The sequence below is a fragment of the Microbacterium sp. F2 genome, assembly GCF_052274505.1.
In the GTDB taxonomy this organism is placed as follows: Bacteria; Actinomycetota; Actinomycetes; order Actinomycetales; family Microbacteriaceae; genus Microbacterium.
In genome coordinates this window covers 359,024-472,794 of the sequence record NZ_JBNVBV010000002.1, presented here as the reverse complement: position 1 = coordinate 472,794, position 113,771 = coordinate 359,024, and the positions used below count along the sequence as shown (strand labels likewise).

The 113,771-nt window shown below is 67.5% G+C and carries 110 protein-coding genes, 1 tRNA gene and 2 pseudogenes (2 of these 113 running past the window's edge); 59 read left to right on the top strand and 54 right to left on the bottom strand.

The genetic code is table 11. The features are described 5' to 3' along the window. The 4 genes from ACQVDU_RS07370 to lysS all read left to right on the top strand — a co-directional run. On the top strand, positions 1-410 hold the 3' portion of the coding sequence (locus ACQVDU_RS07370; RefSeq protein WP_443476707.1) for a PH domain-containing protein. It extends 202 nt beyond the left edge of the window; 410 of the gene's 612 nt are visible here — the last part of the coding sequence; its start codon lies beyond the left edge, outside the window; it ends in the stop codon at positions 408-410. Beyond that, a complete protein-coding gene (locus ACQVDU_RS07365) occupies positions 407-1,975 on the top strand; it encodes a PH domain-containing protein (protein ID WP_443476706.1) in 1,569 nt (522 codons plus the stop codon). The genes ACQVDU_RS07370 and ACQVDU_RS07365 overlap by 4 nt, the downstream gene beginning before the upstream one ends. After that, positions 1,972-2,667 carry a DUF2520 domain-containing protein gene (locus ACQVDU_RS07360; protein WP_443476705.1) on the top strand — a complete coding sequence of 232 codons (696 nt, stop codon included), beginning with the start codon at positions 1,972-1,974 and terminating at the stop codon, positions 2,665-2,667. Before ACQVDU_RS07365 ends, ACQVDU_RS07360 begins: the two co-directional genes overlap by 4 nt. A 73-nt stretch (positions 2,668-2,740) precedes the next feature. Next, complete coding sequence (gene lysS, locus ACQVDU_RS07355; protein ID WP_443476704.1) at positions 2,741-4,300, top strand: lysine--tRNA ligase; 1,560 nt, start codon at positions 2,741-2,743, stop codon at positions 4,298-4,300. A 12-nt stretch (positions 4,301-4,312) separates the two neighbouring features. Here lysS and ACQVDU_RS07350 read toward each other — a convergent pair whose 3' ends face one another. Continuing rightward, on the bottom strand, positions 4,313-5,422 hold the full coding sequence (locus tag ACQVDU_RS07350; RefSeq protein WP_300591527.1) for a DUF4192 domain-containing protein: 1,110 nt from the start codon (positions 5,420-5,422) through the stop codon (positions 4,313-4,315). Positions 5,423-5,531: 109 nt separating this feature from the next. Between ACQVDU_RS07350 and ACQVDU_RS07345 the strand changes: the two genes are divergently transcribed. The 4 genes from ACQVDU_RS07345 (at position 5,532) to ACQVDU_RS07330 (ending at position 9,142) form a co-directional block, all read left to right on the top strand. Beyond that, the gene (locus ACQVDU_RS07345) at positions 5,532-5,720 is read left to right on the top strand and encodes a hypothetical protein (RefSeq protein ID WP_300591526.1); all 189 of its coding nucleotides are present in this window, start codon (positions 5,532-5,534) and stop codon (positions 5,718-5,720) included. A 53-nt stretch (positions 5,721-5,773) separates the two neighbouring features. Next, positions 5,774-7,291: a cardiolipin synthase gene (gene cls, locus ACQVDU_RS07340; protein ID WP_300591525.1), complete on the top strand. Its 1,518-nt coding sequence runs from the start codon at positions 5,774-5,776 to the stop codon at positions 7,289-7,291. 22 nt (positions 7,292-7,313) lie between these two features. Further along, positions 7,314-8,009, top strand: a complete 696-nt coding sequence (locus ACQVDU_RS07335) for a hypothetical protein (RefSeq protein WP_300591524.1) — start codon at positions 7,314-7,316, stop codon at positions 8,007-8,009. A gap of 563 nt (positions 8,010-8,572) precedes the next feature. Then, a complete protein-coding gene (locus tag ACQVDU_RS07330) occupies positions 8,573-9,142 on the top strand; it encodes a hypothetical protein (protein WP_300591523.1) in 570 nt (189 codons plus the stop codon). A gap of 96 nt (positions 9,143-9,238) precedes the next feature. On the opposite strand, the gene ACQVDU_RS07325 is transcribed toward ACQVDU_RS07330, so the two are convergent. Both ACQVDU_RS07325 and ACQVDU_RS07320 read right to left on the bottom strand, forming a co-directional pair. Further along, positions 9,239-9,484, bottom strand: a complete 246-nt coding sequence (locus tag ACQVDU_RS07325) for a helix-turn-helix domain-containing protein (protein ID WP_300591522.1) — start codon at positions 9,482-9,484, stop codon at positions 9,239-9,241. Beyond that, entirely contained in the window at positions 9,481-10,092 is a 612-nt protein-coding gene (locus ACQVDU_RS07320) for a hypothetical protein (protein WP_300591521.1), read from the bottom strand. The genes ACQVDU_RS07325 and ACQVDU_RS07320 overlap by 4 nt, the downstream gene beginning before the upstream one ends. 260 nt (positions 10,093-10,352) lie before the next feature. On the opposite strand from ACQVDU_RS07320, the gene ACQVDU_RS07315 reads away from it, so the two are divergent. Continuing rightward, positions 10,353-12,881: an ATP-dependent Clp protease ATP-binding subunit gene (locus tag ACQVDU_RS07315; protein ID WP_300591520.1), complete on the top strand. Its 2,529-nt coding sequence runs from the start codon at positions 10,353-10,355 to the stop codon at positions 12,879-12,881. Between the two features lie 57 nt (positions 12,882-12,938). On the opposite strand, the gene ACQVDU_RS07310 is transcribed toward ACQVDU_RS07315, so the two are convergent. Then, positions 12,939-13,196, bottom strand: coding sequence for a hypothetical protein (locus ACQVDU_RS07310; RefSeq protein ID WP_300591519.1), 258 nt, complete (start codon positions 13,194-13,196; stop codon positions 12,939-12,941). A 182-nt stretch (positions 13,197-13,378) separates the two neighbouring features. On the opposite strand from ACQVDU_RS07310, the gene ACQVDU_RS07305 reads away from it, so the two are divergent. The 3 genes from ACQVDU_RS07305 to ACQVDU_RS07295 are packed head-to-tail and all read left to right on the top strand — an operon-like array spanning position 13,379 to position 15,076. Next, complete coding sequence (locus tag ACQVDU_RS07305; RefSeq protein ID WP_292732458.1) at positions 13,379-13,885, top strand: amino-acid N-acetyltransferase; 507 nt, start codon at positions 13,379-13,381, stop codon at positions 13,883-13,885. Positions 13,886-13,931: 46 nt separating this feature from the next. Then, positions 13,932-14,615 (top strand): hypothetical protein, encoded by a 684-nt coding sequence (locus ACQVDU_RS07300; RefSeq protein WP_300591518.1) that lies wholly within the window; start codon positions 13,932-13,934, stop codon positions 14,613-14,615. A 50-nt stretch (positions 14,616-14,665) separates the two neighbouring features. Further along, positions 14,666-15,076, top strand: a complete 411-nt coding sequence (locus ACQVDU_RS07295; RefSeq protein WP_300591517.1) for a dehydrogenase — start codon at positions 14,666-14,668, stop codon at positions 15,074-15,076. A gap of 12 nt (positions 15,077-15,088) precedes the next feature. On the opposite strand, the gene radA is transcribed toward ACQVDU_RS07295, so the two are convergent. The 9 genes and pseudogenes from radA to ACQVDU_RS07250 form a co-directional block, all read right to left on the bottom strand. Then, entirely contained in the window at positions 15,089-16,474 is a 1,386-nt protein-coding gene (gene radA, locus ACQVDU_RS07290; RefSeq protein WP_300591516.1) for a DNA repair protein RadA, read from the bottom strand. A 302-nt stretch (positions 16,475-16,776) separates the two neighbouring features. Next, positions 16,777-17,184, bottom strand: a complete 408-nt coding sequence (locus ACQVDU_RS07285; protein ID WP_300591515.1) for an acyl-CoA dehydrogenase family protein — start codon at positions 17,182-17,184, stop codon at positions 16,777-16,779. Between the two features lie 31 nt (positions 17,185-17,215). Next, positions 17,216-18,330, bottom strand: a pseudogene (locus tag ACQVDU_RS07280) (IS3 family transposase); the annotation flags it as partial. A gap of 29 nt (positions 18,331-18,359) precedes the next feature. Continuing rightward, positions 18,360-18,824 (bottom strand): acyl-CoA dehydrogenase family protein, encoded by a 465-nt coding sequence (locus tag ACQVDU_RS07275; protein ID WP_443476703.1) that lies wholly within the window; start codon positions 18,822-18,824, stop codon positions 18,360-18,362. Then, on the bottom strand, positions 18,775-19,452 hold the full coding sequence (locus ACQVDU_RS07270) for a GntR family transcriptional regulator (RefSeq protein WP_300591513.1): 678 nt from the start codon (positions 19,450-19,452) through the stop codon (positions 18,775-18,777). Before ACQVDU_RS07270 ends, ACQVDU_RS07275 begins: the two co-directional genes overlap by 50 nt. Positions 19,453-19,631: 179 nt before the next feature. Next, positions 19,632-20,582: an L-lactate dehydrogenase gene (locus ACQVDU_RS07265; RefSeq protein ID WP_300591512.1), complete on the bottom strand. Its 951-nt coding sequence runs from the start codon at positions 20,580-20,582 to the stop codon at positions 19,632-19,634. 24 nt (positions 20,583-20,606) lie between these two features. Beyond that, positions 20,607-22,004, bottom strand: a complete 1,398-nt coding sequence (locus ACQVDU_RS07260; protein WP_443476702.1) for an MFS transporter — start codon at positions 22,002-22,004, stop codon at positions 20,607-20,609. A 42-nt stretch (positions 22,005-22,046) separates the two neighbouring features. Then, positions 22,047-22,571, bottom strand: a complete 525-nt coding sequence (locus tag ACQVDU_RS07255) for a ferritin (RefSeq protein WP_443476701.1) — start codon at positions 22,569-22,571, stop codon at positions 22,047-22,049. A gap of 51 nt (positions 22,572-22,622) precedes the next feature. Next, positions 22,623-23,987: an amidohydrolase family protein gene (locus ACQVDU_RS07250; protein ID WP_363497550.1), complete on the bottom strand. Its 1,365-nt coding sequence runs from the start codon at positions 23,985-23,987 to the stop codon at positions 22,623-22,625. Between the two features lie 161 nt (positions 23,988-24,148). Here ACQVDU_RS07250 and ACQVDU_RS07245 point away from each other — a divergent pair. Further along, positions 24,149-24,239 (top strand) — tRNA-Ser (locus ACQVDU_RS07245). Positions 24,240-24,453: 214 nt separating this feature from the next. On the opposite strand, the gene ACQVDU_RS07240 is transcribed toward ACQVDU_RS07245, so the two are convergent. Beyond that, a complete protein-coding gene (locus ACQVDU_RS07240; protein ID WP_443476700.1) occupies positions 24,454-25,611 on the bottom strand; it encodes a tyrosine-type recombinase/integrase in 1,158 nt (385 codons plus the stop codon). A 404-nt stretch (positions 25,612-26,015) separates the two neighbouring features. Beyond that, positions 26,016-26,618, bottom strand: a complete 603-nt coding sequence (locus ACQVDU_RS07235; RefSeq protein ID WP_443476699.1) for a hypothetical protein — start codon at positions 26,616-26,618, stop codon at positions 26,016-26,018. A 122-nt stretch (positions 26,619-26,740) separates the two neighbouring features. On the opposite strand from ACQVDU_RS07235, the gene ACQVDU_RS07230 reads away from it, so the two are divergent. Genes ACQVDU_RS07230 through ACQVDU_RS07220 form a run of 3 tightly spaced genes read left to right on the top strand, consistent with a single transcriptional unit; the run spans position 26,741 to position 28,359 of the window. Continuing rightward, on the top strand, positions 26,741-26,986 hold the full coding sequence (locus tag ACQVDU_RS07230; RefSeq protein WP_443476698.1) for a hypothetical protein: 246 nt from the start codon (positions 26,741-26,743) through the stop codon (positions 26,984-26,986). A 3-nt stretch (positions 26,987-26,989) separates the two neighbouring features. After that, on the top strand, positions 26,990-28,039 hold the full coding sequence (locus ACQVDU_RS07225; protein ID WP_443476697.1) for a hypothetical protein: 1,050 nt from the start codon (positions 26,990-26,992) through the stop codon (positions 28,037-28,039). Further along, positions 28,036-28,359, top strand: a complete 324-nt coding sequence (locus tag ACQVDU_RS07220) for a hypothetical protein (protein WP_443476696.1) — start codon at positions 28,036-28,038, stop codon at positions 28,357-28,359. Before ACQVDU_RS07225 ends, ACQVDU_RS07220 begins: the two co-directional genes overlap by 4 nt. Positions 28,360-28,510: 151 nt before the next feature. Here ACQVDU_RS07220 and ACQVDU_RS07215 read toward each other — a convergent pair whose 3' ends face one another. The 3 genes from ACQVDU_RS07215 to ACQVDU_RS07205 all read right to left on the bottom strand — a co-directional run bounded on the left by ACQVDU_RS07215 (position 28,511) and on the right by ACQVDU_RS07205 (position 31,078). Then, positions 28,511-29,524 carry a zeta toxin family protein gene (locus tag ACQVDU_RS07215; protein WP_443476695.1) on the bottom strand — a complete coding sequence of 338 codons (1,014 nt, stop codon included), beginning with the start codon at positions 29,522-29,524 and terminating at the stop codon, positions 28,511-28,513. Further along, entirely contained in the window at positions 29,517-29,741 is a 225-nt protein-coding gene (locus tag ACQVDU_RS07210; RefSeq protein ID WP_443476694.1) for a hypothetical protein, read from the bottom strand. The genes ACQVDU_RS07215 and ACQVDU_RS07210 overlap by 8 nt, the downstream gene beginning before the upstream one ends. A gap of 179 nt (positions 29,742-29,920) precedes the next feature. Next, positions 29,921-31,078, bottom strand: coding sequence for a DNA cytosine methyltransferase (locus tag ACQVDU_RS07205; protein WP_347425129.1), 1,158 nt, complete (start codon positions 31,076-31,078; stop codon positions 29,921-29,923). A 168-nt stretch (positions 31,079-31,246) separates the two neighbouring features. Between ACQVDU_RS07205 and ACQVDU_RS07200 the strand changes: the two genes are divergently transcribed. From ACQVDU_RS07200 to ACQVDU_RS07175, 6 genes are all read left to right on the top strand, one after another. After that, positions 31,247-32,533, top strand: a complete 1,287-nt coding sequence (locus ACQVDU_RS07200; RefSeq protein WP_443476693.1) for a hypothetical protein — start codon at positions 31,247-31,249, stop codon at positions 32,531-32,533. A 207-nt stretch (positions 32,534-32,740) separates the two neighbouring features. After that, the gene (locus ACQVDU_RS07195) at positions 32,741-33,613 is read left to right on the top strand and encodes a DUF4238 domain-containing protein (protein WP_443476692.1); all 873 of its coding nucleotides are present in this window, start codon (positions 32,741-32,743) and stop codon (positions 33,611-33,613) included. A gap of 68 nt (positions 33,614-33,681) precedes the next feature. Further along, positions 33,682-34,509, top strand: a complete 828-nt coding sequence (locus ACQVDU_RS07190; protein WP_347425126.1) for a hypothetical protein — start codon at positions 33,682-33,684, stop codon at positions 34,507-34,509. Between the two features lie 377 nt (positions 34,510-34,886). Next, a complete protein-coding gene (locus ACQVDU_RS07185; protein WP_443476691.1) occupies positions 34,887-35,327 on the top strand; it encodes a DUF488 domain-containing protein in 441 nt (146 codons plus the stop codon). A gap of 182 nt (positions 35,328-35,509) precedes the next feature. Next, the gene (locus tag ACQVDU_RS07180) at positions 35,510-35,770 is read left to right on the top strand and encodes a hypothetical protein (protein ID WP_443476690.1); all 261 of its coding nucleotides are present in this window, start codon (positions 35,510-35,512) and stop codon (positions 35,768-35,770) included. 211 nt (positions 35,771-35,981) lie between these two features. Further along, positions 35,982-37,463, top strand: coding sequence for an SIR2 family protein (locus ACQVDU_RS07175; protein ID WP_443476689.1), 1,482 nt, complete (start codon positions 35,982-35,984; stop codon positions 37,461-37,463). A 148-nt stretch (positions 37,464-37,611) separates the two neighbouring features. Here the strand turns inward: ACQVDU_RS07175 and ACQVDU_RS07170 are convergent, their stop codons facing one another. After that, on the bottom strand, positions 37,612-38,412 hold the full coding sequence (locus ACQVDU_RS07170; protein WP_443476688.1) for a hypothetical protein: 801 nt from the start codon (positions 38,410-38,412) through the stop codon (positions 37,612-37,614). A gap of 89 nt (positions 38,413-38,501) precedes the next feature. On the opposite strand from ACQVDU_RS07170, the gene ACQVDU_RS07165 reads away from it, so the two are divergent. The 6 genes from ACQVDU_RS07165 (at position 38,502) to ACQVDU_RS07140 (ending at position 45,641) form a co-directional block, all read left to right on the top strand. Continuing rightward, on the top strand, positions 38,502-39,173 hold the full coding sequence (locus ACQVDU_RS07165; RefSeq protein ID WP_443476687.1) for a hypothetical protein: 672 nt from the start codon (positions 38,502-38,504) through the stop codon (positions 39,171-39,173). 3 nt (positions 39,174-39,176) lie between these two features. Beyond that, entirely contained in the window at positions 39,177-39,686 is a 510-nt protein-coding gene (locus ACQVDU_RS07160) for a hypothetical protein (protein WP_443476686.1), read from the top strand. After that, positions 39,659-40,804, top strand: coding sequence for an APC family permease (locus ACQVDU_RS07155; RefSeq protein ID WP_443476685.1), 1,146 nt, complete (start codon positions 39,659-39,661; stop codon positions 40,802-40,804). The genes ACQVDU_RS07160 and ACQVDU_RS07155 overlap by 28 nt, the downstream gene beginning before the upstream one ends. Before the next feature lie 368 nt (positions 40,805-41,172). Next, complete coding sequence (locus ACQVDU_RS07150; RefSeq protein WP_443476684.1) at positions 41,173-42,096, top strand: alpha/beta hydrolase; 924 nt, start codon at positions 41,173-41,175, stop codon at positions 42,094-42,096. A 40-nt stretch (positions 42,097-42,136) separates the two neighbouring features. Next, positions 42,137-43,753, top strand: a complete 1,617-nt coding sequence (locus ACQVDU_RS07145; RefSeq protein WP_443476683.1) for a flavin-containing monooxygenase — start codon at positions 42,137-42,139, stop codon at positions 43,751-43,753. A 163-nt stretch (positions 43,754-43,916) separates the two neighbouring features. Then, the gene (locus ACQVDU_RS07140; RefSeq protein WP_443476682.1) at positions 43,917-45,641 is read left to right on the top strand and encodes a helix-turn-helix domain-containing protein; all 1,725 of its coding nucleotides are present in this window, start codon (positions 43,917-43,919) and stop codon (positions 45,639-45,641) included. Positions 45,642-45,700: 59 nt separating this feature from the next. Here the strand turns inward: ACQVDU_RS07140 and ACQVDU_RS07135 are convergent, their stop codons facing one another. Further along, a complete protein-coding gene (locus ACQVDU_RS07135; protein ID WP_443476681.1) occupies positions 45,701-47,074 on the bottom strand; it encodes an NAD-dependent succinate-semialdehyde dehydrogenase in 1,374 nt (457 codons plus the stop codon). 211 nt (positions 47,075-47,285) lie between these two features. On the opposite strand from ACQVDU_RS07135, the gene ACQVDU_RS07130 reads away from it, so the two are divergent. Both ACQVDU_RS07130 and ACQVDU_RS07125 read left to right on the top strand, forming a co-directional pair. Then, positions 47,286-48,038 (top strand): enoyl-CoA hydratase/isomerase family protein, encoded by a 753-nt coding sequence (locus tag ACQVDU_RS07130; protein WP_443476680.1) that lies wholly within the window; start codon positions 47,286-47,288, stop codon positions 48,036-48,038. After that, positions 48,035-48,892, top strand: coding sequence for a 3-hydroxyacyl-CoA dehydrogenase family protein (locus ACQVDU_RS07125; RefSeq protein ID WP_443476679.1), 858 nt, complete (start codon positions 48,035-48,037; stop codon positions 48,890-48,892). The genes ACQVDU_RS07130 and ACQVDU_RS07125 overlap by 4 nt, the downstream gene beginning before the upstream one ends. Positions 48,893-48,935: 43 nt before the next feature. On the opposite strand, the gene ACQVDU_RS07120 is transcribed toward ACQVDU_RS07125, so the two are convergent. The 3 genes from ACQVDU_RS07120 to ACQVDU_RS07110 form a co-directional block, all read right to left on the bottom strand. Further along, complete coding sequence (locus tag ACQVDU_RS07120; protein ID WP_347425114.1) at positions 48,936-50,012, bottom strand: alcohol dehydrogenase; 1,077 nt, start codon at positions 50,010-50,012, stop codon at positions 48,936-48,938. Positions 50,013-50,097: 85 nt separating this feature from the next. Then, positions 50,098-51,000: a LysR substrate-binding domain-containing protein gene (locus ACQVDU_RS07115; RefSeq protein ID WP_443476678.1), complete on the bottom strand. Its 903-nt coding sequence runs from the start codon at positions 50,998-51,000 to the stop codon at positions 50,098-50,100. A 103-nt stretch (positions 51,001-51,103) separates the two neighbouring features. Beyond that, positions 51,104-51,859, bottom strand: coding sequence for an SDR family NAD(P)-dependent oxidoreductase (locus ACQVDU_RS07110; RefSeq protein WP_347425112.1), 756 nt, complete (start codon positions 51,857-51,859; stop codon positions 51,104-51,106). Positions 51,860-52,088: 229 nt separating this feature from the next. Here ACQVDU_RS07110 and ACQVDU_RS07105 point away from each other — a divergent pair, with 229 nt between their 5' ends. Genes ACQVDU_RS07105 through ACQVDU_RS07095 form a run of 3 tightly spaced genes read left to right on the top strand, consistent with a single transcriptional unit; the run spans position 52,089 to position 55,830 of the window. Next, positions 52,089-53,351, top strand: a complete 1,263-nt coding sequence (locus ACQVDU_RS07105) for a CaiB/BaiF CoA transferase family protein (protein WP_347425111.1) — start codon at positions 52,089-52,091, stop codon at positions 53,349-53,351. After that, entirely contained in the window at positions 53,348-54,565 is a 1,218-nt protein-coding gene (locus ACQVDU_RS07100) for an acyl-CoA dehydrogenase family protein (RefSeq protein ID WP_443476677.1), read from the top strand. The genes ACQVDU_RS07105 and ACQVDU_RS07100 overlap by 4 nt, the downstream gene beginning before the upstream one ends. A 59-nt stretch (positions 54,566-54,624) precedes the next feature. Continuing rightward, positions 54,625-55,830: a thiolase family protein gene (locus ACQVDU_RS07095; RefSeq protein WP_347425109.1), complete on the top strand. Its 1,206-nt coding sequence runs from the start codon at positions 54,625-54,627 to the stop codon at positions 55,828-55,830. Positions 55,831-56,012: 182 nt separating this feature from the next. Here ACQVDU_RS07095 and ACQVDU_RS07090 read toward each other — a convergent pair whose 3' ends face one another. Beyond that, on the bottom strand, positions 56,013-56,246 hold the full coding sequence (locus ACQVDU_RS07090) for a DUF2188 domain-containing protein (RefSeq protein WP_347425108.1): 234 nt from the start codon (positions 56,244-56,246) through the stop codon (positions 56,013-56,015). A gap of 430 nt (positions 56,247-56,676) precedes the next feature. On the opposite strand from ACQVDU_RS07090, the gene ACQVDU_RS07085 reads away from it, so the two are divergent. Both ACQVDU_RS07085 and ACQVDU_RS07080 read left to right on the top strand, forming a co-directional pair. Next, positions 56,677-59,451, top strand: a complete 2,775-nt coding sequence (locus ACQVDU_RS07085) for an AAA family ATPase (RefSeq protein WP_443476676.1) — start codon at positions 56,677-56,679, stop codon at positions 59,449-59,451. Positions 59,452-59,694: 243 nt separating this feature from the next. Continuing rightward, complete coding sequence (locus tag ACQVDU_RS07080; RefSeq protein ID WP_443476675.1) at positions 59,695-59,925, top strand: hypothetical protein; 231 nt, start codon at positions 59,695-59,697, stop codon at positions 59,923-59,925. Between the two features lie 64 nt (positions 59,926-59,989). Here the strand turns inward: ACQVDU_RS07080 and ACQVDU_RS07075 are convergent, their stop codons facing one another. Genes ACQVDU_RS07075 through ACQVDU_RS07025 form a run of 11 tightly spaced genes read right to left on the bottom strand, consistent with a single transcriptional unit; the run spans position 59,990 to position 70,672 of the window. Then, complete coding sequence (locus tag ACQVDU_RS07075) at positions 59,990-60,442, bottom strand: single-stranded DNA-binding protein (RefSeq protein WP_443476674.1); 453 nt, start codon at positions 60,440-60,442, stop codon at positions 59,990-59,992. Between the two features lies 1 nt (position 60,443). Continuing rightward, a complete protein-coding gene (locus ACQVDU_RS07070) occupies positions 60,444-60,956 on the bottom strand; it encodes a hypothetical protein (protein WP_443476673.1) in 513 nt (170 codons plus the stop codon). Continuing rightward, the gene (locus tag ACQVDU_RS07065) at positions 60,953-61,348 is read right to left on the bottom strand and encodes a hypothetical protein (protein WP_443476672.1); all 396 of its coding nucleotides are present in this window, start codon (positions 61,346-61,348) and stop codon (positions 60,953-60,955) included. The genes ACQVDU_RS07070 and ACQVDU_RS07065 overlap by 4 nt, the downstream gene beginning before the upstream one ends. Further along, on the bottom strand, positions 61,345-63,156 hold the full coding sequence (locus ACQVDU_RS07060) for a type IV secretory system conjugative DNA transfer family protein (RefSeq protein ID WP_443476671.1): 1,812 nt from the start codon (positions 63,154-63,156) through the stop codon (positions 61,345-61,347). Before ACQVDU_RS07060 ends, ACQVDU_RS07065 begins: the two co-directional genes overlap by 4 nt. A gap of 12 nt (positions 63,157-63,168) precedes the next feature. Then, a complete protein-coding gene (locus ACQVDU_RS07055; protein ID WP_443476670.1) occupies positions 63,169-64,470 on the bottom strand; it encodes a nucleotide-binding protein in 1,302 nt (433 codons plus the stop codon). Next, a complete protein-coding gene (locus tag ACQVDU_RS07050; protein ID WP_443476669.1) occupies positions 64,467-66,056 on the bottom strand; it encodes a hypothetical protein in 1,590 nt (529 codons plus the stop codon). The genes ACQVDU_RS07055 and ACQVDU_RS07050 overlap by 4 nt, the downstream gene beginning before the upstream one ends. After that, positions 66,056-67,546: an SCO6880 family protein gene (locus ACQVDU_RS07045; RefSeq protein ID WP_443476668.1), complete on the bottom strand. Its 1,491-nt coding sequence runs from the start codon at positions 67,544-67,546 to the stop codon at positions 66,056-66,058. Before ACQVDU_RS07045 ends, ACQVDU_RS07050 begins: the two co-directional genes overlap by 1 nt. Further along, on the bottom strand, positions 67,543-69,003 hold the full coding sequence (locus ACQVDU_RS07040; protein ID WP_443476667.1) for a hypothetical protein: 1,461 nt from the start codon (positions 69,001-69,003) through the stop codon (positions 67,543-67,545). Before ACQVDU_RS07040 ends, ACQVDU_RS07045 begins: the two co-directional genes overlap by 4 nt. After that, complete coding sequence (locus ACQVDU_RS07035) at positions 69,003-69,302, bottom strand: hypothetical protein (protein WP_443476666.1); 300 nt, start codon at positions 69,300-69,302, stop codon at positions 69,003-69,005. Before ACQVDU_RS07035 ends, ACQVDU_RS07040 begins: the two co-directional genes overlap by 1 nt. 18 nt (positions 69,303-69,320) lie before the next feature. Beyond that, a complete protein-coding gene (locus ACQVDU_RS07030; protein WP_443476665.1) occupies positions 69,321-69,932 on the bottom strand; it encodes a M23 family metallopeptidase in 612 nt (203 codons plus the stop codon). Continuing rightward, complete coding sequence (locus tag ACQVDU_RS07025) at positions 69,932-70,672, bottom strand: hypothetical protein (protein ID WP_443476664.1); 741 nt, start codon at positions 70,670-70,672, stop codon at positions 69,932-69,934. The genes ACQVDU_RS07030 and ACQVDU_RS07025 overlap by 1 nt, the downstream gene beginning before the upstream one ends. 444 nt (positions 70,673-71,116) lie before the next feature. Between ACQVDU_RS07025 and ACQVDU_RS07020 the strand changes: the two genes are divergently transcribed. Both ACQVDU_RS07020 and ACQVDU_RS07015 read left to right on the top strand, forming a co-directional pair. Then, entirely contained in the window at positions 71,117-71,365 is a 249-nt protein-coding gene (locus tag ACQVDU_RS07020; protein ID WP_443476663.1) for a hypothetical protein, read from the top strand. A 151-nt stretch (positions 71,366-71,516) separates the two neighbouring features. After that, positions 71,517-72,032, top strand: coding sequence for an ABC transporter permease (locus tag ACQVDU_RS07015; RefSeq protein ID WP_443476662.1), 516 nt, complete (start codon positions 71,517-71,519; stop codon positions 72,030-72,032). A gap of 50 nt (positions 72,033-72,082) precedes the next feature. Here ACQVDU_RS07015 and ACQVDU_RS07010 read toward each other — a convergent pair whose 3' ends face one another. The 6 genes from ACQVDU_RS07010 to ACQVDU_RS06985 all read right to left on the bottom strand — a co-directional run bounded on the left by ACQVDU_RS07010 (position 72,083) and on the right by ACQVDU_RS06985 (position 78,380). After that, positions 72,083-72,478, bottom strand: coding sequence for a YccF domain-containing protein (locus tag ACQVDU_RS07010; protein ID WP_443476661.1), 396 nt, complete (start codon positions 72,476-72,478; stop codon positions 72,083-72,085). Between the two features lie 156 nt (positions 72,479-72,634). Next, positions 72,635-73,321 (bottom strand): ABC transporter ATP-binding protein, encoded by a 687-nt coding sequence (locus ACQVDU_RS07005; protein WP_443476660.1) that lies wholly within the window; start codon positions 73,319-73,321, stop codon positions 72,635-72,637. After that, positions 73,318-75,129: a branched-chain amino acid ABC transporter ATP-binding protein/permease gene (locus ACQVDU_RS07000; protein ID WP_443476659.1), complete on the bottom strand. Its 1,812-nt coding sequence runs from the start codon at positions 75,127-75,129 to the stop codon at positions 73,318-73,320. The genes ACQVDU_RS07005 and ACQVDU_RS07000 overlap by 4 nt, the downstream gene beginning before the upstream one ends. Continuing rightward, the gene (locus ACQVDU_RS06995) at positions 75,116-75,982 is read right to left on the bottom strand and encodes a branched-chain amino acid ABC transporter permease (protein WP_443476658.1); all 867 of its coding nucleotides are present in this window, start codon (positions 75,980-75,982) and stop codon (positions 75,116-75,118) included. The genes ACQVDU_RS07000 and ACQVDU_RS06995 overlap by 14 nt, the downstream gene beginning before the upstream one ends. A gap of 15 nt (positions 75,983-75,997) precedes the next feature. Beyond that, on the bottom strand, positions 75,998-77,221 hold the full coding sequence (locus ACQVDU_RS06990) for an ABC transporter substrate-binding protein (protein WP_443476657.1): 1,224 nt from the start codon (positions 77,219-77,221) through the stop codon (positions 75,998-76,000). A gap of 232 nt (positions 77,222-77,453) precedes the next feature. Then, positions 77,454-78,380: a LysR family transcriptional regulator gene (locus tag ACQVDU_RS06985; RefSeq protein ID WP_443476656.1), complete on the bottom strand. Its 927-nt coding sequence runs from the start codon at positions 78,378-78,380 to the stop codon at positions 77,454-77,456. Positions 78,381-78,633: 253 nt separating this feature from the next. Here ACQVDU_RS06985 and ACQVDU_RS06980 point away from each other — a divergent pair, with 253 nt between their 5' ends. The 19 genes and pseudogenes from ACQVDU_RS06980 to ACQVDU_RS06890 all read left to right on the top strand — a co-directional run bounded on the left by ACQVDU_RS06980 (position 78,634) and on the right by ACQVDU_RS06890 (position 100,589). After that, the gene (locus ACQVDU_RS06980; protein WP_443476655.1) at positions 78,634-79,836 is read left to right on the top strand and encodes an FAD-dependent oxidoreductase; all 1,203 of its coding nucleotides are present in this window, start codon (positions 78,634-78,636) and stop codon (positions 79,834-79,836) included. Continuing rightward, a complete protein-coding gene (locus ACQVDU_RS06975) occupies positions 79,833-80,843 on the top strand; it encodes an alpha/beta fold hydrolase (RefSeq protein ID WP_443476654.1) in 1,011 nt (336 codons plus the stop codon). The genes ACQVDU_RS06980 and ACQVDU_RS06975 overlap by 4 nt, the downstream gene beginning before the upstream one ends. Continuing rightward, positions 80,840-81,658 (top strand): SDR family NAD(P)-dependent oxidoreductase, encoded by an 819-nt coding sequence (locus ACQVDU_RS06970; protein WP_443476653.1) that lies wholly within the window; start codon positions 80,840-80,842, stop codon positions 81,656-81,658. Before ACQVDU_RS06975 ends, ACQVDU_RS06970 begins: the two co-directional genes overlap by 4 nt. A gap of 99 nt (positions 81,659-81,757) precedes the next feature. Next, positions 81,758-83,356: an FAD-binding oxidoreductase gene (locus ACQVDU_RS06965; protein WP_443476652.1), complete on the top strand. Its 1,599-nt coding sequence runs from the start codon at positions 81,758-81,760 to the stop codon at positions 83,354-83,356. Positions 83,357-83,369: 13 nt separating this feature from the next. Next, positions 83,370-84,323 carry an AraC family transcriptional regulator gene (locus tag ACQVDU_RS06960; RefSeq protein ID WP_443476651.1) on the top strand — a complete coding sequence of 318 codons (954 nt, stop codon included), beginning with the start codon at positions 83,370-83,372 and terminating at the stop codon, positions 84,321-84,323. Positions 84,324-84,440: 117 nt separating this feature from the next. Beyond that, positions 84,441-86,237 (top strand): FAD-dependent oxidoreductase, encoded by a 1,797-nt coding sequence (locus ACQVDU_RS06955; RefSeq protein WP_443476650.1) that lies wholly within the window; start codon positions 84,441-84,443, stop codon positions 86,235-86,237. A 2-nt stretch (positions 86,238-86,239) separates the two neighbouring features. Beyond that, the gene (locus ACQVDU_RS06950; protein WP_443476649.1) at positions 86,240-87,331 is read left to right on the top strand and encodes a maleylacetate reductase; all 1,092 of its coding nucleotides are present in this window, start codon (positions 86,240-86,242) and stop codon (positions 87,329-87,331) included. Beyond that, positions 87,328-88,221: an intradiol ring-cleavage dioxygenase gene (locus tag ACQVDU_RS06945; RefSeq protein WP_443476648.1), complete on the top strand. Its 894-nt coding sequence runs from the start codon at positions 87,328-87,330 to the stop codon at positions 88,219-88,221. Before ACQVDU_RS06950 ends, ACQVDU_RS06945 begins: the two co-directional genes overlap by 4 nt. 185 nt (positions 88,222-88,406) lie before the next feature. After that, entirely contained in the window at positions 88,407-89,492 is a 1,086-nt protein-coding gene (locus ACQVDU_RS06940) for a UvrD-helicase domain-containing protein (protein WP_443476647.1), read from the top strand. Positions 89,493-89,629: 137 nt separating this feature from the next. After that, entirely contained in the window at positions 89,630-90,034 is a 405-nt protein-coding gene (locus ACQVDU_RS06935; RefSeq protein ID WP_443476646.1) for a hypothetical protein, read from the top strand. Between the two features lie 41 nt (positions 90,035-90,075). Further along, positions 90,076-91,386 carry a cytochrome P450 gene (locus ACQVDU_RS06930; protein WP_443476645.1) on the top strand — a complete coding sequence of 437 codons (1,311 nt, stop codon included), beginning with the start codon at positions 90,076-90,078 and terminating at the stop codon, positions 91,384-91,386. Position 91,387: 1 nt separating this feature from the next. Then, the gene (locus ACQVDU_RS06925) at positions 91,388-92,464 is read left to right on the top strand and encodes a PEP/pyruvate-binding domain-containing protein (protein WP_443476644.1); all 1,077 of its coding nucleotides are present in this window, start codon (positions 91,388-91,390) and stop codon (positions 92,462-92,464) included. A 63-nt stretch (positions 92,465-92,527) separates the two neighbouring features. After that, positions 92,528-94,369, top strand: a complete 1,842-nt coding sequence (locus ACQVDU_RS06920; protein WP_443476643.1) for a PEP-utilizing enzyme — start codon at positions 92,528-92,530, stop codon at positions 94,367-94,369. A gap of 10 nt (positions 94,370-94,379) precedes the next feature. After that, positions 94,380-95,138 (top strand): SDR family NAD(P)-dependent oxidoreductase, encoded by a 759-nt coding sequence (locus ACQVDU_RS06915; protein WP_443476642.1) that lies wholly within the window; start codon positions 94,380-94,382, stop codon positions 95,136-95,138. Between the two features lie 32 nt (positions 95,139-95,170). Then, a complete protein-coding gene (locus ACQVDU_RS06910; RefSeq protein WP_443476641.1) occupies positions 95,171-95,491 on the top strand; it encodes a 2Fe-2S iron-sulfur cluster-binding protein in 321 nt (106 codons plus the stop codon). A 12-nt stretch (positions 95,492-95,503) separates the two neighbouring features. Beyond that, positions 95,504-96,808 carry an NAD(P)/FAD-dependent oxidoreductase gene (locus ACQVDU_RS06905; protein WP_443476640.1) on the top strand — a complete coding sequence of 435 codons (1,305 nt, stop codon included), beginning with the start codon at positions 95,504-95,506 and terminating at the stop codon, positions 96,806-96,808. A gap of 10 nt (positions 96,809-96,818) precedes the next feature. Then, the gene (locus tag ACQVDU_RS06900; protein WP_443476639.1) at positions 96,819-97,463 is read left to right on the top strand and encodes an HD domain-containing protein; all 645 of its coding nucleotides are present in this window, start codon (positions 96,819-96,821) and stop codon (positions 97,461-97,463) included. Beyond that, positions 97,460-98,962: an aldehyde dehydrogenase family protein gene (locus ACQVDU_RS06895; protein ID WP_443476638.1), complete on the top strand. Its 1,503-nt coding sequence runs from the start codon at positions 97,460-97,462 to the stop codon at positions 98,960-98,962. The genes ACQVDU_RS06900 and ACQVDU_RS06895 overlap by 4 nt, the downstream gene beginning before the upstream one ends. Before the next feature lie 221 nt (positions 98,963-99,183). Then, positions 99,184-100,589 (top strand): annotated as a pseudogene (locus tag ACQVDU_RS06890) (IS1380 family transposase). Positions 100,590-100,989: 400 nt separating this feature from the next. Here the strand turns inward: ACQVDU_RS06890 and ACQVDU_RS06885 are convergent. The 3 genes from ACQVDU_RS06885 to ACQVDU_RS06875 all read right to left on the bottom strand — a co-directional run bounded on the left by ACQVDU_RS06885 (position 100,990) and on the right by ACQVDU_RS06875 (position 102,546). Then, on the bottom strand, positions 100,990-101,112 hold the full coding sequence (locus ACQVDU_RS06885) for a hypothetical protein (protein ID WP_443476637.1): 123 nt from the start codon (positions 101,110-101,112) through the stop codon (positions 100,990-100,992). 28 nt (positions 101,113-101,140) lie between these two features. Then, positions 101,141-101,980 carry a F510_1955 family glycosylhydrolase gene (locus tag ACQVDU_RS06880; protein ID WP_443476636.1) on the bottom strand — a complete coding sequence of 280 codons (840 nt, stop codon included), beginning with the start codon at positions 101,978-101,980 and terminating at the stop codon, positions 101,141-101,143. 80 nt (positions 101,981-102,060) lie between these two features. After that, the gene (locus ACQVDU_RS06875) at positions 102,061-102,546 is read right to left on the bottom strand and encodes a hypothetical protein (protein ID WP_443476635.1); all 486 of its coding nucleotides are present in this window, start codon (positions 102,544-102,546) and stop codon (positions 102,061-102,063) included. A gap of 73 nt (positions 102,547-102,619) precedes the next feature. On the opposite strand from ACQVDU_RS06875, the gene ACQVDU_RS06870 reads away from it, so the two are divergent. Further along, the gene (locus ACQVDU_RS06870) at positions 102,620-102,856 is read left to right on the top strand and encodes a hypothetical protein (RefSeq protein WP_443476634.1); all 237 of its coding nucleotides are present in this window, start codon (positions 102,620-102,622) and stop codon (positions 102,854-102,856) included. After that, positions 102,856-103,305, top strand: a complete 450-nt coding sequence (locus ACQVDU_RS06865; protein WP_443476633.1) for a hypothetical protein — start codon at positions 102,856-102,858, stop codon at positions 103,303-103,305. Before ACQVDU_RS06870 ends, ACQVDU_RS06865 begins: the two co-directional genes overlap by 1 nt. 63 nt (positions 103,306-103,368) lie before the next feature. Here ACQVDU_RS06865 and ACQVDU_RS06860 read toward each other — a convergent pair whose 3' ends face one another. Genes ACQVDU_RS06860 through ACQVDU_RS06845 form a run of 4 tightly spaced genes read right to left on the bottom strand, consistent with a single transcriptional unit; the run spans position 103,369 to position 107,459 of the window. Further along, the gene (locus ACQVDU_RS06860) at positions 103,369-104,001 is read right to left on the bottom strand and encodes a biotin transporter BioY (protein WP_443476632.1); all 633 of its coding nucleotides are present in this window, start codon (positions 103,999-104,001) and stop codon (positions 103,369-103,371) included. Positions 104,002-104,043: 42 nt separating this feature from the next. After that, positions 104,044-105,405: an acetyl-CoA carboxylase biotin carboxylase subunit gene (accC, locus tag ACQVDU_RS06855; protein WP_443476631.1), complete on the bottom strand. Its 1,362-nt coding sequence runs from the start codon at positions 105,403-105,405 to the stop codon at positions 104,044-104,046. Then, positions 105,398-105,925, bottom strand: coding sequence for an acetyl-CoA carboxylase biotin carboxyl carrier protein (gene accB, locus ACQVDU_RS06850; RefSeq protein ID WP_443476630.1), 528 nt, complete (start codon positions 105,923-105,925; stop codon positions 105,398-105,400). Before accB ends, accC begins: the two co-directional genes overlap by 8 nt. Next, complete coding sequence (locus tag ACQVDU_RS06845) at positions 105,915-107,459, bottom strand: pyruvate carboxylase subunit B (RefSeq protein ID WP_443476629.1); 1,545 nt, start codon at positions 107,457-107,459, stop codon at positions 105,915-105,917. Before ACQVDU_RS06845 ends, accB begins: the two co-directional genes overlap by 11 nt. 145 nt (positions 107,460-107,604) lie before the next feature. Between ACQVDU_RS06845 and ACQVDU_RS06840 the strand changes: the two genes are divergently transcribed. Continuing rightward, positions 107,605-108,351, top strand: a complete 747-nt coding sequence (locus ACQVDU_RS06840) for an IclR family transcriptional regulator (protein ID WP_443476628.1) — start codon at positions 107,605-107,607, stop codon at positions 108,349-108,351. A 12-nt stretch (positions 108,352-108,363) separates the two neighbouring features. On the opposite strand, the gene ACQVDU_RS06835 is transcribed toward ACQVDU_RS06840, so the two are convergent. From ACQVDU_RS06835 to ACQVDU_RS06810, 6 genes are all read right to left on the bottom strand, one after another. Further along, positions 108,364-108,810, bottom strand: coding sequence for an OsmC family protein (locus ACQVDU_RS06835; RefSeq protein ID WP_443476627.1), 447 nt, complete (start codon positions 108,808-108,810; stop codon positions 108,364-108,366). A 42-nt stretch (positions 108,811-108,852) separates the two neighbouring features. Beyond that, entirely contained in the window at positions 108,853-109,944 is a 1,092-nt protein-coding gene (locus ACQVDU_RS06830) for a glycerol dehydrogenase (protein WP_443476626.1), read from the bottom strand. Next, the gene (locus ACQVDU_RS06825) at positions 109,937-110,722 is read right to left on the bottom strand and encodes an SDR family NAD(P)-dependent oxidoreductase (RefSeq protein WP_443476625.1); all 786 of its coding nucleotides are present in this window, start codon (positions 110,720-110,722) and stop codon (positions 109,937-109,939) included. Before ACQVDU_RS06825 ends, ACQVDU_RS06830 begins: the two co-directional genes overlap by 8 nt. After that, positions 110,712-111,692, bottom strand: coding sequence for a transketolase family protein (locus tag ACQVDU_RS06820; protein WP_443476624.1), 981 nt, complete (start codon positions 111,690-111,692; stop codon positions 110,712-110,714). The genes ACQVDU_RS06825 and ACQVDU_RS06820 overlap by 11 nt, the downstream gene beginning before the upstream one ends. After that, on the bottom strand, positions 111,685-112,440 hold the full coding sequence (locus tag ACQVDU_RS06815) for a transketolase (RefSeq protein ID WP_443476623.1): 756 nt from the start codon (positions 112,438-112,440) through the stop codon (positions 111,685-111,687). The genes ACQVDU_RS06820 and ACQVDU_RS06815 overlap by 8 nt, the downstream gene beginning before the upstream one ends. A 138-nt stretch (positions 112,441-112,578) precedes the next feature. Next, positions 112,579-113,771: the 3' portion of a flavin-containing monooxygenase gene (locus ACQVDU_RS06810; RefSeq protein ID WP_443476622.1), read on the bottom strand. The gene runs 445 nt beyond the window's last position; 1,193 of the gene's 1,638 nt are visible here — the last part of the coding sequence; its start codon lies beyond the right edge, outside the window; it ends in the stop codon at positions 112,579-112,581.

Below are 113,771 nucleotides of genomic sequence, written 5' to 3'. Positions count from 1 at the left end.
CGTCGGGCATCCTTTTCCTTCTCGTTCTCGCTGCCGCACTCGCGATCTGGCTGATCGTCGGGGTGGGGTGGGTCTGGATTCCCGCGGGGATCGTGCTGGTGATCCTCGCGATCACGCTTGCTGTCACGCCACGCCAGGCTCGGGCCTACGGCTATCAGCTGCGCGAAGACGACCTGGTCTTTCGCAAGGGGATCCTCTGGCAACGGGTCGTCGCTGTGCCCTACGGGCGCATGCAGCTCGTCGATATCACGCACGGTCCACTCGATCGCGGGTTCGGGATCGCGCAGCTCAAGCTCGTGACCGCGGCAGCCACGACCGGGGTCGCGATTCCCGGCATCCGGCAGGACGCCGCCGAGCAGCTGCGTGACACGCTCATCGCAGTAGCCGAGACCCGCCGGACCGGCCTGTGACCGACGCCACCCCCGCCACGCCTCCCAGCCCGCCGCCCGCCGCGGAGGTGCGCTCGCCGCTCAGTGACGGCGAATGGCATCGGATGCATCCCCTGACGCCGCTGTTTCGCGGTGGGCTGGTGTTGGTGATCGTCGCCGGCGTCATCATCGCGAACCTGCGTGATCGGCTCATCGCGATCTTCCTACCGTGGCTCGCTCCCGGTTTCGAGGGAGAGTCGATCCCCGGCGACCCCGTCGACTATGTCGTCTCGCACAACCTGATTCTGGTCGCGACCCTGGTCGTGCTGGCCGTCGTGATCGTCCTTGTGGGCCTGTTCTACCTCGGCTGGCGCTTCCACAGTTTCCGCATCACGGATGACGACGTCGAGGTGCGCTCGGGTGTCGTCTTTCGGTCGCACCGCCGCGCACCGCTTGACCGGGTGCAGGGCGTGAACCTCACCCGCCCGACCGTTGCGCGACTGTTCGGTCTGGCCAAGCTCGAGGTCGTGGGCGCGGGCCTGGACGCGAACGTCAAGCTCGAATACCTGTCGACGGCGAACGCGGAGGCGATTCGCGGTGACATCCTGCGGCTCGCATCGGGGCGCCAGCTGGGCGAGCGGGGCGAGGCGCAGCGGCGCGCCACGGCATCCGAGACCGTGTCGGCAGGGATCACCGGCCTGATCGCGGGGGCAGAGGCGCCCGTTGCCGAGCCCGAGTCGGTCGTGTCGATCCCCGTCGGACGCCTGGTCGCTTCCCAAACCCTGTCGGGCACCACGATCTTTCTGGTCGCGGCGATCGCTGCGATCGTGACCGGGGCGGTCACGACGACCGGGTGGGTGCTGTTCGCCGTGGTTCCGGCGGTCCTCGGCTTCGGTGCTTACTGGATCCGCTCGATCACCCGGTCGCTGCGCTACTCGATAGCCCCGACCCCGAGCGGCGTGCGAATCACCTACGGTCTGCTCACGACGATCACCGAGATCATCCCGCCGGGTCGTATCCACGCCGTCGAGGTGACCCAGCCGTTGATGTGGCGCCCGTTCGGTTGGTGGGCGATTCGTATCAACCGGCTCTCGGGTCGCAGCATGAGCGACGGCGCCAACGACCAGTTCGGCACCGTGCTGCCGGTGGGCAACCGCGCCGATGTCGAGCGGGTGCTGCGGCTCATCCTGCCGACGATCGACCAGGCTGACTGGCCCATGATCGTCGACAACGGTGCCCTCGGTCCCGTGGGCGACGACCCGTACACAACCACGCCGAAGCGCGCGCGGCTGCTTCGACCGCTCTCCTGGCGCCGCAACGGATACTGGCTCGGAACTGACGCGTTGTTCCTGCGTCGGGGCCGGATCTGGCGCACTCTCGCCGTCGTACCGCTGGCACGGATGCAGAGCCTCGAGGTGAGCCAGGGTCCTGTGGATCGCGCGCTTCGAGTTGCGAACATCCGCGCACACACGGTCATCGGTCGCGTGTCGGGCAGCCTCGGCATCCTCGACCGGGATGACGCGCTGCGCCTGTTCAGTGACGGCGAGCGCGCCGCCATCGGCGCCGTCGCGACCGACCGCTCGCACCGCTGGGCGGGGGCGGAGTGAGCGACAGGCTGCGCGTCGGGATCGTCGGCGCAGGCAGGGTCGGTCCTGTCATCGGTGCGGCACTCGCGGGAGCGGGGCACGCCATCGTCTCGATCACGAGCGGCTCGGACGACGACCGCGTCGCCGCGATCCTTCCGGGCGTCCCCCTCCGGGACCCGCAGGATGTCGTGCGGGAGAGCCAGCTCGTCGTGATCGCCGTTCCGCACGATCAGCTCGAGGGACTCGTGACCGGACTCGCCGAACTCGACGCCTGGCAGCCGGGTCAACTCGTCGTGCACACCGATCCGGCGTTCGGGACCGGCGTCCTCGCTCCGGCGCTGGCGCGCGGCGTGATTCCGCTGGCGATTCATCCGGCGATTGCGTTCACCGGCACCTCCATAGACCTGCGCACCCTTGTCGGAGCGTACGCGGCTGTCACTGCGCCAGCGCCCGTCCTGCCGATCGCGCAGGCGCTCGCGGTCGAACTCGGTTGCGAGCCCGTGATCATCGCCGAGAGCGACCGAGCCGCCTACGCCGAGGGGGTGACGACCGCCACCGACTTCTCGCGCTCGATCATCCGTCAGGCCACCGACCTGCTGCGTTCGGCCGGCGTCGCCGAGCCGGGGCGCTATCTCGCGGCGCTCATGCATACGACCGTCGACCACGCGCTCGTCGAGGCGGGAACCGACGACATCCGCCCACCCGTGGACTGAGCCCGAGCGACCGCCAACGGACTCCCAACGGCCCGCCGATAGACTGGGCGACGATTTTCAAGGAGCCCCCCTCATGACCGACACGCCTGCCGCCGTGCCCGCGGACGCCGCCCCCGAAGCATCCGACGAGGACGTCTTCGAGCAGAAGGCGGTGCGGCTGGCAAAGCGCGAGCGGCTGCTGGCCGAGCGCACGGATGCCGCGGGCGGCGCCTATCCGGTGAGTGTGCCGGTGACCGCAACCGTCGCTGAGGTTCGCGAACGCTTCGCCCATCTTGAGGCAGGTGACGAGACGGGCGAGACCGTGTCGGTTGCGGGTCGGGTCGTCTTCAGCCGTAACACCGGGAAGCTGTGCTTTGCCGCGCTCCAGGCGGGCGACGGCAGCCGCATCCAGGCGATGGTTTCGCTTGCCGCCGTGGGTGAGGAATCGCTGCAGCGGTGGAAGGAACTCGTCGACCTGGGCGACCACGTCGCCGTGACGGGTGAGGTGATCTCGAGCCGCCGGGGTGAGCTGTCGATCATGGTGGCCGAGTGGACGATCGCCGCGAAGGCGCTGCTGCCCCTGCCGAACCTGTACGCGGAACTGAGCGAAGAGAGCCGCGTCCGCAGCCGCTACCTCGACCTCATCGCCCGCGATCAGGCGCGCCAGACGGTGCTTGCCCGCGCTGGCGTCAACCGGAGCCTGCGCGACACATTCGCCGCTCACGGCTTCGTCGAAGTCGAGACCCCGATGCTGCAGGTGCAGCACGGTGGGGCGTCAGCTCGGCCCTTCGTCACCCACTCGAACGCGTTCGACACCGAGCTGTACCTGCGGATCGCGCCTGAGCTGTTCCTCAAGCGCGCCGTGGTCGGCGGCATCGACCGCGTCTTCGAGATCAACCGCAACTTCCGCAACGAGGGAGCGGACTCGACCCATAGCCCCGAGTTCGCGATGCTCGAGGCCTACCAGGCCTACAGTGACTACAACGGGATCGCCGACCTCACGCAAGAGCTCATCCAGAACGCCGCGATCGCCGTCACCGGCTCGACCGAGGTCACCTGGGCCGACGGGACCGTCTATGACCTCGGCGGTCAGTGGGATCGGTTGTCGATGTACGACTCGCTCAACGACGCGCTCGCCGCCGCCTGGGAGGGCACGGATGCTGCCCCTCGCGTCGACGCCGCGACTCCCCTTGCCGATCTCACCGCGATCGCCGAGCGCTTCGGGGTCGACGTGCCCTCGCATCCGATTCCCGGAAAGCTCGTCGAAGAGCTCTGGGAGCACTTCGTCAAGCCGACGCTCGTGCGTCCGACGTTCGTCATGGACTTCCCCCTCGACACGAGCCCGCTCGTGCGCGAACACCGATCCATCCCCGGTGTCGTCGAGAAGTGGGACCTCTACGTCCGCGGCTTCGAGTTGGCCACCGGATACTCCGAGCTGGTCGATCCCGTCATCCAGCGTCAGCGCTTCGAAGAGCAGGCCAAGCTTGCCGCGCGCGGTGACGACGAGGCGATGCGGATCGATGAGGAGTTCCTGCGCGCTCTCGAGCACGGGATGCCGCCTACCGGTGGCATGGGGATGGGGATCGACCGGCTGCTCATGGCGATCACGGGTCTCGGCATCCGCGAAACCATCCTCTTCCCGCTTGTGAAATAGTCCGGCGCGCGGTTACCGCCCCGGTTCATCCAGCCGGAACGCCCAGTCGGGCAGGTGGCCGGCCCCTACGAACGACCGCACGATCTCAGCGAGTCCATGTTCGGGCTCGATCGCCGTCGCCTGCTGGGCGAAGAGGTCGGCGTGCGTCGACCTGCCGAGTGCCCACGAGAACCACGCGGCAACCGCAAGCGGGCCTGGACGCCGAGATGCGGGAACGGCGCTGGCGACAAGGCGCGCGAGCAGCAGGGCGCGGCCCAGTCGCTCAGGTGACGGCCTCGCGCCCTCGCCCCACAGCCGCATCGCGATCTCGCTCGGGTACTCGTCCCCGTCTTCCCAGCGAGCCTGCGCATTGGCCGCCTCGTCTCCGGCATCGATCCCGTCGATCCAGCAGATAAGGGCGATGTCGCGCAGCGACGGCCTCCCCAGTGCCCACGCCACAGCGGCGATCTCAAACGGGTCGAGAGTCGCGGCATCCTCGCTCAAGAGCCGTTCAACGAACGCCGGAAGGTCATCGAGAAGGCATGCCGCCGCGAAGGCGCGGGGATCGATCCGCGCAGCATCGGCCTGTGGAGTGTCCGCGTCCGAGAGCACCAGTGCCCGGATGGCCGCATCGAGCGCCGTGCACGCACTCTCGACCGCGTCCGATCGTGCGGCATCGAGCGGGACCAGATCGGCGCCGGCGAACTGATTCGCTTCTGGCTCCGCGACATCCCCGAGGCCCGAGGGCAGATCATCCGCTGACGGAACCGAACCCGCGTCCGACGTCGCATACGAACCCCACCGCCGGTCGGCTACCCACAGGGCCTCGACGATCACCACACCGCACGCCTCGGCTCGACGCTCGATCCCCTCGACGAGGGCGCGGGCCGGGGCATCCGTCTCGCCGTAGACGACGATCGCGCAGCCGTCGGCCTCGGGTACCCGGCACACGAGCCCCATCATGGTCGCCGCGATCTCATCGGCGCGGTCGTCGTCGGGCGGGAGGTCGAGGCGCAGGGCGCCGCGACTGCGTCCACGCCGGAACGGCACCAGAACGACACTGCGCTGCGGAACGAACCCGAGGAGGCGAGGAACGACGGTCAGGAACTCGGCGGGTGAGGTCGCATGGATGATCGGAGTCATGGGAATGAGCATGCGAGCGGCGCCGCGTTGCGTTGCAGGATCACCGGCAGGACGGGGATAGGTGAGGCTCGGGGCAACCTGGGGAGAGGGGGCCGCGTATCCTGGAGGCGTGGACAACTTCTGGGTGGCAGCGCTGTGGGCGATCCTGCCGACCATCGTTGTAGTGACGCTCTTCTTCTGGGTCCTGCGCAGCATCATCCGTGCCGATCGCAACGAGCGCCGCGAGTATGCGCGCATCGAAGCCGAGGAACGCGCGGCGCGTGGGCTTCCGCCGGCGCCCGCTGCAACCGAGCAATAGCCCGAGTTCCCACTACGCTGGCGTCAGACCGTCACAGCGGAGGGAGCTGACGCATGGTGCTTGCAGGACTTGTGCCGTTGACGTCCGGCGGAGATGTCGATGTGACAGTCGACCTCCCCGACATCGCGTTCTGGTGGCTCCTCGCGCTCTTCCTGTTCGACCTCAGCATCCGTATCGCGGCGATCATCGTGATCCCGCGCAATCGCCGCCCCACCTCGGCGATGGCGTGGTTGCTTGCCATCTACTTCATCCCGATCGTCGGTGTGTTGCTGTTCCTGCTCATCGGGAACCCGCGACTGCCTCGAAAGAAGCGCCAGCAGCAGGAGCAGATCAATACCGCATTGCGGGAGAACGGTGAGAGCATCGCGGTCGGGACGCTCCGACCCGGTGCGCCGGCCTGGTTCACGGGGCTTGTCGATCTGAACACGAACCTCGGAGCGATGCCGCTCACCGGTGACAACCAAGCCACCCTTATCTCGGAGTATCAGGCGAGCCTGGATGCTATGGCCGATGCCATTCGCGGCGCCCAGAGCTACGTGCACGTCGAGTTCTACATCCTGCAAACCGACGCATCGACCGACAACTTTTTCGCAGCCCTCGAGGAGGTCGCTGCGCGCGGCGTCACCGTTCGTGTGCTGCTGGATCACTGGGCCAACCGCGGCAAGCCGTTCTACAAGAAGACGCTGCGGCGGCTCGATCGCATGGGTGCCGCGTGGCATTTGATGCTGCCCGTGCAACCGCTCAAGGGTAAGTGGCAGCGACCCGACCTGCGAAACCACCGCAAACTCCTGGTCGTCGATGGCAAGGTCGCCTTCGTCGGGTCACAGAACGTCACCGACTCGACCTACAACCTGAAGAAGAACATCAAGCGAGGCCTGCACTGGGTCGACCTCATGGCGCGGGTCGAAGGCCCGGTCGTCTCGTCGATCGACGTCGTTTTCCTCTCGGACTGGTACAGCGAGACCGGAGAGATCCTCACCGACCAGATCGATCTGTCATCCGTCCCTGACTCGGGCGGCAACCTCGACTGCCAGATCGTCCCGTCCGGTCCCGGTTTCGAGTACCAGAACAACCTCAAGCTGTTCATGGGACTCCTATTCGCGGCGCGCGAGAAGATCATTGTCGTCAGCCCCTACTTCGTGCCCGAAGAGTCGCTGCTGCTCTCGCTCGTCACCGCCTGCCAGCGCGGCATCCACGTCGAACTGTTCGTCTCGGAAGAGGGCGATCAGGCGATGGTGTACCACGCCCAGCGCAGCTATTACGAAGCCCTCCTCCGTGCAGGCGTGAAGATCTGGATGTACAAGAAGCCCTTCATCCTGCATTCGAAGAGCCTCACGATCGACGACGATGTCGCCGTCATCGGCTCGAGCAACATGGACATGCGCTCCTTCGGCCTCAACATGGAGATCTCGATGATGGTGCGCGGCGAGGAATTCGTCGCCGATATGCGCCGCGTTGAGGCCGAATACCGATCCCTCAGCCGCGAACTCACCCTCGAGGAATGGTTGAAGCAACCACTCAGGTCCACGGTGTTGGATAATCTCGCCCGGCTCACTTCTGCACTCCAGTAGCAGCGCCGCACCAAGGAGCCTCATGAAACGCCGTGTCCTTGCATCCCTCGTCCTCGGCGCGGTTGCCGCGCTCGGCCTCACCGGGTGCCTCAGCAGTTCCGATGCCCCCGCCGGGCAGGAGACCGACGTGAACGCCGCCTGGCTCGACGACGGCCGAATCATCGCGCTCGTGACCACCGGATCCAGCAGCTGCGTGCCCGTTGCCGAGAGCGCCGAGATCAATCAGGACGGCGCGCTCGCTGTCGAGCTCTCTCTGCCGGATGCCGACCAGCCCTGTACCGCGGACCTCGCACCGCGCGCGACGCTCGTGCAGGTGCCCGAGGGGGTCGACCCGTCCCAGGACCTCGTGATCTGGGCTACCGGCGAGGGCTACTACGGCGATGTGACACTTCCTGGAGTCTCAGGCCTCGCCGGCCCGGGTGGTTCGACGGACTACGAACCGACCGCGGGATGGACTCAGCAGCAGGGCCAGTTTGTCATCCTCACCTGGGGGTCGTCGAGCTGCGTGCCGGTCGTCGAGACGAGTGAGGTCACCGCGGAAGCCGAGGTGACGGTCACGTTCCAGGAGCCGCCGGCAAACCAGGCGTGCACGATGGACATGGCGCCGCGCACGAACTTCGGCTTCGCCGACGGTCTGTCGGGCGTTTCCGACGTTCAGCTCGTGCTGAGCGGCGACTCCCTCGACAGCACGATCCCGATCTACGGCACCAGCGACTGACCCCCGCGCCCCCGTGGGCGGCATCCGTTCGCGCCCTCCCCACGGTTCCGCTGTCACAGATTGTCGTGTTCAGGCGTCGGCGCGTGCATTCTGTGACAGTCGAAGCCGCGTGGATGCTTGTGGATAGGCCATCGACTGCTCACAGATGACCGCCGCGGGGTTTGTGAGGCGACACGGTGGTGCAGCCTTTCGGCATGGGGCTCATCGAAATTCCAGCAGCCTTGGGTCGAACGTTCTCCGTCGAGGACGCGCGCAAGCACGGACTTAGGGCTTCGCGACTCCGGTCTACGGACCTGGATCGGCCCTTCTACGGTGTCCGAAGTCTCCCGCACGCGAGTGAACCCGATGGCGATCCCGCGGCCCTGATCCGAGAGAACGCCGAGTGCTTTGCGACCCGGATGGGAGAGCATGAGTTCTTTAGCCATCTCACGAGCGCTGCGTTGTGGAGTCTGCCGCTGCCACCGCGAGCCATGCGCCAAACATGCGTTGATGTTGGCGTGCTGGCGCCTCGACGGCTTCCCCGAGGACAGGGCGTTTCCGGCCACCAGCTCCGCTCTTCACTCGTGACCGTTGTCGAGCACCCAGCGAATCGGATGCGTCTCCTGGATGCCGCGAGCACCTGGACGTCGCTGGCGGCGAGTCTCCACCCCTACGACCTGGTGGCACTCGGCGATGCGATCGTTCGGGACTGGCGTCTGGCTCACGGAGGCTCACCGCTCGCCACGGTTGCGGACCTGGAAGCGCTCGTCGTTGCGGGGCGTCGGGTTGGTGTCGGCGCGTTGCGTGCTGCGTTGCCGAGGATCCGCTCCCGATCGGCTTCTCGGACCGAGACATGGCTCCGGCTGACTCTCGTGGATGGAGGTTTGCCGGAGCCAGAGCTCAACGCCCGTGTCAGCCTCACCGCCCAGCGCGATGTCGCGCTCGACCTCGCTTTTCTTCACGAGCGGGTGGGAATTGAGTACGAGGGCGACCACCACCGGGTCGAGGCGGCTCAGTGGCACGCCGACCTAGAACGCTACGAACTCCTCGCCGACGAGGGCTGGCGGATCATCCGGGTGACACGTCGGGATCTGTTCGTCACGCCTCGCGCCCTGATCGCGCGAGTCCGCGCCGCCCTGAGCGCGACTTCCTGATTCAGGTACGGGGTTCGACTGTCACAGAGTGCGGTCTGCGAGCCAGTCCGGCTGCGATCTGTGACAGCGGAGCGGGGGTGGAGACGACGCGGATGCCTAGTCCGAGCCGTCGGCGCGGACGAGGAGGTCACCGACCTCGCAATCCAGCGCGTGGCAGATCGCCGACAGTGTCGAGTACCGGATCGCGCGAGCGCGATCGTTCTTGAGGATCGAGAGGTTCACTATCGAGACGCCGACAAGCTCCGACAACCGCGTGAGCGTCATCCCGCGTTCGGTGAGCAACTCATCGAGGCGACAGTGGATGCCGCTCGGTCCGTCGTCTTCGGCTTCGGCGGGGCTCACACCAGTCCCTCGGTGTCACGCTGCATCCGGCGCATCGCCTGGAACACGTAGCCGAGGGCGAGGACGGCGAACCCGACGAGGGGAATGGTGAACCCCCACCCGTCGATTCCGAACCCCACCAGCAGGATGCCGCCCAGGGCATCGTTGGTCGTATGCGCAGCCTCCATCGATCCAAACCCCTGCGCAGCGGTCCCCAGCAGTGGCCCGAGAGCGAGGGCGAATCCGGCCGCGAGCGTGAACCGATACAGCGTGACCGGGAAGCGCATGCCCGAGGCGATGGCCCACAGCAGCCAGGCCGCCGCCGCGCCCACGATCAGTGCCGTCACGGCGAAGGCGACGTTTCCCGCCGCCATCAGTAGCCGCGCCGACTGCGCGAAGTCGGCGGTCACGGATGCCGATTCCACCGAGGCTGCAGTCACCCCGGCATCCGGCGTGATGGGTAACGGGGCTTCGGCAAGGAGAGTGAGGGTGATGTCCGGAGAGAAGAGGACTGCGAACGCCCGCGCAAGCTGACCCGCGCACAGAACGAGTGCCATGAGGGCTGCCAGTACCGCGATCGTCCGGATAGTGCCCCGGTCGACGCGGCCGGGTTGGGTGTCCTGTGACATGATGGGCAGACTCCTTATCGTTCTTCGTTAATAACGATAAACGATATGCTGCTCCCGTCAAGTAGCGGCCTCTCACCGCCCGTGCACCTGCGGGCCGGTCGGGATTGCGGCGAGGCCGGATCGCCAGCCCGCGCGAGAAGGAGGATGCGGTATGCCCCTGGCGAACACGGGCATAGCGTTCCCGCTCCGTCGTTACTCTCGATGTACGACGCCAGCAGTGGGTCAGCATCCAGCGACTCACCGGCCGAAGGAGTAAGCGGATGTTCGAGAGATTCACCGACCGTGCCCGTCGCGTGGTTGTGCTCGCCCAAGAAGAGGCGAAGATGCTCAACCACAACTACATCGGCACCGAGCACATCCTCCTGGGTCTGATCCACGAGGGTGAGGGCGTTGCTGCCAAGGCGCTCGAGTCGCTCGGTATTTCGTTGGATGCCGTTCGCGAGCAGGTGCAAGACATCATCGGCCAGGGCCAGCAGCAGCCGACGGGCCACATCCCGTTCACGCCGCGCGCCAAGAAGGTCCTTGAGCTGTCGCTGCGCGAGGCGCTGCAGCTCGGCCACAACTACATCGGCACCGAGCACATCCTGCTTGGCCTCATCCGCGAGGGCGAGGGCGTTGCCGCTCAGGTGCTCGTCAAGCTCGGCGCTGACCTCAACAAGGTGCGCCAGCAGGTCATCCAGTTGCTTTCGGGTTACCAGGGCAAGGAGCCCGCGGGTGTCGCCACGGGCGCTGGCGAGCAGGCCCAGGGAACGGCTCAGGGCGGATCGCAGGTGCTCGACCAGTTCGGTCGCAACCTCACGCAGGCCGCGCGCGACAACAAGCTCGACCCCGTCATCGGGCGCGAGAAAGAGATCGAGCGGGTCATGCAGATCCTGTCGCGCCGCTCCAAGAACAACCCCGTGTTGATCGGTGAGCCCGGCGTCGGCAAGACCGCCGTCGTCGAGGGCCTCGCGCAGGCGATCGTGAAGGGCGATGTCCCCGAGACGCTGAAGGACAAGCAGCTCTACTCGCTGGACCTCGGCTCGCTCATCGCCGGATCCCGCTACCGCGGCGACTTCGAGGAGCGCCTGAAGAAGGTCACGAAGGAGATCCGCACCCGCGGCGACATCATCGTGTTCATCGACGAGATCCACACGCTCGTCGGGGCCGGTGCTGCCGAGGGTGCGATCGACGCGGCATCCATTCTGAAGCCTCTGCTCGCGCGCGGTGAGCTGCAGACCATCGGTGCCACGACGCTGGATGAGTACCGCAAGCACTTCGAGAAGGATGCTGCGCTCGAGCGCCGCTTCCAGCCGATCCAGGTTGCCGAGCCGAGCCTGCCCCACGCGATCAACATCCTGAAGGGGCTGCGCGACCGCTACGAAGCGCACCACAAGGTGCAGATCACCGATGGCGCGATTGTCGCGGCCGCGAACCTCGCCGACCGCTACATCAGCGACCGGTTCCTGCCCGACAAGGCCATCGACCTGATCGATGAGGCTGGAGCACGCCTGCGCCTGAGCATCCTGTCGAGCCCGCCGGAGCTTCGCGAATTCGACGAGAAGATCGCGAAGGTCCGCGAGCAGAAGGAAGCTGCATCCGAGGACCAGGACTTCGAGAAGGCTGCATCCTTGCGCGACGAGGAGAAGAGCCTGCTCGCCGAGCGGCTGCGTCTTGAGAAGCAGTGGCGTTCGGGTGAGGTTTCGTCGCCCGCCGTCGTCGACGAGGGCCTGATCGCCGAGGTGCTCGCCCAGGCGACCGGCATCCCCGTCTTCAAGCTCACCGAGGAGGAGTCGAGCCGCCTCGTCTTCATGGAGAAGGCGCTGCACCAGCGCGTCATCGGCCAGGAAGAGGCGATCGCCGCTCTATCCAAGACGATCCGTCGTCAGCGGGCGGGGCTGAAGGACCCGAAGCGTCCGAGCGGCTCGTTCATCTTCGCCGGTCCGACCGGTGTCGGAAAGACGGAGCTCGCCAAGGCACTCGCCGAGTTCCTGTTCGACGATGAAGGTGCCCTGATCTCGCTCGACATGAGTGAGTTCGGCGAGAAGCACACCGTTTCGCGTCTGTTCGGTGCCCCTCCCGGATTCGTCGGCTTCGAAGAGGGCGGCCAGCTCACCGAGAAGGTGCGTCGCAAGCCGTTCTCGGTCGTGCTGTTCGACGAGATCGAGAAGGCCCACCCCGACATCTTCAACTCGCTCCTGCAGATCCTCGAAGAGGGCCGGTTGACCGATGGTCAGGGACGCGTTGTGGACTTCAAGAACACCGTCATCATCATGACCACGAACCTCGGTTCGCAGGCGATCGCCGGCGGCCCGGTCGGGTTCCAGGTCGAGGGTGACACCTCGACGTCGTACGAGCGGATGAAGGGCAAGGTGAACGAGGAGCTCAAGCGCCACTTCAAGCCCGAGTTCCTGAACCGCGTCGATGACATCATCGTGTTCCCCCAGCTCGACAAGGACGAACTGCGCCAGATCGTGGATCTGTTCACGAAGCGCCTCGGCGAGCGGCTCCTTGACCGCGACATGACGATCGAGCTGTCGCTGGCCGCGAAGGACCGCCTCATCGAGGTCGGGTTCGACCCGGCCCTCGGTGCTCGCCCGCTGCGTCGCGCGATGCAGCACGAGATCGAGGACCAGCTGAGCGAGAAGATCCTGCACGGCGAACTGAACCCCGGTGACCACGTGAAGGTGGATGCCGAGAACGGCCAGTTCCTGTTCGAGCACGGCCCCCGCGGTGAGAAGGTCGCGGTCGGTGTGATCTCGGGCGGCGACATCTCGATCACGCCTGACCTGGCGATCACCTCGGACTGATCCCGGCGCAAGCTGAGGGGGACGGATGCTTCGGCATCCGTCCCCCTCGTCGTTCGCTCAAGCCGCCAGGGAAGGCGCGAGGAGCGCCGCTACCGCTGTGTCGAGGACGATCGACTGCCGCACCTCGACCGCATGGTCGTACCGGGGGCCGGCGAGGGCGACATAGACGCCGCCGACGATGTCGATGTAACCCACGATCCGATCGGCTCGGTGCACTTCGTACGTGGTGGGGCCGATGAGAACGACCGATTCGACCGGCGGCGCGCTGGCGCGGGGCGGGGCAGCGGGCGTGGGCGTGGATGTCGTGGGGACCATGGTGGATCCTCCCGTTGAAGGGAACTGCTCCTGAAGGGTCCACCCGCACCGGGCGAAACGGTGGGGGCTTGACATCACCGCGCGATCGGTGGTGCTACCTCGATCATCCGCCGCGCCGGTCAGTCAGGGAAGGGGGTGCGCCTGGCAGATTCCTTGGAGAGTTCGCGCTCTAGGCTGGGGGGATGACCGAATTCAGCGTCCGACCGGCACGAACGGCGGACGTTCGCGCGATCCAGGCTCTCCTCGAACCCTGGGTGCAGCGACGAGTTCTCCTGGGCAAAGACCTCGTGGTGCTGTTCGAGTCGGTGCAGCAGTTCACCGTTGCCGAGGATGCCGATGGCCGACTTATCGGGTGTGGTGCGCTGCACGTCATGTGGGACGACCTCGGCGAGATCCGCACTCTCATCGTCGCTGACGAGTGGCTGCATCACGGCGTCGGCCGAGCGATCGTCGACCGTCTGGAAGAGAACGCGCGTGCGCTCGGGCTGCGACGCCTGTTCTGCCTGACCTTCGAGGTGGAGTTCTTCTCGGCCCGTGGTTTCGAGGTGATCGGCGAGCAGGTCGTCGACCCGGACGTGTACTCACAGCTCATCCGCTCGCCTGACGAGGGTGTCGCCGAGTTCCTGGACCTCGCCCATGTGAAGCCCAACACCCTTGGCAACACGCGGATGCTGAAGACCTTCGACTGAGGCGCGCCGATCCGGCGTCGCGCGGCCCCGCGCCTACCCTGGATGCATGAGCAGCCAGCCACCGCGTCGCCGCCCGTCCCCGGGCGTGTACCGTCGGCGGCGCCTCGTCGTGCTGCTCGCACTGATCGCGATCATCGCCGCGATTGTCTGGTTGTTCGTCGCCCAACCGTGGTCGAGCGCGGCGCAGCCGGATGCCGGTCCCAAGCCGACCCGCACGTTATCCGTCAGCCCGGCCCCGACCGCGACAACGCCCGCCCCGACTGACTCGTCAGCACCCGAGGCTGCGGCGACCACCGACCCCGGCCCCCTGGAGACCGCGCCCCCGACGTGCACGCGCGGAGACGTGACCGTTGAGGCACTCACCGACCAGGACGAGTACGCCTCGGGTCAGAACCCCCAGCTGTCGATCCGGCTCACGAACACCTCGGATGCCTCGTGCACGATCAATGTCGGAACCACGACGCAGTCGTTCACGATCACCAGTGGGAGCGACACGTGGTGGCGTTCGACAGACTGTCAGACCGACCCGAGTGACATGATCGTGACGCTGGAGGCTGGCCAGACAGTCGACAGCGCGACACCGCTGACGTGGGACCGCACCCGCTCATCCGTGAGCACGTGCGACGCCGAGTCGCGCCCGTCAGCAGGCGCTGGTGGTGCGTCGTACCACCTCGCTGTGGAGATCGGCGGCATCGCCTCGGACCAGACCAAGCAGTTCTTCCTCTACTGACGCCGACCGCACGCCGGGAGCCTGCCGGTGGGGTCATCTACCCTGGAAGGATGGCTGGGAAGAAGGGCGCGAAGCCGCTGGAGTTCCGCAACACGCAATTGGCTGATGCGCTTCAGACGCAGGATGTCGCAGCTGTTGCTTTTGCCCTGCGGCACGGTCCGACAGTGGTGCCGCTCATGAAGCCGGGGCAGCGCGACAATCCGCTCGACGTCGGTGAGGTGTGGACCTTTCGCGACCCGAACACCGGCCAGGTTGCTCTCCTTCTGTTCAGCGACGCGGCAAACAAGCCGGCGACCCTTCCCCCGGCGGTCGCGCTGATGCCGCCGGCAAGCCTCAAGACCTTTCTACAGGCGCACCGCGACGAGATCACCACAGTCTTCTTCGACCTGGCGGGGCCTCATCCGATGCAGGCGAGCCCAGCCGATGTGCTTGCCGCCCTCGAGGTCCGGATCGAGGACTAACCCGGCCGGCAGCTAGAAACCTGGTCCATCGTCGGAGCGCTCGGAGCCGGGTCGCCGGCCCGGCCGCACCGTATGCAGACTCAAGTCCCCGAGTGCGCCGCGCAGATTCTTGGATGCCGCATCCACGACCGTGCGGTAGCCGAGACGCTCAGCCTCTGCCCGCCGCTGGGCCGCTTGCATCACGGGTCTGATCTCGCCAGCGAGGCTGAGCTCGCCGATCGCTGCGGTCCCCTTGGCAAGCGCAGTCTCACTGACAGCGTTGGCAACGGCGACCGCAATGGCGAGGTCTGCCGCGGGCTCGGCCAGCCGCACCCCGCCGACGGTCGACACGTACACATCGTGGTCGCTGACGATCACGCCAGCTCGCCGTTCGAGCACCGCGAGAACCATGGCTACGCGTGAGGCCTCGACGCCGTTGACGATCCGCCGGGGGTTCGGTGCCGAGGTTTTGATCGTGAGCGCCTGCACTTCGACGGGAAGGGCCCGGCGCCCTTCCATCGCGATCGTGACGCAGGTTCCCGCTACCGGATCGCCGTGCCCGAGGAATAGCGCGCTGGGGTCGGCGACCTCTTGGATGCCGTCGCCGGTCATGTCGAAGCATCCGACCTCGTCTGTCGGGCCGAAGCGGTTCTTGAGGGCACGAACGAAGCGCAGCGAGCTTTGGCGGTCGCCCTCGAAGTGGCAGACGACATCGACGAGGTGTTCCAGGATGCGGGGGCCGGCGATCGAGCCGTCCTTGGTCACGTGCCCCACGATGATGACCGGCAGGCCCCGTTCCTTCGCGACCCGGATGAGTGTCGACGCCACCTCACGCACCTGCGACGGATGGCCCGCCGCCCCCTCGTGCATCGCCGACGAAACGGTTTGCACCGAATCGACGATCAGGAGGCTCGGCTGCACGTCGTCGACGTTGCCGAGAATGGTCGCGAGGTCGGTTTCGCTCGCGAGGTAGAGCTCGTCGTGCAGGGCCCCGGTGCGCGAGGCCCGCAGCCTGACCTGCGCGACGGACTCCTCGGCGCTCGCATAAAGAACGCGGTGACCGGATGCCGCGGAGTGCGCCGCGACATCCAGCAGCAGTGTCGACTTGCCGACGCCGGGCTCGCCGGAGAGCAGGATTGCGGCACCCGGGACCAGACCGCCGCCGAGCACGCGGTCGAACTCGCCGATGCCTGTCGTTCGGCGGGGCGCGTCGGATGCCGAGACCCGCGTGATCGGTTGCGCAGCGCGATCGGCGCTCGGCGCCGTGGGGGTGAGTGTCCGCACGATCCCGGTCTGTTCGGCGGCTTCGACCACCGTGCCCCACTGCTGGCACTCGCCGCAGCGGCCGACCCACTTGACCGTTGTCCAGCCGCACTCGGTGCACCGGTAGGGAGCAGCGGTGGTCGGACGTTTGGCCATGCGATCAGGCTAGCCGCGGCATCCGACACCGCCACCCGGCGCGCCCTGCCCTGTGGCTAACTCCTCACATCCGACCGGCACGGGCCCAAGCCGGCATGACCGAGGCCGGAGATGTGGCGTTCTTGAGGAGTTGGCGACGCCGGCCCGCGCTGGTGCGCGCCGGGTGGCTCTGTCGCTGCCCCGGACGGGGCGGCCACCCCGCCCGGAGCCAACTCCTCACACCCGCTGCGGCCAAGCCCGGGAACCAGCGCCCTGGGCGGGAGGGCCGCCAGGATTGAGGAGTTCGTGACGCATGCCGCGGGTCAGTCGGCGGTGAGGACGGCCTCGCCGACGACCTGCTGGGCCAGGGGCACCGAGTACGCCATGAGGGCTCCGGCCTGGGCGTCGCGGAAGATCCGCTGAATCGGCGAGCTCAGCAGGAAACTCCCGCCACCGCCGACCCGGAGTGCCTCCGCTGCAGCCTGCTTGGCGACCTCGTTCGCGAGCATCTTCGATTCGGCGGCGGCGGGCATGGCCTCCTCGGAACGCTCGTCGGCGAGCCACGCGACGCGCTCCGCGAACAGGCGTGCTGCCTGCAGCTGCGTCCACAGCATGCCGGTCTCCATCTGCACCCACTGGTTCTCGGACTGTGACGGGGCGCCGCCTTTGCTCTTTCGGGCGGCGGCAGCGTAGGCATCCATCGCAGACTCGGCGATGCCGATCGAGAGCATCGCGAATCCGACGGTGATGAGGTTCGCATAGTCGGCGGTTGTACTTCGTTTCGATCCAGGTGACCATCGCGAGGCGGAGATCGGCGCGGGTGTCCCAGCGTCTCGTGTTGAGTACGTTCTTCTGGAGGAGACTGAAGAAGCTCTCCATACTCGCGTTGTCCCCGGCGCCGTAGGATCTGCCCATGGAGCCGACGAGCCCGTTGTTGCGGAGCAGGTTCTGGGTGCGTTTCGCGCGGAACTGGCCGCCTCTGTCGGAGTGGCAGATCGTGCCGTCAGGTGAGCGCAACGCGATCGCGTTGCGCATCGCCGCGCGGGCGAGAGATGACTTCATGCGGGTGTCGATGGAGTAACCGACGATCTTGTTCGACCAGACGTCTTTGATCGCGCAGATGTAGAGTTTGCCTTCTCTGGTCGGGTGTTCCGAGATGTCCCAGAGCCAGACCTTGTTCGGCCCGTCGGCGATGAACTCGTGCCGGATGACGCCGTGCTCGTCGACGACCGCGAGGAGGTCATCATGCGGCGCAGGTCCCGTGCTGCCGGGTTTGCTGCGCTTGCGGTGGTGCGACGCGTGGATGCCCGCGATCCGGCAGAGTCGGTGCACCCGGTTCTCGCTCGCGGAGATCCCGTGCTCGCTCTCGAGCTCATCGGTGAGGAACCTGTAGCCGAGCGTGACGTCGTCGGCATGGAGGTCGTAGAGCACATCGATCAGGTGCGCGTCGTCCCAGTCCCGCTGGGAGACCGGGTCTTTGAGCCACTGGTAGTACCCCTGCCTGGACAGGCCGAGGACCCGCAACGCCACCGCGACCGGCACCCTCACGGGAGCACCGGCCGCAGCCATCTCGTGGACGAGCGGGAAGACTATTTTCCCGGCAGGTTCGCCTGCGACAGATACGCCGCGGCCCGCCGCAGCACCTCGTTCTCCTGCTCCAACAGCCGGATCCGCTTATTCGCCTCACGCAGCTGCTTGCGCTCGTCGTCGGTCAGGCCGGCACGCTTGCCGTCCTCGACGTCGGCCTGCTTCATCCAGTTGCTCAACGAGCCTTCGGAGATACCGAAGTCCTTCGCGATCTGCGCCAGCGGCGCCTGACCCTTCCGGGCCACGGCCACGACATCATCGCGGAACTCTCGGGGATAGGGCTTTGCCACAAGAACATCCTTCCAGCGAGGACGAATCCTCACAGTTCAGATGTCAACCAAACTCGGGGCAGACCCCGAGAGCATCGCGAATCCGACGGTGATGAGGTTCGCATAGTCGGCGGGCGGGATGCCAGCAGCGGCGTGTTCTCGAAAAGGACAGTGCGGCTGCGCGTTGCGCGCATGCCGACGGTCTCGTCGATGGGCGGGAAGCTGATGCTGTCATCGACCGTCACCCCGAAGAAGGCCGGGGTCCCGTCGATGCTCGTGTTGACGAGCATGTGGTCTGCGGCCTCCGAGCCCGAGACGAACACCTTGCGGCCGGTGAGCACCCAGTTCTCGCCGGCGGGAGTCGCGTTCTGCTGGGGTGCGAGGAAGAACCTGCCGCCCGCGGGTTCGGAGAGGGCGTTGACGAAGCGCTCGCCGGCGCGCAGTTTGGCTGCGAAGAAGGCAGCCTCATCGGGAGCGGACATCGTCACGAGCGCGTGCGCTGCGCCGATGTGCATGAGCCAGACCGTGGCGACGGCGGGGTGGTGGGAGGCGAGGATGCGGACGGTGTGCGCCAGCGTCACATAGGACAGGCCCTGGCCGCCATGCTCCGGTGGAAGGAAGGCGGCATCCAGCCCCGATGCGGACAGGGTCGAGATCCGCGGGGAGCTCGACCGGAATCGGCACGGTGTCATCGGCGATCATCGCGACGGCACCATCCGCCCACCATCGCTTGCGAACCGCCAGCCGGGTGGTGTCTGCCGGCCGCTCCATCACTGCACCGATCTCCGCGCCGAGGGGCAGAGTGCGGGAGTCGAGCACCTCCACTTCGGCGCGATAGTCGAGGCGGTCGAGGAGCTCGGTGTGTTCGAACTGCTCCTCAAGGCGGACGCTCAAGCGCAGGGCGATCGGATCGACCGTGGTCACCGTCCCCTGCCGTTGCCGCACGATGCCCTGCGCCTCGAGCTGGGCCATCGCGTTGCGCAGTTGCTGGCGATTGCACTCCAGGCGCGCCGTCAACTCCAGTTCCCCGGGCAACGGGGCCCCGAGCGCCGCCGCCTCGCGCACGTAGCGCAGGAGCCCATGCTGGACGCGCATCGTGTCCGCGTCGCCACCCGGGCGTGGCAGTGGGAGGTAGGTGGTCACGGGTTCTCCTCACACGGACGCGTTCCGCAGTGGGGCTGACCACACGCTATCGGTCCGCCACGGCATCCGTCGCCAACTCAGCAGGACCGGCGCCATCGGCCCGCTCCTGCTGTGCCGAGTCGCCGAAGTTCCGCCGATCGTGAGGAGTTAGCTACGCCTGCGGGAGCGCCCGATCCAGGTCAGCGCAGCGAGGTCGCCACCTCGCGAAGGGCATCTGCCGACCGGCGCAGCAGTGCGAGTTCGTTCGGGGAGAACGGCGTCTGGCGGATCGGGAACGCACCGCGGGAATTGACGATCGAGGGCACCGAGAGCGCCACCCCGTCGATGCCGTGGAAGTCCTGCAGCACCGTGCTGACGGGCAAGACGGCGTTCTCGTCACCCAGGATGGCCTCGATGATGCGCGCCGACGAGAGTCCGATCGCGTAATTGGTCGCGCCCTTGCCCTGGATGACCTTGTAGGCGGCATCCCGAACATCGACGGTGATCGCGTCGAGCTCATCGACCGTCATTCGAGGGTGGCCCTCCGACTCCCACTCCAGGAGCGGGACCGTGCCGATGCTCGCATGGGACCACAGGGCGAACTCCGTGTCGCCGTGCTCACCGATGATGTAGGCGTGCACGCTCGAGGTGGCAACACCAGCTCGATGCGCGAGCTTCCAGCGCAGCCGAGACGTATCGAGTACGGTTCCCGACGCGAACAGCCGCTCCGGAGGAAGCCCGGTTTCCTCCTGGGCGAGCACCGTCAGCACATCGCACGGGTTGGTCACGATGACGTAGACCGCGTCGGGGGCCACCTCCAGCAGCTGGGGGAGCATCTTTCGCAGGATGCCGGCATTCACGCCCGCAAGCTCGATGCGGCTCTGCCCCGGGTTCTGCTTCGCGCCGGCGGTGATCACGACGACGTGCGAACCCGCGGCTACCGAGATGTCGCTGCCGCCGGTGATGTCGCTCGTGCCGGTGAACAGGGTGCCGTGAGCGAGATCGAGAACCTCGGCATCCACCTTCGCGGTATTGATGTCGTAGAGGGCGACATGGCGGGCTGAGCCGCGGATGAGGGCGGCGTAGGCGACGCTGGAGCCGACGCTGCCGGCGCCGACGACGGTGACTTTCGAGTTCTCGATCACGCTCATGGGGGACAGTCTGGCAGGTCGACGTTACGCCCCGGTAGCGGGCGCCGGGTCCCCGCCGGCTGAGGCGACATCGGAGTTCCGGATGCCGAGGAGAGACACGATGCCGCCCGCGACCATGAGTCCGGCGGTGACGATCGCGGCGCGGTGGAATCCGTCCAGATCGAGGCTCCCGGCGACGATCGTCGCGAGCGTCGCGATGACGAGAAGCCCGGCGATTCTTGCGACCGCGTTGTTCATGGCCGATGCGATGCCCGATCGGGCAGGGTCCACCGCGCCGAGGATCGCCGCGGTGAGGGGCGAGACCGTGATGGCAAGCCCAAGTCCGAAGAGGATGAGCCCCGGAAGGAGTTGGAGCCAGTAGTTGACGGGGTCGGTGACCGTGAGAAGCAGCAGCGATCCGCCGGCCATCACGAGCGGTCCGACGGTCATGAAGATCCGTGGTCCGAAACGGTCGGACAGTGACCCTATCGACGCGCTCAGCAGCACCATCATGACGGTTGAGGGCAGGCTCGCAAGCCCCGCGAGAGTCGCAGAGAAGCCGGCTTGCTGCTGCAGGTACACGGTGACGACGAAGCCGTTGAGTGAGAGCGCCGCGTAGACGAAGAGGGTCGCGATGTTGCCAGTCCAGAAGTTGCGGATGCGGAAGAGGTCAAGCGGCAACATCGGCGCCGTCGCCGACCGCTGACGCCAGAGGAAGAGCGCGAACAGAAGGATGCCGGCCGCGAACGTCCCCCAGATCACGGGCGATCCCCATCCGAGGTTCGGTTGTTCGATCAGCGCGAAGACCGCCCCGCCGAGTCCGAAGGTGCACAGGGCGGCGCCGATCCAGTCGATGCGCGCATCGGGGCGGCGCTCGTCGCGCTCGCCGAGGGTGTGGAGGAGCCACAGCGTGATGCCGATCGGTACGACGTTGATGACGAACGCGAATCGCCACGACAGGTAGTCGACGAAGACGCCGCCGATGAGGGGCCCGACGATCATGGCGCCGGTGGTCATGGCCGTCCAGATGCCGATCGCCCGGCCGCGCATCGCGCCGTCGAAGCGCGAGGTGATGAGCGCCAGAGAGCTCGGGACCAGGAACGCGCCAGCTGCACCCTGCACCGCTCGGGCGACGATCAGGATGGCGGGGTCTGGCGCGATCGCGATGACGACGGATGCCGCGGCGAATCCGTAGAGGCCGATGCGCAGCACGAGCAGCCTGCCGAAGGCATCCGAGATCGACCCGGCGAGCAGGATGAGCGATCCGAGGGTGATGAGGTAGGCATCCACTACCCACTGCTGGGTCGTGAGGCCGCCGCCGAGGTCGTCTTCGATCGCGGGGAGGGCGACGTTGATGAGCGTTCCGTCGAGGAACGCGACGAACGACGCGAGGATCGCGATCGTGAGGATGAGCCGCTGCGACCGACTCATGTGAGATGCCACACCGTCACGCTACGCGCCCTGCGCGACGGTGGGTCGCTCAGATCAGAGGGCGCCGCCGGCAGCGGGCGGCGCGTCAGCTTCGGTCGAGTCGCCGTTCGGCATGTCGCGAGCGACGAAGTTCTCGATGTCGAACAGGTTCGTCGTGCGCTCGGCAATGTTCAGGAGCGTCGTCATCGACGCGACCTCCTCGACCTGTTCCTTGAGGAACCAGAGCATCGACTGTTCACCGAGGCCGTCGCTCTCGGCACGAGCTGCGGCGAACAGCGCTTCGATCTGCGAGGACACTCGTTTCTCCTGCTCGAGTGCGAGACGAATGGGCTCGGCGTGGTCGGCGAAGTCCGTCTTCACCGCGGGAACACCGGGGATGGTCACGCCCATGTCGCGGTCGAGGCGGTACTGGATGAGCATCATGGCGTGGTTGCGCTCTTCGACCGACTGGCGGTAGAAGTGACGCGCGAGCTGCGGCAGGTCGTGGTCGTCGTACCAGACGGCGATGGCGATGTACTGCTGGCTGGCGGCGAATTCGTGGCCGATCTGCTCCGACAGCAGCTGGTCGAACGTGGTCATGACACTCCGATCGGGTCGCGATACTCTCCTTGCCATCCTGGCAGAGGGCCGTCACTGAGTGAACAGGCCTCTGGGTTCCCCGACCGACGTGAGGTAGTCGGCGCGGCGTGCGAACAGCCCTGGAACTCGCTCGCGCACGTTCGCGATGAGGGTGTCGAGGTCGGCGGTTGTAAGGATGCCGTCAGCGACCACCGTGCGACCGGCCACGACGACCCGATCGACGTCACCACCGCGCACCGCATGCACGAGATTGTGATGGACATTCGCGTGGGATCCCGCGGGAAGGAGCGGGGTCATCCGGGGTGTGTCAGTACGGATGGTGATCAGGTCGGCCTGCTTGCCTGGCTCGAGCGAACCGAGTCTGTCGCCCTGGCCGATTGCGCGCGCACCGCCGACGGTCGCCATCTCGAGCACCTGCCAGGAGTCCATGGCCGCGGCATCCATCTTTCGGAGCTTGCCGAGCAGGGACGCGACCTTCATTTCCTCGAACATGTCAAGGTTGTTGTTCTCTTTCTCGCCGTCGGTGCCGAGGCCGACATTCACGCCCGCGGCCAGCATCTCTGCGATCGGGGCCATGCCGCTGGCGAGCTTCATGTTGCTGACGGGGTTGTGTGAAACCCCGACACCACGCTCGGCGATCAGGCGGATCTCGTCAGTGTCGAGCCACACTGCGTGCGCGATCATGGCGCGGGGGGTGTCGAAGAAGCCCATGCGCTCGAGGGCATGCATCGGGCGTAGCCCGGTGCGTTCCGCGAATATCTGCACGTCCAGGTCGGACTCGCTGCAGTGCGTGTAGATGCCGGTGCCGTAGGCCCGCGCCATCGCGACGGCACGGGCGCGACCGGCGTCGTCGGCGTAGAACGGATGCTCCAGGCCCACCCATGGCATGATTCGACCACTGCCCGCGCCCGTCCATTCGCGCAGCATCCGTTCGTTGTCATCGAGGGTGTCGAAGTAGTCGAAGTTGGGATGCTCGCCGACGTAGTTGACGGTGACGAGTCGGTTGCCGAGCTCGACCGCGGCGGCGGCGGCCCGATCCATGTAGCGCCACATATCTACGACGGTGGTCGTGCCTGAGAGGAGTCCCTCGGCGTAGCAGAGCCAGGCTGCTGCCGCCGCGTCATCCGGCTGGAGAACTCGATGCATGGGATCGATGTGCACGCGCAGCCACTCGTACACGGGCATGTGCTCGGCGGTTCCGCGCAGGAGCCCAGAGTGGTGGTGGCCGTTAATGAGCCCCGGCATCATAAGTCGATCGCTGAGGTGACGGTGCTCGGCATCCGGATATCGCCGCTCCAGCTCGTCGCGAGCGTCGACGGCGACGATGGTGTCGCCGTCGATCGCCACACCGGCATCGGTGAGTACGCTGCGGGAGGCATCCATCGGAACAAGGATGTCGGCGGTGAGGAGGTGCACGCTTGTCCCTTCCGTTCTGGCGCCGCAACGGATGTCGACGCTCGCTCCCGGTGACGTTATCGCCGGTTCATGTCGGCGCGGTTTCGACGGTGCTCGCGGATGCCGGATGCTGTCGTCACCAGGATTTCTGCGGAGCAGCGGCGTGTCGTAAACTGGACGGCGGTGACGTGTCCGAGCGGCCGAAGGTGCAACTCTCGAAAAGTTGTGTAGGGTAACCCCCTACCGTGGGTTCAAATCCCACCGTCACCGCCAGCGCCGAAGCCCCGCGAACCCTTGAAAACACAGGGATCGCGGGGCTTCTCTCGTTCCCGAATCGGGCTCGTGGGTAAAGAGTGGGTAAAACCGTGATCGAGGCCGTGTGCCGTCGCCGCGCCGCGAAGCCCTTGGACGACGCGCGAGATCCGTCGTGAAACGAGCATTCGCTGAGGCTGGACCCTTGGTGCGAGCCGGCGTCGGGCGCCTCGGGTCAGGAGAGATCGATGCCTGCGGCGGACGGCGGGATGTTGGCGAGGTGGCTGGCGCCGGCTTCGAGGACCCGGACCGCGGAGTGGTGCCGGGCGGTGCTAAGTGCTTGCGCGACGTAGTCGAGGTCGTCGTCGAACAGGTCGGCGTAGGTGTCAAGCGTCATGGCGGCAGACGCATGGCCGAGCATCCGTTGGATGGCCTTGACATTGGCGCCGGCGCTGATCGCGAGACTCGCCGCGGTGTGGCGGAGGTCGTGTGGGGTGAGTCGGGGGAAGGTCGGGTCGGCGCGCATGGCTCGCCGGACTGCCCCCGCGAACCATCCGTCTTGAGAGTTCGGTAGTCGGAGCGGCTCGCTTCCTGTTCCGAAGAGGTAGTCGTCGGGGTGCTTGTGGGTGTGTCCGAGCTGGACGAGTTCGTCGAGGAAGTCGGGGTAGGGAACGGAGCGTGTGGCGTGTGTCTTCGGTGACCCGGTGTGGATGGTGCCGCCGACGAGCACCGCGTTCTCTTGGACAGTCACCCGGCGTCGCGCGAGGTTGACGTCTGAGACGCGGAGCGCGGTCGCTTCGCCCCATCGCAGCCCGGTGTAGGCGAGGAAGTAGAGAAGGTCCGGATGCAGCGACTGCCGGGCAAGGAGGTCGACTTGGCTGTGGGTGAGGTATACCCGCCGCTTGGGTCGCTTCTTCGGGAGCTTGATCCCACGCGCCGGATTCTCAGCGATGCGGCGGTCCCGAACCGCGATGTCGAGGACGGCAGCGAGGATCCCGTGAGCGCGGATCGTCGTGGACGCGGAGCGTTGGGAGGCCAGTTCGGTGACCCAGGCGCGAACGTCGCTGTACCGAACCTGATCGACCCAGACCTTCCCCCACCGGGGGATGACGTGCACACGGTGTGAGGATTCGAGGGCGTGAAAGGTTGATGGCTTCAACACCGCCTGCTGGTCGGCCAGCCACACCTCGGAGAGCTGGTCGATCGTGACGCGGGCATCCTTGGGGTCGATGTAGGTCTTGCTGACGATCGATACCGACACGGTCGCGAGGAACTGTTGCGCGTCGTACTTGGTGCGAAACCCACGCTTGTTCGCGTGGGTGCCATCGGGCTTCTTATACCGGACGAGGTAACGCATCCCCTCCGTCGTCTTGTACTTCTGCACGCTTCCCATCCGGCACCTCCCTCCCCGAGTCGGTCTACGACATCCATTGACTAGTGACTATTTTAGTGCTTCACTCCAGAAATGTGAATCACTAAACGGTCCACTGTGGAATGTGGCCGTGTCGACCGGGACGGAGAAGAGCATGGTGAAGACAGACGAGGATCGTTCCACCCTGGTGCCGGGTGAGTACTTGACGCCGCAGCAGGTTGTGGACAGGTTGCCGGGGGTTTCGCTGAACAACTTGGCGGTGAGGCGTCACCGACACCTCGACCCCCCGTTCTGCCGTTTGGGGCGGGTGATTCTCTACCCCGCAGCAGAGCTCACGCGGTGGATCCAGGCGTCGACGCACACCGGAGCGGGCCGTGCGCGCTGAGCGGCGGTCGCAGCACCGCGTGGGCGCCAGCATCGCCGTTTCAGGTGCGGGCTTGGCGACCCGCGTGGTAGTTCATGCCCTCAAGCCTGCCGGCGTTTCGGGCATCGATGATCCACTGCGATGCGGTCCGGTGCGGGATCCCGAGCTCTTCCTGGATCAGCCTGGCCGGAGGCAGATTGCTCAGCGCAGCAGTCCCGTACAGCAGCTCGATCGCTTCCATCCTCGCTTCCGAACCGCCGCGTCGGACAACCTCAGCCGCAAGCGCGGGCGGCAGAATCCGTCCCTTGGCGGTGCTCAGCCGATCAACACTCATCCACACAGCGTCCGGGCCATCCTCGTCGCCAAGGGTGAGGAAGATGCACCGCGGCGCCGCCGCCTGGATGATGCCCGCGAGGCCGATCCGAGCGATCGTCGGATAGTTCATCTCAATACCCTCGCTGACAGCCTCGTTGGTGACGGCCCGAATGACGTACCGACCGTGAGATGCGCTGTACTGGGCGGTCATCGCCGTGCGCACACCGGCTCCGGTGTCCGTTGCCGCCGCCGAGAAGACCGGGACGATGCGCAGCGCGGAGCCGACCCGGACGGTCGCGTCAGCGACGGTCACCGGCGCACCGGACGGAGTCGTCACCTCGATCTTCACCCACCCATTGTGTCTAACCCCCCAACGTTTCCCCACTCACGCTCGACGGACGTGTGCGGAGTCTCCGCTTCCGCGGCTACTCGGTTAGCGCTGGAGAGCCTCTCGGGCGGGAGGGGGTCGCGATGATCCGGGTGGTGCTGTACACGAGCGGTGATGAGTGCGTGGACTGCCGGCTGGTGAAGCGAGTCCTGATCGCGGCGGGCGTGCAGCCGCTGGAGATCGATCTGCGGCGCCGAGCCAAGACACCGGCACCACTCGACTCAGCTCACCGCGCGGTCGAGGCGAACCGGTGGTTCGGGTACCTGCCCGACGCTGTCCGTGCGGTCGCTGACCGGATCCAGTCCGTGCCGGCCGCGGGAGAGGACTAAGCCGTGGCGACCAGTTCAGGCCCGGACCCCTCGGATGCGACCAATGGGGAGGAGGCGCGGCGTGCCCGCAAGCGTGAGAGCAGGCGCCGTTACGCGGAGGTTCACCGGGAGGAAGTGGCGGAGCGGTTGCGGGCGTGGAAGGCAGCGCATCCGGAGAAGGTGAAGGAGTACCGGGCCCGGTTCCGTGAACGGCACCTGGAGCAGGTGCGGCGGGAGAACCGGGAGGGGGAGCGGCGCCGGGCGGCGAAGAAACGGACCGCGGAAGCCGCGGCGGAGCGGCGGCGGGTACGGGCGCGGGAACGGTACGCGCAGGACCCTGCCGGGAACCTGGAGTATCAGCGGCAGCGGCGGGCAGCGCAACGCGCAGCGGATCCGGACGGGTATCGGGAAGCGAAGCGGGCGCGGAACAAGCGGTGGCAGGACCGTCACCGGGAAGAGCAGAACGCCAAACGACGGGAGAAGCACCGCGACAACCCGGACGCCAAGCGTGAGAGCGCAGCGCGGTACTACCAAGCTCACGGAGAGCAGGTGCGGGAGCGGCGCCGCGCGTACTACCAGGCGAACCGGGAAGCGCAGCTGGAGAAGCAACGGCAGTGGCGGGCCCGGGAGAAACGCCGCCGCGACGCGGGACTCCCACCCCGCCGCCTGCACCGCACCACCGCCGCAGAACGCGCCGCGAACCGTGGCGCGGCGGTCGAGTTCTTCGAGCGGGAACGCACCGCGGAGCATGTCGCGATCTTGAAGGAGGAACTCCGCACCTCCGACGACGTCATTGCGCGGTGGGAGCGGGACAGCGAACGGGCCCGCATCGCCTCCGCAATCGCCGCCGACACGGACATCACCCGCCCGCTCACTGCCTCACAGATGCGTCACCGGGAACGGGAGCGCGCTGCGCGGCAGAAGCAGGTGGCGCGGGAGGTGGAGGAGGCGCGGATGGATCAGATCGCCAGGGCGATCAACGACCGTCTCCGCACACACCCGCGCCCTGTCCGATCCCACAACCATGCACCCACCCCGCACATCCCCGACACATCAGGAGGACTATCGCTATGAACACCGTCAGGACCAGCAACGTCACGAAAGGTCACCGCATGATCGACCGCGCCGACACCGAAGCCTCCCTCGCCCGGGTCGCTTTCGCCGCGTTCCTCTACCACCCGACCAAACATCTCGATGAGCCAGGGTGGACGGTGGATGAGGACATCGACTGGGCACTCACGCCCCTACGCGACCTCGACCCCACCGCACGAGCGGTGTGGCGGGAACGGATCCGAGAGGTGATCACCGACCCGGCAGCTGGCCGGCAAGCGTTCATCGCGGACCTCACCGCTCTCGCGGGGAGCGGGGGTGGTGATCCGACGCCGAGAGGATAGCGGGCGGTGCCGGCTCCGTGCCGGGCTTTCGCGGCGTATGCTCCCTCGCTGCGCTCGCTCCGCTACTCCACGACCCGGCACTACGCCACCTCCGCCCACATCATACGCCGCTATCGGAACACCCCCACACACCGATCACACGGTCCATGGCTTAGATCGACGGGCCCACCTCGGGCTCGGGGCCACCGACCTGCGGTGCCGGCTGCCGCGGTGCCGGATGCGCGGCTGCGGTGGGGATCGCGTCACGGATCGCGGCAGCTCGTGCGGTGAGGGTCTGCTCCAGGATGGGGCGGGCGAGAGAATCGGCCGGTAACCCCAACGACGGCACAACCTCCCGCAACGCGACCTCATGCAACTCCCCCAGCACCGCCCCCAACGGGGCATCAATTCGGCCCGTGGAAAGGGCGAAGTCGGTGGCCGCGCGGAGTTCGGTCAGCCAGCGCCTCCCCGCCGGCGCTGGAACAGGCTCCGACCGTGCGGCCTCCAGCTCTGCCGTGGCGCCACCGAGCCGTTCAGCGCCGTCCCGGGCGGAATCGAAACGCATCTCCCCACCCCGCCCGACAACCACGACCCTCTCGACAGAGGAACTCGCCTCGACGACGCGCACGAGCTCAGCTGTCCGGTCGAACCCAGCGTCATGCTCCTCAAGTGTCACCAGCGGCGACCAACGACCCTGCGCAGCACTGATCAGATGCTTCGACACTGTTGAGAGCAGGGTCTCGACCCGTGGCGCAGCCATCACCGCGACCGTCGTTGAAAACCCGTCGGCTGCGAACAGTCCGGCAGTGGCGACCGCGACATCTGTCGAGAGCCGCGACCCATCCAATACCAGCGACAACCGCTCCGCCCGCGCACGCCGCAGCACCATCCGCGTCCACACCGCAGCCGCCGCCGCGACCTCACCGCGCGCGCCCTCAGAGTCCCCGAGAACCGATTCGGTGAACCTCGGATGGAACGCCGCCAACTCCTGACCGGCCAACACCACGGGCGGCACGCCGGAGCTGGTGGTGACTCGGGACGCGGCCCGCAGCGGTGCTGCCCCAGGCTGCCCAACGACGATCGTCAGGACCGGGCTCGACTCCGCGCTGCGTCCCGCGAACAGTACCGGAGCGACCCGCTCCTCAAACAGCTCCTCGGCGGCACCACCCAACGACGCGTCACTCACGATCGTGCGCCTCGGGCAGGTCGTGAGGTGGGCGCGAGATGAGTGCCTCAAGTGCCGCACGGTCGAAGCCGTCCACCGCGTCGACCTCGCCCCGGAATTCGATTGCGGACTCCACGCCGGTGGGTGACGTGAGGAGTCGGGACATCGTGAGCGCCGCGGCGTCGACGGCGGTGTCGAACAACACGGCGTCAGACACGCGCCACAACGAGCCACTCACCAGCCGAACCTCCAGCGGCAGTGTACCGACACGACCTTCGGCCGTCGCGGACGCGCCTGACGCAGTCGCGTCTGTTGTACCGCTGAAGAGTGTCGGTGCGAATACATGGCTGGCCCCTCCAGTGGTTCCATGGCCAGGTGAGGGCTGTCGCGGGGATGCGCTTGCACTCTGAAGTGCGTCTAGCCGGCGGCGATCAGGCGCGGTGTGGAGTTCTCCAAGTAGCCAAGCTGGGTCATGAGGGAACGCACGACTGCTTTCCCAAGCTCGAGTGGGACAGCATTGCCGAGCTGTCGTTGCGCGTCAGCCCGAGAACCGGCGATCTTGAAGTCATCAGGGAACGACATGAGACGGAGCATCTCGCTTACTCGCAGACGTCGCGCACGTTCAATGCCGACACCAGTCGTAACGTTCTCCCAATGGAAGGGCCCGACCCACGGACCTGGCTGTGCTTGGAGCGTGGTCGAGGGGCGATCGGGATCGAGCCGGAGAAGGAAGGTCCAGTACCGGCTCCGCCACTCGAAGTGGTTGCGTCCGCCGTATCGGTCGGTGTGCCAAAGATAGTTCTGGCCAGCTGGCACCTCGGCTGCAAGTTGTCCGTACGTTCCATCGACGATCTCATCGTCGGATGCCAGGACGAGCCGCGGGAGCCCCTCGAAGGCTTGGGATGCGGTCACGTGAGGAATCTTGCTCGAATCGAAGGACCGTGAGTGCTCGCTCCAACCGGAGTGTGTCGGCTCCGGAAACTCAAACTTCTCCCCGTCTCGTCGACCGACAACGAACACTCGTCGACGAAGCTGAGGGACGCCGTAATCGGCCGCCAGAAGGACCCTCCATTGAGGGTTGTAGCCGAGGTCGCCCAGGCCCCGGAGGAGTCGGTCAAACTGAGCCCTGTGGGTCTTGTACGTCAGACCCTGAACGTTCTCGAGTATGAAGGCCTCTGGGCGGGCTTCCCGCACGACGCGGACGTACTCATCTAGCAGAGAGGCATTCGGGTCACGGCTCTCCCGCTTCTGCTCAAGCCAGAACCCTGACTTGCTGAAGGGCGTGCAGGGCGGACCACCTACCAACAAGACCGGTTCCTTAGCGCGAAGACCGGCAGCCCCGAGGATCTCGCTCGTTGGGACTTCTCGAATGTCTCCACTCAGGGTTGCGGTACGCGAGAAATTGGCTCTGAGGGTTCGAAGGGCGGGTTCGTTGTAGTCGGTAGCGACTGCGACCCGCAGCAACTGGTTCCCGGGGTCGTCACCGACGAGCGGTTCGGCATCGCCTCTCTCGACAGCCAGGTCAAGTCCGCCCGCCCCCGAGAACAAGCTCACGACCGGGAGTTGCTCCGCCATTTCACACCTCAACTTCAGATGACGCGCGCGCCGCTCACCGAGTAGTCTGCGCGCCTCGAACCAGTATCGTCGAGACCAGCTTGCGGCGGAGTTCCGACATGCGTTCGGGAGGCGCCCGATCTGTGGAGATCGCCGTCTGGCCGAGTGCTGTGGAGGATCGGCGCGTCAGTGTCGACCGGCGAAGGAAGGGTGAGTTTGGCCGAGCAGCCTGGAGAAGACCTTGCTGGAAGGACCTACGCCCGTGTGTATCGCGCGAGCGGCCGCGGAGACATGCACGCTCTACTACACACCGCTATTGAGCGAAGCGGAGGACGCGTCGTATGGGAGAGCGCCCACACACGGGCACCCTTCTACTTCGGAGTTCAGACTGATCGCGGGGAAAGCCTCGGATTGCTCATCTACCCAGTCAGACTGACCCGGATTGTCACAAAGGGCAGACCAAGCGACGAACACCACGCCCAAGTCAAGTTCGGGGCAGACAGCGACTGGAGAACGGAAGTCCACCCGATTGGTTTCGACGTCGCAGGCGTCGATACGACCTTGTTCCTCGGCATCAACGCCCAAGAAGAAAAGCTCGTTGGCTTGGACCCTGCGCTCTGGGACCCCATGCCGTTGGGCATCTCGTTCTACGCGTATGAGCGGGACTTCGACCAGATGGGTGCCGACGGCTGGCATACGTGGGAGGTGGATACGAGGGGCGGCTCACGCAATGCCGCCCGCACAGAAGAGGGATTCGAGTCCCGCGTTGCGTTCACACCGGACCGCCTTCTGGATTACGCGCGATTCGAGAAGCGCGCAACAGACCTAGCGTTGGACGCGGCCCTTCGCGTCAACCTCGCCCAGAGGTTCCGCAAGAGATCATCCGCGAGTGAGATGGCCCAAGGCATCCATCCACTTGAAGCGCAGTTCGGGTTGCCAGCGCCAAAGATCCTCGACCTCATCGCCGAGCGGCGAATGTTGAGCACCGCCGTCAAAGGAGGAGTGGCAGAGGCACACCTGCAAGAGTTGCTTGAGGCGGACCCTGGCGTCCATCGCGTGACGCGGCGCACGGATGACCGGGGCGCCGACTTTGATGTCACTCTGACCTCCGGTCAAGAGCTTGTTGTTGAGTGCAAGAATGTCAGCCCGACCGTGCTCGCAGACGGAACTATCCAGGTCGAGACCCAACGAACCCGCAACAGCAAGAACGATCCAACGGGCCGGCTCTACCGCTTCGACGCTTTCGACGTCGTGGCGGCATGCTTATTCTCCGTGACAGGCAACTGGGAGTTCCGGTTCGCGCCGACCACGAAACTGAGCGAACATGCGAACTTCCCTGGTTTCCTGGCGACGAAGCAGGCCGTCGACAAGCGGTGGAGCAACTCAATCTCGGAGCTCGGAGTAAGCGCTCCGCGGGGATGGACGGCGAACCAGCGCTCAGGCGGTGGCGTTCGCCCACCCATCGCACAGCCGTAGTTGCGTACCTCTTGTCCGCACGGCATGGATCCCCTGCGGGTGGCGCCCGTTGAGCGGACCGCCTCGTTCAAGCCGGATCGGATGTCACCCGCTTGGTCAGCACCCCACCCGCGGGTGCCGATCGGCTGACACGCCGACAGCGCGACCGGCACAGTGAAGCGTGGTGCGGGAGTTCCCAGGTCTTGTCGCGCGTTGCCCGAGCAGCCCGTGAGTTCACCGAAGCTGCACCACTACGTGCCGAGGTTCTACCTGAGGCGATTTGCCGATGCGGAAGGCAGGCTTTGGGTGTGGGACCGCGTCGTTGATCGGGTTTATGCGACGAGCCCGTCCACGATCGCCGCGGAGACCAAGTTCTACTTCCACGACGAATTTGCAGAGCAGGGACACGACCCGTTGACCATGGAGGCGCAGTTCGCATCTCTGGAAGGCGCCGTTTCCGGGCTCACGGGTGCGTGGCTTGATTGGATCCGCGCACACGAACCTGGCGACGCGCTCGACATTTCGACAGATGATCGCGACAGGGTCGGCCTCTTTGTCGCGCTGCAGTTTCTGCGCTCAGCGGACACGCGGGAAACCATCGCGAGGTTCGCCTCCCGCGACAGCGCGCCGGAACCTACAGTCGAGGAAGCGCGCAAGCTACACCTGCATGCGCTGTGGGACGAAGACCTCGTGGCCAGCATCGCCTCCCGGCTCATCGACTGCACCTGGGTCTTCGCAAAGAACGGCTCCTCCACGCCATTGGCGGCCTCGGACAACCCTGTCGCGTTTCGGACCGACGACAATCGAATGTGGTTGAAGGGAGCGATCCTCTCCGAAGGCACCTACCTCGTCTATCCGCTCGCTCCGGACGTCATCATGTATGGATACCCGACCGATGGAAGGTACGGAACCGCGTCGGTCGCACGGTTCAACAACCAGATCTCGGCCGTCGAGCTCACCGACGGCATGGTGCGCAGCGAGAACACCGCGCAGGTGTTCATGGCATCCCGCCACGTCGTCTCGGTGCGGCCGGACTTCGCTTGGGCCAAGGACTTTGCGCGAACGATCGGAACCGACTCTTACGCGCTTCCGCACAGCTGACGTCGGGCGCGCCACACCGTGCCCGATACCGGTGCCAGGCATCATGGGATCAACGCGAAGGAGGCTCTGTGGTTCTGTCAGAGAGCGCTCGTGTGCTGATCACAGTCAAGGCCTCCCCAGAGCCCTCGGAGAAATATGGCGACACCGTGTGCGTCGCCGGCGTGCGCCTGGACAGGGCCCGGCCTGAGTTCATCCGCCTTTACCCCGTGCCGTTCCGGTGGATGGCCACGGACCAGCAGTTTAAGAAGTACGACGTCATCGACGTCGATCTGATCCCGCCGATCAACGATCTGCGTCCGGAGAGCAACCGGCTCAACATCGACACCGTCCGCCGTGAAGGCAAACCGATCAAGGACATTCGCGCGCGAGGCGCGATCCTCGAGCCACTGATCGGGCCGACGATGTGCGAGCTGCGTGCAGGCGTCGTGCAGAACATGAACGCCACATCCCTGGGACTGGTCCGGGTCCGGACGCTGAAGGGAGTGATCGTGGAACCCGGCCAGCCGTGGACACCCTCCCAACAGGCCAAGATCGATCGGGCCCTTCAACAGGAAAGCCTGTTTGGTGACGCGACTCCTCCGGAACTGAAGGCGCCGCGGTTCATCGCCAAGTACCATTACTTCTGCGAGACCGCTGACTGCCCCGGGCACAAGCAACGAATCCTGGACTGGGAGCTCACCGCGTTTCAGTTGCGCCTGCGGAACATGAGCGACGAGGCCGCAGCAGAGAGCATCCGCCGCCGGTTCCATAACGAACTCTGCGCAGACGACAAGCGCACGCACTTCTTCGTCGGGAATATCGCGGATCCCACCAAGAGGCGCAACTTCTCGGTCCTCGGGGTCTACGCGCCGCCGAAGTTATCCGATTTCGCCGCCACCCTCGATCTCGGCATTTAGTAGGCGGCGGAAACATCCTTCGCGGCCGGCGTGCTCACCGCGGGCACTGACCATCGCGCCCTCACCCATCGGGCGATAGGGCAGACCCGGGCGGGTGAGGGCCGGACCGGTCCGCCCGGTCGCATATCCCGTTGCTGCGCAACATCCTGTATGTAACAGATATGATCCGTTACATGCAGGATGTCGGGGTCCTAACGTTGGAGGAGCTCAAGGCACTATCGACCAGCGTGAGCCGTGAGCTGCGCGCTCGTCGGCCCATGTCTCGCACCTGCCTATGGTGCGGCGCCGCCTTCTCCGGACGGCGCGACGCACAATTCTGCGGCACGCGATGCCGAGTCGCAGCCCACCGCAAGCGCACAACGAGAAGGAAGCCGAACGTGGACATCACCGGAATCGGATACGAAGGCCTGACCCAAGACGCGCTCATCTCCCGGCTCCGCCTCCGCGGCGTAGAGACCCTCGTCGACGTGCGATTGAACGCTATCTCTCGCAAGCCAGGATTCTCCAAGAAGGCCCTTACGACCGCGCTTGAGCAAGCCGGCATCCACTACCGCCACATGCCCTCACTTGGCAACCCGCGCGCCAATCGGGACGGATACGCCGAAACCACATCCCCATCCGCTCGCCAGGCACGCGACCAATACCGCACCACGCTCGCACACGACGCAGCGGCCGCCAGTCTGAGCGCATTGGTGGAGCTCGCCCGGACGCAAACGATCGCCGTGTTCTGCTTCGAAGAGGACGAACGCCACTGTCACCGAGAGCAAGTCCTCGACCATGTACGCGCCGCTCTGGAACCAGAGATGGTCCGCGGGTAGCACGGCCACGTCCGACGTGCGCTGCGACGGCCCTCCTGCGTTCGCGTCAGCCCGCGGGCTCTCGGGTTCATGACAGTCCCCGTCCAAGCGCACGGATGCGTCCCCGCACGAGCAGTGCGCATGGGGTGACTGAGTCGCGGTGCAGCATAGACATGCTGGCGCTGGCCCGCCAGGATCGACCCATGCCTGGACACAGTAGCAAGCACACCTACAGAGCCTTCTTCAACGCAGGCGAACTCATGGAGGGCAACGTCGCCTGCCCAACGTGCGGTGAGTCGACCTTGCATCCCACCGGCCACGTAGCGAGCCTGGAGCCGGTGAAGGAGTACTCGCCGAACGTCAGCCTCACTGCTTGGTGCGAGTGCGGCCAAACAGTGGTGATAGAGCTTGGCAACTACAAGGGACACTTCGCCATCGACGTTCGTGCCCTCGTTCGCGCGTAGTTCGCGGGCCGACGACAGTCGCGTCTGGACCCCCTGGGCGACGCTTGATGAAGGGCTCCGCTGCGCGTTGCCCCGGTCGTCCGCAGCTGGCAACTAGCGAGACTCGGGCACGGCGTGCGGCGGTTCGGTCGGGGATTGGCAATACTCTTCAGCCATGGGTGCAGTCAAAGACTTCTTGATTCCACACCTTGCGCCGCTCGCGACGCCGTACTTGTTCGTCGGAGCGGGACTCTCCCGTCGATACGCGGCGCTTCCCTCGTGGCCCGAGCTGCTGCGCTTGTTTGCGGACAAGACAGGCCAGCCCTACGAGTTCTATCTGTCGGCGGCGGACGGCGACCTGCCCTTGGCGGCAACCAAGATCGCCGAGGCGTTTCACGGTGTCTGGTTTAGCGCTCCGGAGTACGAGGACAGCCGCAGCAAGTGGCAGTCAACGGTGGTCGATCAGGCCGGACCTCTGAAGATCGAGATTGCGAAGCTCCTCGATGAGCGAGTGGCGGCGATGACGGTTCCGCAGACGCTTGAGGCCGAATGGGAGTTGCTAAGGGCCTCGACCGTAGACGGCATCGTGACTACCAACTACGATCGCGTCCTGTCTGAGGCCTTCCCTTCGTACCTCGAGTACGTCGGTCAAGAGGGCATGCTGTTCTCCGACACTCAGGGCATCGCTGAAACCTACGCCATCCATGGTTCGACGGGCGACCCGATGTCGCTAGTCCTGACACAGTCCGATTACGAGCGGTTCGACGCCCGGAACGCTTACCTTGCGGCGAAGCTGATCACGATCTTTGTGGAGCACCCGGTGGTGTTCCTCGGCTATAGCTTCAATGACGGCAATGTGCAACGGATGCTGACTGCCATTGTGCAGGGACTCCAGAACCACAGCATCGACAAGTTGCGTGACCGCCTCATCTTCGTCGAGTGGCGCGCCGACGGCGACGCTTCGGTGGAAGTGACCGACGTCAATATCAGCGGTCACCTGCTGCCGATCACGCGTATTAGGACGCCCGACTGGATGGAGGTTTTCGAGGCGCTGGGCTCGCGAAAGCACGCGCTCCCAGCTCGGACCTTGCGCATTCTGAAAGAGCAGGTCTATGAGATCGTCAAGTCAAACGATCCCAAGGATCGACTGTTCGCCTACGCCGACATCGACTCGGCCAAGGCGGAGGACATCTCGATCGTCTTCGGCGTTGGTGCGAAGATCGCGGCGACTGGAATCGTCGGCATGAGCCGAGGCGACATCATCGCTGACGTTCTCGAGAACCCTCCCGGTGGGCTTCCGGCCGACGACATCCTCCAGCTGCACATTTCAAAGATTCCCAGCAACTGGTGGTATCCGGTGTTCAAGTACCTGCGTGAAGCCGGGCATCTTGACTCCGACGGCAACATCCTCGATGAAGCGGTGCTGCCAGCTCATGTGGTCAAGCTCGCCCAACGGAACCGGACCGCAGTTGTCACGAAGGTCCGCTACCGCCGTCGCGGCACGATGGCCGCGCTGGAAGCCAAGCACGACTGGCGTTGGATGTTCTCGAACTTCCTGGAAGTGCCGTCCTACATCGAACTCGCGAGCGACCTGCGCGACTACTTAATCGACAACGCCGGAAAGCTGGAAACAGAGCCTCCCTACTGGCATACCAACTATTCCAAAGGTGTCGTCGCCTACGACTACATCCGCTACGGGCTTGAGTGGAACTAGCCCTCGGTTGAACCGCTCCGCGCCCAACGGCGCGGGCATCACATGCATACATCGAGCGCGGGGTACCGCGCCCTCGCATGCGGTCGGTTGGCGGTCCTACCGCGCGCACGAAGGATCGCTCCGAGCGGCAAACAATCGGCGGTGCCCCCTACGCGGGCGGGCTCTCCGCCGCGGTGTCTCGGCTACTCGGCGGAAGCACGTCGGCCAACCGCCATAGTTTCGCGTAAGCATTGCGTACAGCTTCCGATCCAGCGTGATCCGCGATCGGAGCGATGACACCAGGACGAGCGGTGATGCTGTTGAGACTCGAGCCCAGCAGATAGATGTCTCCCGTGTCGGGGATGTAGAAGCGGTCATGGAGATGCTCCGGAGCGAGCACGCGCAGTTCTAGTGTCATCTCGGCTTGGGCAAGAGTGCGAGAGAGTTGATTCAGTCGTAGCCCTGTTCGATCCACTCGGTTGGACGTCAGAACTCGGTCCACGCGTGTGAGTTCCGCCAGATCGAAAAGTTCCTCGAATCGAATGTACGGGTCGACGAGCAGACCGGCACCAGCACCTCCGAGCAGGTCGAACACGCGGAGGTATGCGAGGCGGTCGTCAGGATCAATTGTGACGGTGAGCGGCCCTTCCATACCGCTCTGCAGCTGCGGCCTCTGCGCGTGGCGGAGAACGGCCTTTCCAAGATTGGTCAGTCGTACGGAGCCGCCAACAAGCTGGATCCACTGTGCTCGCAACAGAAACGCGCTCGGACTCTCCCCTGGCTCGTAGTAGTACTCGTTGAGCATCTCGTCACGCATCGCCGCCAGGTACGAGGACCGCTGTCGTCCCGGGACTGGCGTGGGGTGGACCGCGAAGCCATCGAGCGCCTCGAGCGTTAGCGGCGTTCCCGTGCTCTCGATCGTGTCGACATAGATCAGCGCCATGTGCAGCTTGTCGTCGACCAATTCCACACACCGACCGTACAGCGTGGACGCGCTTCGCCCGCCATTGGTCGGCGCCGGGAGAACCGCTGCACAGGCCCGGCACGGCACCTGTCATCTTGGACAACGGCCAAGTCGATGTCGGAGGCCCCGGGATTCCGGCGAACGTCGACGGCTGGGTCGATCCCGACGAACCAGAGGCCAAGCCGAACTCGGAGACAGGTCTCACAGAGTGGCCGGCTGAGGTTCCGTTTGACGAGCTCACGGTCCCCGAGTACGACGACGTCCCCGTGGCCGAGTGCGCCGCTTCGCAGATCCCCGAGGCCCGCGCGATGGGCAACGACATCGTCGATTACCTGTTCACCTGGAGCACATCGAGGGCGACCTTCGACCAGTGGGCGGCGCCAATGGACCGTGAATGGAATCGCCTGTTCGGCTACTACGGCGGCGATGGGATGAACGGCAAGGGCGACACGGGCTTGGTCGAGGACCGGCTCAAGTCCATCGGCATCAGCGAGTCCACTTGGGCCGGGTGGGCGCAGAACGGCGTGCGCAGCGAGGTTCGCGTCAATCAGGTGGTGACGACCGCCCCGAACCATTCGCTGATGCAGCTCGACTACACGGTGACCATCACCCGCGCCGGTGACGGCATCAAGCCCGAGTCCGCAGTGCAGACAGTCACCGTCGTTCTCACCGCGCCGTGCACCCACGAGAACTGGCCGAGCGCGGCGTCCACATGGGACATGACCGGACTGCAGCTGTTCGACTTTCGCGGGTGGGCCTCGGAGTAGCCCGTGAAGTTCGTGCTCTGGGTGGCCAGTGTCCTGCTGGCAGTGCTCGTGGTCGCTATCGTCGGCCCGATCGCGGTGGTCGTGACGCTCCTCGCAAGCGATGCGCAGGCGGCATCGTGCGCACCACCGCGGGTCACCGACACTCCGGTCGCCCAGCTCGACGCGGAGCAGTCCCAGTATGCGGGAATCCTCATCGGAGCTGCGAAGGCACTCTTCCCGAACGAGACGACAGCGCAGCGAGCTGCACTGGTGGCAATCGCCACGGCGCTGCAGGAGTCCGGGCTGCGGAACATCGATCACGGCGACCGCGACTCGCTCGGCCTCTTCCAGCAGCGTCCTTCGATGGACTGGGGCACGCCGGAGCAGATCATGGATCCGGCATACTCAGCGGGCCGTTTCTACAAGGCACTGGCCCAGGTGACGGGATGGCATCATACGCGTATATTCGCGCGGGGCTCGGCTGCATCCCAGGCAACGCAGCCGCGATGCTTGCTCTCGGTGCCTACACGCTGACGGTTGTCGCGCTCGCGGTGTACGCGGGGCCGTTCGCCAGCAGCCTGGTGGCCACCTTCACTCCGTGGGCCGACTCGCCCTGGTGGTTGTGGTCACTTCTCAGCTGTGCCCTTCTGGCGCTACTCGGCTATCGGAACATCGACCTCAGCTCCACAGTGCTGGCCGTGCTGTTGATCATGGAAGTGCTCATTCTGATGGAAGTGCTCATTCTGGTGGCCCTGGGCGCTGTGATCTTCGCCACTGGCGGCAAGGAGGGCCTCGCGGTCGCTGCACTGAATCCTGTTGAAGCGTTCGGGCACGGCTCGCCCGCGAGTGGGATCGTGTGGGCCGTGTTGTGCTTCGTCGGGTTCGAGGCCACGGCGGTCTTCCGGGGCGAGGCACGTGACGCGGAGCGCACGATTCCGCGAGCAACATACGCCGCTGCGCTGATGATCGGTGCGCTCTATATGTTCGTCTCACTTGCCATCGTGACCGGTACAGGCACGGATGAGGTCTGGGAACTGGTGGCGGCGGATCCCGCGGCAGTGCTGTTCGCACTCGCAGATGCATACGTCGGACCGTGGTTCTCAGCTGTCATCAATGTTTTGCTTCTGGGGAGCATCTTCGCGTGCGCGCTCTCCTTCCACAACGTGGTCACCCGCTACCTGCTGACGATGGGCTCCTCGGGTCTGCTTCCCTCGTACATGGGACGGGTGCACGGGATTCACCGAGTGCCATCGAACGCCTCACTCGTTCTTTCGGCGCTCACGCTCCTCGCCATCGTCGTCGCAGCCGCCCTCAACCTCGATCCCGTCCTTCAGGTGTTCGGCCCTCTCGTGGGCATTCTCGGGTTTGCAGTGCTGACGATGATGGCGTTCGCATCGATCTCCGCAGTCATCTACTTTGCTCGATCCGGGCGGAACAGGCCCGGCATCTTCGTATGGCTGATCGCACCGGTCGTCGCGGCGCTCGGCCTCTTGTGGGTGCTCATGATGTCCCTGGCGAACATCGAGATCATCACGGGCTCGCAGATCGGGACTGTGCTCGTTGTGGTGCTCCTCATCGCGCTTCCGCTCACAGGGGTCGTCATCTCGCTCGTCCGCGCCGACCGCCCGGAGAGGAGCGATGAGCGCTCATGAGCGGAACCCCTCAACGCAGCCGCAACGAGTCGCGAGAGTCACTGGCGGCGCAAGCGGGATCAGTCGCCAGCTGCGGACGTCGATCTCGAGCGATCGCCGACTGACGCAGACGCCGACGAACTAACGCGACGATGTCGCGTCAGTTCGTCGGGCGAATGGGCGGGTCGCTCACGTCAAGACCTCACCCATCCTGATGAGCACGTGACCGGTGGAATCAAGGCACGTCGCGGTGCCGCCGACCGCCGGAACGAAGGGGTGTTTCACATCGGAACACCCCACCCATGCCGCATCGCCGCATCGTAGTGAGACACCCGCGAGACGCCAGAACGGCCCGCGGGACGTTGAGCATCATGACGAAGGAGTTCCCGATGTCCACTTCCAATTCCCCCGCCCAGGCCGCCGTCAAGGTCGTGGAGAGTCCGCTGCGCGACCTCTACCTCGACTGGTCGCGGATCATGGAGACCAGCGCGCTCGACATGCGCCTGTTCCGCAGCATCTTCGACGAGTGGCACCAGCCGACGATCGAGCCCGAGGATGTCACGTACAAGGAGGACCGCGTCGGCGGCGTTCCCGGCATCTGGGCGTTCCCCGCCGGAGCGGACCGATCGAAGGTCCTCCTCTACACGCACGGCGGCGGGTTCGCCGTCGGCTCGGCCTCGAGCCACCGAAAGTTGGCCGCGCACGTCGCGAAGGCGGCCGGGGTCACCACGTTCGTGCTCGACTACCGCCGGGCGCCCGAGCACCCGCACCCCGCCCAGATCGAAGACGGCGTCGCCGCGTTCCTGGGCCTGATCGAGCAGGGCATCCGCCCCGAGGACATCACCACGATCGGCGACTCGGCCGGCGGCAACCTCGCCATCGCCATCCCGCTCGCCCTCCGCGAGAAGGGCTTCCCGATGCCCGGTCACGTGATCGCGTTCTCGCCGTGGCTCGACATGGAGAACGCCGGCGAGACCCTCGTCACGAACGACGCCACCGACGCGCTGATCACCGTCCCCCTGCTCGAGGGCATGATCGCCGGCGTGCTGGGCGGCTCCACGAGTCCCACCGCGCCGCTCGCTAACCCGCTCTACGCGGACTTCGACGGGTTCCCGCCGCTCTACATCACGGCCGGCAGCGTCGAGTCGCTCGTCGACAATGCCACGCGACTGCACGCCATCGCACGCGAGGCCGGTGTGGACGTGACGCTCAACGTCGCGGAGGGCCAGCAGCACGTGTACCCGTTCCTCGCGGGCCGCGACGACGACGTCGACGCCGAGCTCGCCACGATCGGCCGCTGGCTGCGCGGCTGACGCCACCCCACCACTGGATCACAACGAAGGAGTTGTCACCATGTCCACAACCCACCCCACCGACTACGACGCGGTCGTCGTCGGCGCCGGCTTCGGCGGTATCTACCAACTGCACAAACTCCGCGACGAACTCGGCCTCCGGGTCCGCGGCTTCGAGAAGGGATCCGGGATCGGCGGAACCTGGTTCTGGAACCGCTACCCGGGCGCGATGAGCGACACGGAGAGCCCCTACTACCGGTACTCGTTCGACGACGAGTTCCTCCAGGAGTGGGAGTGGAGCCGTAAGTACATCGACCAGCCCGACATCCTGCGCTATCTCGAGGCGGTCGTCGACCGCTACGACCTTCGCAAGGACTTCCAGCTGAACACCGAGGTCAACTCACTGGCGTTCGACGAGGCGACGGAAACCTGGACCGTGAGCCTGTCCACCGGGGAGTCGGTCACCGCTCGGTACGTGGTGACGGCGCTTGGGCTGCTCGCTGCGACGAACATGCCCGACATCCCGGGCATCGACACTTTCGAGGGGCGACTCGTGCACACCGCCGAGTGGCCCGACGACCTGTCGATCGAGGGTAAGCGCGTCGGCGTGATCGGCACCGGTTCCACGGGCACGCAGTTCATCGTGGCCGCCGCGAAGCAGGCGTCGCACCTCACGGTCTTCCAGCGGTCCGCGCAGTACAGCGTGCCGTCGGGCAATGGCCCGGTGGAGCCCGGCGAGGTCGACGAGGTCAAGTCCCGGTTCCCGGAGATCTGGGAGCAAGTACGCAACTCCGGCGTCGCCTTCGGTTTCCAGGAGTCGACGGTCGCCGCCACGGAGGTCGACGAGGCCGAGCGCGAGCGCGTGTTCCAGGCTGCCTGGGACCGCGGCAACGGCTTCTACTTCATGTTCGGCACGTTCAACGACATCGCCGTCAGCGCGGAGGCCAACGAGGCTGCTGCTGCGTTCATCCGGCGGAAGATCGGCGAGATCGTGAAGGACCCGGAGACGGCGCGCCTGCTCACGCCGACCCTGCCGTACGCGAAGCGCCCGCTGTGCAACCACAACTACTACCACGTCTACAACCAAGACAACGTGGAGCTCGTCTCCATCAAGGAGAACCCGATCGTCGAGATCACGCCGAATGGCGTCCTGACCGCCGACGGCGTCGAGCACGAGCTCGACGTGCTGGTGTTCGCTACCGGGTTCGACGCGGTCGATGGCAACTACCGGCGCATCGACATCCGCGGCCGCGGCGGCGTGAGCGTCGACGAGCACTGGAAGGAGGCGCCGACGAGCTACCTCGGCCTCGCCACCGCCGGCTTCCCGAACATGTTCATGGTGCTCGGCCCGAACGGACCGTTCACCAACTTGGTGCCCAGCATCGAGGCCCAGGTTGAGTTCATCACGAAGCTCATCACGAAGGCGGAGCAGACCGGCCGGGTGCTCGAGGTCACGCAGGAGACCGAGGACGCGTGGACGGAGACGTGCAAGACGATCGCCGACTTCACGCTCTTCCCGAAGACCGATTCGTGGATCTTCGGGGCGAACATCCCGGGCAAGAAGCACTCGGTGCTCTTCTATCTGGGTGGACTCGCCGCCTACCGAGGGGTGCTCGCCGAGGTCGAGGCGAACGGCTTCGACGCGTTCAACGCCGGCGAGTTCGTCGAAGCGGCCTGACCCGCTCGGGCCATCTCGCCCGACCCTATCGGGCCATATCCAAGAGTGGCGCCCCGACCGATACCTCCACGGCATCGGTCGGGGCGCCACTCGGTATTTGTGCCGCCTCAATAATGAGCGATGCTTGACATGTCGTCGAATCTTGCGAAGGTGCGAGGTCCCCATGTCCAGCCACGACTACTCCGCCAGGCAGCTGCGGGCCGCGCGGCAGCAGCTCATCGAGGCCGGAGTCGGCGAGCGAGCGCCCGCTCCGCGCACCCTCGGCGTGCCCGACGCGATCGAGCGCAGCTGGCGCCGGTCGGTCGTCCAGCACTCGCCGTACGCCTCCGTCACGCCCGAGTTCCGTCCGTTGTCCGGAGCGGGATCCACGGACTCTCTGTCGTTCGCGGCCACCGACGTGCTCGCGCACTGGGCCGATTCGCTCGCCGACATGCGGGTCGGCCTGTTCGTCAGCGATCGCACCGGTCGCATCATCGCTCGGCGCACCGGTGAACGCGATCATGAGCGCCGCCTCGATCGAGCATTCGCCGCCGAGGGCTTCGACTTCTCCGAGACCTCCCTGGGCACGAACGGACTCGGCACCCCGATGGAGGAACGCTGCGCGGTGTTTGTTCGTGGGGCCGAGCACTTCAACGACGCCCTCCACACGCTGGCCTGCGCGGGTGCGCCCGTCCGCGAACCCGCATCGGGCCGCGTGATCGGCTCTGTCGCCCTGGCCGCCCCCGTCGACTCATCCGATCCCACGATGCTCGCGATCGCTCGGCAGGCGGCACGCCAGGTCGAGGAGCGGATGGCCGAAGCGGCGGCACCCGATGAGCTCAGGTCTCTCATCGCCCGCTTCATCGACGGTTCCGCGCACCGTCCGGTGTTCGCGCTCAGCCGGGCGGGTGTGCTCAGCACCACGGTCGCGGTGCCGTGGCTGTCGGCGGGCTCGCACGTGCTGCTGTGGGACGACTTGCAGTCGGGCGAGTGGGCGCACGCCACGCGCACGGTCTCGTTCGCCGGGCTGCCCGGCACCGCACGCCGCGTGCCCACTCGCGACGGCGGGGCCGTGTACATCGTTGAGTTGGAGCCCGATGCCGGCGCCGAGTCATCCGTTGATGTGCAGGCGACCGGGAAGGACCCGCTCGAGCGCCTCGACGAGCTGTCGGCCGAAGCAGGCGGAGTTTGGATCTCCGGTCCCGCGGGGAGCGGCAAGGCGCACCTCGCGTCGTCGTGGCTCCAACGCCGCGATGGTCGGGTACCCGTCGTGGTCGAGGCGATGCAGCTCCGATTCGCCGGCACGAGCGAGCGACTCGCAGCCGAGTTGCGCGCCGGTCGGTCGATACTCGTTCGCCACGTCGAAGCACTCGAGGGCAGCGACGTCGGCCGGCTGCGTGCCCTGATGGGGGCGACGGATGCCACGGGGCGCGCGAGGCTGGCGGCGACCTTCGTCCATTCCGAACTCGACCCGGTGCTCTGTCGGGTCGTCCACCGAACGGCGCCCGAGCTGCGGCTCCCGGCCCTGCGCGACCAGCCCAAGCGGATCGTCGAGATCGCGCAAGAGATCGCCGGGCGACACCGCGCCACCCTCGGATCCGCGACGCTGCAGGCGCTGACGCGAGGGGAGTGGTTGGGGGATGTCGCGGAGTTGGTCGACCTCGTCGAGTGCCTGTCGCGGGTGATGCAGGGGCGCACGATCGGGCCCGAGCTGCTTCCGGTCGAGCTGCGCACGCGCGCTCGGAACCTCTACGGCATCGCGGCGTCGGAGTACCGCGCTATCGAGGACGCGCTGCGCGAGTCCGGCGGCAACCGCTCTCGCGCCGCGGAGGCGCTCGGCATCGGACGCACGACGCTCTATCGCAAGCTGCGCGCGTACGGGCTCGACGGGAGCCCGGCGCTCACATAGAGGTGAGCCCGCCGCTTCCCCTGAGGGAGCGACGGGCTCAGGGGCTCACGTCGACAGCGTCACACCGCGGGCGAGCGGATGAGTTTCTTGTTGGCGAACTCGTCGATGCCGTACTTGGCCAGTTCGCGTCCGACGCCGGATCGCTTCACCCCGCCGAACGGCAGGTCGGGTGCGCTCTTGCTCGTGCTGTTGATCCAGACCATGCCCACCTCGAGCTTCTTGGCGAGATCCTCGGCGACAGCGCGGTCCTGCGTGAAGACGCTCGACGCGAGGCCGAAGGAGGACTCGTTCGACAAGGAGACCGCGGCCTGCGGTGAGGGCACGCGGTAGACGACGGCGACGGGCCCGAACAGTTCCTCGTGATAGGCCCGCATGTCCTGCGTCACGCCGGTGAGCACGTTCGGCGGGTAGTAGGCGCCATCCCTGGCTGCCCCGGGAGCGCTGTGCAGGGTCGCACCCTTCGCCACCGCGTCCTGCACCAGCACGTCGAGCTCGTCGCCGGCTCCTGCGGACGAGAGCGGCCCGAGGAAGGTGTCGGGGTCGGTCGGGTCGCCGGGCTTCACGCGGGTGATCGCGTCGATGAACTTCTCGGTGAACTCGTCGTAGACCGCGTCGACGACGATGAACCGCTTGGATGCCGTGCACGCCTGGCCGCCGTTGGCGACCCGCCCGCGAACTCCTGCCGCGACGGCGGCGTCGATGTCGGCGTCCTCGAGCACGATGAAGGGGTCGGAGCCGCCAAGCTCGAGCACGCACCGCTTCATGTGCCGGCCAGCGACCTCGCCCACAGCCGAACCGGCCATCTCCGAACCAGTGAGCGAGACGCCCTGGATTCGCGGGTCGGCGATCAGGTCGGCCACCTGGCGGCTGTCGATGAAGGCGTTGAGGTACACGCCCGTGGGAACGCCCGCGTCACGCAACACCGTCTCGATGGCGAGCGCCGACTGGGGGCAGTTCCTCGCGTGCTTGAGGATGATGGTGTTGCCGAGCGCGAGGTTGGGGGCGACGAACCTCGCGACCTGGTAGTAGGGGTAGTTCCACGGCATGATGCCGAGCAGCGGCCCGATCGCCTCGGTGCGAACGACCGCCGACCCGCCGCCCGCGATGGCGAGCGTCTCGTCGGCCATGAACTTCTCGGCATGATCGGCGTAGTACCGGTAGATGGAGGCGACGAGTTCCACCTCGCCGCGGGCCTGCGTAATGGGCTTGCCCACTTCGAGCGTGAGCAGCCCCGCGAGTTCGTCGATGCGCTCGAGGTGCAGGTCGGCGATGCGAGCGAGCATCGCGGTGCGCTCGGCGAGCGGGGTATCCCGGAATGACCGGTACGCAGCGAACGAGCGGTCGACAAGATCGAGTGCCGCAGTGTCGTCGATGACGGGGAACTCGGCGAGGACCTCGCCGGTCGCCGGGTTGATCGTGGTGTAGGCGGCCATCGCCCTCTCCTTGTTTCGCGTGAGTCTCGGTGCGCCGGACTGCGGGGCCGAATCGGGGGTGACCGAATGGACCGGCGGTACTCTCCAGCCTCACTGCTCCGCGCGCGGGCGTCCAATACTGATGCCGCCGACTATCAATACTGTGGACGCATCGAACGCGGGTGAATCGGGTATTGGACGGGTATCGATGCGCGATGAGAGCCTGAGGGGCATGACTACCCTCAGAATCCGGGAACAGGCTGACCGGTTCCATGTCGAGCTTCATCGGCCCGAGATCCGCAACGCGATCGACGACGAGATGGTCGCCGACCTGCACGCCGTCTGCGACGCGCTCGAACGCGAGCCGCGCATCCTCATCCTCACCGGCGCGAGCTCCCCGGAGCGTGGAGTCTTCGCCGGCGGCGCCGACATCCGCCAACTGCTCGATCGCCGCCGAGACCAGGCACTGGCCGGCATCAACTCAGGCCTGTTCGACCGCATCGCCAAGCTACCGATGCCCGTGATCGCCGCCGTCGACGGCTACGCCATCGGAGGCGGCGCCGAACTCGCGTACGCGGCCGACCTTCGCATCGCCTCAACGCGGGCGGTGTTCGGCAACCCCGAATCGGCGCTCGGCATCATGGCGGCCGCGGGAGCCACCTGGCGGCTGCTCGAGCTGGTGGGCGAGCCGCTGGCCAAGGAGATTCTCTTCACCGGACGCCGACTCACGGCCGAGGAGGCGCTGCAGGCCGGACTCGTGGCATCCGTGCACGAGCCCGACGAGCTCGCCGCAGCGGCCGATGCCGTGGCCGATCGCATCGCCGAACAGGATCCGCTTGCCGTGCGACTCACCAAGCGCGTGCTGGCCGCACCGCGCTCGGCGCACCCGTTCGTCGACGACCTCGCGCAGGCGGTCCTCTTCGAATCCGAGTCGAAGGCGCAACGGATGTCCCGCTTCCTCTCTCGCACCAAGGATTCCGCATGACCACCCTGCCCGACGTGATCGGCGTGATCGGCGGCGGCCGCATGGGCGCTGGCATCGCCCACGTGTTCGCCCGTGCCGGAGCATCCGCCCTCGTCATCGAACGCGACGACCAGGCCGCCGGCCAGGCACGCGCTCGCCTCGAGGACGGCGTGGCGAAGGCCGCCGAGCGCGACGCTTCCATGGACGCCGACGCCCTGCTCGGGCGGCTCGCCGTGAGCACCGAGTACGACACGCTCGCAGCGGCGGGACTCGTGGTCGAGGCGGTGCCGGAGTCGTTCGACCTGAAGGTCGATGCGCTGACGCGTGCCGAGCGGGTCCTGGGCGATGGCGCGTGGCTCGCCACGAACACGTCGTCGCTGTCGGTGGCCGACCTCGCCGAGCACCTCCAGCGGCCGGAGCGCTTCTGCGGCCTGCATTTCTTCAATCCGGTGCCGCCCTCGGCCCTCGTCGAGGTGGTGCTGACCGCGCGCACCGCGCCCGAACTGCGCGATCGGGCCGTTGAGTGGGTGACGGCACTCGAGAAGTCCGCGATCGTCGTCAACGACGCTCCGGGATTCGCCAGCTCGCGACTCGGGCTCGCTATCGCTCTGGAGGCGATGCGGATGGTCGAGGAGGGCGTCGCCAGCCCGCACGACATCGACGCCGCCATGGTGCTCGGCTATCGGCACGCGACCGGCCCGCTGCGCACCTCGGATCTCGTCGGACTCGACGTGCGCCTCGGCATCGCCGAGTACCTGCACGAAACCCTCGGCGAGCGCTTCGCTCCCCCCCAGATCCTGCGCGACAAGGTCGCGGCGGGCGAGCTCGGGCGCAAGACGGGACGCGGGTTCTTCGAGTACCCCCCCGGGCGGTAGCCGGCCGCACAGCAGCGGGGCCCGTCTTCGTTCGCCGGCACGCTCAGGAGGCGCTGAGCACGATCCTTCCCGGCACCCCGCCGGCGGCGAGGCGGTCGAGCGACTGCTGCACCGCCTCGGCGGAGAGTTCGGCGCCGATGGTCGGAATCTGGGGAAGCGCACCGCGCTTGGCGAGTGCCACGAGTTCGACGAGTTCGTCGAGCGATCCGACGAAGCTGCCGCGGATCGTGATGATCTTCAGCGTCAGCAGCGCCGTGGGTATTGTGAACTCGCCGCCGAACAGACCGACCTGGATCATCGTCCCGCCCTTGCGGAGGGCGCCGAACGCGGCCGGTGCGGTCGCGCCGTTGTTCACGAAGTCGATCACGGCGGCGACCGGGCCACCGGTGGCCTCGGTGATCGCGCCGGCGAGGTCCTCGCTCGCGGCCGACACCGTGGCGGTCGCGCCCATCTCGCGGGCGAGCTCGAGATTGCGCTCCTGCAGGTCGACCGCGACGATCGCCGGGTGCCCGAGGGCCGCGAGCGTGGCGATGGCCATCAGGCCGACCCCGCCGGCGCCGATCACCACGACCGGCAGCGACGGGTCGGCGGGCATCGCCTTGCGCGCCGCGCTGTATGCGGTGAGGCCCGAGCAGGCGAGCGTCGCGGCCCAGCGCTCGTCGAGTCCGGTGACATCGACCAGGTAACGCGAATGCGGCACGTGGATGTGGTCGGCGTAGCCGCCGTGCCTGGCGACGCCGAGGTTCTTCGGCGTGGGGCAGAGGTTCTCCTGCCCGCTGCGGCAGGCGTCGCACGTGCCGCAGCCGATCCAGGGGTAGATCAGCCGGTGCTGCCCGACGGAGGCGCCGGCCGCCTCGGGCCCGACGGCCTCGACGACGCCGACGACCTCGTGGCCGAGCACGATCGGGTAGGTCACGCCCCGATCGACGAGATTCATGCGGCCCCGGCTGCCGAGGTCGTAGTACCCCTCACGCAGGTGCGTGTCGGTGTGGCAGACGCCCGAATGCAGCACGCGGAGCAGTACTTCGGTGCCCTGTGGCTGCGGGGTCGGAAGCTCGATGTCCGTGACGGAGTGGTCGTCTTCGAAGATCGCGAACGCGTGCATGCTGGTCCTCGTCATTGATGGGTGCCTGATCCGTCCAGACTCGCATCGCGCGCTGATTCTCTCCAATACCGAATCGAGGGCCGATTGATACCGGATGCCGCTACACGGCCCCCGGGGTGGGCAGCACGGTCTCCGACAGCCGAAGTACCGCGTGCAAGGCGCGGTCGTCGCTGTCCGCGCGCCAGGCCATACGCAGCTCCACGGGGGGCACCGGGTCGGACAAGGTAAGGAATCGCAGGCCGGGGTCCGCGATGCTGTCGACGACGGACGACAGCGTGAGCGAGCATCCTACCTCGGCCGACACGAGCGACATCACGGTCCAGGAGTCGGAGGCGTCCTGCACGACATCGACGCTGAAGCCCGCGCTGCGGGTCATCTGCCGGAGCCGCTCGATGAGCACGCTGCCCGACTCCGGCGGCAGGGAGACGAACGGCTCGCCTTCGAACTCGCTCATCGAGACGCGCTTCCGTCGTGCGAGCCGATGCGTCACGGGCACCGCGATCACGAGTTGCTCGATGGCGATCACGCGAGTGCGCACCGCGGTCGGCACGTGGTCCCATCGCCCGAGCGCGATGTCGATATCGCCGCGAGTGAGCAACTGCATGGCCGGCTGCGCGAAGTGGCCGCTCAGGAGTTCGAGCGTGATGCCCGGATGGTCCTGCTTGACCGCCCGCGCCAGCTTGCCGACCATGACGTTCGACGACGCGCCGGCGTACGCCAGGCGCACGCGGCCGATCTCGCCGACTCCGGCCGCCCTTGCCACGGTTCTGACCCGTTCCAGCGCATCGATGACTTCACGGGCGGGCGCGACGATCGCCTCTCCGACCGAGGTCAGCGTGACACGGCGGGTGCTGCGCTCGAACAACCGCGCGCCGAGTTCGCGTTCGAGCTGCTGGATGCTGCGGCTGACGGGCGGTTGCGCCATGTGCAGCCGTTCTGCCGCGCGCCCGAAGTGGAGTTCGTCGGCGACGGCCAGGAATGCGCGCACCTGCTGGAGGTCCATCCGTCGATTATTGCAGTGCGAGCACTGATCGACACAAGATTGAGACCAGGATGCCGCGAGCCGGGACCCGCGCGGTCGTGCCGCACGGATCCCGGCTCCGGGCTCACTGCGAGGTGTAGCCGCCGTCGACCACGTACTCGGCGCCCGTGACGAACGACGCCTCGTCGGAGGCGAGGAACAGCACCACGTTCGAAACCTCCTCGGGACGCCCGGGGCGGTCGAGGATGGTCGTCGAGAGCACGGCCTTCGTCGAGTCATCAGTCGCGAGGAGACCCGTCGTCATCGGCGTGGCGATCACGCCCGGGTGCACGGAGTTAACCCGGATCTTGTACTTCGCCAGGTCGACTGCGCTTGCCTTGGTCAGCAGGCGCACGGCGCCCTTCGAGGCCTCGTAGGCTGCCGCGCTCGGCGCACCGATGATCCCGTAGATCGACGAGATGTTCACGATCGAGCCGCCGCCCGCGCGCGTCAGGGCCGGCACGGCCGCCTTCGACCCGAGGAAGACCGACTTCACGTTGACCTGGAAGATGTGGTCCCACTCCTCGTGGGTCGTCTCGTCGAGCGGCTTGAGGATCAACACACCCGCGTTGTTCACGAGGATGTCGAGCCGGCCGTGCTCCTGCTCGGCGTGGTCGACGACCTCCGCCCACCGGTCGGGGTCCGTGACATCCTGCTCGAGCGCCACGGCGGTGCCGCCCGCGGCATTGACTTCGGCAACGACCTCCTCGAGCGCGGGAAGGTCGACGTCGGTGGCCACCACCTTCGCACCCTCGGCCGCCAGCCGCAGCGTGTGCGCCCGGCCCATGCCCTTGGCCGCACCGGTGACGATGGCCACCTTTCCGGCGAGTCGATCTCCCATGTTCTCTCCCTCAGCTTCATTGCGTATACGGAAGCGAGACTGCCCCGCTCGGGGTCGTCGCCTCGCCGAGCACCAGCCTCGGGCCACTCGCCGGACCGCGGGTGTGCCGAAACGGAACACTGACGGACGCCCTGACCGGCCGCCTCGGTATCAATCGAGACCTCGTTAGGTATTGGACCTGCATGAAACGGCCTGTCACGCTGAGAGAACCGATCACGAAGGTTCTCCAATGACGACGCCATCTCCACTCGACCTCGACCCATTCGCCCGAAGCGGCGCCGGCCCGTTCGCCGGCGTGCTCGTCGCCGACTTCGGGCGGGTCCTCGCCGGTCCGTACTGCACGATGCTGCTCGCCGACCTCGGCGCCACCGTCATCAAGGTGGAGAGCCCGATCGGAGATGAGACCCGCACTTGGACTCCACCGCAGTACCAGGATGAGGCGACGTACTTCCTGTCGGTCAACCGGAACAAGCAATCGGTAGTGCTCGACTTCCAGAACCCCGACGACCTGCGGCTCGCGCAGCGGCTCGCCGCGCGCGCCGACGTGGTCACCGAGAACTTCAAGCCAGGGGGCCTGCGCCGATTCGGGCTCGACTACGAGTCCGTGGCGCGGACGAACCCCGAGGTGATCTACGCCTCGATCACCGGATTCGGCACCGAGGGCGGCGCCGACCTCCCGGGCTACGACCTGCTCGTCCAAGGACTCTCCGGCCTGATGAGCATCACCGGCGCCCCCGCGACCGACGGATTCCGCGCCGGCGTCGCCGTGTTCGACGTCATCACCGGATTGCACACCACCATCGCCATCGCGTCCGCGTTGTTCCATCGGCAGCGCACCGGCGCGGGCCAGCACGTGGAACTGAATCTCATGTCTTCGGCGCTCTCGGGCATGGTGAACCAGACGGGCGGCTACCTCCTCAGCGGTCGCGCGCCGACCCGGATGGGCAATGACCACCCGAGCATCTACCCGTACGCCCCATTCCCGACCGCCGATGGCGATCTCGTGCTCGCGATCGGCAATGATGCACAGTTCCGCAAGCTCTGCGACGTACTCGGCCTGCCCGAGTTGGCCGACGACGTGCGGTTCGCGACGAACGCCGACCGCAGTGCCTGCCGTGACGAGCTGCGACCCATCCTCACCGAGCGGCTCGCAGCTCGGAGCGCGCAGGACTGGTTCGACCTGCTCACCGCGGCCCGCATTCCATGCGCGCCCATTCTCGACGTCGGAGGCGGCATCGACTTCGCCCGTCGCATCGGGCTCGACCCAGTGGTCATCGCCGGCGAGGGAGAACGCGCGATGCCGACCATCCGCAACCCCATCCGGTTCTCGCGCACGCCCCCGACCTACCGCAATGCGGCTCCCCGGCTCGACCAGGACGGCGCCGCCATCCGCCGCTGGCTGATGGACGACGACGTCCGGCCCGACCCCGAGACGAACGAGACGGAGCAGCCGGTCCATCCGATGCCGGCATCCATAATGAGAGGCGAATGACCATGAGCATCACGATCGACGACACCGCGGTGCGCGCGGTGAACTCCGACTTCTACTCCGTCGACGACTTCCTCAACGACGACGACCGCGCCCTGGTGACTCGCCTGCGCGGCTTCGTCGACCGCGAGGTGCTCCCGATCATCAACGAGTACTGGGAGTCTGCGGACTTCCCGTACCAGATCCTTCCCGCGCTGGGCGAACTCGGCATCGTCGGCACGGCGATCGAGGGCTACGGATGCCCCGGCCTGACGCGTCTGCAGGCCGGCCTCGTCGCGATGGAGCTCTCGCGCGGCGACGGCAGCATCAACACGATCAACGCCGTGCACTCAGGCCTCGCCATGGGCAGCATCTCCCTCCTCGGCGACGAAGAGCAGAAGCAGCGCTGGCTCCCCGACATGGCAGCCCTCCGCAAGCTCGGGGCGTTCGCGCTCACCGAGCCCGACCACGGGTCGGACTCGGTCGCCCTCGAGACATCCGCCCGACTCGACGGCGATCACTACGTCATCGACGGCGCGAAGCGCTGGATCGGGCTCGGCCATGTCGCAGACCTGGTGATCATCTGGGCTCGCGACACCGCTGACGACAAGGTGAAGGCGTTCGTGCTCGAGAAGAATGCCGACGGCAGCTACCCCGATGGATACCGCGCCGAGGCGATCACGGGCAAGATCGCGAAGCGAGCCATCCAGCAGGCGCACATCGAGATCTCGGGTCTCCAGATTCCGGCCGAGAACAAGCTCGCACTGTCGAGCTCGTTCCGTGACGTGTCCGCGATCCTCAACCGCACCCGCAGCACCGTCGCGTGGGAGGCGCTCGGCCACGCCGTCGCCGCCTACGAGGCAGCGGCCCGATACGTGCACGAGCGGGTGCAGTTCGGACGTCCGATCGCGAGTTACCAGCTCGTGCAGAACAAGCTGGCGAACATGCTCGCCGACCTCACCGCGATGCAGCTGATCTGCTTCCGCACGGCCACGCTGCAGGACGAGGGTCGGCTCACCAACGAGCAGGCGTCGCTCGCCAAGATGTTCACCGGCCAGCGTTCGCGCGCGCTCTGCCGCGACGCTCGCGACCTGCTCGGCGGTAACGGGCTCCTGCTCGAGAACCACGTCGCACGCCACCTCACCGATATGGAGGTCGTGCACACCTACGAGGGCACCGACTTCATTCAGTCGCTCATCATCGGCCGCGAGATCACCGGCATCGCGGCGTTCGCCTAACCCCTCCTCGGCACGCACTGCCCCTCCCCGGCCGACCCTGCCACGAAACGGACCCCTTCATGGACGCCTACCTATACGACACCATCCGCACGCCCTTCGGCCGTTTCGCGGGCGGCCTCGCCGAGGTGCGGCCCGACGACCTCGCCGCGCACGTCGTCAGGCATGCCGTCCGACGCGCGCCTGTGCTCGACCCTTCTCGGATCAATGAGGTCGTCTTCGGCAATGCCAACGGCGCCGGCGAGGAGAACCGGAACGTGGCGCGCATGGCCTCGCTGCTGGCCGGGTTGCCCACCTCGGTGCCTGGCACCACGGTCAACCGACTTTGCGGCTCCTCCCTCGATGCGGCCATGATCGCCTCGCGTCAGGTCGAGACGGGCGACGCCGACTTGGTGCTCGTGGGCGGCGTGGAGTCGATGAGCCGCGCGCCGTGGGTGGTGACCAAACCGTCGCGCGCGTTCCCCGCGGGCGATGCGGCGATGGCCTCGACGACGCTCGGCTGGCGCCTGGTCAACCCGAAGATGCCGAGCGAGTGGTCGGTGTCGCTGGGCGAAGCGACCGAGCAGCTGCGCGAACTGCACGGCATCGACCGGGTACGGCAGGACGAGTTCGCCGCGCGGTCACACTTTGCGGCGCACGAGGCGTGGGAGGCCGGGCGCTACGACGATCACGTCATCCCGGTCGACGGTACATCGCTCACCCGCGATGAGGCCGTTCGGGTGAACACGACGGCCGAAATACTCGCGGGACTGCGAACGTCGTTCCGTCCCGCCGACGGCACCCCGTCGGGCGGCACGATCACCGCCGGGAATGCCTCACCGCTAACCGACGGCGCCTCGGCGGCGTGGATCGGGAGCGACCGCGCCCGCGACATCCTCGGCCTCGACCCGGTCGCTCGTGTCGCCGGACGCGGCACCGCGGCCAACGAGCCGCAGTTCTTCGGATTCGCCCCGGTCGAGGCCGCGAACCGTGCGCTCATACGGGCCGGTATCGGGTGGGGCGACGTCGGGGCCGTCGAGCTCAACGAGGCGTTCGCGGCGCAATCCCTGGCCTGCATCGACGCATGGGACGTCGACCCCGAAATCGTGAACGCTTGGGGTGGCGCGATCGCGCTCGGGCATCCGCTCGGCGCCTCGGGCACACGAATCCTGGGCACGCTGGCACGTCGACTGCAGGCGTCGAACGCCCGGTGGGGTGTCGCGGCGATCTGCATCGGCGTCGGGCAGGGCTTGGCCGTTGTGCTGGAGAACGCGCAGACCACAAAGTAGATCCGCAGAGAGTCCCTGAGCGCAGCCGCTCACGATTAACTCACGGTTTTGGCGAGCTCACGGGAGTTCATTGCGGTTCACGTTCCGCGTGATTCCGCGACTCATGAACGCGAGTGAAGCACCGTGATACGGCACTTAGGAACAGCCGATCTGATGCCTTGAACTCGTCCTCTGCCACGCGTTCAGCCCTTCGGCGGATACGGGTCGCTCTTGCCGACGGTGTCGGTGTTCCTGATCTGGTTGTTGTCCTTGCGATGGTCGCGGACCTCGCCGCCTCCACTTCGCGTCGCAAACCCGACCGCGGCGTCGTGCGCCTGCGCCTGGGTGTCGAAGCGACCAGCCGCTCGGTCGGCGCCCGCCCGCTTAGCGGACCAGTCGCCCTTGTCTTTGTCGTACTGTACGTCGTAGTCAGCCATCGGCGTCCCCTCATCTGAAGAATGGCGAGTTGGAACACCAAGCATATGGACGGCCTCCGACACCAGTGCCGCGGTGACCGGCACGAGAGAGCGGACCGCCACTGGCACAGAACCGCGACCTAGGCATACAGCGGCTCAGACGGTGGCTGAGCGACGCCTGGGGCGAGTAGCTCGTGTAGGCCGTCCACTCGGGCGGGTCGACGTGGGGGCCACCGAGGACCCGCAGGAAGCGTCTGACTCACGATCCCCGCCCGAGAACCCGGTTCATGAAGATGCCCGATAGGCGCATCTTCATGGAGCCACTCCCTCCCGCAGACTCGCCAACGTCCGGGACAGCCACGGGCCGCTCTGAAAAGGAAATCATCCAATGCACGCAGGCACTTTCTGTGTAAGTGCTCGTGAGTTAGACATTAGGGGTTACGGTTGGGGTATGCGTGGGGGTTTGGAGCGGTGGAAGCGGGGTGTCGAGTCGCAGGGGGTGCGGCAGGCGATGGCCTACGCGTTCCAGGGGACGTGTGACTCACACCTCCGACTCGTAGCTGGCGTTCAAGCGCTCGCGGCTTACGGGTCAGGGGATGCGCCGACGGTGACGCGTTTCGTCGTTGAGGACGGCGCGGTGACGGTCGATGAGTTGGATGGAACGCAGTTGCAGCGGTGGGTGGATGGTCGGGATCCGTCGAGTGGGGAGATGCGCGGTCGGGAGTTGTTGTCGCCGGATGCGGATCTAATTCTTGATGGGACGATCAATGCACCGAAGTCGTTCAGCGTTGCGGCTCTGCTGGATGCGGACCTGGCGGCGGAGTTTGAGGAGCTGCAGGATCGTCTCCGTACTCGGATCATCCAGACGTGGCAGCGGGAGCTGAACGCGCGCCGTGGGGCGGGAGGCCGAGTCCGGGAGGGTCTGTGCCGGGTCGAGGTCGTGGAGTTACGGCACCGCAGGTCTCGGGCACTTGACCCTCACATCCACCGGCACCTGTGGTTGAACGTCAAGGTGCAGGGCAGAGACGGGAAATGGTCGAACGTTGACTCGCGGGTCGCGATGAAGCTCCACACGCTCATCAACGCCGAAGGTGACCTCGCTGCCCGCACCGACCCGGAATGGGTTGCCGCACTGGCCCGCCACGGGTACACCCTGAACGCTGACGGCGAGATCGCAGAACTGGTCGCGGCGGTGAAACCGCTATCGCGCCGGTCGAACCAGATCGAAGCGAACCGGGCAAGGCTCCTCCAGCAGTGGCGGGAGAGCCACCCGGGGCAGGAACCCGACCATGCAGTGCTGCAGCAGATGGACCGGTTGGCGTGGGCTTCCGGGCGCCCTAACATACCCGCGGACCTTGACGAGACGGAGTGGGAAGAGGTGGTGCGCGGCGAGATCCGCCGGGTCGACCGCTCTCTGCTGGTGCCCCGTGCTCCGGTGCCGGTGGCCTCAGTAAGGGTGGGGGAGCTGGACCGTGGCCTGCTCGGCGCGCGGGCGATCGTCGACGCCGACGCCCGCTCCACGGGGTCGGGGGGACGGTTCAGCAGGGTGGACCTTCGAGCGGGCGCGACCCGTGCGGTCGCCTCTTCCGGGGTGGTGGCCGAACGGGAGGTGCTGCAGGAACTGATCGATGATGTGACGGACCGGGCCCAGGCAATGACCGTTGACCTCCTCACCGCGGAGGGGCCGCGTCCGGATCATGTGAAGGGGTACATGGCGGCCTCGACAGCGGCGCTGAAGGTGGATCTCGCCGGCCGGCTCGACGAGCTCACCCAGGCGGGTGTCACGGTGCCGATCGACGCGATCGTGACCCTGTCCGCTCAGGTGCTTGACCCGGATCTGACCCTCGATCGTGCGCAGGCAGAGGCGGCCGCAGCGATCGCCGGGACGGACCGGCTGGTGTCTGTGACGGGCCCTGCGGGGGCGGGGAAGACCACCATGCTTCGTGTCGCGCACGATGCGTTGGCGCGTCAGGGGCGGGCCCTGATCGTGGTTGCGCCCACGAAGAAGGCAGCGACGGTGGCGGGGCGGGAGATCGGGGCGGCAGCGCTGAGTCTGCACGCGCTGCTGGCCGACCACGGGTGGCGGTGGGGCCGCGATGCCGCTGGCGCCGAAACCTGGACACGCCTCCACCCCGGTCAGGTCGACCCCCGGTCGGGTGCCCGGTTCGAGGGTCCGAGACGGTTCACCCTCCGGCCGGGGGACCGGGTGGTGGTTGATGAGGCGGGGATGGTGGACCTGCACACCGCCAACGCTCTGGCGGTTATCGCGGCGGAGACGGGGGCGGGGATCGCGATGGTCGGAGACCCGCTCCAGGCCCTCCCGGTCGGGCACGCCGGCGCAATGGCGTCCCTGACCGGCCGCGCCACCGCCACGGTCGAGCTCAGCACGGTTCACCGGTTCCAGGATCCTGCCTATGCGGCCCTGACCCTTCGGCTGCGGGAGCCCGCGAACCGTGACACGGCGCTCGGCGTCGCGGCGGATCTCGAAGCGGGCGGGCACGTCCGTCGGGTGGAGAACAGCGTGGAGGTACGGGAGGTGATGGTGGAGGGGTACTTCGCGACGGCCGGCCCGTATCGGAGCGTGGCGCTGGTGACGGGGACGAACGAGGAGGCCGACGCGATCAACGAAGCTATCCAGGCCCGCCGGATCGAACGCGGCGAACTGCGCCCGGACCGAACCGCGGCAGGGCGCGGGGACCAGCTCCTCCTCGAGGGAGATACCGTCCAAACCCGCCGCAACGACCGGGACGCCGGGGTGGAGAACCGTGCCCTGTGGACGATCCGGTCGATCGGCCCGGCCGGTATCGACCTGGTCTCGACCGCGGACGGGCTCCAGGTTCGGACCGTGTCGGCGGGGTATGCCGCGGAGCATGTGCAGTTGGCGTACGCGTCCACCGTCCACGGCATCCAAGGCGAAACCACTGACGTGTCCATCGTCGGCCCCGGGGTGGACGCCGCCGGGCTCTACGTTGGGATGACCCGAGGCCGCACAAGCAACACCGCTGTCGTGGTCGCCGGCAGCGCCGGCCGCGCGCGGGACCTGCTCGCGGAGAGCATGCTGCGCGGCCTCCCCGAGATCAGCATCCCCGACTCGATCCGCGCCGCACGAACGGAACTGTCCCGCGCCGCCCAACCCCCACGCCCGGCGCCTACCGAACCCGTGGGGGCGGTGCCCGACCGGGGCGTTGTTGACGACGTGTCGGCGATCATTACAGGGGTCAGGTAGCGGACGCGGACCAGGGGAGCCGGATGCTGGTGCCACAGGTGTGGCATTCCCACCCGCGGGGATGTTCATGCAGGACCGTTTCGCACGAGGCGCACCGCGGTGTTGCCGCCGCTTCCAGCACGTCCTCCATCCCCCCAGCATCTCACCGAGCCGTGCCCGGACCGGTGAGGGTGTGGATAACCCGTGGTCCGGTCCGTGGGACGCTGTGATCTGCCGTTTACCTGACCGCGGTAGCTTGCCGGGGTGGAGTTCGAGGCGGAACTTGAGGTTCTTCGGCGCCGCGCGATCGAGGTGGACGCGGCGGCGCGCGCCGTGCACCTGCAGGGTGTGTCTGACGGCGAGGGGTACGTGATCGTTCGGGACACGCAGGAGTTTCGGGACGCGATTGCCGGTTTGGACGCGTTTCGCGCTGACCTGATCGGGTTCGTGGAGCGGCGGCTGGGACCAGATCCTGCGCTTGATCCCCGGCACTGAGGGCGGGGACAGCGGAAGCGGCGTGGGGGTAGTGTTGCTCCCACGCCGCTTCCTGTGTTGTTGGTTAGCGTGTGATTCCCGCGCCGGTGGTTGAGACCGGCTCGGCTACTGGCCCCGTAGCGGATCTGTCCGCGGCGGGGCCGTTAGCTTTTGGGGACCGCTCCACGGTCACGGCCTGGTATTTCAGGGACGCGCCGACGTGGTCGGCGACCACGTCGCGGGTCTCCCGCGTGGCGCCGGTGTCTTTGTCGGTGTAGGTCCCGAACCGGAGGTCCCCGGCGACCAGGACGGTGTCGCCTTTCCGGAGGGATGCGGCGACGTTCCGGGATTGTTGGTTGAACACCACGACGCGGTGGAACACGGTGCCGGCGTCTTCCCACCGCCCGGTGGTTTCGTTGAGGCGCCGGTCGTTGACGGCGACGGTGAACCGGGCGTAGTCGGTGCCGGTTTCGCCGGTGCCGTGTTCGGGGTCGCCGGTGAGGTTTCCCTCGAGGGTGACCGGGATTCTGGTTGTCATCTCATTTCTTCCTTTCTTGTTCGGGAGGCACGGGTGTGTCTCCGTGGGCGTGGGTCTGGGTGATCCACGCGTCCCAGTCCGCACCGGGCCGGGACGGCCAGGTGCGGGGTTTGAGGTCGATGTGTGAGGTCGCGCACCCGGACCCGGCGCGCGCGAGGCGGGTCAGGGCTGGGGTGAGGCGTTCGTGGAACCCGATGGGCCCGTACCCGGTGTCGGCGGGGTCGAAGGACACCTGATGGAGGGTGTGGAGGGCGGAGAGTTCTTCGACGAGCTGCCCGTGCCGGTACCAACACGTAGGGACGGTGGTGAGGGGAATGTTGTAGCGGACGGTGAACCATTCCACCCATTCCCGAAGCTCCTCCCACACCCGCGCCGCATCACCCGGGGGGAGGGTGCGCCAGTTCACCGGGCCGGCCGGTGCCGCCTCGCCCGGGCGGGTGCCCAGGGGAGGGCCGGCGACTTGCGCGGCGATGAGCGCCTCCAGCTCGTCCGGGTCGATCGGGTCCTCCTTCACCCCGCCACCCCCTCCCCGCGCGCGAGCTTCGACTGCAGGATGCGGATGGCTGCGGTGGTTGCGTCGCGTCGGGTGCGGTGATGGGAGAGGCCGCGGTCGCGGTCGATGATCCGGTGGATCATCCCGTGACACCACGGGTGCATCGCGGTCAGGTCCCGGTGCGCTTCGAAGGCCCGCCACACCCCGCCCACCTGGGTCACACCCCGGTAGCTGAGGTGGTGTAACTCCAACTCGGATTCGGTGGCCGCCCTCCCGCATCCCGCGCACGCGAGGGTGCCGCGTCGCCGGTGCTCGGTGCGAAACCACCGGGCGCGGCGGGCGTGCCATACCGGGGAGCGGAGGAACTGGTCCCAGTACCGGCCGGTCCCGGACCGGTGTCGCCGGTTGCTCACCGCTCCTCCCCGTCCACGCCCGGGTCGGGGGCCCGGCGGGCGGCGGTGGTGAACACGTCGCGTTGGTCATGTTCGGTGTCCTGTTTGGTCGCGCGGATCTCGTTCGCGTCGGTGCGGGTGTCCCACCCGGTCAACTCCAGCAGCACGCCGCGCCGGTTCCGGTACGCGAGGAGCCCGGTGGTGGGGGGCATGCGGCGGATCTCATCGACCGACATCAGGGGGAGTCGTTCGTGGTGCTCGCTGGTGGCGTGGCCGCTGTCGCGGGTGGACCAGGACCGTTGGGTACGGCGGGTGGTGCGGGTGCCGAGGAGTGTTTCGATGTCCTTGAGGTGCGGGACGTGGGACGCCCCGCCGAGGAGCACTTTCGCGGTCGCTGCCGCCCAGATCGTGTCCGCCTCAGCCCTGGACCACGAGGTTTCTGCTTGGGAGAGGGCTTGGAGGACCACGAAGGTGCAGATCCCCCGCCCGCCGCCGTCGGCCATCACCCGAGGGAGGTTTGCCCACCGGAACATGTTCGCGATCTCATCCAGCACCAACCCCAACGGCAGCGAAAGCCGCGACCCGGGGGAGGCCAGTGCGGTGACGCGGGCGGTTTCGACGATGTCGTCGATGAGCGCGCCGAGAAACCCTCCCATCGCGGACGCCCCCGCTGAGGACCCCAACAGGTACAGGGTGTTCTGGGCGTCGAGGAACTCGCGAGGGTCGAAGACGGGGTCGCCGGGGTGGGGGAGCAGCGCGTCGCGGATCTTCGGGACAGCCAGGGGTGCGACCGCGCCTTGCACCCCGAACCAGATGGAGGAGACGAGCTTGTCGTCGGCGGACAGGGTCGCTTCCAGGTTGTCACCCCACCCGGGGGCACCGTCGGAGCGGAGGATCGCGACCGCGGAACGGCGGGCAAGGTTCGGGTTGGTGCCCCAGTCATACACGTCCGCAATCGTCCGCCCCGACACCGCCGCGGCGTGCAGCAGCCGGCCGAGGACCACCCCGGACGCTTGCGCCCACTCCCCATTCGTGGCCGATGCGCCCAGGGCGGTGCCGGTGACGATCGCGGACCCGCGTTGCATCGCCACCAGGGGGTCCTCGCACCCGGCGACCGGGGAGATCCGGAGCGGGTGGCGGATCCCCGACAGCCCTTGCGGGTCGAACACGTGGACGGTGCCGCGGCGGGCACGCATCCCCCACGTGGCGGTCAGGTTGTCGTTGGTGGTGGAGGTCGTGACCAGGGGGCCGGACCAGTCGAGGATCGCGGAGATCAGCACCCGGTACCCCTTCCCCGACCTAGGGGGGCCTTCCAGGGCGACGGAGTCCTCGATAGACACATACACGTCGCGTCCGCGGGAGGACCCGACCCGCCACCCCACATCCGATGGGACCGGGCGGGTAAGGCTGGGCCGCAGGTGGGGGGCGCGGCGCAGCACCGCGCGAGCGGAGAGGTGGTCGCGGATCTCGCCGGCCTCTGCGAACCCGGGGCGGGTGCGGAGGTCGGTGAGGAACGCACGGTCCGATTCCCGGTACCGCCGCCACCCCCGCACACCGAACACCCCCAACACCGCCGCTGCGGCAAGGAGTGCGGCGTCGGTGAGGCGGATCCCGGTGACCGGGATCACGCACCCTGGCGGGGCGGTGTACGTGGTGGGGGAGCCCGTTGCCGCGAGGATCAGGCCCGAGAACAGGGACTCCGCCAAAGGCCGCACCCCACACACCGCAACCGTGACCATCTCCGCGACCGCGGAGAAGACCACAGCGAGGACGACCGCCGCGGCGAGGATGACCGCGAGGGCTTTCCCGACCCCTCCCTGACTCATCATGGTTCGGTCCGGTCAGAGGCCGTGGGCGACAGCGGCGGTGGTCCGGACCCACGCGTCCCGGGTGGTGGGGCGGAGGGTGTCGAACCGGAGCGGCCCGGACTTCAGTGCCGGGTCGAAGGGGATGCGGGCAACGGAGCGGACGTGCCCGGTGAACCCGTCGACGATCCGGTCGGTGGTGCGGGGGTCGGGTTCTGCTTCGGTGACGATGACCACCGCGTTTTCGGCGAGGATCCGGGACCGGTGGTCGCGGTCGCGGAGCGCGTCGAGCAGGAGCGCTGCGGATTCGGCGGATTCGGGGGACCCGGTGGTGGGGACCACGAGCTGGTAGGAGGAGTCGATCATCCGGAGCCACCGGGGTGCGGATTCGTCGTTGCCGGAGTCGAAGATCACGACCCGGTAGTACCGGGACGCGACCTGCATCAACAGATCGAACTCTGCCTCGGTGATCCGCTGGTCGGCGGCGAGGAGTTCCGGGTTGGAGCGGAGCACGTCGTACCGGTCATCTGACTGGTGGTGCACGAACCGGGCGATATCGGCTACCCCGGCGGTGGGCGCGAGAAGGCGGGGGGCGGCGGGGAGGAGGTGTTTGATGGTGGTGTCGTACAGTCCTTGTTCGGTGCGCCATCCGAGGGTGCCGCGGGTGTCGTTGTTATCCCAGGCCAGTACGTTCCCGCCCCCCAGGCGGGCGAACACCGCGGCGAGCATCGCGGTGGTCATGGTTTTCCCGACCCCGCCTTTCCCGTTGACCACGGCGATCGTCCGGCACCCCGCCCAATGCCGGGCCGCGTTGCGTTCTGCCTGCCGCTGCGTCAACACCGCGGGGGACTCCCGCAGGCCGATGCGAGCGAGAACCCTGTCCCACCACGACACCGCGGCTGCGGTGCCCGGGTCGTGGTCGATGAACGACCGCCGCGCGGGCGTCACGTCTGCCCCCTGTGCAGATTCCGGATCGGTGGCGTCCTGATGCTGCGGGCGCGGAGACAGCGGGGTGCTGTCCTTGGCTCGCTCACCGGGTCCTTCTGCGCCGGGATTCGTGTCGAGGGCGGCAGGTGCGGGGTGGGGGCGGTGGGTGGTGGGGGTGATGGTGCCGTCGGGGTGGATGAGGAGGTGGTGGTCACCGCGGTCGCCGGTGGTGACCAGTTCCACTGGGGTGTCGGTGCGGGCTGCGTCGGTGGCGGCGCGGCGCACGATCACCTGCCGGATGTCGTCCCCGTCGGGGTTGGGGAGGTGTTCGAGGCGCCCGTCGGGGGTGAGGAAGGTCGCCGATGTGCCGGTGACGGTTGCCCGCGCCCGAAGAACAGTGGTGGTGGTCATGGGGTCTCCGTCCCGGTGGGGGTGAGCCAACCGTCCAGGCCGGCATCGTGGGTGTGGGTGGGCCACGCCTGTTCGACACCGCCCGGATCCACGACGGGTCCGGTGTCGGGGGTGGGGGTGAGGGCGTGGTCGGTGGCGAACAGGTCGTACTCCCATTCGGTGGAGGTCGCGAAGCAGTCCACGGCGTACGCGTGCTGCCCGACGTAGGCGAGGAACACCCCCATTCGCAGGCGACGGGCCTCCTCGATGTGGGAGGGAGGGATATTCAGCCGGGTGTGCAGGGCGGTGGCTTCTTGGTGGTTGGTGCGGAAGATGAACTTGTTCTCGATGTCCCCGACGATCGAGTAGGCGAGGTTTCGTTCTTTGGAGCCGTGGTCGCCGACCGCGTCGAGGTCTCCCATCTTGTGGAGGATGACGATGTTGCTGATCCCGTAGTGGCGGGACAGTTTCAGCCACTGCTGAAACATCTGCAACGCCGCAACACTGGTCATATCCCGCCACCCTTCCTCCCGGATCAGGTACCGGGTCTGCCTCGCCGACCGGTCCGACACGACCGCTTGGATCCACGCGGTGGTGCACACCTGGGTGAGCTGCGCGACAAGCTCGCTGCGGGAGAACAGTTCGCTGGTGTCGACCACCACGATCGGGGCGTGCTGGTCGAACGTGACGGTCGATTCGTCTTCGAACAGCCCCGACAGGTCCCCGTCCACGAACCGGCGCAACACGAACCGCGGCTGCACCGCCCCCTCCGCCAGTCGCCCATCGCGGCCCGGGTTCTCGATCATGTCCCCGAGCTGCTCGTACACGGCCCGCAGGGTCGGCCGGTCACCGGTGGTGGTGATCGCACGGGCAAGAGCGTCATGGAGGGCGGCGTGCTCGACCGCGGTGAGCCGCCCCGATCCGAGGGCCATCTCGACCAGCGAGGTGAGGGTGGTGATCCGCCGTTGCGCGACCAGTTTCGTGTCCTGCTCATCCCCTGCCCCGGTGCGTCTGGGGCCCCGGTCGAGGGGGTTCAGGCGTGCGGGGCTGCCCCCGCCGATACGGATCACCCTCCCGCCCGGGATCGCGTCAGCGACCGTTGCCCATTCCCCTTTCGGGTCGGAGGGCACCACAGCCTGGTGTCCGAACGCGAGGGAACGGACCACGAGGGTCTTGATGGTCGCGGACTTCCCGGCCCGGTAGGCGCCGAGCACCAGCAGGTTGGTGGAAAACGTCCCCCGGTCGGTGTGGTCGGTGTATGCCTCCCAGGGGGAGAAGTGCCACAGCGCGTCCGCGTTCAGATCCACCCCCAGGATCGGGCCGCGATGCCCGAGACCGGTATCGGCAACGAACGGGTAGATCCCCGCCACCTGCCGCGACGTCGCCTGATGCGCCGGGACCGACGGACGCGCCAGATTCCAATACCCGCCCTGGACAAAGCCCGGACCGAACGGTCCGGACACCGCCGGCTCCGGCAACCCCCGGTCCCGCCGCCGCGGAGGCGCCGGGCGTGCGTAGTACGCGTCGCGCGCCAGCTGCTGGCGCTGTTCCCGCTTCTGCTGGGCGGTGAGGGTGGCGGCTTGAAAGGTGGCGACGCGGCGGACCATCAGCGCATCCCCAACCCGACAGGCAGAGCATTGACCAGCAGGGCCTCGGCTTGCTGGCAGTACAGGATCTGCGGTTCCATCCCCGCCCGTGCCAACGCGTTACGCATCCCCGCGATCGCCTGCTCCAACCGGTCCTCATCCGGTGCGGTCACGGTCAGGTAGGCGCCGTACCGGAACTCCCCGTGCCCGGCGACGATCTCTTCCTCTTGCCGCTCCAGAGCGTCCCAGTCCGCGGCGTCCGCCGCGGACCCGTCGACGCCGCGTTTGGCGCGGAGGCGTTCGTTGCCGCGCCACACCTTCTTGTCATCCTCAATCCGCCGCATCGCCTTCTTCACCGACACCGGGGTCAGCACGATCGAGAAGATGTGGGTGATCGCTTCCCCGGTCGCCGGCATCCTCGCGAACACCACCGGCTCCACAAACCCGACTGCCGCATCCGACCGGGGCCACTCATGAATCCACATCGTCGTGTGCGCCCCGGAGTCGGTGTACACCACACCGTTTCTGCCCCGGGGTTCCTCCAAATACATCGGCCCGATCCCCACCGGGTCCACCCCCGCCACCTGCTCGTCCCGGTTCTGCACGTTCGCCGCGAACTCCGGGTCAAGACCCACCCGGGCGAGCGCCGCGACATCCCGCACACCCAGCCAGTTGCGGACGCGAATGCGGGCCGAAGTGAGGGCATCGGCAAGGTTCCGGGCCTCCAGCGCCGCGAGGGCGGTGATCGCGTCCTTCCCGCCCCCGAGGGCCTTCAGCTGCGGGTTCAGGGCGATGAGGTCGAGGGTGAAGGTGAGGTAGTTGCTGTGCGAGACCGCGTACCGCTCCGACCGGTCCATGACCTCCTCGTAGTTGGCTCCCACCAACGACCCGTTCTCGAGCCCGCGGGTGCGGCGGGTGGTCTGGTAGTGATCGCGGGCGGGACGGATCGTGGTCGGGATGGTGCGTTCCTGCAACACTGCCCGCTTGATCCCCGGCCGCTGGGTGAAGGAGGCCAGTACGTGGGACCATTGCTGGGCGAGGTCGTACCGTTCCGGGACATCTTTCATGAGGAACCCCTGCACCTCGACCTCCGCGGTCACCGACACCGACCGGTCGTGCGGGTTGTACACGCACGCGACCCCGTCGACATCCCACAACTGGATCGAGGCCCGCACCCCCGGCAGGTTCAGCGTCCCCGTAAGCTGCGCCCGCTCCGGCCGGTACACCTCCCGCGTCGCGCCAGTCGCGTGCCGGATCTGCTTCATCACCCACAGTCCTGCTTGGCGGGGTGCGGAGTCGTCGTGGATGGTGAGGAATGCGAACACCCCCACCGGCACATAGATCCCCGCCCCGTACAGGAGTCCGGGCGGGCCGAACCGGTTCACACTGACCAGCACCACCAGTCCCGCGACCGTGAGGCACACGAGTTGCCAGGGGTCCATGCCCATGACAATTCCTTGCCGGGACCGGCGCGGAAGCCGCACCGGCCGGGACAGATCCTGGGTGGTCATGATGAGCTCCTTCCAGCCCGCGCCGGCACCGCCACCTGCGCGGCCGGCGTGGACGGTGACGGACGCGGTGACGCCGAGGGTGCCGCCGCAATCGGCGCCGTGGGTGATGTGCCGCGCGGGTTCCCGGCGGGTGTGGATGGTCCGCGCACGGCACCCGCCACTGCCGGAGCACCGCGCGGGCTCGAGGGAGGTGCGCCGGGACGGGTGGCGCCGGCGGTGGTACCGGCGGGGGTCGCTCCGATCCGGTTGGGGACCCGGGTGACCGAGCGGGCGGCGCCGGTCGCGGCGCGGCTGGCGCTGGTGCCGACGCTGGAGCCGATGGAGTCGGCCGCGACAGCGCCGACGAAGTTGAACAGTCCGAACACCGCGAATGGGGCGAACGCGACTAGCACCAGCCCGACGAGCAGCGGCCAGGACTGCGGGTCCCAGATCGTCTTGACCCCGGCAAGGCCGGTGATGATGAGGTTCACGAACCCGATCGTCAGCGGCCCCGTGAGCAGCAGCACGACCACCGCCGACACGTATCGGATCACCCACTGGGGGCCGACGGTCCGGGCGGGGTAGAGCATCCACGCGATCGGCCCGACCGCGACCAGGGCGGCGAGGACGATGTTTCGGAACGCGAACACCAGCATCAGCAGCAGCATCCCCAGCATCAACAACCCGTGAATGAGGAACGCGAAGAAGTAGTTCGCTTGCCCGCCTGCCCACATCACCGACTGCAGCGTCGCGAACACCCCATCGGACCCGTCCTTGCCCATCAGGTACCAGGTGAGGTCATCGACCGCGTTCAGCAGGTGCCCGGTAACCCACAGGGTCGCGGCGGTGGCGGGGAACGCGATGAAGCTGCGGATCAGCGCCCCGACGAGCTCGGCGCGGTCGCCGGAGATGATCGCCGCGGTGACTGCCCAGACCATCGCGGCGAAGAGAATCGCGAGGATCGCCCACTGCCAGAACGACCACTCTGAGGTCGCGGCGGTCCACAGCACACTGGTGGTGTCGAACCGCATGTTGTCGGCGACCGCGAACATCATCGATGTCGCCGACAGCGCCAGCCCCCGGCCGGCGTTCTCGAACGTGACACACACCACGTCCCCGACCGAGCACCCGTACTCCACCAACAACGGCTTGCCACCATCCGCCTTGATCGCAGGGATGTGAGCCTCATCCGTCGTGCACACCGTGGCCTGCGCGCCATTGACGAGGACGTTGATGAAGCACTGTTGGGCTTTCACGTCGGCGGTGCTCTGCGGGGTGCAGGTGATCTGCCCGTCGACGCCGACGCAGTCCACCGGGTAGGCGGGCGCCGACCATGGTTCCCCGCTCACGGGCTCAGCCCCTGCAGCTGTCGCGACTGTGGCCCCGCGGGTGTCTGTGGCGGAGGCTGCGGTGGCGGGCGCGACGGCGAGCAGTGCGCTGAGTGCGACGGCTGCGAGGAGGGCTTGGGCGCGGGTCATCAGAAGCCGAAGTCGAAGTTGACAAACCACTGGAACAGGCCGCTGGCAGCTCCGAGGACGGCGGCGGCGATGAAGATCCACAGGATGTTTTCTCCCGCCCAGGTGCGGACCCGGTCGGATGCGAGTCCGCGGAAGGCGAGGGAGGCGCCGGCGATGATCAGCATGATCAGCACCAGAATCATCGCCCCCGCGAGGATGTAGGACGCGATCACTTGGAACCCTTGGAAGAACGGTGCCGAGAAGTCTGGCTGGATGTCCGGGATCTCCACGTCAGCGGGTCGGATGGTGGTGGTGTGCATGGTTCTCCCTCGGTGTGGTTACTTCAGTGGTAGGCCGAGCGCGGCCATGAAGGGTTCCGCATCAACAGCGACGCCATCGATCTGCACCTCGTAGTGCAGGTGACACCCCCACGACATTCCCGTTTCCCCTTCTGCCCCGAGCGGGGTTCCGGCGGTGACGGTGTCGCCGCTAGTGACGAGAAGTGACCCCCAGATCATGTGCCCGTACAGGGTGAGCAGGCCGCCGCCGTGGTCGATGCGGACTGTGTTCCCCCAACTCGACAGCGGGCCCGCGGTCACAACGACACCGGGACCGGCGGCGAAGATGGTCGACCCGCAGCCTTGGGACATGTCGTATCCGCGGTGATTCTTCGAGCAGTAACTGCAACCCTCGACCGGGTGGTACCCGAACCCGCGCCCCTTGAAGTAGTCCCCCGCCAGCGGGTACCCCCACTCCCCGCTAGTCACCGGGACGCCGCGGTCACCGATCGCCGCGGCTGCCGTCTGCCCCGCCACAGCGAACGGAACCGCGAACAGCGGGGTGAGAAGAATACCCGCGGCCAGTGCGAACGCCGCAAGGATGCCACCGATGACTTTCCGGCCGGTCTTCGTGTTCGCTAGCGCCGCGCCCGCAGCGGCCGGGGCGCCCACTACGGTTCCACCCTCCCGGAGAAGAACCGAACCACCTTGCAATCTCCTGGTCGCTGCGCCGACCCGGGTGCGGGGATCGAGTCCTCTCCGCAGAGCACCTGAACGCTGACCCGCACGCTCTCGTCGTAGGAGAGCTCACCGCCGGACCCGTCGGACTGGGTGAAGGTGAGCACCACATCGGCTGTCCCGATCCGCATCTCACCGGCCGGATCATCCGGCACTCCCGTCAACATGACGTCCCTGGGCACGTCCGCGACCACACGACCGTCCTGAGCCGCGAGCGTATCCCACCCCTCCTGCGGCAACACGACCCCCTGCCGCAACTCCAACTGAGCTGCAACCATGTCTGACTCGCGGTCTTGGTTGGTCGCGTAGCGGGTGTCAGGGGTGAACCAGGAATCCAGGTAGGTGAGCCACTCCTGTCGGGTGCTCAGCTGGGTGTCGAACGTGGACGCTGCAGCGAGCGCGGCTCGCGCGTAAACGTCAGGGTCTGTCGTGACCGGCTCCGGTACCCACCCCGACGCCGCGACGGACGCGTCCACGACATCAGCGGGCCGTGGGACAGAACCTGTCGGCTCAGGATCCGGAGTCACCGCCGAAGTCGAAGGAGATGCCGGAGCGGCGGCCCCGTCCCGAAACAGCGACCCGAGGACGATGCCGGCAACCGCGGCGAGCGCCACCACGCCGCCGATGACAGCCCAGACCGTCCCGCGGCGTGCCCGTCTTTGCTCTGACATCATCCCCGACCCTTCCCGCGTCCTGATACGGAGCCGAAGTCGTGGGGATCCCGCGAACGGTGCCGTTCCGGAATCCTAGGCAGGAAAACCCCTGGCCATGGGGGAGAAAACTCTAATGTTCCGACCGGAGGCGCGACTATACCGCAACTGGAGACCGCCCCAGCTGCTGGGCGACTTATCGCCGACCGTAGTTCCGCAGCGGCTCGCGTGTCTGTAGGGCGTTTGGGGGACACGCGGCCCGCGGTCCAAACCACTCCGCGTCGATTTCCGACTCCGATGCTTGACATAAGGGAAGCGTATAACCATACACTCGAGATGTGAAGCGCTTTCTGAGTCGGTCCACTGGACGGCTGCGTTGCCCTCCGTCAGAATTCCTACATGCCCCGATACGCGCGCCCCGCCAACAGTGAATACGCGGAGGACCCAATCAAAGCGCTAGGAAACTTGATGCAAGCCACGATCATCGGGCACCTCCGTAAGTACTCGGGCCAGACCCGCGCGGAAATCGCGGATGCGCTGCAGCTGCCCAAAATGACTATCGCTAACGGCCTCGAGACACTCATCGACGCTGGGCTCATAGTCGCCGATCCGCCGCGAGAGATCGCCCTTCGCGGGCAGCGGGTCAGATACATCGTCAACGAGTCGCAGGTCAGCGAAATGGTTGTGCGCCTTGAGCAGGTACTGGGCGAGTACTGAAACTGCCGACGCGACGTTCAACCTCCTCATGGGCGTCTTCGAGGCGGTGCTGCGCGATCATTCCTCGTCATCCGAGATTCCACAGTGAGCTTGACGGCCCTACGCGGCGACATCTGCCAGCCGACCACCACTTCTACTCAGTAGAAGCGACATGGGTCACCGTCGCGCGCGGATGGCAGATTGGAGCGGCGGGACCCAACGGTCGCCCACCCGCGGCCGACGTGATGCGTGTGCGAGACGAGGAAGTCATGGCATACATCGATGTGAAGCAGATCGCGGCAGCTCGCGAAGCGGGTTTCAGATCAGCGTCGCGGGTCTGGTCATCGGGCTCGCCCTGCTGGCAGTCTTCGGCATCGGGCTCGGCTCGTTGTCGTACTCGCTCGCGCTGGCGACCAAGAACCGCGAGTGGCTCTTCTGGGGGGTTCAGCAGACGCTGATCTTCCCGCTGCTCATCCTGTCGGGCATGCTGCTGCCGCTGGACGCGGCGCCCGAGTGGATGCGCGCGGTCGCGACCGTCAATCCCGTCAACTGGGTCGTTCAGGCCGAGCGGTCGCTGTTCGCGGGCAACCTCGCGGACGGGACTGTGCTGTGGGGATGGGTCGCGGCGATCGTGCTGGCCGTCGTGGGACTGACCGTCGGCATCCGTTCGATGCGTCGCGCGGGGTGAGCCGGCCCCGCGTTGCTCGTCTCGGTCAGCGCGGGGCTGCCCCTATTGCCCTAGCGGGGGTCGAACGCGCCGCGGCGGGTGTCGACGATGTCCTTGCCGAGGGGCATGAGCGAGATCGGCACCATCTTGAAGTCGGCGATGCCGAGGGGGATGCCGATGATCGTGATGCACAGCACGACCCCCGAGACGATGTGCGCGAGCGCCAGCCACCATCCGGCGAGGATGACCCACACGACGTTGCCGATGAACGAGCCGACCCCGGCCGTCGGCTTCGACACGATCTCGCGGCCGAACGGCCACAGCGCGTAGAGACCGATGCGGAAGGACGCGATGCCCCACGGGATCGTCAGGATCAGAATGCACAACACCACGCCGACCACCATGTAGCCGACGAAGAGCCAGAAGCCGGCGAAGATCAGCCAGATGATGTTGAGCAGGGTGCGCATGCCAGAAGTGTGGCACGCCCAGAGCGTGCATCTCGGAGGAGAATTGGGGCCGGATGCCGCTCGAGCGACCGCTGCAGCCCGGATCGGGCTCGGTTTCCTTTCCGAGGTACGGGGTCGCCGGCAGCGGAGCCGGCCGGGTCCCTTCGACGCGCGCCCTCAGCCGAGATAAACCTTGCGCAGCATCTCTTCGTCCGCGACGAGCGGCTCGGGGGCACCCTGATACGACACCCGCCCATTCGCGACCACCACCGCGTCGTCGGCGATCGCGAGCGCGTGACGGGCGAACTGCTCGACCAGCAACACGCCGACACCATCCGCTGCGGCGCCCTGGATGACCGGGAGCAGCCTGAGGAAGACTACGGGCGCGAGCCCCAGCGACATCTCGTCGATCAGCAGGTAGCGGGGGCGGGCCGCGAACGCGCGCGCCAGCACGACCATCTGCTGCTCCCCGCCCGAGAGGAGCTTCGTCGCCGACTCGAGGCGCCGCTCCAGCTCGGGGAAGAGCGCCACGGACGCGTCGAAGTCCGCGCGGGTGCGGCTGGTCAACTGCAGGTTCTCGCGCACCGTGAGGTTCGGGAAGATCGCGCGCCCCTGCTCGACGTGTTTCAGGCCCGCGAGCGATCGGCGGCGTCGCGACATCCGCCGCAGGTCCCGATCGTCCATCGAGATTCTTCCCGAGACGGTCGACAGGATGCCGGAGATGCCCTCGAGCAGGCTCGTCTTGCCCGCGCCGTTCGGCCCGACGAGTGTCGTGATGCGTCCGGGCGCCACCTCGAGGGTGACGTCCGAGAGGACAGGTCCCACGCCGCGGCGCACGGTGACGGTTTCGATGAGCAGACTCACAGCAGTTCTCCCTCTCCCATGTACGCCCGCGCGACGCGCGGATCGGCGAGGACCTCCTCGGCGGTGCCCGACGCGAGCACCTCGCCGAAGTCGAGCACCGTGACCGAGGTGCACACGCTCCGCACCAGGTCGAGGTCGTGTTCGACGATCAGGAGCGTCGTGCCGAAGTGCTCCGGGATGCCCCGCAGTCGATCGGCGAACGCGAGATGTTCCTCGTGCGAGAGCCCTGCAGCCGGCTCGTCCAGCATCAGCACCAGCGGCCGTGCGGCGAGATTGGCCGCGACCTCGATGACGCGGCGCGTTCCGACATCCACGTTCTGCAGCGCCGTCGCCTGCGGCGGACAGCCGAGGTAGGCCAGCGCCTCGTCGATCGTTTCGGGTGAGGCTTTGCCCCGCGCAACGAACCGCACGTAGGCACCCACCGTGAGCGTGGACGGCACACGGTCTTGCTGGAACGTGCGACGCAGACCCACCCGCGCGACCCGGTGGGGCGGGAGTCGGTCGATCTCCTCTCCGCCGACGCTGATGCGGCCACCGTGCTCGGGCAGGAATCCGGTGAGGGCATCGATCAGCGTCGACTTGCCGGCGCCATTGGGTCCGATCAGGCCGCGGATCTCGCCGCGCCGGAGCTGCAGGTCGACCCCGGTGAGGGCCTTTACCGCCCCGAAAGCCACGGTCAGTCCCTGCACATCCAGGACGACCTCTCCGGGGGGCTGCGGAACCGCGACCGGCAGCCTCGGCAGCGACGTCAGGCGGGAAGCGGACTCGTCGGATCCGAGGCGCCGACGGCGGCGGAACACGGCCTTGCGGATGTCGTCGCCCAGGTTGGAGTTGGTCGTGAGTGCCAGGATGCCGAGGGCGGCATAAACGATGCCCGACCAGTCGAGGGGGAGGCGCCACTCCTTGAGCAGCTCGGGCACGAGCACCACGATGAGGGCGCCCAGGAACGCCATCTCGAGGAAGTGGGCGCCGACCGCGATCGAGAGCAGGTAGAGACCGAGCGAGTTCAGCGTGTGGAAGGTGCCATAGTTGGCGGTGCCGAGCTGCCCGATCAACAGGGCGCCGGCGATGCCGCCGATGAAGGCGCTCACGGTGAACGCGCTGACCTTCGCGAATACGACGCTCGTGCCGGCCGATGCCGTGACGCGCTCGGAGAAGGCCACCGAGCGCCACGTCGCGCCGACGCGGCTGCGTTGCAGGAAGAACACCGAAACGGCGATGATCGCGACCACCGCGGCGGCGAACAGGAAGTAGTTGCGGTTGCCCGACAGGTCCGAGACGCCCGGGATGCCGAAGGGGCGGGCGATCGTGCTGCCGCGCCACTGGTCCGGGAACGATACCCGCTCGAGCGTGAGATCCGCGGCGGCGGCGACGCCGAGCGTGACGACGGCCAGGTTCACCCCGCGCAGACGCAGCGCGGGCAGCGAGACGACGAACCCCAGGATGGCCGCCGACAGGGCGCCCACGATCATCGCCACGATGAACGCGAAACCGCCGAACCAGGTCGGCAGGGGCGTCTGCGTCATGAGGAAGTCGAGCACCCAGGCGCCGACGGCGGCGAATGTCATCTGGCACAGCGCGATCATCCCGGCGCTGCCCGTGACGATCCCGAGGCCGATCAACGAGGTCATGGACACCACGACCGATGTGGCGATCAGCAGCCAGTAGTCCGGCAGCGTGAACGCGGCGACGAGGGCCACCGCGAGCGAGACACCGAGGACCGCCCAGGGCAGCCACGGGGGACTCGACGGCGACGCGCCGGGCGCGACCGTCGGTCGGATGAGCGTGTGGTGGTCAGCGCGCGGCATCCCAGACCTCCTTGCGTTGGTTCCACAGCAGGAAGATCACGATCAGGATGATCGGAACCCAGTCGGCGATGAGGGTCAGGCCGGGTATGGAGGTCAGCATCCCCTGGACGCCGCCGACCAGCAGCCCGCCCACGACGGTGAGCCAGAGGCTCCGGAAGGCTCCGATGAGCGCCGCCGCCGCGGCCGGGATGAGCAGCGTGATCATGGACCCCGCGCCCGCGGCCTGCGCGTTTCCCACGATCGAGATCACGAGCCCAGCGATAGCGCCCGTGAACGCCCACACGAGGACCTGGAGCAGCCGCACGTTCACGCCCATCAGCTCCGCCGCGGTCTGGCGGTCGGCCACGGCGCGCAGCCGCACGCCGAGCCGTGTCCAGGTCAGCAGCGCCCAGGAGCCGAACGCGATGACGATCGCCATGCCCAGCAGCAGCACCCCCACTTTGGTGACGGCGACGTTGCCGATCGAGAAGAGCGGGCCGATCACCAGCGGCCGGAGCTGCTGGGGCTGCGTGCCGAAGACGACGTACGACACCGACATCAGCCCCAGCAGGGTTCCCACCGTGACGGCCGACCGCGCCGTCGTGCTGGCCTCGCCCAACCAGCGCGAGATCACCCATCCGACGCCCGCCGACAGCAGGGCTGCCGCCACGATCGCGATCGTGACGGACAGCCACTGCGGCAGCGGCTGGCGCGTGAGGTTGATCGAGAGGTACGCCCCGAACACCCCCACGGCCACCTGCGACAGGTTGACCACCCGGGTGAGTCGCGCCGTGAGGGTGAGCAGGACTCCGAAGATCGCGAAGAGTCCGCCCGAGGTCAGCCCGACGACGAGTCCGCCGAAGATCAGATCCACTCTGCAGCCGCTGACTCAGTTGGAAGCGGCGACGGTGATGCCGCTCCATCCAAGGTCCGCGCCGTCCAGCAGCGGCCCGACGGCCGTCCACTCGCCCGAACCCGGCTTGAGCTCGACGGCGTAGGCGGTGTCGTTCGGCTGGTGGGCGTCCGCGTCGCCGAAGATCCACTCGGACTGGGCCATGGCCAGGTCGATCGGCGTCGACATCGCCTTCGCGGCGGCCGTGAAGGACTCGCGCGTCACGTCCCCGTTGATCGATTCGAGGATGTCGATGAAGTACTCCGCCGCCAGGTACCCGCCCTGGGCGAAGGAGGTCTTCGCGACGCCGTACTCGTCCATCAGCTCGGCCCATTCGGTGTTGCCGTCGATGCTCTCATCGAAGTACGGCGCGAACTCGGCCATCAGGTGGATGTCTCCGCCGTAAGTGGATCCCTGCGCGAACGCGTCGGAGAAGCTCGAGGTCAGCGCGAGCGCCGGGACTTCGAGCCCCTGGTTGGATGCCTCACCGAGCAACTTCAGCACGGGGTCGCCGGTGTCGCCGTCGAAGATCGTCTCGCAGCCCTTGGACTTGAGTGTCGAGACGTTCGCCGCGTAGGAGGCCTGACCGCGGGTCAGGGTGTCGTCGACGTACAGCAGCTCCTTGCCGGTCGCCTCGCTCCAGGCGTCGAAAGCCTGCTCGAACGCGGACTGGATAGCCGGGCTGTCGGGGGTGAAGACGGCGCAGATGTTCTCGTAGCCGAGCTCTTCCGACCCGTAGTACAGGGCCGCGAACGCCCCGAAGTAGGGCCCGGTGTTGGTGGGGGCGATGTTCGAGCTGGTGAAGCAGTAGGGGTCGACGCCCGTGCCCTGGATGGACACGATGCCGTTCGTCTCCCACGTCTCGTGGTTGACCTGGCAGTCGAGCAACGACGAGCTGCCGACGAGGGCGACTGCATCCGACGAGAGGGCGTCCTGGGCCGCCGTGGCCGACGCGGAAGGATCGGCCTTGTCGTCGTACACCTCGTACTCGAGGGGGTGGCCATTCAGACCGCCGTTGGCGTTGTACTCGTCGAAGACGGCCTGCACCGCTTCGGGAGCCTCGGGGAAGAACGAGAGGCTGCTGAGCGCGGCCACGACGATCGGGGTATCGGTCGCCGCGGTCGACCCGCCGTCCGACGAGTCGGAACTGCAGCCGGCGAGCGCGAGTATCATTGCGAGGGATGTCGCGGCGAGAGCCGCGAGCGGACGTGTCGTCTTCATGGTGGTGCCTTTCGGGTTCGTCAGCGAGACTCCCGCGGCTCCACCCCGCCAGGACGACGCCGTCCTCACGTTCTGAAGCGGCTGGGGGCACCCACTGGATCGCCGGGATGTCGTTCGTTGACACCACGGCGGGGCCGTGACCGCTGTGATGGTTCGAATGTGACCGACGCGGGAGCCCGCGTCCAATGCCGGGTACGCACGTGCTCATGCGCGCCGTGCATCGCTCCCGGTCTCAGGCGGCGGGGGGACGCTCCGCCTCGGGCACCAGGTGGAGGCGGCGCCCCGCGACATCGACGGCGATCTCGGCCAGGGCGGCCGCGGCGGGGGAGAACCCCGTGGCGGGGTAGGCGACGGCGACATGCGACAGCGGTGCCTTCCGTGCGCGCACGGCCGAGACGCCCGCTTGGCCGCGCAGCCGATGCACGGACGCGGGCAGCACCCCGCTCATCCGTCGGTACGCCACCGCCGCGTCGAACTCGCCCTCGGTCCGGGCGAAGGCGCCGATGTTGGGCGCGAGGCCCCCGCGCTGTTCGGCGAACAGCCAGCTGGCGCTCCATGGTGCCGGGATGCTCGGGGGGAGCGTCACCCACGCATCGTCGAAGATGTCGCGGATGTCCGCGATCTCCTCGCGCGCGAGCCGATGGCCCTCCCAGACGTGCAGGTCCATGGGTTCCGAGAAGAGGCGGATCGTGCGCAGGACCGGTAGATCCACCGGAGCGCGCAGGAAGGCGATGTCGTATTCGCCCGAGATCAGGGGTTCGATTCCGCGGGCGAAGTCGGCGTCGCGGACCTGGATCTCGGCGCTCGGGTAGCGCTCGCAGAATGCCTCGAGCACGGGGTGAGTCAGTTCGGCCAGGCCGTTGCCGTAGACGCCGACGTGCACCTGGCGGGGGGATGCCGCGCGCAGGGCGTGTGCGGCATAGGTGAACTCGTCGGCACCGGTGAGCACTCCCCGGGCCCGTTGCAGCAGCTGCGCGCCGTGCGTGGTGAGCGCGACGCCGCGGGTGTCGCGGTGGAAGAGCGTGACCCCGAGCTCCTGCTCGAGCGCGGCTATCGACCGCGTAAGGGCCGGCTGCGTCAGGTGCAGGCGCTCCCCGGCGACGCGGAAGTTGAGCGTGTCGGCCACGGCGACGAAGTGGCGCAGATTGCGGATCTCCATGGCGTGCCTCCTTGCACCGTGACCTGGAGTACTTCACCGTACCCCAGCGCGTGGCGCGGAGTCCGGGAGATGCTCATGAGTCGTGCGCATGAGGCGCTACCCGATGCGCATTGGACCTGTGCGCGGCGCTGATGCACGGTGGGATGACCGCCTCGAACGGCGGGAGTTCGCCAGCGACGTCGATCCGAGTTCCACCCCGGGTATCCCGGTCCGCTCATCGGCCGCGCCGGCACGAGTGTCGACAGGGATATCTATGACAAACCCGACCGTGATCGTCGTCGGAGGCGGACCCGTGGGTCTGGCCACCGCCTACGGCCTGGCAACCTCAGGCGTCGATGTCACCGTGCTCGAGAAGAGCGACACCGTCGTGACGGCCCCCCGCGCGATGGCGTACCTGTTCTTCGTGCACGACGGCTTCGAGAAGCTCGGCATCCTCGATGACCTCACGGCCGAGGCGTTGCTGGGCGACGGTATGAACCTGATCGACTACGCGTCCGGGGAGCAGTTCCACAGTTCGCTCGACGCGATCGCCGACGATGTCGCGCACCCGTACACGCTGCACCTGGGGCAGGACCAGATCAGCCGGATCCTGGTGCGTCGGCTCGAGCGGCTCGACAACGTCGACCTGCGATTCGGCGCCGAGGTCACCGAGATCGCCCAGGACGAGGACGGCGTGACGGTCGCGTTCACCGGCGCCGACGGCGACGAGCGGCTCCGGGCCGCCTGGCTGATCGGGACGGATGGCGCCAACAGCGTCGTCCGCAAGTCGGTCGGCCTCGGGTTCGAGGGGATGACCTGGCCCGACCGGTTCATCTCGACCAACATCCGGGCCGACCTCGGTGCCGAGGGGCTCAAGATCGCCAACTGGCGCATCGATCCCGTGTACGGCGCCATCATCGCCCAGATCACGGCCGACAACCTGTGGCGGTATACGTTCCGCGAGTCTGGTGACCTGCCGGACGAGGGGCTGGAGGAGCGCATCCACGAGCACTTCTCGGTGGGGATGCCCGGCGGCGCCGCGTACGAGCTGGTGCAGTTCCAGCCCTACCGCATGCACCAGCGCGCCGCCGAGACGTTCCGCGTGGGGCGGGTGCTGCTGGCCGGCGACGCCGCGCACATCACGAATCCGGTCGGCGGCCTCGGGCTCACAGGGGGGTTCCTCGACTCCTTCGTGCTGACGGAGGCGCTCGCCGCGGTCATCCGGGGTGCGGCGGACGACAGCGTGCTCGACGCCTACTCCACCCTGCGCCGTCGGGTCTACCTCGACGTGGCTTCCCCGGCGGCCAGCGCCAACAAGCGGATGCTGTTCGACCCGCACCCGCCGGAGGAGAAGGCGCAGCTGCTGGGCGGCTTGCGGCATCTGGTCGCGGACCGCGAATTCCGGCGCCAGGACCTGCTGGCGATGCGTGCTTTGATAACACCGTCCGTCGTGACGGGAACGGAGGTCGTGACATGACTCGGGGATCGTTCTGGATAACGGCGGACACCGCTCCGACCCCGGCCGGCACGGTGCTCCGCGCCCCGATGTATGTCGAATGGGAGCGCCCGGATGCCGCCGAGCGGCCGCCGGTCGTGCTCGTGCACGGCGGCGGCGGCCAGGGCACCGACTACCTCGTCACGCCCGACGGGCGGCCGGGCTGGGCGCCCCTCCTCGCCGCCGCGGGGCACCCCGTCTACGTCGTCGACCGTCCCGGACACGGGCGTTCGCCGTACGACCCGGCCGTGCTGGGCGACCCCGCCCCCACGTGGGGCAGCGAGGCGCTCCGGGCCATCTTCCTCGAGGATCCCGCGGGGCCGCCGCTCCCGCCCCACACCCAGTGGCCGGGCGCGCTGGATGCCTCGGACGCCGTGTTCGAGCAGTTCATCGCGTCGCAGGGGCCGATGATGGCGGACACCGCGGGGATGCACGAAGTCGAGCGGGACCGGCTCGTCGCGCTGCTCGAGAAGGTCGGGCCGGCGTTCGTTGTCGCCCACTCCGCGGGTGGGCCGGGTGCCTTCCTCGCGGCGGACACGCGTCCCGACCTCGTGCTCGGCCTCGCCGCCGTCGAGACCATCGGGCCCCCCTTCCTCGGTCAGCCGCAGGCCGGCATCCTGCTGCCGTGGGGTCTGGCCGCCGCGCCGCTCGCCTATGACCCGCCCGCCGAGAGCCCCGACGACCTGCGGATCGCCGTCGACACGAGCGGGCCCGTGCCGCTGGCGCTGCAGGAGGAGCCGGCGCGCCGACTGCCCAACCTGGCGCGCGTGCCGATCGCGATCGTGACCGCGCCGGCGTCGCCCTTCCGCTACTTCGACGGGCATCTGGGCGCGTTCCTGGACCAGACCGGCTGCTCGAGCACCTTCCTCCGTCTGGAGGACGCGGGGATCCTCGGCAACGGCCACGGCATGATGCTCGAGCTCAACAACGCCGAGGTGCTCGCCGTGATCACGGACTGGTTCGCCGGGGTCGGGGAGGGCGGCGCGTGAGCGGGCCCCCATCGTTCGACGGGCTGGTCGCCGTCGTTACCGGCGGCGCATCGGGGATCGGCCGCGGCATCGCCGAGGCCCTGATCGCCGCGGGTGCCGAGGTCGTCATCGCCGACATCGAGCAGGGCCCGTTGGATGCCACCGCGGCCGAGATCGGCGCCCTCCCGTTCCGCCTCGACGTCAGCCGCGCGGAGGAAGTCCAGGCGCTCGCCGATCTCGTCATCGAGCGGTGGGGTCGCGTCGACATCGTGTGCAACAACGCCGGTGTCGGATACCTCGCGCCCTTCGACACCCTCACCCGTTCGGACTTCGGCTGGGTGCTCGACGTCAACCTCGGGGGCGTCATCAACGGGATGACCGTCTTCCTGCCCCTGCTGCGCGAGACCTCCGCGTCGGGATGGATGGTGAACACGGCGTCCATGGCCGGGCTCTTCGACGCCCCCGGCATGGCCGCGTACGCCGCGTCGAAATTCGCGGTCGTCGCGCTGACCGAGACCGTCGCGCAGGAGCTCGCCGCGGCCGGAGCCGGGGTCGGCATCTCGGTGCTCGTGCCGGGGCTGGTCAACACGGCCATCGCCGACAGCGAGCGCAATCGCCAGGGCGGCGGACGCGGAGCACCGCCCCAGCTCGACCAGATCCCACCCGGCCGCGCGCTCGATCCCGGCGAGGTCGGAGCGCTCGTCGTCGAGGCGATCCGCGCCGGCGACCTGTACATCGTGACGCATCCCGAGATGCTGCCGATCGTGCGCGAGCGCCACGCCCGCATCGAGGCGGCATTCGAGGATGCCGCCGCCAGACATCCGCTGGCTGACTGACCACAACCCGATCCGACGACCACAACCCCTATCCGACAACCCCTATCCGACTGGCCACGCCCGTGGTCGATTCCGCCGAAGACGCCGGGAGGTAACCCCATGACCATCACCCATTCGACCGAGGACGCGCTCGCCGATTCCGCATTCCAGGCCGCGCTGGAGGAATTCCGCGCGGTGATCGGGGCGGAGAACGTCCACACCGACCCCGAGACGCGACGGGAGTACTCAGACACCTACTCGCCGAAGGAATGGACCGAGTACCTGCCGCCCGCGGTGCTGCAGCCCGCCACCGTCGAGGAGGTCCAGGCCGTCGTCCGCATCGCCAACCGTCTGGGCATCGAGCTCTGGGCCAACTCGCAGGGCCGCAACAACGGCTACGGCGGGTCCGCCCCGCGCCACGCGGGCACGGTCGTCGTGAACCTCCGCCGCATGAACCGGGTGCTCGAGGTCAACGAAGAGTTCAGCTACGTCGTCGTCGAACCCGGAGTGTCCTTCAACGACCTCTACGACTACACGCAGGCGAACGGCCACCGCATCTGGGTCGACTGCCCCGACATCGGGTGGGGGAGCGTCGTCGGCAACTCGCTCGAGCACGGCTTCGGCTACACGGTCAACGGCGATCGCGCCAACAGCGTCTGCGGCATCGAAGTCGTGCTGCCGAACGGCGAGCTGCTGCGCACCGGCATGGGGGCCATGACGGACAACCCCTCGTGGCACCTCTCCAAGCGAGGTTTCGGCCCCATGGTCGACAGCCTGTTCATGCAGTCCAACTTCGGCATCGTGACGAAGATGGGCCTGTGGTGCATGCCCGAGCCCGAGTTCTACCTCACGGGTTGGGTCACGATCGATGACGACGAGCAGCTGCCCGACCTTCTCGAGGCCGTGCGTCCGCTCATGATCGACCGCACCATCCCGAACTACCCGTCGGTGTTCACCGCCTCGGGCGCGCTCGCCGTGGTCGGCAAGCGGACCGACTTCTACGACGGCGAGGGCCCCATCCCGTTCGAGATCTCGAAGGCGATCGTGTCGAGCATCCCGAACCTCGGCATGTGGAACCTGCGCTTCGCGCTCTACGGCCGCGAGAACGTCGTCGACGCGCAGTTCGAGAACATCACGCGGGCGCTCGAGCACATCCCGGGGATCAACATCACCGGAACGAAGATGCGCGGCGACGAGATCGACCCGGAGTCGCTCGACCAGAGCGGCAAGGTGCAGGCGGGCATCCCGGACATGCAGCTGCTCAACACCAGCAGCTGGGCGGGCGGGGAGGGCGGCCACATCGGCTTCTCGACCGTGCTGCCGCTGACGGGCCGCGACGGCCGGACGATCACCGACCTCGTGCGGCCCGCGTCCGAGCAGGCTGGATTCGACTACATCGGCGGATTCCTGCTGCGCGAGCGGTCGATGATGCACGTGACGCTCATGGTCTACGACACCGCGGACGAACCGGCCGCGGCACGGGCCCGCGACCTCTGCGGCGAGCTCGTCGCGACGTCGGCGGCGATGGGCTACGGGGAGTATCGCGCGCACCTGTCGAACATGGACAATGTGCAGGACACCTTCGACTTCAACGACCACGCGATGCGCCGGTTCTACGAGACCCTGAAGGACGCGATCGACCCCGAGGGCATCCTCGCTCCGGGAAAGCAGGGCATCTGGCCGCGGCGTCTGCGCGAAGAGGCGCGGGAGCGGGCATGAACGGAGGCTGAGCATGCAGCACGGATACGACGCGCGGCGAGAGCACTTCTCGACCCGGGGTCTGTGTGAGGCGGAGCGCGTCGAGAAGTGGGAGGAGCACAACGCGCGGGCGCTCGTGGCTCTCGAGGCGCGCACGCTCAACGGTGCCGCCCTCGAGGCCACGGAGCGGAACCTGCGCCTGGGCGACCTGCAGTTCGCGCACGTGAGCGCGAACCCGCATGTCGTGCGGCGGGACGAACGCCAGATCTCGCGATCGACGCAGGAGAGCATCGCTTTCTACTTCACCGTTCGCGGAGAGTCGTTCTTCTACGACGAGGACGGCGTCCACGTGCAGCGACCCGGGGGTCTGCTGGTCTGCGACACGAGCCGTCCGTTCATGCGCGGATTCGCGGGCGGGTTGCGGGAGCTCGTGCTGACGGTTCCCAAGCCGCTGTTCGAGAAGCTGTCCGAGGGTGGCGCGCCGCGCAGGCCCGTGACGATGGACTTCGCGGGGCCCGCGGACGAGAACGAGCACGCATCCGAGCTCGCGCGGGTCGTCGCCGCGTCGCTGGAGCAGCCAGACGCGGGCCTGGACGGCGCGGCGGAACGGGTGCAGGAGCTCATCCGCACGCTGTTCTGCGGCGACGCGCGACGCAGCGCGCGGGGCTACCGCGCGAGCGCGCTGGCCTACATCGAGCGCCGCCTGCGCGACCCGCGCCTGTCGGTGAACGACGTGGCGGCACACGTTGGGGTCAGCGAGCGCCACCTCAGCCGCATCTTCGCCGAGACGGGTGCGGGCCCCGCCCGGGTGATCCTCGAGATGCGGCTCGAGCTGGCGCATCGCCTGCTCGGGTCCTCGGGTGCGCCCTCCGTCGGCGAGGTGGCGCAGAACAGCGGGTTCTCGTCGCACGCTCACTTCACGCGCGTCTTCCGCGAGCGGTTCGAGGAGACCCCGACGCAGGTGCGCGCGCGGGCGGGACGAGCCTGATCGGTTTGTCGCTGACGGACAGCGGATAGTCCATCCGGGACCTCTCCGGGTCGCGGGATCCCCGGCCGGGGCAGACTGGGCGGGTCCCGCGACGACGCGGGCGATGCGGAGGTTTCGATGTCGGAATTCCAGGATGGCCTCGCGGATACCGAGCTGCCGACACACGGGATCGTGGAGACGGATGTGCTCGTCGTCGGTTCGGGTCCGAGCGGCGGCGCCGCGGCGCTCGCGCTGTCGACCTACGGCATCCCGAACATCATGATCACCAAGTACCGGTGGACGGCGAACACCCCCCGCGCGCACATCACGAACCAGCGCGCGATGGAGTTCTTCCGCGATATGGGCATCGAGGCCGAAGTCAACGCGCTCGCGACGCCGCACGAGCTGATCGGCGACACGGTGTTCTGCTCGTCGATCGCGGGGGAGGAGTTCGGACGCATCCTCACCTGGGGCACGAGCCCCGAGCGGCACGCGGACTACGAGGCCGCCTCGCCGACACTCAACTGCGACATGCCGCAGCACCTGCTCGAGCCGATCCTGGTGCGCAACGCCACCCAGCGCGGAACCCAGACCCGATTCTCGAGCGAGTACGTCTCGCACGTGCAGGACGAGACGGGGGTCACCACGACGGTGCTCGACCGGGTGACGGGCGTACCGTATCGCGTCCGCTCGAAGTACCTGATCGGCGCGGATGGCGCCCGGTCGAAGGTCGCCGCGGACCTCGGGCTGCCCTACGAGGGGCAGATGGACATCGCGGGCTCGATGAACATCACCTTCCGGGCCGACCTGACGTCCCTCGTCGGGCACCGCCCGTCGGTGCTCTACTGGGTCGTCCAGCCCGGCGCGAACGTCGGCGGGATCGGCGCCGGCCTGGTGCGGATGGTGCGTCCCTGGAACGAGTGGCTCATCGTGTGGGGCTACGACATCTCGCAGTCGCCGCCCGTCCTCGACGACGACGCCGCGCGGGAGGTCGTGTACCAGCTGCTCGGCCGGCGGGACGTCGATGTCGAGATCACCGGCAGCTCGCTCTGGGGCAACAACGAGATGTACGCCACGCGGCTGCACGAGGGGCGCGTCTTCTGCGTCGGCGACGCCGTGCACCGGCACCCGCCGTCGAACGGGCTGGGCTCGAACACGTCGGTGCAGGACTCCTACAACCTGGCGTGGAAGCTCGCCGCGGTGCTGCGCGGTCAGGCAGGCAACGCCCTGCTGGACACCTACTCGGACGAGCGGGCGCCCGTCGCGCGGCAGATCGTCCTCCGCGCCAACAAGTCCTCGCGGGAGTTCGGCGGATTCTTCGAGGCCCTGGGTGTCACGACGGCCGAGAACGAGGCGGAGATGATCGCCGCGATCGAGGAGCGCAAACTCCCGACCGAGACCGGACGCATCCGTCGCGACGCCCTCCGCCAGGCGATGGAGCTGAAGAACTACGAGTTCAACGCCCACGGTGTCGAGCTCGGACAGTTCTACACCTCGAGCGCGGTCGTGCGCGGCGAGGGGGAGACGGCACCCGAGCCCACGCGCGATCCCGAACTGTACTTCCAGGCCTCGACCGTTCCCGGATCGCCGCTGCCGCACGTCTGGGTCGGCGACCACGCGCACAAGTGGTCGACCCTCGACCTCGCCCCCTCGACCCGGTTCACACTGTTCACCGGGATCGCGGGGCAGGCGTGGGCGGATGCCGCGGCCGCCGTATCGGACGAGCTCGGCATCGATGTGGCCGCGGTCGTGATCGGGCCGGGGCGTCCCGCGGAGGATCTGTACTTCGACTGGGCACGCATCCGCGGCGTCGACGAGGACGGGTCGATCCTGGTGCGACCCGACAAGATCATCGCGTGGCGCTCAACCGGTCTCGTCGAGGACCCCCGCGCGGCGCTCACCGCCGCCCTCGACGCCGTGCTGAGCCGGAGCTGACCGTGGGCCTCTCCTTCGACCACGCCACGCTCGGCCAGCGCGTGATCTTCGGCGCGGGCGCCGCGCCCGCCAACATCGCGAGCGCCCTCGAGAGCCTCGACGTTCGGCGCGTGCTGCTGATCGCCGACGGATTCGCGATACCCGTCGCGGATGCCGCGGTCGCGGCCCTCCCGGCGGGTGTCGACGTCGTCGACCGCATCCACGACGTCATCCAGCACGTACCCGTCGAGCGCGCCGAGGAGGCGACGGAACGAGCGCGCGCGTCGCACGCGGACGCAATCCTCTCGATCGGCGGCGGCTCCAGCACCGGGCTGGCGAAGGCTGTGGCCCTGCGCACGAGGCTACCGATCGTCGCCGTCCCGACGACGTTCGCCGGGTCCGAGGCGACGAACGTCTGGGGGCTCACCGAGGCGGCACGCAAGACGACCGGGGTCGACGATGTCGTCCTGCCGAGTGTCGTCGTCTACGACGCCGAACTCAGCCGGGGTCTGCCCGGGCGGCTGGCGGTGTCATCCGGGCTCAACGCGCTCGCGCACGCCGTCGACGGACTCTGGGCCCCGCGCGCCGACCCCATCAACCGCGCGATCGGGGCCGAGGGTCTCCGGGCGCTCGTGCCTGGTTTGCGGGCGCTGCACGCCGACCCGGACGACCTGGACGCGCGTGAGCAGACGCTCTACGGTGCCTATCTCGCCGCCGTGGCCTTCGCATCCGCCGGATCGGGCATGCACCACAAGATCTGTCACGCGCTCGGCGGCACCTACGGCCTGCCGCACGCCGAGACCCACGCCGTCGTCCTCCCGTACGTCGCGGCGTTCAACGTGCCGGCCGCGCCCGAGGCCGGACACCGCATCTCGGAGGCGCTCGGCGGCGAGCCCGCCGCGCCGGGGCTCTACGCGCTGCGTGCCGAGCTCGGGGCCCCCGCATCCCTCGGCGAACTCGGCCTGCCCGAGGACGCGATCCCCGAGGCTGCGACCCTGATCATCGGCGCCGTTCCGATGTCCAACCCGCGTCCCGTCGGAGTCGTCGACCTGGAGCGGCTGCTCGCGGCCGCCTGGGCCGGCGAACCGATCACCGCGAACGAGGAGGAGAAGTGACCGACACCCAGCCGATCTCGAGCGAGCAGGCCGCGCGCGAGCAGGAACTGATCGAGACCGTCGTCGCCTCGTTCGACGGCGCGCCCGACGAGCGGCTGAAGCAGGTCATGCGGTCCCTCGTGCGGCACCTGCACGCCTTCATCCGCGACGTGCGGCTGACCGAGGAAGAGTGGAACGCGGCGATCGCGTTCCTGACCGCGGCCGGGCACATCACGGACAATCGCCGGCAGGAGTTCATCCTGCTCTCGGACGTCCTGGGCGCCTCGATGCAGGTCGTCGCGGTGAACAACGAGGCATACGAGAACGCCACCGAGGCGACGGTCTTCGGCCCGTTCTTCGTCGGTGACGCACCCGTGATCGACCAGGGTGGCGACATGTCGTTCGGGGCAGTCGGCGAGCCCTGCTGGGTCGAGGGCAGCGTCCGCGACACCGCGGGGCGACCCATCGTGGGGGCTCGGATCGAGGTGTGGGAGGCCGACGAGGACGGCTTCTACGATGTGCAGTACAGCGATGGCCGTACGGCCGCGCGCGCACACATCTTCAGCGACGCCGACGGCGACTACCGCTTTTGGGGGCTCACCCCCACGCCATACCCGATCCCGCACGACGGTCCGGTCGGGCAGCTGCTCGAGCTCGTCGGCCGCTCGCCGATGCGCGCGTCGCACCTGCACTTCATGGTCAGCGCGCCGGGCTTCCGGACGCTCGTGACGCACATCTTCGTGCGCGGCGACGAGCTGCTCGCAAGCGACAGCGTGTTCGGGGTCAAGGAGTCGCTCGTGATGGACTTTCGCCCGCACGCGGGAACCGAGGCGACGCCGGACGGCCGCGACGTCGCGGGTTCGACGTGGAGCGACGTGCGGTTCGATATCGTGCTCGCGCCGGCGGGCTAGCGCCGCCGGCGTAAATTCCGAAGGAGATCTGGGGCCGGAAGGGCTTGTACGCCCTGTTGAGGGGCGGATCGGGCTCGGAATTCCTCCCCGATGTGCGCGAGACCCTGTCGAAGCGACCCGTCGCGCCGCGGACCCTGGGTCCGCCCCGCGGCGGTGTCGGCGCGCGCGCCTAGACTTGTGGGGATATGACCGAAGCCTCCTCGCCCCTCGCAATAGGGTCGCACGACCCCCTCCTGGGCGACCTGCTCGACGGTCTCAACCCGCCCCAGCTCGAGGCCGTGCTCTACCGCGGCCCCGCCCTGCTGATCGTCGCGGGCGCGGGCTCGGGCAAGACCCGTGTGCTCGCGCACCGGATCGCCGGGCTTCTGCGTGCCCGCGAAGCCTGGCCGAGCGAGATCCTCGCGATCACCTTCACGAACAAGGCAGCCGCCGAGATGCGCGAGCGCGTCCACGCCCTGGTCGGCGAGGCGACGCGCGGCATGTGGATCTCGACGTTCCACTCGGCCTGCGTGCGGATCCTGCGCCGCGAGGCCGAGGCGTTCGGGTTCAAGTCCTCGTTCACCATCTACGACTCCGGCGACTCGCGTGCCCTCGTCAAGCGGCTCATCAAGGAGCACGAGGGCGACAGCTACGGACTCACCCCCGCCGGCGTCAAGGGCCGCATCTCGAAGCTGAAGAACGAGCTCGCCGACGCCGAGTCCTACGCCCGAACGGCGAACATGAGCGACCCGGCCGAGCGCATCTTCGTCGAGATCTTCGCCGACTACCAGCGCTCCCTGCAGCGCTCGAACGCCTTCGACTTCGACGACCTCCTCGCGCAGACCGTCTACCTGTTCCGCGCGTTCCCGAAGATCGCCGACACCTACCGCCGTCGCTTCCGCCACATCCTGGTCGACGAGTATCAGGACACCAACCACCTCGAACCGACCATTTCCGGCGAGGGGATCGTGCTGCTGGACTTCTGGGCCGAGTGGTGCGGCCCCTGCCGCATGTTCGGCCCGGTCTTCGAGAACGCTTCCGAGCAGCACTCCGACATCGTCTTCGGCAAGATCGACACCGAGGCCGAGCGGCAGCTCGCGGCCGGATTCAACATCACCTCGATTCCGACCCTGATGGCCTTCCGCGACGGCATCATCGTGTTCGCGCAGCCCGGGGCGCTCGCTGCCCCTCAGCTGCAGCAGCTGATCGACGGAGTTCGCTCGCTCGACATGGATGACGTGCGCGCGCAGGTCGCCGCACAGCAGTCGGCGGCACCGCAGGACGCTGAATAACGACGGACGGCGATCTCGGGCGGGTGCCCGAGTCCGAACGGGTCAGACGAAGGCGCTCATGCCCGTGATGTCGCGACCGATCAGCAGGGCCTGGATCGACTCCGTGCCCTCGTAAGTGTCGCGCGGTCGGTGCGCCAGTGGCTGCCCGCCTGGGGGTAGTGCACGGCGCCGGTGAAGGGGGACTGGATGCCGAAAACCATGCCCTGGTGCGATGCTGCGCCTCTGGCGCTGAGATCGCCGGCCTTCCAGACGCGCGGATCACCGTCAGGGTTCCGGTACCGCGCGTCCATGGCGGCGCATCCATCGCCGTGCCCGTGTTCCAGCGGGAGGGCGGCATCGGAGCCGCCCTCGGCCTCGTCGCCGCCGCGGAGGATGCGGGCATGCTCGAACGTCACCTTCCGGCGTTGCGCGGCATTGCGCGACGGATCGAGGCGAGCGTGGGTGCGTTCCCCCTCGCGACGATGCGACCGGCAAGAGCCTCCGCCCAGGTCACTTCTGCTCAGCGGAATGGCGGTTCGAATCAGCGCGGCCTCGGTCATTAGATGTGAGCAGCCGCACCGGCTGCGACGAAGGAGTTGGCGACATGTCGGGACACCGTTCGCACACCACGACGGATGCCGCGCCCACGAAGGGTGGTGGCTGCCCCGTCGACCACTCCGCTCTCGGAGCCGCCTCCGACGGGCACCACGGCTATCAGCCGTTCGAGATGGCCGACCCGTTCCCCGCATACGCGCAGATGCGCGCGGAGGAGCCCGTCATGTACGACGAGCGGATCGGCTACTGGGTCGTGACCCGCTGGGCGGACGTGCGCGCCGTGTTCGAGGACTGGGAGACCTTCTCGAGCGAGAACGCGCAGGCCCCCGTGCGGGAACGCGGCCCCGAGGCCACTCAGATCATGAAGGAGGGTGGCTTCACCGCCTACTCGGGGCTGTCGGCGCGCGTACCGCCCGACCACACGCGCATCCGGGCGATCGCGCAGCGCGCCTTCACGCCCCGGCGCTACAAGGCACTCGAGCCCGCGATCCGCGAGAACACCCGTCGGGCGCTTCAGCGCATGCTCGACTCGCCCGACCGCACGGGGGACTTCCTCGCCGACATCGCGTTCGACATCCCGACCATCACGATCCTCACCCTGCTCGGGGTGGACCCCGCGATGGTGCCGACCTACAAGCGGTGGTCGGACTCGCGCGCCGCCATGACGTGGGGTGATCTGAGCGATCAGGAGCAGATCCCGCACGCCCACAACCTCGTCGAGTACTGGCAGGAGTGCCAGCGCCTCGTCGTCGAGGCCCATCGCGCCGGCGGAGACGACCTCATCGCCGATCTCGTCTCCGCGCAGGACGGCGGTGCCGAGATCACCGATCACGAGATCGCGTCGTTGTGCTACAGCTTGCTGTTCGCCGGACACGAGACCACCACGACACTGATCGCCAACAGCGTCCGTGTCCTGCTCTCGCATCGGGAGACCTGGGGGGAGCTCGTGGCCGACACGTCGCGCATCCCCGCCGCGATCGACGAGGTGCTCCGCTACAGCGGATCCATCGTCGCGTGGCGTCGGAAGGCGCTGAAGGACGCCGAGATCGGTGGAGTCGCGGTCCCCGCTGGTGCGAACGTCCTGCTGGTGATGGGGTCCGCCAACCGGGACGAGTCCGTCTTCGCCGATCCCGAGGTCTTCGACATCGACCGCAGCGACGCTCGCAACCACATGTCGTTCGGCTATGGCATCCACTACTGCCTGGGTAACATGCTCGCCAAGCTCCAGGACCGCATCGTGCTCGAGGAGACGATCGCCGCCGTGCCGAGCCTGCGCCTGCGCGAGGACGCCGAGATCGGCTTCCGTGAGAACCTCTCCTTCCGCGTCCCCACGTCCGTCCCCGTCACCTGGGAGGCCTGAGATGACCGCTCGCCTGTTCATCCGTTTCTTCGACGAGACCGGACCCGCGCCGCTGGAGCTTCTGGGCGGCAAGTGCGCGTCGCTGGTCGCGCTCACCAACGCCGGGATGCCGGTGCCGCCCGGCTTCGCGGTCACGACCGACGCCTACACCGCCTTCGTCGAGGCCGCCGGGATCGCCGAGGACATCCATGCGCTCCTGGCGGGTATCGACCCCGACGACATCGCGGGCGTCGATCGGATCTCAGCGCAGATCCGCGACGAGATCCTCCGCCGTCCGGTGCCCGAAGCGATCCACGACGAGTTCGGCGACGCGTACGCGCAACTCCAGGCGAGGTTCGACGACGAGGTGCCCGTAGCGGTGCGGTCGTCGGCCACAGCGGAGGACCTGCCCGACGCGAGCTTCGCCGGTCAGCAGGACACCTACCTGTGGCTGATCGGCCGCGATGAGGTCGCGGCGCACGTGCGGCGCTGCTGGGCTTCTCTGTACACGTCGCGGGCGATCATCTACCGTCTCAAGAACGGCATCCCGAACGAGGGGCTGTCGATGGCGGTCGCGGTGCAGAAGATGGTCGACGCCAAGGTCGCCGGCGTGGCGATGACTGTCGACCCCTCCAACGGCGACCGGTCGACGATCGTCATCGATGCGGCGTGGGGCCTCGGCGAGACCGTCGTCTCCGGCCACGTGACCCCCGACAACCTGCACGTCGACAAGGTCATGCTGACGATCTCCGAGGAGCACATCGGCGACAAGCACGTCGAGCTCGTCCCCGACGCCGATGCCCGCAGCGTCGCCGAGCGCGAGGTCGAGCCGGAGCGCCGTGCCGTTAGGTGCCTCAGCGATGTCGAGGTTGCGGCGGTCGCGACAATGGCCAAGCGCGCCGAACGCCACTTCGGCGGCCCGCAGGACATCGAGTGGGCCATCGACCGTACTCTCCCCGAGGGCGAAGGGCTCCTGCTGCTGCAGTCCCGTCCCGAGACGGTGTGGTCGGCCAAGGCCCCCGACGCCAAGGCTCCCGCCAGCACCGGATTCGGGATCGCGAGCATCACCCAGTCCCTCATGGCCCAGATCGGCCGCTAGTCCACCCTTCCTCGACGAATCACCCGAGATCGCCAGGCGATCGCCCGACAAGAAAGGACCGACATGTCAGAGACGACAGATGTCGCCGCCCCTGTACGCAACGCCTTCCCGAGCCCCTACGACCTGGCCGCCCCGGCCGGTGCCGAGGGATGGCAGGACCTGTATGCGTACAACCTCGTGTTCCAGGAGAACCGCCGTGCCGTCGAGGAGGCGAAGTTCTGGTTCTGCGACAGCCAGCACTGGCCGACTGTCACCAAGCCGTTCGAGACGATCGGGTTCGAGTTCGCGGTCGGATGCCTGGGGCAGTACAACTCGCGGCAGCTGCTGATCCCCACGGCGAACGGTATCGAGTACCGCATCCACAACGGGTACGTGTTCATGTCGCCTGTCGCGGTCGACCCGCAGCACATCGAGGCCCGCGTGCCGCAGTTCATGGAGCGTGCGGGGCACTACTTCCAGAACTGGGGTTCGCTGCTGGAGAACTGGCATCGCAAGCTGAAGGACACGATCGCCGAGCTCGAGTCGATCGAGTTCGAGGCGCTGCCTGACGCGATTGCCCTCGACGACGTGATCGCCGGCAAGGGGCTGGGTCCGGCGACCGGGCTCATGGAGGACTACGACCGGCTCATCTCGCTCGCGTACCGCGCATGGCAGTATCACTTCGAGTTCCTCAACCTCGGCTACGTGGCCTATCTCGACCTGTTCATGTTCTGCAAGGAGGTGTTCCCGCGCATCCCTGATCAGGCGATCGCGACGATGGTGCAGGGCGTCGACATGGAGCTGTTCCGTCCGGACGACGAGCTCAAGAACCTCGCGAAGATCGCGGTGCGCGACGGGCTGGCGGACGTGTTCGGCGACACCTCCGATGCTGCCGGCACGCTGGCCGCGATCGCCGCCCACCCGGCGGGAGCCGCGTGGACTCGGGCGTGGGACGACGCGCAGGACCCGTGGTTCAACTTCACGACCGGCAACGGCTTCTACGCTCACGACGAGTACTGGCGCGACGTGCCCGCGATCCCGCTCGGATTCGTGAAGGGCTACATCGAGCGGCTGCGGGCCGGCGCCGACATCGACCGGCACGTCGACGAGCTCGTCGCCGAGCGCGACCGCATCACCGAGGAGTACGCGGAGCTGCTCGACGGTGAGGCGCTGGAGACGTTCCGCGGCAAGCTCGGGCTCGCCCGCACGGTGTACCCGTACGTCGAGAACCACAACTTCTATATCGAGCACTGGACGATGGGCGTGTTCTGGCGCAAGGCCCGGCAGCTGTCGGCCGTGCTGCACGGCGCCGGGTTCTGGCCGGGCGAGAGCGACATGTTCTACCTGCGCCGCGACGAGGTGCGCGAGGCACTGTTCGACTACGTCAACGGCTGGATGGTCGGCGCCGCTCCGATCGGCCCCGACTACTGGCCCGCCGAGGTCGAGCGTCGCCGCGCGATCGTCGACGCGCTGTCGACGGCGCGGCCGCAGCCCGCGCTGAACACGCCGCCCGAGGTCATCACGGAGCCCTTCACTCTGATGCTGTGGGGGATCACCGACGACCAGATCCAGAACTGGCTCGGCAAAGGCGACGTGCCGGAGGGCACGCTGAAGGGCATGGCCGCCTCACCCGGTATCGCCGAGGGACCCGCGCGCGTGATCGCGACCGCAGACCAGCTCTCCGAGGTGCAGGACGGCGAGATCCTCGTCGCGCCGGTCACGGCACCCAGCTGGGGTCCGATCTTCGGCAAGATCCGCGCGACCGTGACCGACATCGGCGGGATGATGAGCCACGCCGCGATCGTCTGCCGCGAGTACGGGATGCCGGCGGTGACCGGCACCGGAACGGCCTCCGTCGAGATCCGCACCGGCCAGCGCATCCGCGTCGACGGCAACTCCGGCACCGTCACGGTGCTCGAGGACTGAGGGCCCGCGGATGTCCGACACCACGAGGTCGTCTCGCACCGTCATCGTGACGGGAGCCGCGGGAGGACTCGGCCGCGCCTTCGCGGAGGCGTTCGCCCGCCTCGGCGACCTCGTGGTGATCGCCGACATCGACGAAGCCGGCGCCCTCCGTGCCGCCGGAGAGCTGACGGCTGCCGGACTCCGCGTCGTCGGCACCGGCGTCGACGTCACCCGTTTCGACTCGGCGCGGGCGCTCGCCTCGTTCGCAGGGGATGCCGGGGGAGGCACGATCGACGTCGTTGTGAACAACGCGGCGATCTATGCGACCCTCACCCGGTCTCCGTTCGCCGAGATCGACGAGGCGGAGTGGGACCGGGTGATGGCGGTGAACCTGAAGGGTCCGTGGCAGGTGACACGCGCGTGCGCGGAACTGCTGGCCGATGGGGCCCGGATCGTGAACATCTCGTCGGCGACGGTGATGAGCGGGTCGGCGCAGTGGGCGCATTACGTCGCGAGCAAGGCGGGAGTGATCGGGCTCACGCGGGTGCTCGCGACTGAGCTCGGGCCTCGCGGCATCACCGTGAATGCGGTGGCGCCCGGGTTCACGCTCACCGAGGCAAGCCACGGCCTCATCGCGGACGCGGGATCGTACGGCGTGGACCGCGGCGCGATCAAACGCGCCATCCAGCCCGACGACATCGTCGGCACGGTGCTGTTCCTCGCCTCACCCGAGGCAGCGTTCCTCACCGGGCAGACCCTCGTCGTCGACGGCGGTCGCCAATTCCTCTGACAATCCAGTCCTCTCACTCCAAGGAGCACGACGTGAGCACGGTCATCTATACGGCCGCCGACGGCACCGTCACCGAGATCGACGGACGACCCGGCGACTCGATCATGGAGACCGCCGTCCGTAACGGCGTGCCGGGCATCGTCGGCGAGTGCGGTGGCAGCCTCTCGTGCGCCACCTGCCACGTGTTCGTCGCGCCCGAGACCCTCGAGCTCGTCGGCGGCCCCGGCGGCCTCGAGGATGAGATGCTCGACGGCACCGCGGTCGAGCGCGCCCAGAACTCGCGGCTCTCCTGCCAGATCCGTCTCCAGGAGGGTTGCGAGTACCACGTGACCACGCCGAGCGAGCAGCTCTGAGAACGGGACAGCATGGAGACCACACTCATCGTCGGCGCCTGCCAGGCCGGCGTCCAGCTCGCCTCGACGCTGCGCGAGCTCGGCGACGCCGACCCGATCGTCCTGATCGGGGAGGAGGCGCACCGCCCCTACCAGCGCCCACCACTGTCGAAGGGGTGGCTCAAGGGCGAGCTGCAGCCCGACGACGTGATCCTGCGCACACGGGAGTGGTTCGCCGACCGCGGCATCGAGCTCATCACGGGCGATCGGGTCGTCACCATCCACCGGACTGCCGACGGGTCGGGAACGGCGACCAGCGAGGGTGGCCGCACCATCCCGTTCACGCGACTCGCGCTCACGACCGGCGCGGCCGTGCGCCGGCTGCCGATCGAGGGCACCGACTTCCACGGCGTCCATTACCTGCGCGACGCCGACGACGTGCTCTCCCTCGAGCCGGCGCTGCGCGAGCCCGACGTGCACCGGGTCGTGGTGATCGGCGGCGGCTTCATCGGACTCGAGGTGGCCGCGGCATCCCGAGCCCTCGGCAAACACGTGACCGTCCTCGAGGCCGCGCCACGACTCATCGGCCGGGTCGTCGCCGAAGAGACCAGCGCCTTCTACCTCGCCGCGCACCGGCGCCGCGGCACCGAGGTCGTCCTGGACGCGCGCATCGCGCGCATCGTCGGCGACGACGCCCACGTCGCCGGTCACCGCGGATCCGTCACCGGCGTCGAGCTCGCCGACGGCACCGTGGTCGCCGCCGACCTCGTCGTGATCGGCATCGGCGTGATCCCACGCGTCGAGCTCGCCGAACAGCTCGGCCTCGAGGTGACCGGCGGCATCGTCGTCGACGAGGCGTGCCGTACGTCGGACGGCCGCACCGTCGCGGCAGGCGACTGCACCCTCATGCCCAACCCCTACCCGCTCGGGGTCGGCGGACTCGTACGCATCGAGAGCGTCAACAACGCACTAGAGCAGGCGAAAGTCGCTGCGGGCACGCTGCTCGACCGCCCGGGCGCCTACTCGTCGGTGCCCTGGTTCTGGTCCGACCAAGCCGACCTCAAGCTGCAGATCGCCGGCCTGTCGACCGGATACGACCAGGTGATCGTGCGCGGCGAGCCGGATTCCGAGAAGTTCGGGGTGCTGTACTACCGCGACGGACGCCTCATCGCCGCCGACTGCGTCAACCACCCCGCCGAGTTCATGGCCATCAAGCACGCGCTCATGAAGGGCCTCACCATCCCGCCCGCGGCAGCCGCCGACACCTCCGTCCCGCTCAAGCAGTCCGCCGTCGATGCGGCTGCGCCCCTCGCATCATCCACGCCCATCGCACTCTGAGGTGAAACACATGACCCTGCAGACCGTCCACCCCGTCGACACCTCACCGATCGCGGCCGACGACAGCGACGGCGACCTCGACCCGATCTGGCGGGCGATCGTATCCGAGTCGCGCGCCCGGTCGAACGACATCCACCTGCCGATCTCGTTCGCCTACGCCCAGCGGCTCTGCGATGCGTATCCGGACGCCGATGCGCTCGTCGTGCGCGTCGCGATCCTGCTGCACGACACCGGCTGGGCACGCGTCGACGAGTCCCGCATCCTCACCGAAGGCTTCGCCGGCGACTGGCGAAAAGCCGACGTGCGCTTCGAGCACGAGCGGCACGGCTGCGACATCGCCCGGGAGGTTCTGCCGCCGCTCGGCTACGACGAGGAGTTCGTCACGAAAGTCACCACCATCATCGACGGCCACGACACGCGACCAGAGTCGCGGTCGCTCGAAGACTCGCTCGTGCGTGACGCCGACCGCCTCTGGCGATTCACTCCCACTGGCATCGCGCTCGCCTCCAGCTGGTTCGGGCTCACGCCCGCGGAGTACTGCCGCCGCCTGCGCGCCGAGATCGTGCCCGAGCTCCTCACCGACGCAGCCGTGCAGATGGCCGAGACCGACCTCGCGCGCTCCGAGATGCTGCTGAAGACGGAGCAGCTGGCATGAGTACGGTGACGCAGAGCACGCTCGCCGCCGGGCACGCCGATGCCGCCGCGGCGTTGCCGTACCGGCACGTCGACGACGTGTTCATCGAAGGGGCCTATCGGCCGTCGTCGGGACAGCGCCGCAGCGAGGTGACCGATCCCGCGACCGGCGCCGTGTGGGCGTCCGTGCCGATCGCGTCCGACGGCGACGTGGATGCCGCCGTCGCCGCGGCCCGCGGCGCGTTTCCCGGCTGGAGCGGGCTGGCGCCGTCAGAACGGGCACGCCGCATGATCGCCATGGCAGACGCCGTCGAACGCCGCGGCGAGCCGCTCGCCGTCACGAACAGCCTGGAGAACGGATCGCCAATCGCCGAGACCTCACGCGCGGCATCCAACGCTGCGGGCATCCTGCGCTACTTCGCATCGCTCGCGGAGTATCTCGAGAAGGAGGACATGCGTATCGCACCTCTCGACCCCACGCTCGAGACGAGCGTGCACCGCGATCCCATCGGAGTGTGCGCGCTCATCGCACCGTGGAACTTCCCCATCAACCTCGTCGTGATCAAGCTCGCGCCAGCGCTCATCGCAGGCTGCACCGTGGTGATCAAACCCGCCTCGCCGACACCGCTGTCGATCCGCTTCATCGTCGACGCGGCCGCCGAAGCGGGCATCCCACAGGGCGTGATCAACCTCGTCACCGGCGACGGTGCGGTCGGCGACCGCCTGGTGCGGCACCCGGGTGTGGACAAGGTCGCCTTCACCGGATCGACACCAGTCGGCCGGCGCATCGCCGCAGTGTGCGGCGAACTGCTGCGGCCGGTCACCCTCGAACTCGGCGGCAAGTCGTCGGCGATCGTCCTGCCCAATGCCGACCTCGACGACATGGGAGGTGTGCTCCTCCGCAGCTGCCTGCGCAACACGGGCCAGACCTGCTACATCTCGACGCGCATCATCGCAACGCCCGAGCGCTACGAAGACGTGGTGGCCCTCGCGGCGTCCACCGTCTCGACCGCCGTGCTCGGCGACCCGCTCGACTCGTCCACGGTGTTCGGTCCCGTCGCCACGTCAGCTCAGCGCGACATCGTACGCGGCTACATCGACGTCGCGATCGAGGAGGGCGCACGCGTGGTCGCCGGCGGTGACGTGCCGCCGCCGTTCGAGCGCGGATCGTGGATCGTGCCCACCGTGTTCGCCGACGTCGACCCCGGCATGCGCATCGCCCGCGAGGAGATCTTCGGCCCGGTCATCACGGTGCTGTGCGCCAGGGACGTTGACGATGCCGTGACGATCGCGAACAACACGTCCTTCGGACTCGGGGGGATCGTATTCGGCGCCGACGAGGACGCTGCATTCGCGGTCGCTCGGCGCATAGACACCGGATCGGTCGGAATCAACTTCTTCGCTTCCAACCATGCGGCCCCGTTCGGCGGACGCCACGACTCGGGCCTCGGCGTCGAATACGGCATCGAAGGACTCAACGCGTACCTCACCCCACAGTCCGTGCACCGCCGGACCCGCTGACCACCGACCCCCGCGCAAACTCGCTTCCACTGGACGGAAGAAGATGGTGGCCGGGCACGCGCGGTCGGGTTTCGCCGTGAACGGCTCATGGCGCACTAAGCCTCGATCCACCGATTTGCCTGGGGGTTGAGGGGGTGCCGTGACGCGGAAATGCCCCTCGGATCAGGGAAAATAGAGCTTGTCTAAGGTTCTAGTTCCCAGAAACGAGAGGCATCTCGTAGGTGCAATTCAAGCATGCTCCCGCTGCCGTGTCTGCGGTGTTCGATGATCCGAATCTTGTGTCGGCCGCGGGGCTGGTCCCGATGCTCCGCCTCGCCCGTTCCGCGGGCCTCGACGAGCTCGCCCAGTCGCGGTTGACCGTCCCGACGGACAGGGGCGCGAACGCCGGCGGCAAGGTGATGGCGCTGGTCGCGGGCATGCTCACCGGGGCGGACTCGATCGACGACATGAACGTGCTGCGTCACGGCGGGATGGGCAGGCTGTTCGATCGGACGTATGCCCCGTCGACGCTGGGATCGTTCCTGCGCGAGTTCCGGTTCGGACACGTCCGCCAACTCGACGCCGTCGCCTCCCGAACTCTCGTCGCGCTCGGCTCGACTGCACCACTGCTGCAGGCCTCGCCCCACGAGCGGGTGATGGTCGACCTGGACGACACGATCATCGAGGTCCACGGATACCAGAAGCAGGGCGCGTCGTTCGGGTACTCCGGCGTCCGTGGACTGAACGCACTCATCGCCACCGCCAGCACCTCGGCCTCGGCGCCGGTGATCCTGGGTCAGCGGTTGCGGCAGGGGAAGACCGGCTCCCCGAAGGGCGCCGCCAGGATCGTCGGGGACGCTCTCGCCACCCTTCGCCGCATGCCCTCCGGAAGCACCGTCCGGCCGTTGTGCGCGCCGACTCCGCGTTCTACGGTCACGCCACCGTCGGCACGGCGATCAAGGCCGGTGCGGAGGTGTCCGTGACCGTTCGGATGGACCCCGCGGTGAAGACGGCGATCTCCTCGATCCCCGACGACGGATGGGAGACGATCGAGTACACCGACGCGATCCGCGACGAGACCGCGGGCCGGTGGATATCGAAGGCAGAGGTCACCGAGGTGCCCTTCATCGCGTTCCGGTCACGAAAGATCACCGAGCGGGTCGAAGGGCGACTGGTGGTGCGGCGGATCCCGGACCTGAACCCGAACAAGGTGGAGCAGCCGACACTGTTCAATACCTACCGGCACCACGCGTTCTTCACCACCACCGACAAGACCACGATGGGCACCGTCGCAGCGGACAAGACCCACCGCGGCCACGCCATCATCGAACAGGTCCACGCCGACCTGAAGGGCGGGCCACTCGCTCACCTGCCCTCCGGGGTGTTCACCGCGAACAGCGCCTGGCTCGTCCTCGCCGTGATCGCGTTCAACCTCACCCGCGCTGCCGGGCTGACCGCCGACCGAGCCGGTCGGCTCGCCAGAGCGACGGCCGCGACGATCCGCCGCACCCTCATCACCATCCCGGCGCGGCTGGCACGCTCCGCGCGCCGGATCACGCTGCACCTGCCCGAGGCCTGGCCCTGGCAGACCGCGTTCGAGCGGCTCTTCACGGCAACCCACGCGCCGCCACCAGCCACGGCCAGCTGACCACCGCCGCGACGACGGCACGACCAAGGACCCAGTGGACGACCGGGATGAGACGCCCGGAACTCGCCCCTGCCCGCGGCGGGTCACCCCACGCCGATCAGGCCGACGCCACCCGCCGAGGGCTCATCGGTGGATCGAGGCTAAGTGACCTGCGGCGTCGGTGGTCAGCGCGTATGCGCGAATCTGCGCCCCGCCTCGGTACAGGTTGTACCGAGGTCGGTGCTCATCAGCAACGCGGCGTTATCGGTCGTCGCACCGAACATGGTGCCGTCCAGTATTCAGTGAGAGCATGAAAGTGACGTGTCCCTGCGAAGGCTATTGACTGCTAACTGCCGGCAGCGTCGTCGCTTCGGATGGCCCGATCAGGCCCGCCACCGCGAGCACTGAGGATCCCGACGATCTACAGGACCGCGATGACCCGCGCTGAGCGTTCCACGGGGCGGTTACGTACGAGGTTCACCACGGCGATGCTCAGCAGCGCCACCGAGCCGACGAGGCTGGTCTTGGTGTCCTCCGTGCTCACGTGCACCTCCCGATTCGCGGGCTCCGGATCACTGGTCGCCGCCGAGGAACCGAACTCCGCTGTCGTCCGCCACGGAGATCTCTCCCGACGAGGTGAGAGCGACCGCCTGCGCCTGACCGTTCGCACTGCCAACCTCGGACCACGATACGGCGGCGTCCGCGCTGGTCCAGATCGTGCCCTCGACATCGACTCCGACCAGTGTCGAGTGGTCGGGGGATGCCGACAGCAGATACAGCGCCGGAGCATCCGCGACAGGCGCGAAGGTGACTGCGCCGTCCACGCTGAACATGACCCCGCCGGGGGTGGTCGCGTAGACGGTGCCGGTGTCGTCGACGGTGAGCGCGTACGCGGAGATGTTCGCGCCCGCTGCAGTCCAGGTCGAACCGCCGTCGGTGCTGGTCAGAACGGCCGGCTCATCGGTGGAGAGCCCGTACAGGGTGCCGTCGCGCCCGGCGGTCAGGGCGTGGAAGTCCTTCTCGCTCGTGTACGCGATGGGGGACCAGGTCTGGCCGGCGTCGTCGCTGCGGATGATGCCGAGGTGCGGCGACCCCCACTCCGCGGGGGTGTTCGAGCCGGGGTGGCCGGACGCGACGAACGCGTCGCCGGTGACGGCGAGACCCATCGCGTCGAACTGGTACCCGCCGATCGGGTCCCCGATGCCGCCGTCGGCATCGACCGGGAGGAGCCCGTCATGGGTGCCGAGGATCGTGGTGCCGGTGGCCGGGTCGGTGATGATCGCGTGGACGTGGGTGGATAGGGCGGACGAGTGGTCATCGGCCGTGGTCGCGGTGGTCTGTGCGGTGCAGGCGGTGAGGGTGAGGGTGGCGACAGCGGCAAGCGCCACCGCCGCGCGAACGCGGAAGTGCATGGGGTTTCTCTCAATCAAAGTGAAGGGGTAGTGCCGAATCGGCGAAGACCAGGTGTGCCCGGACAGGTCGGGCACACCCCTCACGTACGACTAATCGAAAGCGCCGTCAGATCCGGCGAGTTGGGGCGCGCACTCGCGCGCATCGCGCCCACAAGTCGGCTGACGACCATTGGGGCGGCGCCGATGCGTACCTCTCTCGGCAAGGTTCGGGCTGCTAGGAGCACGATCAGGATCAGCGCGGTCACGCACATCGCCGCGACATCAGGGCTGCCCGTGGTCGCGCAGCCCGCGCAGTCGGCGCTGAGACCACCCGGCGCCGACAACGGCGACGGCGCGGCTGCGGATGCTGACATGTTAGCGGCGTCGTGGCCGACCGCTGCCGAGTCAACCGCGATCAGCGTCGACATTGATCCCGCGTGCACTGTCGGCGACCCAGTCCATAGGGCGTGCATGCCGACGAGGCCGGCCATGAGCAGTGACACCACGACCACGGTGAACCACCGGCGTGTGGCGCTGTCGCCACCCGCTGTGTTCGACCTCTCGTTTATCCGCTGCCCTTTCGGCACCCGGCAATCCTAACGCCCGCCAGGCGGGCGCGGACTACGTGGCGTCGATGACGCCCGTCATGCCGGGGGCTTCGTGGTCGCGCTCATCGACCTCCACGCGCTGGTGGGCATTCCCGTGCCGGCCGCGTGGCGCAACACGGCCGATCCGCAGGAGTTCGTGTGGATCCGAGAGTTCCGGAGTGCCGAGACGGTGGAGGAGCAGGAGCGCGAGTTCTTCAGCACGCCCGAGCGGATCGCGCTGGGCGATGTGCGCGGGACCTACGTCGAGAGCCTGCAGGTGCGGGTGTTGGAACCAATGGAGGTGCAGTGATGATCGAGAGCAATCTGCCGCAGGGCATCGCCCTGGCCGGTGACCTCACGGGTGAGGATATCGGTGCGTGGTCGGACGAACTTATGGCCGATTTCGAGGCCCACGCGATGGACGGGAACGTCGGTTCCCGGCTGCTGAGCGAGAACGAGCGGGTCCGGGTGTGGGAGATCCGACTCCAGCCGGGGCAGCGCTGGCACGCGCACCGTCACGTGCTCGACTACTTCTGGACGGCCGTGACGCCGGGGCGCAGCCTCCAGCACACCGCGGACGGCACCACTCGCGAGGTGGAATACGCGCAGGGTACGACCAAGCACTACACCTTCGGCAAGGGGGAGTACCTCCTGCACGACATCCAGAACATCGGCGACAACGAGCTGATCTTCACGACCGTCGAGCACCTCGACAGTGCGAACGCCCCGTTGCCGATACGTCTGCCGCAAGCCTTATGAGGGGGTCGCAGATGGTCGTCGACGGCGGCATCACCGCGGTCTGACGACCACCCCGGGCTACGCCTACTGCCGCTTCGCGCGATCGACGGCCTGCGTGAGCTTCCATGCGGCGGGGATGAGGAGGGCGGCGAAGCCGGCCTTGATGAGACCCGGGACGATGAACGGCAGGACGCCCGCGGCCATCACGCTCTCGAGGCTGATCTCCTGCCCGAGCACGGTGGCCAGGATCAGTGCCATGTAGGGGACTCCGATGAGGAAGGGGATCGCCGTAGCGGCGGCGAATCCTACGAAGGCGAGGATCGGGTTGCGATCCCAGGCCCGCTCGGCGAACCAGCCCGCGACGAAGGCGGCGGGGATGAAGCCGATGATGAAGCCGAACGACGGCGAGAGAACATAGGCGGGGCCGGCAGCGATGCCTGCGAACACCGGAAGACCGGCGAGACCGGCGAGCATGTAGGTCGTCAGGGCCGCGGCGCCGCGGCGAGCTCCGAGGGCGGCACCGACGACTATGACGCCGAGAGTCTGGCCGGTGATCGGCACGGGACCGATGAAGAACGAGACCTTTGCCAGCAGCGCGACGACGAGCGCCCCGGTGATCACAAGCCCGGCATCGACGGCGAACGCCCGCGCGCGGCTCGAGGGGCGGGCGATGAGGTCTGCAAGCACGCGACGTTGCGGGGTGGTGACGAGAGACATGGTGCTCTCCTTTCGTGGTGGTGGGGGTTCGAGAGGGCGCGGTCAGCCGGCCCGGGCGGCGAGCAGCTCGGCGACGAAAGCGGTGTTGAAGTGACCGTGCGAGAACTTCGTGCTGCGAAGGATCTCTTTGTGGAAGTCGGCGGTGGTGATGATGCCCTCGACGACCAGCTCGTCGAGGGCCCGAATCGCCCGCTCGATCGCCTCATCGCGGTCGTTGCCCCAGCAGATGAGCTTGCCGATCATGGAGTCGTAGAACGGGGGGATCGCGTAACCGGCCTGCACGTGCGAGTCCAGCCGCACCCCGAAGCCGCCAGGTGCGCGGAAGGCGCCGACAACCCCAGGGCTGGGGGCGAAGCCGTTCTGGGGGTCTTCGGCATTGATGCGGCACTCGATGGCGTGGCCGTCCAGGCGCACGTCGGCCTGGGTCAGCGTGATCGGCTGTCCGCCGGCGATCTGCAACTGCATCTTGATGAGGTCGAGTCCGGTGACCATCTCGGTCACCGGGTGCTCGACCTGGATGCGGGTGTTCATCTCGATGAAGTAGTACTTGCTATCGATGTTGTCGAAGACGAACTCGACTGTCCCAGCGTTCCGGTAGCCGACCTCGCGGCACAGGGCCGTTGCGGCCTCCGAGAGACCCCGGCGCAGGGTGTCATCCAGCACCGGCGACGGAGACTCCTCGATCAGTTTCTGGTTGCGTCGCTGCGCCGTGCAGTCGCGTTCGCCCAGGTGCAGGACGGTCTCGCCATCGGAGAGCACCTGGATCTCGATGTGACGGATGTCGGTGAGGTAGCGCTCGATGTAGACGGAGGGGTCGCCGAACGCGGTCTCGGCCTCGGACATGATCTCGCCGAGGTCGCGCTCAAGCGTCTCCGCTGTCTCGACGACCCGCATGCCGCGACCACCGCCGCCGGCCGCCGCCTTGATCAGCATGGGATACCCCACCTCGTTCGCGATGGCGAGCGCCTCGCGGTACTCGCTGACCGCGCCCACGGATCCGGGGACGGTGGGAACGCCCGCGCGTCGGGCGATCTTCTTCGCCTCGATCTTGTCGCCCATGCGCCGGATCACATCGGATGCCGGGCCGACGAAGGTGACGCCTTCGTCTTCGCAGAGGGCCGCGAAGTCGGCGTTCTCCGACAGGAACCCGTAGCCGGGGTGGATCGCATCCACCTTGTAGGCGAGCGCGGCGCTGATCACGGCCTGCGCGTTGCGGTAGCTCTGGGCCACCTGAGCCGGGCCGATGCAGACCGCTTGATCGGCGAGCTGCACGGGCAGGGACTGCGCGTCCGCCTCGGAGTAGGCGAGCACGCTCTTGATCCCCAGCTCTTTGCAGGCCCGGATGACGCGCAAAGCGATCTCGCCGCGGTTGGCGATGAGGACGCTCTTCAGCGGCTCAGTCATTGCGCGTGATGACCATCAGCGGCTGCCCGTACTCGACCGCCTGCTCATTGTCGACGAGGATGCGCGAGATGGTGCCCGCGACCGATGCCTCGACGTTGTTCATCAGCTTCATGACCTCGACGATGCACAGCACCGACCCCACGTCGACCTGATCGCCGACACTGACGAAGGCGGGCGCACCGGGCTTGGGCGAGGCGTAGAACATGCCGACCATCGGGGCCTTGACGAGCACCTCGTTCGGGCCGAGCTCGTCTCCGGCGGGCGTCGCGGCTGCGGGCGGAGCCGCGACCACGGGGGCAGCCGGTGCGGGGGCTGGAGCCGGTGCTGCCGCGACCGGTGCAGGGGCGACCGGCGTCGGCGCTGCCGCCACGCCGGCCTTCGAGCCCGTCGACTGCCGGTCGCGGGAGATGAACAGGTCCACGTCGCCGAAGGTGATCGACAGCTCGCGAACGTCGTCGGTCATGTTGACCCAGTCGATGATCGCTCGCAGCTCGGCGAGGTCGGGTGAGTTATGCGACATTTTCGCTGTCTCCTCTTTCGATGCGAATGGTGAGTTCTCCGGCGCGCAGCGTCCGCGTCCCGGTTGGGAGCTTCTGGTAAAGCGTCTTGATGAGTGAGAGATAGGGGCCGAATGTCTCGTCGGGGTTCCCGCCCGCAGCGACGGTCCGCTTCATCTCGTCCACCTGCGAGCCGGCGAACATCGCGCGCAGCAGCAGTGTGTCGATGTCCTCGTCCGGGTACTGCTCGCGCAGAGTCGGAAGCATCGGCGGGATGGATGCCGGCGGCTCCAGCGGGATGTCGGAGGGGCCGTTCGCGATGATCTTCTCGCGGATCTCGGGGTCGATCTCCGCGAGCAGCTCGCCGTAGTAGCCGAGGGCGTACTTCTTGATCTCGTTCGGCACGGCGGAGTACCGGTCGCCGGTGATGACGTTCATGACCGCCTGCACCCCGACAAACTGCGCGAACGGCGTGATCATGATCGGGTAGGCGAGCTCGTTGCGGACTCGCGCGACCTCGACCAGCAGATCGTCGTAACGTTCGGACAGGCCCGCCGTCTCCAGCTGCGAACGGAAGTTGGCGAGCATGCCGCCGGGGATCTGGTGCATGTAGTGCATGCCGTTGTACTCGACGGGTGCGCCGAGGGGTTTGCCCTCGGTCTCGGCGATCGTGACCAGCTCGCGGCTGACGGCATCCACCTCATCGAGATCGACGTTCACCTGATACCCGAGTGCCCGCAGATCGCGGACGAGGGTCTGTGTCGAGGGCTGCGCGTTCCCGGTTGCCAACGGCCAGATGGAGGTGTGGATCTGGTCCGCGCCGAGCTCGACCGCTTCGAGATAGACGAGCGGTGCGAGTCCGGTCAGCGAATGGGTGTGCACCTCGAGGGTGCGATCGCCGATGGCCTCCTTCAGCGCCGGCACGAGCGTACGGATGCGGTCAGGGGTCAGGAGCCCCGCCGCGTCCTTGAGCATGATCGCGTCGACGTCTGCTCGTTCGATGAGCTCGCGCGCCTTCGTGACGAAGAGCTCGTCGGTGTGCACGGGGCTCTCGGAGAACGAGACCGCACCGAAGGTCGACGCGCCGAGCTCCTTGGCCCGGATCAGTCCCGGAACGATGTTGTCCATGTCGTTCAGGCCGTCGAAGGAGCCGATGACCCGGAAGCCGTTCGCGTAGAGCCGCTCGACCCAGGCCATGATCACGTCGTCCGGGAGGAAGTCGAACGCGGCGATGTTGCGCGAGCGGATCAGGGCCCGCAGCTTCGTGTGGGGCATGTGCTCGTGCGCGAGCCGCACCCGCTCCCACGGGTCTTCCTTGAGGTAGCGGACGGCGACATCGAACTGGATGGGTGCGACCAGGTCGACTTGCTCGAAGCCGGCGCGGTCGTAGTGCTCGGCCATCGCGATGATGTGGTCGGTGCGCATCCGTGTCGCCCACAGACTCTGGTGTCCGTCGCGCAGGGAAGTCTCGACGATCTTGATCTCCCGGCGACTGTTCGCCGGCCTTCCGCCCCCGCTCATCACCGAGGTGATGGACTCCGTGTTGGTCGGTGACATGACTTCCCCTGCTCGTTGATGTCGGCTGTCCGACCGGGCTCGAGAAGACCTCTCCGCATCGGAATCGCGAGAATTCCGATGGCTGTGCCCCGTCGCGTCACTGACAATACGCGCGTCAGAAGCAAAAGCAACTACAGTACTTTGCGTGGAGCGCAAAGTAGAACCCATCCAGTCTGTCAGCCGTGCGCTGACACTCATGTCGCTCGTGCTGGACGAAGGATCAGTGAACGTTACGGAGGCGGCCGCGGCACTCGATGTCAACGTGTCGACGGCTTATCGGCTGCTCGCGACATTGGCGATGCAGGACTTCGTGGAGCGCGGTGCGGACAAGCGTTACTCGGTCGGACCCGCGCTACGCGTCGACCACGCGGCCTTCCCTCAGCCTTCACTCGTCATGCGCCTCCGCCCCGCGCTGGAGCGACTGTTCGAGCGCACGGACGAGACCGTCCACATCGCAACGCTGGCAGGGACGCAGATCCAGCATCTGGACGGAATCGAAGCGACGTCGCACTCGCTGCGGTTCGGCCTGCGGGTCGGCGTCTGGCTGCCGGCCCACCGCACATCCGCGGGAAAGGCGCTGCTGGCTGAGCTGACGGATGAGGAGATCGATGCGCGCTACCGCATGGCGATGGCCAGCCCCCGTCGTGGTCGCGTCGACGTCGATCTGGAGTCGCTGCACGAGCAGATCGCCGACGTGCGCGAGACGCGGATCGGATGGAACTTCGAGGAGAGCGAGCCGGGGATCGCCGCGATGGCGATCGCCACGGGAGACCTGGGTGGCCAGCGTGCCGCGATCAGCATCTCGATGCCGATCGCGCGCTTCACGCGCGACAAGGGCGAGCGGTGGGCGGCGGAGCTGATCGACCTCGTCGACAGTCTGTCGGGCGTATGACGACGAGGCGGCTCAGGGTCCCACCGGAACAATTTCTATCGATCGCACGGCACCACTGTCGAGAGTGTGCCCGACCGTGCACAGGTGCTCAATAGCTCGCTGCGCGCGGGCGACGAGTGCGGCGGATTCTTCCGCGGACAGGGCGCTCATGTCGGCTGCAATCGTGGCTCGAATCGCGTCGTAGCGGTTCTCATCGTCGTGGGCGCTGCCGTCGACGCCGACCTTCGTCGCGTAGACGCTGACCTTCGCAAGGAAGTCGGACCCGAGTCTTCTTGCCAGTGTGTGGTCTGCCGAAAGACTTGCGCACGCGGCAAGGGCGAGTTGCAGCAGCTCGCCGGGCGCGAACGCCCCAGCCGTCCCCGGTGTGCTCACCCGCAACTGCGCGCCGCGGTCATTGCGCGCGAGGTAGTCGTGGGTTCCGACACGTTCGAGACCGAGTGCCGGTGTGGGATCGAACATGACTTTCCTTCCATGGTCTTGGGCTTGGCGGTTCACTCGTAGTCACGCGATTCCTGTTGTGAGCCTTTCAACCGCTTGGAGGGCAGCGAAGATGCTCTGCTCATCGACTCTCTTCGGTGCGTTCCTCGTATGAGGGGCAGTCATCGTCGCCGCTGCAATCGCGTGCAGCGTTTCATCGCTGGATTCTGTGTCCAGATGCGACAGGGAGCGAGGTAGTCGAGCCTCCTCGAGGAAGGAAAGAAGCTCGCCGAGGTCGGTGTCGGAGACCCCCTCCATCGTGAGCTGCACGAGCAACCCGTACGCGACCTGTTCGCCATGCAAACGTTGAGAGGCTCCGGGTGTTGCCATGAGCCCGCGCGTGACAGCGTGGGCAATGGAGAGGCCTCCGTTTTCGAATGCCAGCGCGGAGAGAAGTACGACAGCCTCGATGGTCTCCTCAAGCGCTCGCGTTGATCGCCCCGTCGTCAGGTCGTTGAGCGCCGATACGGCGGATGCGCGGAGTATTCGGTGGCAGCCTTCGGCGATGATCAACGCAGAAGCAAGCGGTCGCGTTCCCTGCATGCTGATGCCCTCTGCGGCCGCGCAGGCCTTCGCTTCGGCATACTTGGCCAGGGCATCACCGATTCCGGCGGATAGGAACCGCGCTGGCGCGGCCGCGATCACCTCTGTGTCCACAACCACGCATGCGGGGTTCTGCTGCATCTTGGCAACCTCGCTCAGCTGATGCTGCTCGTCATAGATGGCAATCACGCGGCTGGCGGGGCTGTCGTTGCTGGCGATGGTCGGGACAGTGACGATCGGCAGACAAAGAGAGTGGGCGATCCCTTTTGCGATGTCGATCGTCTTGCCACCGCCAGCGCCAACCACGAAGTCGGGGGCGGATGACCGGACTCGGTGGGCTTCAGCGGTGATCGCCGCGATGGTGACTTCGCCACCTACTGCGGACATGTCTGCGCGGATGCCGCTCCTGCTCAGCGCTGCCTCCAAACGAGGCGCGAATGCGGCGAAGAGTTGTGCGTCGACCATGACCGCGCACCGCGCGCCGAGGTGCCGCGTGTAGTCGCCGATTCGGTCAGTAGCCCCCCAGCCCTGCACATACCGTGATACGGCGGCGAAGACTCGATCATCAGACATTGATGTCCTCTGGGGCGCCGTATGCCATATACCCGCCATCAACAGGGAGGACTGCGCCGCTGATGAACGCGGCTTCATCCGAGGCGAGGTAGGCCAGCGCCGCAGCCACGTCTTGGGGCGTGCCCATCCGGCCAGCAGGGGTCCGCCGCAGGACTGCAGTCGCATCGAGTCGCCCTGCGGAGATCAGCTCGTCCGTCATCGGGGTGCGGATGTATCCCGGTGCGACCGCGTTCACGCGGATCCCCCACGGGCCCCATTCGCTGGCAAGCGTCCGCGTGAGCATCGTCACCGCGGCCTTGGATGCGGAATACGCGGCACGGCGAGGAAGTCCGATCACTCCGGCAATCGAACTCAGCGTGAGGATTACGCCACCACCGTTCGCCTTCATGATCGGGGCAACCGTGCGTGCTGCGAAGAATGTGCCTGACAGGTTGACGTCGATGATGCGTTGCCAGTGGTCCAATGAGCGCGTCACCGTGTCGCCCGCGCCTTCAGCTACGCCCGCACTCGTGACGAGAATGTCAATCCTGTCGACGTCGCGAACCGCGCTCAAGATGGACTGCTCATCGGATACGTCCGCCTGAACGCCGGAATGTCCGGCGCCGAGCTCCGTCAGCGTTTCTGCGATACCAGCGGCGTCCCGATCGCAGACGATGACTCTTGCCCCGCGAGAGGCCATGAGAACCGCCGTCTCACGGCCGAGCCCACTGCCCGCCCCCGTGATCAGCGCAGTTCGTCCGCTGAGTTCCTTGCCGCCGCGGCTCTGGTTAGACGCCATCGAGCACTGCCCTCGTGATGCGATCCTGGTCCATTCCATACATGCGTTCCATATGCGCCTGAGACCCGCACTCGTAAAAGCGGTGGGCAATACCGATCTTCACGATCGGGCGTTGGATGCCGGCTGAATGCAGGGCTTCGAGGACAGATGTTGACAGCCCGCCGGTCGTCTGGTGGTTTTCGACGACGACGAGGCGTTCGACTTCGGCGGCGAAGCCCGCGACCGTCTCCACGTCAAACGGCTTGATCGTCGGCACATGCAGCACACCAGCCGAGAGGCCGCGCTCTTGGGCGATGTCTGCGGCGACGAGGGCGCGTTGTGTCATGAATCCTGTGCTGATGACTCCGACCGACGATCCCGACCGCAACTGCCTTGCCACACCGAACTTGAAGGTGTATTCCTTTCGGTCGAACACTGTCGGGACCTTACCGCGAAGGCTACGTACGTAGACCGTGCCCGGAATGTCCGCGACAGCCTCCACGACCTGACGGAGCTCGGTTGCGTCGCAGGGGTCGATGATGCTCAAGCCTGGGATCATTCGAAGCGTGGCGATGTCGTCGGTGGCCTGGTGCGTCGCGCCGTAGGGGTTCATGAGGCCCGGCATGCCGGCGAAGATCTTCACATTCGCACCGCTGTGCGCGCAGGCAATCTGGAGGAAGTCCAGCGCGCGCCGCACGATGAAGACCGAGTACGACGTGCAATACGCGATCTTCCCGGTTTTCGCCAGGCCCGCAGCGATGAGCAGCAGGTTCCCTTCGGCCATTCCCACGTTGAAGAACCGGTCGGGGTGGGTATCACGGAATGGTCCCATGTCGCTGAAACGGCCCATGTCCGCTGTGAGTCCGACGACTTCAGTGCGTGTCTCGGCGAGCTCAGTGAGCGCGCGGCCGAATGGAGCGAGTTCGTAGGGCCCCTCGACATCAAGGATCTCCCCCATCGCTCCGGCGCGATCGATCGAAGGGCTACGCATTCTCCGCCTCCAATTCCGAGCGCAATGAATTCCATTCATCTGCCCCGACTCGGACGAAGTGAGCTCGTTCGCGCTTCTCCAGCGTGGGGATGCCCTTGCCTGGCGTTGTGCGAAGGACGATCGCCTTCGGGCTCGCGTCCTGATCGCGCAGGCCGTCGAACGCACCCATTAGAGCCGCGACATCATTCCCGTCCACCTCGCGTACGTCCCACCCGAACGCCTCCCACTTCTGCGCGATTGGTTCCATGTGCAGCACGGTTGGACCGTCTGCCTGAATGCCGTTGCAGTCGATCACAGCCACCAGCCGGTCGAGGCCGAAGTTGCTCGCGGCCATCGCCGCCTCCCACGTGGAGCCTTCCTGCAGCTCGCCATCGGAGAGGCAGCAGATCACCCGCGCGGGGCTGTCGTCGAGCCGGGCGCCAAGTGCCATGCCCACCGCTTGCCCCAGTCCCTGGCCGAGCGATCCGCCCGTGATTTCGACACCCGGCACCGAGTCAAATGTGCTCAATGCAAGGGGCGCGCCGTTGAGACCAAAGGAGTCGAGTTGATCCTCTGTCAGGTAACCGATCCTGTGGAGCGCCGCGTACAGCGCGATCGAATAGTGCCCGATGGAGAGTACGAAGCGGTCGCGCTCCGCCCAGCCGGGGTCGGTGGGCTCGTACCGCAGTTCGCGTAGGTAGACCACGGCCAAGAGATCAGCGATGTCCAGGCCTTGGGCGATATAGCCCTCACCCTTGTCAGCGGCCATCCGCAGCATGACGCGTCGGAGTTCGAGTGCCTCGGCCTGTACTTCTGTGATCGAGACGTCGCGGGCGGGACCTGAAATGAGGGTGGGCGGCCCAGGCCGCCCACCCGTGTACGGACACATTGGCTTGGTTTCGAACGGTCAGGCCAGGACCGTCGCCGGCTTGCCGTCGGTGAGGTACCTGTCGGCGAAGCCGTTCGCGCGGTCTGCGTTCATGAGGTCCATGTATGCGGCCATGCCGCCCATGTAGAAGTAGTTCACGACCGGCTTTCCGGGAACATTCGAGCCGTTGATCCACGAATTCACTTTCGGGAACAGAGTCAGCGCCGCGCTAGCGTCACATGTCTCCACCCACTCGGCCTCGGCCTGAGGTGAAGCCTCGAGCGTCGAAGCTCCTGCGTCGATCGTGTGCTGGATCGCGTCGGCGATCCAGTTCACCTGCGCTTCGTGCACCGGCGGTTGGTTGGTGAAGGGTCCCATCGGTCCGTAGACCATGTACATGTTCGGGAACCCGGCTGTCATCACGCCCATGTACGTCGAGGTGCGCTCATGCCACTTGTCCTGCAGGGACACACCGCCGCGGCCTCGCTGCTCGATGCGCAGCTGATTGCCTGAGACCGCATCGAATCCGGTTGCCAACACGATGACGTCCAGCTCGTATTCGTCGTTCCCGGCAAGGATGCCGTTCTCCGTGAGCTTGATGATCGGATTCGCTTTGACATTCACGAGTGATACGTTCTCGCGATTGTAGGTCTCGTAGTACTCGTCACAGCACAGGGGGCGCTTGGCGTAGATCTCGGTGGGCACCAGGAGATCCGCGACGGCGCTGTCTGTAACTGTGCTGCGGATCTTCTCCTCGATCACGTCGGTGGCAGCCTTGTTTGCGACCAGGCTCGTTCCGACGTCGTTGTACGCCTTGAACATGTACTGGAAGCCGCCACCGTCCTCGTAGGTCTCCGCGAATCGGGCGCGACGCTCTTCGGGGTCCGCCTCCTCTGCAGAGTCCGCGCTTTCTGGAAACCCGAAAGCAGTGACCGAGTACAGCAAGTCGTGGTGGTATCCCTCATAGTCATCCTTGATGCGCTGCATCAGTGCGGGGTCGATCGGGCGGTGACGAGATGGCACGACCCACTGCGGTGTGCGTTGGAAGACCGTCAGATGCTCCACAACGGGAGCGAGCTCGGAGATCACCTGGATGCCGCTAGACCCGGTGCCGATGACGCCCACTCGCTTGCCGCTGAGGTCGACGCCTTCGTGGGGCCAGCGTGCGGTGTGGTAGATCTCGCCGCGGAAGTCCTCTTGGCCAGGGAACTCGGGGCGGTTCGTTGCGGACA

Coding starts and splice junctions, on each gene's coding strand:
- lysS (WP_443476704.1), top strand. CDS start 2,741: ATGACCGACACGCCTGCCGCCGTGCCCGCGGACGCCGCCCCCGAAGCA.
- ACQVDU_RS07350 (WP_300591527.1), bottom strand. CDS start 5,422: ATGACTCCGATCATCCATGCGACCTCACCCGCCGAGTTCCTGACCGTC.
- cls (WP_300591525.1), top strand. CDS start 5,774: ATGGTGCTTGCAGGACTTGTGCCGTTGACGTCCGGCGGAGATGTCGAT.
- ACQVDU_RS07335 (WP_300591524.1), top strand. CDS start 7,314: ATGAAACGCCGTGTCCTTGCATCCCTCGTCCTCGGCGCGGTTGCCGCG.
- ACQVDU_RS07320 (WP_300591521.1), bottom strand. CDS start 10,092: ATGTCACAGGACACCCAACCCGGCCGCGTCGACCGGGGCACTATCCGG.
- ACQVDU_RS07315 (WP_300591520.1), top strand. CDS start 10,353: ATGTTCGAGAGATTCACCGACCGTGCCCGTCGCGTGGTTGTGCTCGCC.
- ACQVDU_RS07310 (WP_300591519.1), bottom strand. CDS start 13,196: ATGGTCCCCACGACATCCACGCCCACGCCCGCTGCCCCGCCCCGCGCC.
- ACQVDU_RS07305 (WP_292732458.1), top strand. CDS start 13,379: ATGACCGAATTCAGCGTCCGACCGGCACGAACGGCGGACGTTCGCGCG.
- ACQVDU_RS07300 (WP_300591518.1), top strand. CDS start 13,932: ATGAGCAGCCAGCCACCGCGTCGCCGCCCGTCCCCGGGCGTGTACCGT.
- ACQVDU_RS07295 (WP_300591517.1), top strand. CDS start 14,666: ATGGCTGGGAAGAAGGGCGCGAAGCCGCTGGAGTTCCGCAACACGCAA.
- radA (WP_300591516.1), bottom strand. CDS start 16,474: ATGGCCAAACGTCCGACCACCGCTGCTCCCTACCGGTGCACCGAGTGC.
- ACQVDU_RS07285 (WP_300591515.1), bottom strand. CDS start 17,184: ATGCTCTCGATCGGCATCGCCGAGTCTGCGATGGATGCCTACGCTGCC.
- ACQVDU_RS07275 (WP_443476703.1), bottom strand. CDS start 18,824: ATGCACATCGGCGCAGCGCACGCGCTCGTGACGATGTCCGCTCCCGAT.
- ACQVDU_RS07265 (WP_300591512.1), bottom strand. CDS start 20,582: ATGAGCGTGATCGAGAACTCGAAAGTCACCGTCGTCGGCGCCGGCAGC.
- ACQVDU_RS07255 (WP_443476701.1), bottom strand. CDS start 22,571: ATGACCACGTTCGACCAGCTGCTGTCGGAGCAGATCGGCCACGAATTC.
- ACQVDU_RS07240 (WP_443476700.1), bottom strand. CDS start 25,611: ATGGGAAGCGTGCAGAAGTACAAGACGACGGAGGGGATGCGTTACCTC.
- ACQVDU_RS07230 (WP_443476698.1), top strand. CDS start 26,741: ATGATCCGGGTGGTGCTGTACACGAGCGGTGATGAGTGCGTGGACTGC.
- ACQVDU_RS07220 (WP_443476696.1), top strand. CDS start 28,036: ATGAACACCGTCAGGACCAGCAACGTCACGAAAGGTCACCGCATGATC.
- ACQVDU_RS07205 (WP_347425129.1), bottom strand. CDS start 31,078: ATGGCGGAGCAACTCCCGGTCGTGAGCTTGTTCTCGGGGGCGGGCGGA.
- ACQVDU_RS07180 (WP_443476690.1), top strand. CDS start 35,510: ATGCCTGGACACAGTAGCAAGCACACCTACAGAGCCTTCTTCAACGCA.
- ACQVDU_RS07155 (WP_443476685.1), top strand. CDS start 39,659: ATGCTTGCTCTCGGTGCCTACACGCTGACGGTTGTCGCGCTCGCGGTG.
- ACQVDU_RS07150 (WP_443476684.1), top strand. CDS start 41,173: ATGTCCACTTCCAATTCCCCCGCCCAGGCCGCCGTCAAGGTCGTGGAG.
- ACQVDU_RS07145 (WP_443476683.1), top strand. CDS start 42,137: ATGTCCACAACCCACCCCACCGACTACGACGCGGTCGTCGTCGGCGCC.
- ACQVDU_RS07140 (WP_443476682.1), top strand. CDS start 43,917: ATGTCCAGCCACGACTACTCCGCCAGGCAGCTGCGGGCCGCGCGGCAG.
- ACQVDU_RS07135 (WP_443476681.1), bottom strand. CDS start 47,074: ATGGCCGCCTACACCACGATCAACCCGGCGACCGGCGAGGTCCTCGCC.
- ACQVDU_RS07130 (WP_443476680.1), top strand. CDS start 47,286: ATGACTACCCTCAGAATCCGGGAACAGGCTGACCGGTTCCATGTCGAG.
- ACQVDU_RS07125 (WP_443476679.1), top strand. CDS start 48,035: ATGACCACCCTGCCCGACGTGATCGGCGTGATCGGCGGCGGCCGCATG.
- ACQVDU_RS07120 (WP_347425114.1), bottom strand. CDS start 50,012: ATGACGAGGACCAGCATGCACGCGTTCGCGATCTTCGAAGACGACCAC.
- ACQVDU_RS07115 (WP_443476678.1), bottom strand. CDS start 51,000: ATGGACCTCCAGCAGGTGCGCGCATTCCTGGCCGTCGCCGACGAACTC.
- ACQVDU_RS07110 (WP_347425112.1), bottom strand. CDS start 51,859: ATGGGAGATCGACTCGCCGGAAAGGTGGCCATCGTCACCGGTGCGGCC.
- ACQVDU_RS07105 (WP_347425111.1), top strand. CDS start 52,089: ATGACGACGCCATCTCCACTCGACCTCGACCCATTCGCCCGAAGCGGC.
- ACQVDU_RS07100 (WP_443476677.1), top strand. CDS start 53,348: ATGACCATGAGCATCACGATCGACGACACCGCGGTGCGCGCGGTGAAC.
- ACQVDU_RS07095 (WP_347425109.1), top strand. CDS start 54,625: ATGGACGCCTACCTATACGACACCATCCGCACGCCCTTCGGCCGTTTC.
- ACQVDU_RS07090 (WP_347425108.1), bottom strand. CDS start 56,246: ATGGCTGACTACGACGTACAGTACGACAAAGACAAGGGCGACTGGTCC.
- ACQVDU_RS07085 (WP_443476676.1), top strand. CDS start 56,677: ATGCGTGGGGGTTTGGAGCGGTGGAAGCGGGGTGTCGAGTCGCAGGGG.
- ACQVDU_RS07075 (WP_443476674.1), bottom strand. CDS start 60,442: ATGACAACCAGAATCCCGGTCACCCTCGAGGGAAACCTCACCGGCGAC.
- ACQVDU_RS07060 (WP_443476671.1), bottom strand. CDS start 63,156: ATGATGAGTCAGGGAGGGGTCGGGAAAGCCCTCGCGGTCATCCTCGCC.
- ACQVDU_RS07055 (WP_443476670.1), bottom strand. CDS start 64,470: ATGACCACCACCACTGTTCTTCGGGCGCGGGCAACCGTCACCGGCACA.
- ACQVDU_RS07050 (WP_443476669.1), bottom strand. CDS start 66,056: ATGGTCCGCCGCGTCGCCACCTTTCAAGCCGCCACCCTCACCGCCCAG.
- ACQVDU_RS07045 (WP_443476668.1), bottom strand. CDS start 67,546: ATGACCACCCAGGATCTGTCCCGGCCGGTGCGGCTTCCGCGCCGGTCC.
- ACQVDU_RS07040 (WP_443476667.1), bottom strand. CDS start 69,003: ATGACCCGCGCCCAAGCCCTCCTCGCAGCCGTCGCACTCAGCGCACTG.
- ACQVDU_RS07035 (WP_443476666.1), bottom strand. CDS start 69,302: ATGCACACCACCACCATCCGACCCGCTGACGTGGAGATCCCGGACATC.
- ACQVDU_RS07025 (WP_443476664.1), bottom strand. CDS start 70,672: ATGATGTCAGAGCAAAGACGGGCACGCCGCGGGACGGTCTGGGCTGTC.
- ACQVDU_RS07020 (WP_443476663.1), top strand. CDS start 71,117: ATGCAAGCCACGATCATCGGGCACCTCCGTAAGTACTCGGGCCAGACC.
- ACQVDU_RS07015 (WP_443476662.1), top strand. CDS start 71,517: ATGGGTCACCGTCGCGCGCGGATGGCAGATTGGAGCGGCGGGACCCAA.
- ACQVDU_RS07010 (WP_443476661.1), bottom strand. CDS start 72,478: ATGCGCACCCTGCTCAACATCATCTGGCTGATCTTCGCCGGCTTCTGG.
- ACQVDU_RS07000 (WP_443476659.1), bottom strand. CDS start 75,129: ATGCCGCGCGCTGACCACCACACGCTCATCCGACCGACGGTCGCGCCC.
- ACQVDU_RS06990 (WP_443476657.1), bottom strand. CDS start 77,221: ATGAAGACGACACGTCCGCTCGCGGCTCTCGCCGCGACATCCCTCGCA.
- ACQVDU_RS06985 (WP_443476656.1), bottom strand. CDS start 78,380: ATGGAGATCCGCAATCTGCGCCACTTCGTCGCCGTGGCCGACACGCTC.
- ACQVDU_RS06980 (WP_443476655.1), top strand. CDS start 78,634: ATGACAAACCCGACCGTGATCGTCGTCGGAGGCGGACCCGTGGGTCTG.
- ACQVDU_RS06975 (WP_443476654.1), top strand. CDS start 79,833: ATGACTCGGGGATCGTTCTGGATAACGGCGGACACCGCTCCGACCCCG.
- ACQVDU_RS06965 (WP_443476652.1), top strand. CDS start 81,758: ATGACCATCACCCATTCGACCGAGGACGCGCTCGCCGATTCCGCATTC.
- ACQVDU_RS06960 (WP_443476651.1), top strand. CDS start 83,370: ATGCAGCACGGATACGACGCGCGGCGAGAGCACTTCTCGACCCGGGGT.
- ACQVDU_RS06955 (WP_443476650.1), top strand. CDS start 84,441: ATGTCGGAATTCCAGGATGGCCTCGCGGATACCGAGCTGCCGACACAC.
- ACQVDU_RS06940 (WP_443476647.1), top strand. CDS start 88,407: ATGACCGAAGCCTCCTCGCCCCTCGCAATAGGGTCGCACGACCCCCTC.
- ACQVDU_RS06930 (WP_443476645.1), top strand. CDS start 90,076: ATGTCGGGACACCGTTCGCACACCACGACGGATGCCGCGCCCACGAAG.
- ACQVDU_RS06925 (WP_443476644.1), top strand. CDS start 91,388: ATGACCGCTCGCCTGTTCATCCGTTTCTTCGACGAGACCGGACCCGCG.
- ACQVDU_RS06920 (WP_443476643.1), top strand. CDS start 92,528: ATGTCAGAGACGACAGATGTCGCCGCCCCTGTACGCAACGCCTTCCCG.
- ACQVDU_RS06915 (WP_443476642.1), top strand. CDS start 94,380: ATGTCCGACACCACGAGGTCGTCTCGCACCGTCATCGTGACGGGAGCC.
- ACQVDU_RS06905 (WP_443476640.1), top strand. CDS start 95,504: ATGGAGACCACACTCATCGTCGGCGCCTGCCAGGCCGGCGTCCAGCTC.
- ACQVDU_RS06900 (WP_443476639.1), top strand. CDS start 96,819: ATGACCCTGCAGACCGTCCACCCCGTCGACACCTCACCGATCGCGGCC.
- ACQVDU_RS06895 (WP_443476638.1), top strand. CDS start 97,460: ATGAGTACGGTGACGCAGAGCACGCTCGCCGCCGGGCACGCCGATGCC.
- ACQVDU_RS06880 (WP_443476636.1), bottom strand. CDS start 101,980: ATGCACTTCCGCGTTCGCGCGGCGGTGGCGCTTGCCGCTGTCGCCACC.
- ACQVDU_RS06865 (WP_443476633.1), top strand. CDS start 102,856: ATGATCGAGAGCAATCTGCCGCAGGGCATCGCCCTGGCCGGTGACCTC.
- ACQVDU_RS06860 (WP_443476632.1), bottom strand. CDS start 104,001: ATGTCTCTCGTCACCACCCCGCAACGTCGCGTGCTTGCAGACCTCATC.
- accC (WP_443476631.1), bottom strand. CDS start 105,405: ATGACTGAGCCGCTGAAGAGCGTCCTCATCGCCAACCGCGGCGAGATC.
- accB (WP_443476630.1), bottom strand. CDS start 105,925: ATGTCGCATAACTCACCCGACCTCGCCGAGCTGCGAGCGATCATCGAC.
- ACQVDU_RS06845 (WP_443476629.1), bottom strand. CDS start 107,459: ATGTCACCGACCAACACGGAGTCCATCACCTCGGTGATGAGCGGGGGC.
- ACQVDU_RS06835 (WP_443476627.1), bottom strand. CDS start 108,810: ATGTTCGATCCCACACCGGCACTCGGTCTCGAACGTGTCGGAACCCAC.
- ACQVDU_RS06830 (WP_443476626.1), bottom strand. CDS start 109,944: ATGTCTGATGATCGAGTCTTCGCCGCCGTATCACGGTATGTGCAGGGC.
- ACQVDU_RS06825 (WP_443476625.1), bottom strand. CDS start 110,722: ATGGCGTCTAACCAGAGCCGCGGCGGCAAGGAACTCAGCGGACGAACT.
- ACQVDU_RS06820 (WP_443476624.1), bottom strand. CDS start 111,692: ATGCGTAGCCCTTCGATCGATCGCGCCGGAGCGATGGGGGAGATCCTT.
- ACQVDU_RS06815 (WP_443476623.1), bottom strand. CDS start 112,440: ATGGCCGCTGACAAGGGTGAGGGCTATATCGCCCAAGGCCTGGACATC.